Origin of the sequence: Brevibacillus sp. FIR094 (assembly GCF_050477165.1) — a bacterium.
In the GTDB taxonomy this organism is placed as follows: domain Bacteria; phylum Bacillota; class Bacilli; order Brevibacillales; family Brevibacillaceae; genus Brevibacillus.
This window is the reverse complement of sequence record NZ_JBEAES010000007.1, coordinates 1-115,343: the sequence shown is the minus strand read 5'-3', so window position 1 is coordinate 115,343 and position 115,343 is coordinate 1. Positions and strand designations below refer to the sequence as shown.

Genomic DNA, 115,343 nt, shown 5'->3' with positions numbered 1-115,343 from the left:
ACATACAGGAACCAATCCAAATAGCCCGGTCAAATCGGATTTGCGCAATTACGCTGTCAAATCCCATTCATAAAGCGAAAGCATTTGTCTCTACGGGGGCAAATGCTTTTTGGATGATTGAATAATAAACATACTTTACCTTTTTATGCTCGATCGTGATATGATAGAAAATGTTGGGAAAGCGTTTTCAGTCAAACATGATCAGGAGGTGAAGGTGTCCGAAAAAGGCAATAGGACACGCGCGATAATAGGATGCTAGCCGAGATTGTTTGTCTGTAAGGAGAAGAAGAGAACCTGATTGGATGGTGTCATTCTCTGCACCAGGATATCATCATGCCGCTTTACATCTTGTCTCATTTACGTCCATAATAGAGCCTATACATACTTGGAAAAATAGCCTCAATGAAGCACGGAGAAAAGGAGCCAGAGTGTTTTGAAAAATCGAATAAGTAAGTATCTTACTCATTTGGTCCCTGCGGCGGTGGCCAAGACGTTTTCCTTTCTTTCAGATCATCATTACTCTGCTTTGCTTCTAGAAGACCGCGAAAATACAGAGGCTTTGTTTGTTCAGCAAATCACGAAATGGATTGAAGTAGTAAAAGTGATCGACACGTATGCATTCGAACGAGAATTGAGCGAAATTGCGTACAAATTTTCGTTGCTTGGAATGAATCTTACGTATTTACAGCAATTTTTGCGCAAGTGTCGAGACGTTATTATGGAAGAAATGGATAACAACGTATTTTCTCTTGCTACGACGGAAATGGAGCGAGTAGAGCTTTTGCAAGGACAGATTCGTCTCTATCAATCGATGGACTACATTTTGCATCAAATGGACGATGTCTTCAACAAAAATTCGCTTCAATTTCCAGTTGAAAAAACACAAACTTCTCCTGCAAGTTCGGTCAAAGGAGAAGATGTTACAATGCTCGCTGAACAGGAGCTTGTTCAATTGGTTCTGCAGTCCAGTGATATTGCCGTCTTGATGATCGATCGCCAGTTAAGAGTCATTGAAGCGAATTACGCTGTCTGTCATTTATTTGGCGTAGATCGAAATCAACTCATTGGTCAAAATATTGATCATGCCCTTCGCCCGCATATAAGCGAGCGTTTTGTTCAGTGGGTAATTGAAAGAGGGCAGTCCGGCCATTATGTTGCGGAATACAGAGGCAAATGGACGACAGTGAGTACGAGTCCCATTTATTACGGTGGCGAGATGTGGGGAGCGATCGCTGTTCTTCGGAATGTTACGGAAAGCAAAAAGTACGAAGAAGAATTGAGCAAACGAGAAGCGCTGGCAGCCGTTGGGCAGCTGGCTGCTGGGATGGCGCATGAGATTCGGAATCCGCTGACGGCCATCAAGGGCTTCATTCAGTTGTTGCGGGAGCAAGGGGAAGCAAATCGTAGTGAATCTTATTTTTCAGTCATCTTAACAGAAATTGAACGCATTGATGGGCTATTGAACGATGTCCTTGTTTTGGCCCGGTACAGGGATGATAAAATCGTATCGGAACGTTTCTTAGTGATGGACGAGTTACATGGAGTCATTCGTTTACTGGAGCCAGAAGCGAATCGAAGAGGAATCAAGCTAGAGCTAGACATTGCACAAGGCGAGTGGCATGTGTTTGGTCATCGTTCGCGAATCAAGCAAGCCATTTTGAACATCTTGAAAAATGCGCTTGAAGCATTGATGACCCAAGGCAACCTCGTTCATGTGAAAGTGTACTCATCTCTCAATCAAGTCATCATTGTTGTGGAAGACAACGGACCTGGCCTATCAGATTCATGCCTGCAAAATTTATTCGTTCCTTTTTATACGACAAAACAAGAGGGAACGGGGTTAGGTTTGTCTACGACCCAACGTATCATCGCGGATCACGGTGGCGAACTCTATGCGGAAAACTCTCCCAACCTGAAAGGAGCTCGTTTTGAGATTCGTTTACCTCTTTCCATTTCCTAAAAAAACAAAAAAGGATCGTGACTGTAGACGGATCGATTATCCGTCTTTTTTATGTTCGGATGAGCGGATGGTCCTATTCACGAAAAAGTTGCAAGTCTTTCGAATCAATCTCTTTGTAAGTTGTTGTCAAGGCGTGTCGATCAGTGGAATAATTTACAAAACGGTTACAATTTGAACGGAGTTGAACAACGGTGATTCGGATGCTGAAAAAAAACGAAACGAGGTGGAGCTACTGGGAAGTTTGGTATGAGGAAACGGAGCACCTTTACACTGTTCATTACGGAAATGTAGGGGAAATTGGCGAATATTTTGCTGTTGTAGCGGAGCAGATCGAGGGAAGGCCTGACGAGGTTTTGCAGAGCTGGGCAGAAGAGATGAAAGAAAAAGGATATCAGGTCATGAAAGAGAACGATTTCCATCCGATGATCATTCGCTTTCCCCATTTGTGTGAGTCAGAGATTGAGATGCGCTATTTGATCGAACAGCTGTTGGACGAATGCTTGGGAAAGACAGGGAATGGCCACAGCGACGGTGGGGAAGACAGCGAGAGGACGTTGGCAGTGATTTGCCGGGTGATCGATACGAAGAAAGCGGCTGCCGCCGTATTTGAAGCGATGTCTAGCGCACAGCTGGTCAAAGGGTTTTCCATCAGCATAAAGCAGGAGGATGGGAACTTGATTCCACTTAGTCCTCCTGCCTGAAACTGTCTGATTTATTTCACGATTTTGTGTCGCAGAGCTTTTGCAACTGCCTGGGTACGGTCCTCAACGCCCATTTTTTGCAAAATCCGATGCACGTGTGTTTTTACAGTGCCTTCTGATATAAACAAGTTTTGCGCAATCTGATCATTTCGATAGCCATCTGCGATCTGTTGAAGAACATCCAACTCTCGATCCGTTAGTTCATCTAGCAAGACTGATTGGGAAGAAGTAGTCGAATCAGGTGTCTCACGTTGACCTTGCAGAGCTTCGGCAAGGGCTTTTGCAGCTGTCACGGTGTGGAAGAGGGCTTCTCCTTGGTGAGCTCTGCGAATAAGGTCAAGCATTTCCTGAGAGTCGGCATCCTTTAGCATATAGCCGACGGCTCCAGCACGAATCCCTTCCACCACATAATTGTGATTGTCAAAGGTGGTAAGAATCAATACTTTTGTGCGAGGCTGCTGCAGCATGATTTCTCTTGTAGCCTCAATACCAGACTTGTTGGGCATCTGAACATCCATTAAGACAACATCTGGTGCGAGGGTGCCAATCAGTTCGACAGCTTCCACGCCATCGGAAGCTTCTCCAATTACTTCCATATCAGATTGCATTTGAATGACATAACCCAAACCTTGACGAATCATGGTTTGGTCATCTACTAGGACCACGCGAATGGCTCCTTCTTTTTGTTTACTGGTCATGTTCGCATGCTCCTTTCAGGTTCAGTCTGGCGAATCGGAAAGCTGAAATCGAGTTGGAATCCGTGAGGCTCTCGAATGCGATACGAGAGAGTTCCGTTCAATAACTGAATTCGTTCAGATATGCCAGTTAGGCCAAAGCCAGGTTTGATTTTTTGGTCGCTCGTGATGCTTCCATCGTCTCGAATGGACAACAAAAGGATGTCCTTCTTTTGTTCAATGATGACGAGAATTTCTTTTGCGTCAGAATGGCGTAGGGAATTGGTAATCGCTTCTTGCAAAATTCGATAAAACGTTATCGTCATTTCTTGAGAGAGCGGAATGTCAAGGTCGGAGCATATCAGCTCCATTTTTATACCTGTATGCTTTTGAGCCTGTGACAAGAGAGCTCGCAGAGGCGTAAGTCCCAAGGAGGTTTTATCTAGGGCCAATGTATGGACAGACGTGCGAATATCCTCCAGACTTTGCTTGGCAACACCGAGCATGTTGCGCACGGCTTCTTGTGCGTTGTCAGGTCCATCCTGCAACATATACTTCAAGGCATGTAGCTGGACAATGAGTGAGGTCAAACTATGGCCCAATGCATCGTGAATATCACGGGCAATTCTCGTTCGCTCCTCCAGAACCGCTACTTGAAGGGAATGAAGCGCTGCTTCTTGAAGTTGTGAGTGCGCCTCTTGCAATTCAGTATGTGCTTTTTGCAACTGCTCCAGGTGCTGTTGGTTGGTTTCGTATGCTTCTGTTTGAATCCGATAGCCACGTGCGCCGATATAGCAACCCACATACGTCAGAATATAAGAGATGATGTGCGTGAATTTCAGGTTTTCTTCAAAATATAAAAAAAGCGTACTGCACGTACCAAAAAAAGTAGCATAAGCCAACGCACGGCGTCCATGAATGTGAAACCCGATAAAAACAGCGAGTGGGAGCATCAAGCCGAAGCCCTCTCCACCCAAGATGAGAGACTTAAGTAACGAGACAATTCCAAGCACGACTGTCACTAACTCGAATTGGAAAGGCTTCCATTTTTTCTTGGAAGTCCAAAATACCACAAGGTAACAAATAAATAGTACAATGGTAAGAGAAAATTGTAACGGAGTTTCCCGTTTAAACGAATCAGGGAGCAAAGCTAATACAATTAAGATGGAAAACCACATGATCAGTAAACGTTTTTGTATGGCTTTCATCATTATCTTCAACAATGAGAAGTCCTTCTTTCTCTGCCGAATAATCACTTAACTTCATTCTAGCATGCGTTGTCGTCTATCTCCAGATAGATAAATCCCTGTCAGAAATCTACCCCTGGGTAGACTTCACTACATATACATTTCAGTAGAATTGTTTTTGGGAAATAAACGATTAGTTATGGGTGTGAAGTGGTTAAGTAAGGATGGCAAGGGAGGTTCTCATGAAAGAACTGATTCAGTTGGCAAAACTCCTGCAAGAAGCCAGTGTTTTGTTTACCACGATTTCTGAGCAAGAGCTGGATACAAGCGATGTAACCTGGCAACAGGTCTTGATTCTGGAGCAGCTTGGAAATGGACCAAAAACGATGGGGGACATAAGTAAGACTGTCGGTCTTTCATACAGCACAACTTCCGGTCTCATTAACCGGTTGGAGCAGGAAAAACTGGTACGCAGGTTCCGAGACCAATCAGATCGACGAGTTGTGTGGGTGTCACTGACAGAGCGTGTATACCAACAGCGAGATGTGAAATGGGGAAATTCACAAACCGTTTAAAAATGGTTTCATCCCTTGATATTTCGTTAAACGAAATGTTAATCGAGGTTCACCTTATTCATTTCGTCAAGCGAACTATTACTCACAAGAAATTAGCAGATATATAAAGAAGAGGTGAGTGGATTGAATCTTTCTGAACTATCGATTAAACGCCCGGTCACCATGATTATGTTGACTCTGGCCATGCTGATTTTTGGTTTCGTTTCACTGCCTCGCTTGTCGATTGATCTCATGCCGGATCTTAACTTCCCGGTTGCTGTCGTGGTTACATCCGTTGACGGCGGATCTCCGAGTGAGGTAGAAAAACTTGTAACGAAACCGATTGAGGACGCACTTGCAACGGTATCCGATTTAGATAGTATACAATCGGTATCGATGGAAGGCGCTTCGCAGGTTATCCTCATGTTTAACTGGGGGACAGACCTTGATCAGGCGACTCTCGACATGCGGGAGAAGGTAGATCAGGTTCGTGGCTCCTTGCCTGACTCAGCTAGAGCGCCACGCGTTCTGCGTATTGACCCGAACAGTACACCGATCATTGAGTTTGCGGTGACGGGTGAGCAAGATATCAACAAATTGAAAAAAATGGCAGAGGATATGATCCAATCACGCCTGGAGCGTATTGATGGGGTCGCATCTGCTTCCATCAGCGGCGGACAAAGCCGGATCATCGATGTTACAGTAGATCCAGCCAAACTAGCGGCGTATGGACTGTCACTTGACCAAGTTCAGCAAGCTCTACAGAGTAGCAACTTGTCAGGTTCCGGTGGTGCGGTACGCGAGGGTGACGCCAAACTCAACATCCGTGTACAAGGTGAGTTTGCCGATGTCGAACAAATCGCGCTGACACCAATCTCTGTTGGAGGAAACTCCATCAGGCTCAGCGACATTGCCCAAGTAAAAGACACACATCAAGATGTAACGCAAATGAGTTACGTAAATGGAACACCTAGCTTGGGTATTAAAGTAACAAAAGCTTCTGGCGGAAACACCATTGAGGTAGCAGATGATGTAAAAGCTGAGCTGGAGAAAATCAAAAGCGAGCTTCCAGAAGGCGTAGAAATCATTACGACTCTGGATACATCCATCTACATTAAGGATTCCGTTTACACCACCGCTGAACATGCCCTGTTGGGTGGCGGTATCGGTATGATCTTGCTGTTCTTCTTCTTAGGCAGCTTGCGATCCATGGTCATTGCGGTCATCGTTCTTCCAGTATCGATCGTTGCTACGTTCTTGTTGATGTACATGACTGGTCAGACGATCAACCTGATTTCCCTCTCCGGTTTGACATTGGGATTGGGATCATTGATTGACTTTGCAGTTGTTATGCTCGAGAATGTTTTCCGCCATCGAGAACAGGGAAAAGGCATGATGGAAGCCGCCTTGGATGGTTCCAAAGAAGTAGGTACGGCAGTTATGGCTTCGGCTTTGGCGCAAATTTGCGTATTCTTGCCGATTGCCCTCACAGAAGGTATTGCCTCTGAGTTGTTTGGACCACTTGCATTGACGGTTGTTTACTCACATATTGCGGCGCTTGTATTCTCTATCTTGCTCGTGCCTATGCTGAGTTCGAGAATTTTGAACAAAATTCCGTCGCATACACATCATGAGAACTATCGTGGAATCAATCCTGTTACTTGGTTCAACATTGGATTTAGCAAAGTAGAAAAAGGCTACCAAAGATTGTTAAAATGGTCATTGGGCCATCGTAAAACGGTCATGATTTCTTCGGTCGTTATGATGGTGGGCTCTCTCGCATTGACTCCATTGATCGGGGCAGAATTTATCCCGGCGATGGACCAAGGTCAAGTAAATATCTCTATCAAAATGCCAAATGGTACCGTTCTGGCTGAAACAGAAAAAGTAACCAGACAAGTAGAAGAAATTGTTAACACGGTACCGGAGAAGAAAATTGTTGCGACTTCGGTTGGCAGCAATGCATCACCAATAGCGAGCACATTGTCATCCAATCAGGGCACGATCAGCCTGATGCTGGTAGATCTGGACCAGCGCACGCGTTCCTCCAATGAAGTTGTGATGGATCTCCAGGAAAAGCTGAAAGGTATTGCTGGACCTGAAATCAAGGTAAGCGCACCATCTGGTATGACTACGGGTTCCCCAATCCAACTAAAGGTTAGTGGGGATGATCTGGCCGTATTGAAAGACATTAGTGGTATCATTAAAGGTGAAATTGAGAAGGTACCAGGTACAAGTAACGTAACAACCAGCTTGGAAGAATCAAGACAAGAGCTGGAAGTGAAGATCGATGCAGAGAAAGCGAGCCTATACGGATTGACGACAGGACAAATTCTCTCCAGTGTTCGCACTTCCTTCCAAGGTCAAACGGTAACGTATTATCGTACAGGTGATGACGAGATTGACGTCAACCTCAAGCTGCCGAAAGAGTTTCAGGAAGATATCAACTTCTTGAACAATATGCGTATTTCCGCTCCAGGTGGAGCACAGATCGCGCTGACCTCAGTTGCGACTATCAGTAAGGTAGATGTGCCGGTTTCGATTAACCGTGCCAACTCCAGCCGTGAAGTTCAAGTAACGAGTGATTTGGCAGGGCGTGACCTGAGCTCTGTCACACGGGAAGTGCAAGAGAAAATCTCGAAGCTGAATCTCCCGGACGGCTACACAGTCGATTTTGGCGGGCAAAGCGAAGAAATGATGGAATCATTCACTAGCCTTGCTCTCGCGATTGTACTGTCAGTTGTGCTTCTCTATATGGTAATGGCAGCGCAGTTTGAATCGCTCTATACCCCATTTATCATCATGTTCTCTGTGCCACCGACCGTTACAGGCGTTCTGCTTGGACTATTGGCGACAGGCACAACGATCAGCGTTGGGGTTTTGATCGGGTACATTTTGTTGATTGGTCTGGTCGTGAATAACGCGATTGTATTGATCGACTACGTGAACCAATTGCGTGCAAAAGGTATGGAACTGTATGATGCGATCCTGCATGCAGGACCGATTCGTCTACGTCCGATTTTGATGACAACACTCACCACGATTCTGGCGATTGGACCGCTTGCATTCTCTGGCGGTGCCGGATCTGAGACAAATGCACCAATGGCCGTGACAGTTATTTTCGGTCTTGGATTCTCTACACTGATTACGCTGGTTCTGGTTCCTGTCGTTGCTTCTTGGTTTGACGATTTAGGGAAAAAGAGACGCTTGAAGCGCCAGTTAAAGCTAGAAAAGAAACTAGAAAAGAAACAAAAGAAAATTAATCCCGCTTTGGAATCGTAATACGTTTGTGGGAAGAGGAGGGACATACATGAAACTAAATAAAAAACCCGTCATTTTGGCATTGCTGGCTATCACGCTAGTGGCAGGATGCTCCAGCCCGCAAGCGGTAACGCCGCCTACGGAAACGGTGGAAGCGACAACCCCTGTACAGGTGGAAACTGTTGCAACGGGCACAGTTGTATCAGATTCTGGTCTCACGGCAAAGCTGGCACCGAGTGAGGAAGTGCAAGTCTCCCCGAAAATGGGTGGGAAAATTTCTTCCCTGCCAGTGAAACTGGGACAATACGTGACAAAAGGTCAAGTATTGTTTACGCTCGATGAAAAAGATCTGGTGAACAGTGTTAAACAAGCAGAAGCAGCCTACAACGTATCAAAAGCGAGCTTAAACCAGGCAGGCAGCAGCTCGGATCAAGGCTTAGTCCAAGCGAAAAATAGCCTGAAGCAGGCAGAAACTGCACTTCAGGATGCAAAAGTAAACCAACAGCGGATGCAACAGCTCTTTTCACAAGGAGCGATTTCCGCTCAGCAGATGGAACAAGCAAATTCCCAACTGACAACGGCACAGACCTCTTATGATAACGCACAGCAGGGAGTGCAATCTGCTGGACAAAAAACAAGTGTGCAAGTTTCCGAAGCATCTGTACAGCAAGCGCAAGTAAGCCTGCAAAATGCGCGTGAGCAATTAGCGAATGCGACAGTAACGTCTCCGATCAACGGATATATTTCCAGCGTAAATGGCGCAGTTGGTCAAATGGCAGGTCAGCAGCCGGTTGTGGTTGTCGTTAACACGAACCCACTTCTGGTAAAAGCGAATCTGTCAGAAGCAGACATCACAAAAGTAAAAGTAGGAACTACCGTAAAAGTAAACGTACAATCGACAGGAAAAACGATTGATGCCAAAGTAACGGCGATGAGCCCGGTAATGGATACGCAGCTCAAGGCATATCCAGTGGAGATTACGATTCCAAACCCATCCAATGAGCTGAAGTCCGATATGGTAGTGAATGTAACCTTCCCATTGGCTGGGGAAAGTGGAGCAAAATCGATCGTTGTAACGCGCGGTGCAGTCTTTGATCGCGATGGTAAACAGTATGTATTCAAGCTGGAAGGTGACATTGCAAAACTAGTAGAGGTCACTACAGGCAAATCCTCCAGTGATCAGATCGAAATTTTGACAGGCTTGTCTGCCGGCGATAAGATCGTGGTAAAAGGGCAAACACTGCTTCAAGATGGTGGCAAAGTCACTATTCAGTAAAAAAGTATAGCCGGGAAGGGGCGGAGTACATCCGCCTCTTTTTTGTGTACAATGGAAGTATTCGTCTCACTATTCCAAAAGGGAGGTGTCGCACCTGAAGGGAATCTGAATGAGTTGCTTTGCGCTCAGGAGGAAGAAATACTTGCATGCTTTCGATTATGCGCGGAAGAACAGAGCGTGTTCCGTTAAAAAGAAGATAAATGGAGGGTAAAGGAAGTTCTCGGCCATATTATGGATACAGAGCGAATCATGAGCTATCATTTGCTGTGTGCTTCCCGTGGAGACAAGACACCCTTGCCAAGGCATGTCAGTCTTACGAATTTTGACCGCTGATCACTTGTCGATTTACTTGAGGAGTATCGGATTGTGCGCGCATCTACTCGAGCACTGGTAAAAGGGCTTACGGAAGAAGAGTTGAGTCGGTCGGGTGTGATTATTCAGGACAAGACAACTGCAGCTGCATTCGTCTATTTTATCCTTGGGCATGCTGCTCTCTACATGTCTTCCGAGAAAAGTACATGTCACATTTGTCACAAATCTGAACTTTTTTCTAAAGTGGACCAGATTTATCCATCCAATTGTTACGTTTTGTGCCGAGTTTTAAGACATAATGAATATTATGTAAAGTAAAATGTCACGGATTTAAGGCAAAGTGTGATTGCTACTGTTGAAGGGGGAAAAGATTCGATACAATGAGAAGATAGTGGATAAAATACCCACCGGAGGTACATATGACTGGCGATATTACTGTGTTTTTGGCTTTTGCAGCAGGTTTCCTCTCGTTTATTTCTCCTTGCTGCCTGCCGCTTTATCCGTCCTTTTTGTCTTACATAACTGGGGTTACGGTTGATGAAGTGAAGAAAGGGAGAGCTGTTTTTCGCAAGCAAGCCTTCTTGCATACCTTTTTCTTCATAGTCGGGTTTTCGATCATTTTCGTTGCGCTCGGGCTGTCTACATCTTGGATCGGAAGCTTGTTCACCGACCAACAGGACTTGATTCGTCAACTGGGCGGTATTTTACTTGCTGTCATTGGTTTGGTTATGCTTGGCGTGTTTAAAATGGACTGGATGATGCGTTCTTTTAAAATCGATTTAAAATCGAGGCCATTGGGGTATACTGGGTCCATACTGGTGGGAATGACGTATGCAGCTGGATGGACACCTTGTGTGGGACCAATTCTTTCTGGGATTATCGTCATGGGCGTTTCCAATCCTTCAAGTGCTTTGGCTTACACATTGGCGTATACGCTCGGATTCGCCATTCCGTTTTTTGTCATGACGTTCTTCATCAGTAAGGTGAACGCGATTGTGAAGTATTCCGACCTGTTTATGAAAATCGGAGGAGCCATTATGATTTTGTTTGGTATTCTTCTGTATACAGATAAACTGACGGATATTACACGTGTTCTCATTCAAATGTACGGAGGCTTTACGGGATTCTAACTCAGTAGGGCAGAGGTGACAAAATGAAAAAGCTGTTGCTCGCGGTGCTCGTATTATTGGGGGTCGGACTTGCTGTTTGGGAAAAGCCTCAAGAAACGGCCGCAATCGTAGCAGAGGTTCAAAAACCGGAAGTTGGCTTTGCTGCTCCTCATTTTACACTGACAGGATTGGACCAGCAGACGTACAAGGTAGAAGGAAAAAGAACGAAACCACTAGTCTTGAACTTTTGGGCTTCTTGGTGTGGACCATGTAAGCTGGAGGCGCCGGATTTACAAAAAGTCTATGAAAAATACGGCGGACAGGTTGATCTGTATGGCGTGAACGTCACGAGCAATGACAGCCCGGAAGCAGCTATGGCCTTCGTCACCAACTACAAGCTGACATTTCCGATACCGATGGACGTAGCTGGTACTGTGTCGAACCGTTACAAGGTGATGGCATTCCCAACTACTTACTTGATTGACGCGGATGGGATCGTACGAAAGAAGATAATCGGAATGGTTGATGCGCCTACACTGGAGCTAGAACTGCGCCAGTTGTTAAGTCCAAAGCCATAGGGAAGGTTCATAAGTCGCTTGGAGAGAATTCTCCAGCGGCTTTTTCTATTTGTTGACAAGTATGACAAGGCCCATTTTGCAGGTGCATATCTTGATTTTGTATGCTTGCCTAAAGAGCGAGGGTGTTCTCCTTCATAGACTGGAGTGATCCAGGGCAAAGGGAGGAAAACGGATGGCCAAGGGCAAAAAGATCAAGAAGAAGAATTCGCGACAGCACCCCAATCAAGTACAGCTGAAGATCGTAACGTCCCATACATGTCAAGTATGCAAGAAGCAATGTGCACGAGGGTTGGCATATCTGGAACAGATGTCCCAGCCCGGCGCGATCGGCTTTGGTGTACCATGCATCCTTACTAAGCAAAAGCCATAGTTCGTCCTTTTCCATGTGCGGAATATGTGTTTTCGAGAGAGAGTCCCTTCGCGTGCGGATAGAAGGGATCCACAGCCTGCCTCCAATTTGGAGCTGCCTACGGGTGGCTCTTTTTCATTTTTCATGAGGAGATAGGGGTGGATAAATGTGACTAAAGTGGTTCAGTAGAGGGGAAGGATACGTGATACTGGTGATGCTTATTTGGCAAATAGGCAAGAAAACGTTTTTTAAAAGGCTCCCGAGTGCCAAGCTTGTATGCTGGCAGGTTTAACGGCTGTGTATTATACTGAAGGGACTGATGAAAGCAAGGGAAAGGGGCAAAAATGACATGCGTCCATTACAAATATCACCAGAGACGGCAGTCAAGCTGGCGGAAGCGCTTCAGGTACCCTTGGAACGTCTGATGCACATGCCGCAGCACATCTTGTTGCAAAAAATGATGGAGCTGGCTAATCAAGAAAAGGAAGCAAACGAAGCAGCGAATAAAAACCAAGAATAGGCGAGCGATACAAAAGGAGGAGAAAAGATGGGGGCAAACGTAGCACATAAATTCCGTACGGGGCTCAAGCCACAAGCGTTTGTGGAAAGCATGACAAAAAATCAGGATACATACCAAAACTGGTCGGATGCATTTTCATGGGAGGATGAACAAGACCGTGCGTTTTTTGCTTCGCTCCAGCATCGTGATGACCTCAGATGCTTGATTTTGGCTGCGGAATGGTGTGGAGATGTCGTTCGCAACCTGCCAGTCGTCTTGCATGCCTTGAAAGAAACAGACATGCCAGTGGAAATCATGGTGATGGAAGAACACCTCGATCTCATGGATGAGTTTCTCACGATGGGCGGTCGGGCGATCCCTGTTGTTATTTTCGCGGACACGGGTGGACATGTTCTGGCAAAATGGGGACCGAGACCGAAGCATGTCCAAGCTGTCATGACGGCGTTTAAACAGCAAAATCCGGACCGAAACGCACCAGATTATGAAGACAAAATCAAAGTGGCACGTGCCGAAATGCTCGAGCAGTATGGTGAAGGCACTGGCTACCAGCAAGTGATTGTCAAAGAACTGAGAGAGCTGCTTTCCTCGATCTAATCTATCACATCAATAATAGGCGGAGTCACGGCTCCGTCCATTTTCATGCAGAAGGGCTGAATAACATGTATTACTACGGGAATGAAACCATTATGTCTTTGGAGCAGGTGCTTCGTTTAAAGGCATCAGAAGTTCGAATTCTGGAGTGGGTACGTACCTACGAGTTTTTAGAAAACAGCTATGGGATTGATGAAGCCGTTCCCTACTTCTTGGAGATAAAATGTGAACAAGAGCAAGTGAAGATTCGCAAAAACCGTATACTAGACTTCCCGGAATACTCCTGTGAGGGAGAAGCAACATTTCAAGAAGTAGACGAAGCACTGCGCGTCTTTCACGAGTGGGCACAGGAGATCTTAGCGAAAAAAGAGAGTTAATCAAAAAAAATATTGACGTAAAAGAAAGTTCATGGTAGATTAATAAATGTCGCTTCTGGTTGAAGAGAGTAGACTCAGAAGATAGACAGCACATATGTGGGGAGATAGTGAAGTGGCTAAACACGGCAGACTGTAAATCTGCTCCCTCCGGGTTCGGCGGTTCGAATCCGTCTCTCCCCACCATTGATTTTCTATCGATGATGTGCTATTTTATTCATAGTTTCACATGCCGGTGTGGCGGAATGGCAGACGCGCGCGACTCAAAATCGTGAGGGAAACCGTGGGGGTTCAAGTCCCTTCACCGGCACCATATTAAAAACGAATGCACACTAACCATGATGTTTAAAGACACATGGAGGGTGTGCTTTTTTATTATACGAGAAAACAATTCAAACAGCGGCGAGTCTAAGACTTGATTTTTAGGTCTTAGGTCGCCGCTGTTTCATTTTTGGGGAACGAAAATAGCTAGCAAGCTTAAAAGTTCAATTCTGCAATCGTTTCACCAAACAGAACCATGCCATTTTTTTGAAATCCGAGTGAAGCGTAAAGGTTTTCGGCAGCTACGTTTGCTGGGGCATAACCAATGACAATTTTTTGACAATCGTCTTTTGCTTTCAGTATATCAATGACTTGCGAAATTGCAGCACGTCCGTAGCCTTCCCGTTGATACTTGGCATCAACTAAGAGTCTGTAAATCCAGTAGTTTCCATCGTCGGGGTCCAGCCCATACATGACAAAGCCAACCATCGTGTCCTCGTGGTATATGGCCAAAGGGACAAATGTAGTTTGAAACTTTGCTTCGGCGATGGAGTAGAGGTTCGGGGCAACAAAATCACTCTGTTCAGGAGTAGGTTCCAGTTCAATACACTCTTCCCAGTTTTCCAAGGTTACTTCACGAAGTGTCACAGACATCTAATCACATTCATCCTTCCGGTAGTTTTCTACCAATATATTACATTTTATCCTACGTGAAAAGGCAGACAAAATCAATAGTGAGTACAAATTTTTTCCATTTTTTGCGGCGCTAGAATAAGGAAAAAAAGATGGAATTCATTCAATTTTCAGAAATAACATTTTATGGAAAATTCATTTGACACTATAGAAGAGTCATCTATATAGTTGGTATTGGAAGTATTTGTAACTAAAAAGATTTTTTACCATGTTCGAATTGTGATTACATCTGCACAATTTCGAAAGGGGGGATATGCATTGCGCCAGGATAAGAAGCAATCGAAGATGGGATATCCTTTAAGTCATCCACAAAAGCGTATCTGGTATACGGAAAAATTACATCCACAGCTTCCTATCCATACCTTAGGGGGGGTGGTGCGGGTTCAAGGAAAGGTGAAACTGGAAGTACTGGAAGCGGCCATTCACCTGTTCGTTCAAAAGAACGATGCTTTACGACTCAACTATCAGGAAGAAGAAACAGTCCTTCAGTTTGTTGGAGAGTATGAACCGCAGCCATTGCAGGTCTTTGATTTTAGACAGGAACCGAATGCCTCTGATCGGTGCAGACAATTCCTTCAAGCTTTGTTTGCAAAGCCGTTTTCGATCGGACAGGAGCCTCTATTCTACTTTTGTCTGATTCAACTGAGTGACGAAGAAGCGGGATATTTTGTAAAGTTTCACCATTTGATTGCTGATGGTTGGTCCATCTCCATTATGACTGAACAAATTGCTCACTATTATGACACGTTGTTGGCTGGCGGTACCGTTCACGTAGGAGATGAACACGCTTATCAAGCATTTGTCGACAGGGAGCATGCCTATTCTCAGTCTGAGAGATTTGAAAAGGACAAGCGATACTGGCGGGACAAGTTTCAGAGCTTGCCTGTGATCACGACATTACAAAAGGCAACAGATACGAGCGAAGGCAAGCGCAAAGTCTATGCATTCAACCGTGAAGATTCGACAAGAATACGCCAGTTTGCAGACCAGATGAAATGCTCGCTTAATTCCTTGTTTGTAGCTCTCGTCAGTCTTTACCTTCAGCGTTGTACGAGGCAAGAAGAAATCGTGATCGGTACGCCTCTGTTAAACCGTTCAGGTAAAGTGGAGCGCAAAATATTCGGGATGTTCACCAGCACCATGCCATTTCGTCTGGCAGTTCCGATGGAAATGGATGCCTTCGATTATGTTAAACATGTCAACAGGGAATTGACTTCCTGTTTTTTTCATCAGAAATATCCATACGATTTGCTGGCTCAAGAATTGGAATTGAAGAAACATGGCTATGACAGCCTGTTTCAGATTTGTGTAAATTATTACAGCACGCAGCTGCCCTTCACCATTGGCGGGTATTCCGTAACGAATGAGGAGTTTTACAACGGTCACCAGCTGTATTCGCTCCAAGTAATTATCAGGGAATGGGCTACAGATGAACGATTGACGCTGGAAATGGATTATAAGATCGCCGAGTACACGGAAAATGATGTTGATCGAATCGCGGATCATCTTGTAAGGCTGCTCAATCAAATGATCGCGAATCCAGAAGTACCACTGTCCAATCTGAACTTCCTTGCTGACGAAGAGTTGGCACTACAACTTAAAACGTGGAACGATACAGCTGCTTCTTATCCCAGCGAGAAGACAGTTGTCCAGTTGTTTGAAGAGCAAGTAAAACGCTCGCCACAGGGAGTTGCATTGGAGTCAGAGGGACGTATGCTGACATTTCAGGAATTGCATGATCAAGTGAATCGACTCGCTCAGTCGTTGCGAAACCGAGGAATTGGCCCTGGCGTTATTGTTGCGCTGCTGGCAGATCATTCGCCAGAGATGATCATCGGGCTGTTGGCAGTGCTAAAAGCTGGCGGGGCTTACATTCCGATTGATCCTCAACTCCCTTCTCAGCGCATCGAATACCTGCTGTCGGATTCTGGAGCGGACCTGTTGCTTCGTCACACCTCGCGAACAGACGTTATTTCGTGGTCCAAAGAAATCTTGGAGCTTGGTGATTCGTCCCTGTATCTAAATGATGGGGCAATCCTGGAATCGGTTAATCAGCCAGAGGATTTGGCCTATGTCATTTATACATCAGGCTCCACCGGAAATCCGAAGGGCGTCATGGTTACTCATCGAGGGTTAGTCAACTATATTTCGTGGGCGAAAGACAGATATCTCTCCTGTCCTGAAGAAGCGTTTGCTTTTTATTCTTCATTGGCATTTGATTTGACGGTAACGTCCATTTTTTGCCCGCTGGTAAAGGGAAATCGGATGGTTATCTATCCGAACTCCGATTCAGAGTTTGTGCTATCGCGCATCTTTCGTGATGGGCGCTCCCATGTTGTAAAGCTGACACCTGCTCATCTGTTTTTGCTGCAAGAAATCGATCTGCCTTCTACTACGGTAAAAAGAGTGATTGTGGGCGGCGAGGACTTGAAGGTGAGTTTGGCTGAGGCGATACATGCGAAATGGAACGGACAAATCGAAATTCTCAATGAGTATGGCCCTACCGAGACGGTAGTCGGGTGCATGATCTATCAATACGATCCAGAGACCGATGTCGAGGGATCTGTGCCGATTGGACATCCGATCAGTAACGTGCAGCTCTACATCTTGGATTCATATGGGAAGCCAATCCCGATTGGATCAACAGGAGAGCTATTCATTTCGGGAGATAGTATGGCACGGGGGTATCTTAACCGCGAGGAATTGACGCAAGAGCGTTTTCTACCCGATCCGTTTCAGCCAGGTAAAGTGATGTACAAGACGGGCGATCTGGTTCGCTATCTGCCAAATGGAGTCATGGAGTATCTGGGGCGGGCTGACTATCAAGTGAAGATTCATGGTTACCGCATTGAATTGGGGGAAATTGAACAGCAGCTACTTGGTCATTCTTCTGTGCGTGAGGCAGTGGTGATCGATCGCATGGATACGTGGGGGCGTAAGTACCTTTGTGCTTATTTGATCACGGAACCATCTTTCCGGGAAAAAGAGCTCCGCGAAGAACTGGCAAGTCGATTGCCCGCCTACATGATTCCTTCGCAAATCGTGCCGCTTGAACAGTTTCCGCTGACCTCAAATGGCAAGGTAGATCGAAAACAGCTTCCCGAACCTGTCATTGAAGGAAAAGGTGCGGAGGATGAAACCAGTCCTCGTGACGAGTTTGACAAGCTATTGGTTGAAGTGTATGAGGACGTGCTTGGTCGTTCACCATTTGGTCTACATGACCCGTTTTCCCAACTAGGGGGGGATTCGATCAAGGCGATTCAGGTTTCCTATCGATTGCATCAGCGAGGAATCAAGATTCCGGTAAGAGACATCTTGATTTATGACACGATTGCAGAACTAAAAGCGAGAAGTGACTGGAGCTGGGGAGTGGAACAGATCTCACAAGAGCCGTGTACTGGCGAGTTGCCGTCATCTCCAATCGTTTCTTGGTTTCTGTCACAACAGTTCCGCAATGCTGATCATTGGAACCAGTCGTTGCTCCTTGAAAGCAAAGAAAAAGTAACGCTGGAGGAGTTTGAAGCGAGTCTATCTGCTCTGGTTAACCATCACGATTGTTTGCGACTCAATTACTCTGCAAAAGAAGGGAAGCTCTTTTACAATGAGCGCCACCTTACCAACCGAGTGTCAGTGTCTTGTGTTGACCTTTCTTCCTTCCCGCAAGAAGAACAGGAGAGTAGGATGCTTGAGGCGATGGGAGCTTGCGCTGTGAGCTTCAAGCTGGAAGAATCCTTGCTGTTTACCGGTTGTTTATTTGAATTAGGTCCCGATCGACCTCAACGATTGTTTCTGACGGCTCATCATCTTGTTGTGGACGGTGTCTCCTGGAGGATTCTCCTGGAAGATTTGATCAGTGCCTTGGCCAGTCTAAAACGGAATGAGCCGATCGCCTTGCCTGATAAAACACATTCGATGCAAGCGTGGATAAAGGAAGTCTCCGCCTATTACCAGTCGGATCAGGCAATCAAAGAAAGAGCATATTGGGACATGTTTTCCATCCCGGAAGACAAACTTCCTACGGATTACGATTTTGGCGAAGACTTGGTAGAGTACAGCGCTACATCTACACGCACACTTTCAGCCGAGTTAACGTCGCGACTGTTGACAACGGCCAATCGAATGTTCAACACGGGTCCCCAAGACCTTTTGGTTGCCGCGCTTACCCGGACATTATGTGATGTGTTTGAGAGGGAGCGTCTCTTGCTGGTAATGGAGTCGCATGGGCGTGAGTCTGCTATTCATACGAAGAACGTAACCAGAACAGTAGGATGGTTTACCAGCATGTATCCTGTTCTGTTCGAGACGAATCCATCCAATCGGACTGATCACTTAAAAGCAGTAAAGGAGAAATTGCGTCAGATTCCAATGGGTGGGCTTGGGTTTGGTTGGCTAAAGCCTCATCTGCTCGCGGCAGAGGAAAAGTCCCATGTTCGATTCAATTATCTGGGAACCGTTGATAATCAACTGAATGATGATCTGGTTCTCATGGGAGGAAACTTGGCGGTTGATGCCGGAGTGGGTAATCATTTGACAGCACTGCTTGACGTGGCTGCTCTCATTCGTCAAGGAGAACTCCAGGTTTCTGTTACGTACAGCTTGCGAAAGTATCGCGAGGAGACCATGGAGAAGTTACTCGAGTTATTTTTCCGTGAATTGGAGCAGCTCATTGATCATTGCTGCAGTCAGGACGTCCCGGAATTTACTCCATCGGATTTCGAAGATGTGGAATTGACACAAAAAGAACTGGATTTGCTGTTTGGTTAACCGAGTGTTCGAGAAAGCAAAGATAACGAGTGTTTATGAATGAACGGGAGGGATTACATTGAGTGTTAAGGTATTAATGGGAAAAAAAGGATTTGAGGAGTTCGCAACAATTGTCGGCTTTACAGAAGCAGAGAAGGAAGAACGTGGTGCATTACTGGAGCAGTCTTACATGCCATTTAAGGTGACTCGCTATTATGCCGAGTTGATTGCGAGTCAATCAGAGCCTTATCGCACCCAGATGATCAATATCGTGCTTCCGCCACCGGGAGAGAAACCCTATAAAGGGCGCTTTGATCCGTATGGTAACAAGTCGTACCGTCAGGATGAAACAGCATTCCTGCAACATAAGTACAAAAAGACATTGTTGCTTCACATCGACGACTTTTGTATTGCCAACTGCCAGTTCTGCTATAAAGTGAACGAAATCCGCCATGAGGATATTGGATATACCAATATTATGGAAAAAGCAGAAAGAGCAGTGCAGTATTTGGAAGCTCATCCGTACATCGATAATGTCCTCTTTACTGGAGGAGATCCAGCTTCCTTCCGTAAAAGCTCTGACTTAATCAAGCTGATTAGCACTCTATTGAGTGTGAAGAGTATTCGACTCGTACGTTTTGCAACCAAGGCTTTGGCCTATGATCCGGCTCGCTTTCTTGATGGAGAGCTGCTTGCGTTTTTTGACCAAGTTAGACAGACACCCGGTAAGCAGGTAAGTGTGATTTCCCAGTTCAACCATCCCGGGGAAATTAGCGACGTTTCGATCCAAGCAACACAAGCGCTGCTATCTGTTGGTGTACAGATTCGCGGACAGCCTGCCATCATTCGCGGAGTAAACGATTCTGTCGAGACCTTGATCGACTTGCAACGCAAGTTTCTCGATAATCGAATCATTTCGTATTATTTGACAGTGTTTATGCCAGTCAGGGGAGTCGAGCAGTATGCCATTCCACTGGATGAGGCGTTCCGGAATGTGGCCGAGTCCAAACGTAATCTGGGTGGCTTGGAGAAAAAAGGGGTACTTCTTACTTCACACGACTTTGGAAAATTAGAGATTTGTGGTTTTTATCCGACAGCTGAGCGCCCTGAAAAAATTGTTTTGAAATGGCATCAAGCAGTCGGGCCAGACTATCTTCCAGAGCGGTTGAAGGAATTAATTCCAACTCGTTCAGAAGACCTGATGATTTTGGACTACAAGCAGGGAGAGATGTATTGTCTCGACCATGTGTTCAAACACAATGGCTTGCCGTACGTGGATGCAGATGGGGAGATCGTGGAAAACCTGCCGAGTGAAGCTGTTCGGTAAGGGAGTCAGGAGAGAAAAATTGTGATGAACAAGATCGACAAAAACAATATAGCTGACATTTTGCCGTTAAGTCCAACGCAGGAAGGCATGCTGTTTTACTACCGACTCCAAAAGGATTCCAATTTGTATTTCGAACAGCATCGGCTAACCCTTCGTGGCAAGTTTCAGCTGGAGTTGTTTACGCAGGCTGTTACGATGGCGTTTGAGGCTAATGAAATGCTTCGTACGGTTTTTCGCTGGGAGGGGCTTCAAGCCCCTGTCCAGCTGATTCTCAAGCAAAAGACATTGGAGATCCCTTATTTCGATTGGTGCGAGTTACCATCTGGAGCGCGGGAAAGAAAACTGTCTGTCTTGTTATCGCATGACAAGCAAACACCCTTCTCGCTTGAGTTGGGCAATACCATTCGCATTCAAGTAGTAAGGATGGAGTTGTATCGTTATGAAGTCATATGGTCATTTCATCACATTCTCATGGACGGATGGAGTTCCGGCATTCTCCTAAGAGAGATATTTACAGCCTATGGACAATTGTGCTCGGGGCTGTCCCCTGCGATCAAACAGAAGGCGAAATACAAGGAGTATCTGCGTTTTCTCAAAGAAGCATCGAAAGAACAATCGTTATCGTATTGGAAAGATTCCTTACAAGGAATTAGCTCTCCTACACCGCTTCCCTATATGCGGGATCGTAACGAAGAGAGGCGGTATTCTTCTTATCATCTTCGGCTCAGTCAAACGCTTACGGAGACATTGGAGGAAACATCCAAGCGTTACCGTGTGACAATCAGCACAGTGCTGCAAGCTGCATGGGGTATTTTGCTGCAAAATACAGCGATACGCGGGATGCTCTTTTTGAAGTGGCGTACGCCGGACGCCCTGCCCATCTCACCGGAGTAGAGGAAATCGTCGGCCTCTTCATCAAGACGTATCCGCTCCGAGTCAATCGGACAGAAACGACAACAGTCAAAGATCTGCTGGGTGTCATGATGGAAGAACAGCACCAGATGGCCCCGCATTTGTACGTACCAGCAGTTGAGTTGAAAAACTGCTCAGAGATGGACGCACAAACCCCTTTGGCGCACAGTTTGTTCGTTTTCCAAAACTATCCGATCGACAAGACGCTGGCCGGATTGGAACTTGACTTCGAGTTGGAGAACATCACTTCACATGAAACAACCGATTATCCAATGGTGCTGGAAGTAACACCAGGTGATGAATGGACAGTCCATGTTAACTATCAGGCATGGAAGTTTCAAGCGAAGGAAATCGAAAGCCTGGCGCTTCACTATCTGAGCCTTCTTGAGCAGATTGCCGCTGATCCGGATCAAGAGATTCGTGATCTTACCTTGCTCAGTGATCGTGAGCGGCACGAGATGATTGAGGAACAGATGAAAGTCGTGCCAGTTCCGAGTAACTACTGCGTGCACGAGTTGATTGATCAAGTGGCAGAAAAAACACCGGATGCAGTTGCGCTTGTACAAGGAAAGCAGACTGTGACCTACAAGGAGTTACAAGAGCAAGCAAATCGCCTGTCTTGGGCTCTGCAAAAGGAGGTGACAGATGCAGGCCGACCGATAGTTATCATGTGTGATCGTTCCCCTGAAATGATTACTGCACTGCTGGCTATCCTCAAAACTGGGTGTTACTATGTCCCGCTTGATCCAGACTTGCCGAAAGCGCGAATCGAACAGATCGTAAGCCAGATTCAGCCTAGTCTGATTGTGACAGAGGGCAGCTATCTGGAACTCGTCGCTGACTTGCAAACAAGGGTGTTTCTTCTGGATGAACCAGCATGCTGGGCACAGGAGTTAACTCAAACACCACAGCGAAAAGCGGCACCTTCGAGTACTGCGTATGCCATTTTTACTTCTGGTTCGACAGGTACGCCAAAAGGTGTGCGTGTAAAGCATGATCAATTAATCAATGCTCTGTGGTGGCACATTGAATTTGTCGGGTTCGGAGAGCAGACGAGAACGTTGCAGATCGCCACGTTGACTTTTGACGCATCGGTTGTCGAGATTTTCTGCACGCTGATCAGCGGCGGTACCCTTTGCTTGTTGCAGCGACATGAAAACAAGTCCCCGCAAAAGCTCGCGGCTGCCATCGATAGCCAACAGGCAAACTTGATACTCGTCGTCCCTACGATGTATCACGCTTTGCTTGACCACGTGCTGATGGCTCGATGAATTCGATTCAAAAAGTGTTGTGTACAGGAGAGATGTTGTCTTCTTCGTTAGTGGAACGACATGCAGCCATGCTACCTCAAGCGCAGATGTACAACTTGTATGGCCCAACGGAAAATAGTATTTCGGCATCTGGTTATTGTGTACCGAGACAAGGGCCTTTTGAAAACCCGCTTCCGATTGGACATCCGAGTTACAACGTTCGTGTCTTTCTTCTAGACCAAGATTTTCATCTGTTGCCCAAAGGGGTAATAGGGGAAATGTACGTAGGCGGGATGGGAGTAACGGAGGGTTACATCGCTGATGAGGAAAGAACCAGAGCGTCCTATATCCTGACCCCGTATGGCAGGCTTTATCGTACAGGAGACTTGGCTTGCTGGACGGATGAAGGGCATCTGCAATATTTTGGTCGCAAGGATTTTCAGATCAAGATTCGTGGCAACCGCGTTGAGTTGGAGGAAATAGAAGCTGTCCTGCGCCGTCAGCCTGGTGTCCGGGAAGCAGCGGTAGTGGCCATTCAGGAGTCAAAGCGTGATCCTTATTTGGTTGCATGTCTGGTTTCGATGCATCCGATTGAGGAACACGTTCTGCGAGAAGCAGTGCTGACTTATCTGCCTGACTACATGCTACCTGCCTTTTTTGTCCATCTTGATGCGTTGCCTCGGACGCAGAGTGGAAAAGTAGACAAGACTGCCTTGCAACGTCTGGATTACACGCAGTATCGCACGGGAAAGCAAGAGGCCCCGGCAGATGAACTTGAGCAACAATTGGCACAAATATGGCGAGAACTTTTGGCAGTTGAAAAGATAAGCGTGCACGATCATTTTTTCTCGCTAGGAGGCCACTCGCTGAAGGCCGCTCAACTCGTGACCAGATTGCAAAAAGAGAGTAAAACAGACATCACGATCAGGGATGTATTCCAGAACCCGACCATTCGACAATTAGCTGACCGCATCAGGGGTAGACAGCCGATATCCTACGCGCCGATTGATCAGGTAAGTAAAGCCGAGAGATACAGGGCTTCTTCATCACAGAAACGAATTTTCGTGATGCATGGGATAGAAGGGGAAAGCACCAGTTATAACATGTCCGGTGTAATCGCGGTGAACGGTCATCTGGATCTAAGTCGAGTGAAAAGTGTGTTTACGGAAATCATCCAAAGGCATGAAGCATTTCGTACTTCGTTTGCGGTACAGGATGGAGAAGTGTATCAATACATCAGCGACAATGTGCCATTTGAGATCAAAACCATTCATAGCGACGACAAGACATTGGACGAACTGATGGAAGACTTCCGGCAATCTTTTGATTTGACGAAAGCACCTCTCCTACAGGTTTGCCTAGTCGAGGTCACAGCCACTCAGCATTATCTGCTGTTCAACTCTCATCATATTATTTTGGATGGCATTTCCCTGAACGTGTTAATGGAAGACTTTGCTAGATTGTATGTGGGTGAAGAGTTGCCTGCACTGCCAATTCAGTACAAGGACTACGCCGCTTGGCAGTGGCAAAAGCGGGGGAGCGAGCAGTGGAATCAGCAGGAAAAATACTGGGTGGATACTTTCAGCGACCGAGTCCCGCTCATGTCTTTTCCGCAAGATTACCCGCGTCCTTCTGTGAAGACATTCCAGGGGGATCACCATACGTTCTTCCTTACTGATTCTACGTACGGTGATTTGCATGCATTTGCTAAGCAGAACGAAGTGACTGTCCATGCTGTTTTGATGTCAGCTTATTACGTGTTGTTGATGAAATACACGTCTCAGGAAGATTTCGTTGTCGGTTCACTGGTAGCTGGACGAAACCATCCCGATTTGGAGCGAATCGTCGGTGTCTTTATCAACTTCCTTCCGATACGCAATCGTCCTCGTGCCGATCTTGTGTATACCGATTTTGTACAAGAGGTTCAGCGCAGTCTGTTACTGGCCTACGAACATCAGGAGTATCCGTTTGAAGAGATCGTTGCTCGTAGCGCCGCCGGCATCCAGCAAACGCAAAATCCATTGTTTGATACGATGCTGATCTTCCATAACCAGCGGGAGCAAGAAGTGAAGTTTACAGTGGGTGACGTGCAATTTGAAGAGGTTCCGCATGAATCGAAGACGTCGAAGCTTGACTTTAAGCTGGATATTACACCACTCGCTGATCAATTCAGGTGCGTGCTTGAATACGATACCCAGTTGTTTAAAGCGCAGACAATGGAAGGCTTCGCGGACAACTATTTGCTTGTACTCGCAGCGCTTCTGAAGCATCCGAAACAGCGGTTGGATGATGTTGAGATCATACATCACCAAACAGAAAAAGAGGGCGTGATGAACTGCCTTCATCATGTCGGAGTTGCAGTTCCAGAACTAGGTCCGGCTCAAATCATGTATGGTACTCTCGGATTTGATGCAAGCGATTCCCTGCATGATCCAGAACAAAACGTGTATCTTTCGATGTGCATGAAACCGGGATGTGTGCCAATCGAGCTAATCGCGCCTGTCGATGAAACGTCACCTTGCGTTCGTTTGTTGGAAGAGAAGGGGACGGGTCCGTACCATCTATGTTTTTCTGTTTCCAATATTGATCATTTTTTGAAAATGTTAGTTAATTGTGGCTTCAAATACGATTTGGTCAGCGCACCAAAGCCAGCGGTACTTTTCAATCATAGACTCGTTGCCTTTCTCTTTCTGGAATCGGTTGGCTTGATTGAACTTGTAGAGAGCGAGAACATGACGCATGACAAATGGCAAAGCAGCGATCAGCGATCTGTTGTCCGGTTGCTTACATCAGATGCTGAAAAGGCACTGTCGTTCTTTACGTTCATGGGCTACCGTGTTCACGAGAAATATCTGGATCGGCAATCGCAAGCCAGCATCATCACACTTGGTAAAGCGAGAGAGAGTAGCATCCAGTTAGTTGAGCCTCGGATGGAGAACTCGCTAGAACAACGCGAGCTCATGAAAAATGGTTCTGGCGTTTACCAAATCGAGGATTGGGTAGCGAACCTGACCGAACGGATCGACACCTTGATAGCGTGCGGCATACCCGTTTCTTTTGCAGACCGGGCAGGAAGTAATCTGCAACTGACAGATGCCCCGTACCTACTTTTAACAAACGGGAAATCAGCTGTAGAAAGACCTAAGCCGATTTTAGGCGAGTTTCATTCGGAAACAACGCCCAGCTATTCCTTCGTTCAGGAACGTTTGCTCAAGCAGGAACAAGAAGATGGGATTGTGGCTGTCAGATGCTTTGACATCGAGCTTCGGAGCAGAATCGAACTGTCGTATATGCAGCAAGCATGGCAAGCTCTCGTGCGACGATTCCCTCTGCTGTCGCCTCAAGGCTTTTCCGAACCGATTCCGCTTGCGCTATGTGATTTACAGGATAAAAGCGAGGCAGAGGCAACGATATGGTTGCGAGAACGATTGGCTGCCGAGCAGAAGAGGCCGTTTAAGGACAAAGCAGGAAGTTTGGCACGTTTTGAACTGATAAAGCTGGCTCAAGATCGCTATCGGTTGATTGGAAGTCTACACAGCTCCTTTAGTGATTGGCGAGGTCTTGGGCTTCTCCTAGAAGAATGGGAGGCTCTGTATCAGGCGATTGCAGAAGGGTATGAGCCGGCTGTGGAAGAACAGCCTCGCTACGAAGCATTCGCTGTTTGGCAGAAAAAAATGCTTTATTACGGACATCTCGAGGCCCAGCGTCACGAGTGGTTGACAGTAGCAAATCCACATTCTGCTCAACCATTTGGTGCGGGTGGGGTAGCGACGCGACATGTCGAGCAATATATCGACCCGATAGATCACGCTGATTTGCTGCATGTAGCTACTCATTCCAATCAGGAGATGGGAGATATCTTGCTTGCCTCCTATCTGTTGTTACTTCGACAGGTCACCCAATTGCCGAGTTTGACTCTTGGGGTAGTGACGACGAATCGGACGCAAGATGTGCTGGAACGAACGCTAGGCAACTTTGACAACATCGTACCGCTCACCATCGATATGCAGACGATCAGTTCGTTTTCACAATTATTGGATCAAACGAAGCAAGTCCGTGCCCAGATGCAAACGCTCGCGTTGTATCCGTCAGAGCACTGGCAAGCGACGACACACATGGAATGGCCGACACTTTTTGTCAACCAGACGATTCCGTTCAAAGCTCAGTCAGCTGCTTGGAAACGTGAAGTCAAACGTTCGGTTGAGCCAGAAATGGCCGGAAGTCCGTTAGTTCTTCAGGTAGCAGAAACTTCGGAAGGTATCCATGTCGTTTTTACCTATGATCCCTCTATGCTTCAGACGGCATATGTTGAATCGCTTTCGGATCGCTATGTGAAAATCCTAAAAATGTTAGCAGATAAATCCAAAATAAAGTAAAAGGGGTAGGAAAATATGGAAATCAGATCCTCTATTAATTTTCACGATGAACGCTTTTTGATGTTTGTACTGGACCAGATGGCAAATGAGCTTGAGAGAAATGGTGGAGAAGCAATCCGCATGACTCTTGGGAAGTCAGAAATGCCGCTGCATCCCGAAATTATCAATTCCATGCAACAGGCATTGGACAGCTTTGAAAAATATTCGCTCGTATATCCAGGTGGGCTGCCAGAGCTGAAAGATAAGCTCGCGACCCACTATAAAACAAAATACGATGTGTCAATCAAACCGGAGAATTTCGTGATCAGTGTCGGTACCAGCACACTCTTCCGTAACCTGTTCTACCTCCTGCTTAAAGAGGGCGATGAAGTGTTGTTGCCACTTCCGTACTACTCGCTCTACCATTTCTGCGCGCTCTTAGTCGGTGCGAAAGTTCGTTACTACAAAATTGATATGGATACATTGAGACTAGATGTGGAGTCGTTTAAAGAGAATTTTACAGACAAGACGAAAGTGGTCGTGATCAACACGCCAGGAAACCCGTTGGGAAATATTCTTACAAAAGACGAATTGTATACAATCGACAGCATCGTAGACGGTCGTGCGGCTATCATCAATGACGAAATTTATGCGAATACCTATTTCGATGACGAGTGCGAATCCGTGATGCAGCTGAAAAATACCAAGTCTACGTTCATCACAACGGATGCGTTCTCCAAAGCGTATCGGATGTATAGCAGACGTGTCGGATATGCGATCGTACCGGATGAGCTGGTGCAGCCACTGACGGTCATTCAGCACCATACACTGCTCACAGCTGACCCGGTTGTACAGTTCGGAGCAATGGCTGCGCTTGATTACCAGCATGAGGTTGATCATTTGGTCCAACTGTACAAAGGTCGTCGGGACTACACGATCGATGCTTTCCAAAATGTAGAGGATGTCCGTGCTCTGCCAGCGAGAGGCAGCTTCTACTTCACGCTTGATTGCGAAGCATTTATGAAGAGAAAAGGCATCAGTACCTCTCTTGAGTTGGCTACGCAAATTTTCGAAGCTACACATGTGGCAACCGTACCGGGTTCTGACTTTGGCATCCCGAACACACTGCGCCTCTCATACTCTGCCGCCAAGTATAACGAGGGAATTAACCGTTTGCGGGATTTTTTCACCACCACCTAAAAAGGGGAAGAATCGCAATGAATGGACGTATGCATCTCGATCTGGATCTGAACGAGTTTAACCTGCTCACTGATGATGAAGCGAACTTGTTAACCCGAGTCAATCAGACAGACAAACCGTATCGCAACAAAGTAACAATCGCTGAACTGTTCGCCCGGCAAGCGGGAAAAACGCCTGATAGAGTCGCTGTGGTAGAGGTGGATCGAGAAAGAACATACGCAGAACTACACGCGGAAGCAAACCAGCTAGCCCGTATCCTAAAAGATGCGGGTGTAGTTCCTTCGCAACTCGTAGGAATTCTCGCAGACCGGAGCTCCCGTATGGTAGCGGCAGTTCTTGCAATCCTCCAAGCAGGTGGGGGATACGTCCCGGTTGATCCGCATTATCCCCGAGCTAGAATTCGGTATCTTTTGCAGGATAGTCGCTGCAAGGTGCTTGTAACAGAATCCATTTATCTGGATGAAATCATACCGGATCTACCTGACAGCATCGAAACGATCATTTGTTTGGACGAGACTTCCTTCCAGCACGAAGGATACAAGGTCTATACAGCGTCAGACATTCGCGGTCAAAAGGATGAGGCGGTAGCTTCGGCAGGTTCAGAGGATGATGTTGCTTACGTCATCTACACATCTGGTTCGACCGGTGCACCAAAGGGCGTCATGATTACGCACAAACAGGTCCTGAATACGTTGTTTTGGCTAGAGGAGACTTTTCCACTAAGCGAGACAGACGTTGTTGCCCAAAAAACCTCGATTTCTTTTACAGACTCGGTGTGGGAATTGTTTTGGCCGCTGATGGTTGGATCAAAGCTGTCTATTTTGAAAGAGGAAGACGGCAAAGATCCGGGAGCGTTGTATGACTGGCTGCGAGAGCAGCGTATTACAGTCACCCAGTTCGTTCCAGCGATGATGAATGTGTTTCTGGCTCATGTGCATTCTCGTAATGAACCAGACCCGTTGCCCCATTTGAAGTGGGTATTTAATGGAGGAGAAGCACTGACAGCTAACCTGGTTCGCGAATGGAATCGACTGTTCCGTACTGCACGAATCGCCAATATTTACGGGATGACCGAATCAGCGATATACGCTTCTGTCTATCTTTGCACAGAGCAGCCTGCTGAAGAAACACTCAGAATTCCTATTGGTGTTCCCATTGCCAATACTCATATGTTCATCCTTGGACAGACGGGGGAAATTTGTCCCCCAGATGTCAAGGGCGAGATTTGCATCGGAGGAATTGGCATCACCGACGGATATTTGGGCAAGCCTGAGCTGACCGAGAAAGCTTTTACCAATCATCCCATTACCGGCGAGCGCCTTTACCGTACGGGAGATGTCGGATTACTCAGCGAAACGGGCGTATTTGAATATCTAGGGCGGATGGACGATCAGGTTCAAGTGCGCGGCTATCGTGTGGAACTGAAAGAAGTGGAACGCGCCGTCCTTCAGCATCCAGCTGTGAATCAGGTAGCTGTATTGGCTATAACTGATCAAATGGGCATGACCGAACTGGCTTGCTACTATGTAGGGCAAAAGGGTGGCGTTCAGTCAGATGGGCTTCGTGCGCACCTGCTAGAGTGGCTCCCCGGATATATGATCCCGAGTTACTTTATGGAACTGCCCGAGATGCCGCTTACCCCGCATGGAAAGATCGATCGCAAAGCTTTACCTGCTGTAAAGCCCGGCGTCAGTAGTGATTACGTGCCTCCGGCAAATCCTATTGAACAAAAGCTGGCTGAGTTGTGGTCGGATGTTTTACAGATTCCATCCCCTGGTGTACTTGATCACTTTGTCGGACAGGGAGGACATTCGCTGAAAGCCATTCAGCTTTTATCTCGGATTGAAAGTGACTTTCAAGTGAAGCTTTCCATGCGCGACCTGTTTGATGCGCCGACGATTCGAGGTTTGGCGACAAGACTCACAGGCAGTCTCCAAGAGATGGAGCAAAAACCGATCGTTTTGCTCTCAGATCAGGAATATTACCCTGTTACGCGAGCACAAGAGCGGCTTTACCTGCTGTGGCAGTTGGAAGAAGATGCTACCAGCTATCATACACCGGGAGTTATGCAGATCAACGGTTCTCTTGATACAGGGCGTCTTCAAGACGTTGCGGATAAACTCGTCGCACGACATGAGGCGTTGCGCACCTCGTTTCATTTGATTGAAGGTCAGGTGAAACAAAAAGTACACAGTGACCTGTCTGTGCAGATCGAGACATGGAAAGCAGATGAAGAAGCTGTGGAAAAGGCAATCGAAGGCTTTTTCCGGCCATTCGATTTAAAGCAAGCTCCTTTACTTCGTATCGGTTTCATTGAGCTTTCATCAGAGGAGCATCTGTTGATTTTCGACATGCACCATATCATTTCAGATGGCATATCGAAGTCCATCTTGCTTGAGGAGTTTTGTAACCTTTACCAAGGACAGGTGTTGCCAGAATTGTCGGTCCAGGCCAAGGAATTCGTTTGGTGGCAAGCGGAACAATCTTCCGAGATCGGCTGGGCCGAGCATGAAGCCTACTGGCTGGATGCATTTTCCGAGCAGCCGCAACCGTTGACAATCCCGACAGATTTTCCTCGCCCCCAAACCATGACATTTGATGGCGACGAGTTGTTGACAGAGCTGTCTGGAGAGTGGTTGGAAAAACTTGACTCGTTCACCCGTCAGAGTTCTACGACGCTGTACATGCTTCTTTTGGCCGTCTATTCTGCTTTGTTATCCAAATACAGTAATCAGGAAGACATCGTCATCGGCTGCGACATGGATGGTAGACAACGTGCGGAGTTTGCCCCTGTTGTAGGAATGTTTGTTAACACCTTGGCCTTGCGAAATTGGCCGAAGAAAGAATTGACCGTCCAAGAGTATATCGGGCAGGTACGGCAAAACGTGCTAAGCGGTTTTGAGCATGGAGACTATCCATTCGATCAACTCGTAAGCCAGATTCAATTGACTCGCGATCCAGCAAGAAACCCGTTGTTTGACGCCATGCTGACCCTGCATCATGCAGCAGAGCAGCAAAAGGTCCGTCTCGATCAAATCGAGTTTGCTCCGTACGAGTTCAGACGCAAAGCTGCCATGCTCGATTTGGCTTTGGAAGTGGTTAAGGCTGAGGATCACATATGCATGCATTGGCAATATAACACGAACTTGTATCACAGAAGAACAATCGAGAAGATGGCCCAAGACTTTGTCATTCTTCTGGAGCAAATGGTAACCCACCCGAACCGAACCATCGGACAACTTCAGATCGGTCATGGAGTAGTACAAGTAGCGCAGGGACAAGTGGACGACGATGACTTTGCTTTTTAAGAAATACATGACGGACAGAAAAGAGGGATTGGCTTGACAACGATAACTGCACAAAACATCTTGCTGGCCAGTGGGCAGTTTGATCGCGAAAAAGACTATTGGATGGAGAACCTCTCTCGAGAATTTCATTCACTCGACCTTCCAACAGACTCTCGGGCCTCGTTTCAGCGTCAGTCTGAACTTCGTGAGTTGACCATCGTGTTTCCGGACGAGCTGAGCAAGGCACTGATTCATTTGAGCAATGGCTCGGATCAGCGTCTGTTCATGGCTTTGCTGAGTGGATTTGGCATCTTGTTGTCCAAATATACGGGACATCAGGACATATGCGTTGGAACGGCCATCTTTCGTCAAACAGAGCCGGGTGAGTTTTTGAACAACCTATTGCCCTTGCGCCATCAGGTACTCCCGGAATGGAGCATCAAGGAGCTGCTACAAGAAGTTCGGCAGACCTTAAATGCCGCTGTGGAACATCAGAACTACCCAATCTTGCGGGTGATCGAGGAACTGCAAGTACCGCAGCAGGGGAACAGCACACCGTTCTTTGAGGCGACTTGCTTATTGGACGTCCTTCATGATCAGGACAGCCTGGAACAGGTTTCGAGCGAGTTGCAGTTCCTCTTTTTTAAAAAGGGAAACTCGCTCGAATTACTCGTGCGTTACGTGGGGCAAAGATACCAACTACCTATGATGGAACGGATGATGGAGCATTTGGTCCGTATCTATCAGGTTATCGTAACGCAACCGAATCAGAAGATCGCTGAGATAGCGTGCTTATCTGAGGAAGAGGTTCGCGAGTTAGTGCTTTCATTCAACGACAACAGGGTTGATTTTCCGCGCGATCATAGCTTTGATCGCCTCTTTGAGGAGCAAGTAAAAAAGACTCCTCATCGCAAAGCGGTGACAGACGGAAAAACAACCTTAACCTTTCAAGAATTAAACGAACGATCCAATCGACTCGCGCGCCACTTTATCAAGCAAGGATTACGACCTGGCACGAAGATCGGTATCTATATGAAGCGTAACGTGGATACGCTTATTGCGATTCTTGCTGTGTTCAAGGCGGGGGGAGCCTACATACCGATTGATCCAGACTATCCGCAGCATCGGATCTTGTACATCGTGCAGAAGAGTGAGATTGCAGGGATAATAACTCAGCCCGACTTGCTAGATGGACTGGAGTCGATTCAAGCATCCTCACCTGAGCTGAAGTATCTCTATGTCTTTGGTCAATCCGATCAATCAGTTGAGTCACTTTCGGGAGAGGACATCGATCGGGAGAGTGCGGGAACAGACTTGGCTTACATCATCTTCACATCTGGCACGACTGGACAACCGAAAGGCGTTATGGTGCACCATCGTGGAATGATTAACCACATTTTTGCGAAAATCAACGATCTATCCCTCTGCGAGGATGATCTTGTCGCGCAAACAGCTTCTCTTTGCTTTGATATTTCTGTTTGGCAGTATCTGGCTGTATTACTGGTGGGTGGCTCTGTGCAAGTGGTCGATACAGAGACGGTTATGGATACGCAGGCCCTTCATAACGTACTGCGATCCAATCGCGTCACGGTAGCGGAAGTGGTACCATCTCTGCTCTCCGTGCTGCTTGATCTCGTTCAAGAATGGCCCGAATCAGAACGCAGCTTCCCAGATCTGCGGTGGATGGCAGTGACGGGAGAAGAGTTGCCTGCTCCTCTGGTGCGGCGCTGGTTTACCTGCTATTCGGAAATCCCATTGGTGAATATGTACGGGCCAACGGAAGCATCCGATGATATTACTCACCACATTATCCGTGAAATGCCCAGCGATCAGCAGATTGTCGTTCCCATTGGCATCCCGATCCAGAACACTCATATTTACATACTCGATCAAAATCAGTGTATCTGCCCGAGAGGCGTAAAAGGAGAAATAGGTGTGGCCGGTCCGGGAGTTGGGTACGGCTACTACAAAGATGAGGAACGGACGCAAAAGGTTTTCGTAGCAAATCCGTATGCCAGCTGGGTAGAAGACCCTGACTATCAAGTCCTCTACCGAACGGGTGATGTAGGCCGGATCACGGAGGACGGATATATTGAGTACTTCGGAAGAATGGACAATCAAGTCAAGATTCGAGGTTACCGAATCGAATTGAGTGAGATTGAACAGGTTATGCGCAGACATCCTGCCGTCAAGGATGCAGTCGTCTTGGCGCTTTCAGAGGAAACGGGTGCAAAGTACTTATGTGCCTATGTCGTTCCGTTGGAGGAATTTTCTGCCCGAGATGTGCGTGATTATTTGTTTACTGTGCTTCCGGAATACATGGTGCCGATGCACTATGTAAAACAAAACGTATTGCCACTTACCCCTAATGGAAAAGTGGACAGAGGGGCTTTACCGAAGCCTGGCATACAGGATCGGGTAGACACATCTATTTTTGTGTCAGCTACAACCGAGACCCAGAAAGCTCTCACCCACATCTGGGCGCATGTGTTACAGCTCGATCCAAACACAATCAGCGCTCGGGACAATTTCTTCGCTCTAGGGGGACACTCGTTAAAAATCAACGCCGTGGCTACGCAGGTTGCACAGCAGTTTGGCGTACACCTTCCACTGCGAACCATGTTTAATCACCCAACTATTCAGGAGCTTGGCAAGGTGATTGATGGAGCAGATAAGACGATTATGAAAACACGATTCCTAGTCGAAACCAGATCGTACTATCCTGTTACGGCTGCCCAGCGCAAGTTCTTTATTCTTCAGCAGTTGAATCCAGCTGACACAAGTCTTCACATTACGGCTGCCCGTTTCATCGAGGGTGATTTGAGCCGTGAGAAGGTAGAACATGCTTTTCAAGGATTGGTTGACCGCCATGAATCTCTTCGTACCTCGTTTGATTATATAGATGGGCAAGTGGTTCAAATTGTACATGATTCGCTAGTGTTCCGTTTGGAAGTGAGCGAAGCAAGTGCAGAGCAGTTGGATGCCAGCCTAGCAACATTTGTACGGCCATTCGACTTGCGTCAAGCGCCCTTGCTGCGTGCAGGGCTAATCAGGATTGCACCGGAAAAGCATCTCTTGTTGTTCGACATGCACCATATCGTTTCAGACGGTGTATCCATGGATATTCTCGTAGAGGACTTCGTTCGTCTCTATGCAGGCGTGACACTTCCTCCATTGGAAGTTCAGCAAAAAGAGTTTGCTGTTTGGCAGGAAGCTGCACTTGAGTCAGGCGAGCTACAAGCTGACTATTGGGCAGACTTGTTTACCAGCCCGGCTCCACTTCTATCGATTCCGACTGATTACGAAAGGCCAGAATCTCTTACGTTTCCTGGTGAGACGATTGAGTTCGAGATATCGGTAGAGGAGCAGCAACGGTTGCAGGACCTGGCAACAAAGGAACATGCGACACTTTACATGGTGCTGTTGTCGGTTTACAACATGTTGCTTGCCAAATACAGCGGCCAAGAGGATGTCGTTGTCGGAACTCCAGTAGCTGGGCGTAATTTTGCAGAGTTTGATGAAGTAATAGGGATGTTTATCAACACCATTCCCCTACGCACTTATCCAAAAGGCGAGAAAACGTATCGCGAGTTTCTTGCGGAGGTCCGAGAGCATACGCTAGCCTCTTTTGAACAAGCGGATTACCCGATTGATCTATTTGTCCAGACTCTTGGTCTTGAGCCAAATACAGGTCGTCAGCCCCTTTTTGATACGATCTTCGTCCTGCAAAACATGGACAATCCGGAAGGGGAACTGGAGCTTGAGGACATGATCGTCAAAAACTATCCACTGCAAAACAACACGGCTAAGCTTGACCTTCATCTGTCGGCTTACCCTGTTTTCGACAGACTTACATGTAAGCTAGATTACCGCAGCGACCTGTTTAGAAGAGAAACGATGGAACAGTTTGTGAATGACTTCAAGAGCTTGTTGCAGCAGGTGATGGAAGATCCCCAGCGCCTCCTGCATGACTTTGAATTGACCCGTGAGGTAGCCCTTATTCAAGCACAGGGCGTCGATTGGGATTTTGAATTTTAGAGCAAGCGGTGAGTAAGAGGGGGAGGGCATATGGAGACTACTATTTCGCAAAACATTCTGCTAACCAGTCGAAAATTTAGCCGGGAGGAGCACTACTGGCACGAGAAGTTACAGGGGGAGTGGACGCTCTCCCTCCTTCCAACCGAAGGGACGGAGAAAAAAGGCGATGGGGAGGAGACAAAAGAAATATCTTTTGTATTTCCAGATGATTTGAACGCTGCCGTTGCGGCCCATTGCGATCATCATCCGATGAAGCTCTACCTGTTCCTTCTGTCGACGTTTCAAATCATGCTAAATCGGTATAAGCAGACAGACGACATGATCATTCTCACGCCCGTCTTTCAGAATCCGCTTCCCCCTAATGCTTGGAATCGGGTACTGCCGCTGCGTGTACGGATGCATCAAGAAGCTACTTTTGCAGATGTGGCGAAAGAGGGTAAGCAGCTGGTCAAAGAGGCAATTGAGCATCAGAACTATCCGTTTTCGCAAATGATGCAATGGCTTGATCTATCCGACACCGATCTGATGACACTGCTGGATACAGCTTTCGTACTAGAAAACATGCAAGATATTGCTGCTTTAGAAGGCCTGTCCCTGCAAGTGGTATTTGCATTGAAGCAAACAGAAGATGGAATGACAGGTCGCGTACGGTATGCGGGCGAGCAGTTCCAAGAGGCTGTCATCGAACACATGATCAGCCATTATCTACAAATTCTTCGTGAAGTGGTCGCCGATCCCAAGCGGTTGGTTCACACAATCGATATGTTGACAGAAGCAGAGCGGACTGATCTGTTGTATACCCGCAATCAAACGGACGTTTCTCATTTTGCTCCAAAGCCGATTCATCAACTGATCGAGGAACAGGCAGCGCGTACTCCTCATCTAACAGCAGCTGTGTTTGGTAACCAAACCCTTACCTATGCTCAACTAAATGGCAAAGCCAATTGCCTTGCACGCATGTTGAAGGACAGCGGCATTGGAAGAGGAAGTTATGTTCCGGTCTTGATGAATCGTAGCTTGAATTTGGTCATTTCTCTGCTAGCCGTGATGAAAACAGGTGCGGCATTTGTCCCGTTGGACGTGCAAAGTCCGAACGAACGGAAAAAGCAGCTACTGGATGAATTGGATTGTCCAGTGACGCTGATCGGACCAGAAATACGTCAGGAACCATCATTCGTACAATGGACACGTGCTGTAATCGTCGATGCGGATGATATCCGGGAAGAAGGGGACTTACATGTCCAGGTTGATGTGGACGATCCGATTTATGTGATCTATACATCTGGTTCCACCGGCAAACCAAAAGGAGCTGTCATTCCTCATATCGGTATTTTCAATCGGTTTCGCTGGATGGATGAACATTACGGTTGTTCGGAGCAGGATGCCATTTTCCAGACGACTCCCCATCACTACGACAGTTCGGTCTGGCAACTTTTCTGGCCGCTCTTGCATGGGGGCCGTACGGTATTGCCGATTCCTGAATTTGAGATGACACTCGATCAAGTGTTGCACGCCATTTCAACTTATCAGATTACGATCACGGACTTTGTGCCGTCGGTCTTCAACCTGCTGGTGGATCAAATGGAAACACGGCAGGACATACACGATTCACTTTCTTCGATTCGTCACCTGATCTTGGGGGGAGAGGAAATTACGGCTCACACCGTGTATCTGTTTCTTCAGCGGTTTCCCCACGTACGTATCACGAATCTGTACGGTCCGACGGAGACGTCTATTGGTGTCATCTACTTTGAGATCGACCATACCCATCAGGGACCGATACCGATCGGAAAGCCGATAGCCAATACGAAAATTCTGCTGCTGGATTCAAATCGCAAACTAGTTCCGGATGGACAACAAGGGGAGATTTATATAACGGGCTTGTGCTTGGGGCACGGATACTTGCACGATCCTGAGAAAACAGCTGCCAGCTTTGTTGACAATCCTTATCCGGAAATTGGTTATCAAAAGCTTTACCGGACAGGCGACCTTGGGCGTTATCTGCCGAATGGCAATATCAAGTTCTGCGGACGCATCGATCATCAAGTAAAAGTACGCGGGCACCGAATTGAGCTGGGCGAGATTGATGAGGTGCTATTGTCCCATCCGCTAGTAAAAGAGTGTGCCGTGCTATTTCAAGAAGAGAAGGCTCGATTGTGCGCTTACTACGTATCAAATTCTCAGGAATTGACCGCAAGTGACTTGCGTGGTTATCTCAGCGAACGGCTTCCTGATCACATGATCCCTTCCTTTTTTGTCAGCATTGAAAAAATGCCTTTGACAGCAGGGGGCAAGATCAATCGCAAGCAACTGCCTGAAGTGGATGAGCAACAGGCGTCCGATGCTGAATATGTAGCCCCACGAAATGAGAAGGAAGCACAGCTGGTTACCATCTGGAAAGAAATCTTGGGAATCGAAAAAGTGGGGGTACACGACAGCTTTTTCCAGCTGGGAGGGAATTCCCTGCTGTTGCTCAAAATGCATGCGCAAATTGTAAAACAAGTGGATAGCGAGATTAGCGTCGCACATTTGTTTTCCTACTATACGATTGCCATGTTTGTAGATTTTCTCGAACAAAGAAAACAGGATCAGTTTGCATCTATGGAAGAAAGCGATGATGATGAATCCCTTCTGGAATTACTGAGGGAGGTCAAGGAGGGAGTTCTCTCCGTAGACAAGGGTGCCGAACTGATCGACAAAAGGAAGGGGAAATAGGATGAGTTTGCTAAAAAAATACATCTTGGAGCAAGTGGCTGCTCATCGACTGCAAGAAAAGGAAGCACTTCCTTTGCTGAAAGAACTGTCCTCAGCCAACGTAAACACTCGCCAAGATATCGCGATCATCGGTATGGCTTGTCGGTTTCCCGGAGCCAGCAGCCTCGAAGAATACTGGAACAATTTACAACAGGGGCACGATTCAATCAGTGATATCCCTGCTGCAAGGCGTCCAGATGTCGAGAGGGTAGCGAGAGAATTTTTTAACGACACAGATTTTACGTATGAGCGGATGGGTTATCTCGATCACGTGGATTTATTTGATCATGCGTTTTTCGAGATATCACCTGCAGAGGCTCGAACCATGGATCCGTATCAGCGGATGTTTCTCGAGTTGGCATGGGAAACATTTGAACATGCCGGGTATAGCGAGAAGATGATCAGCGGTTCTCCTACAGGCATATTTCTGGGATATTGTGACAATGAATCACAATACCAGCGTGTGCTGAAGAACGTGGATTCGTCCTCGCTGGCTGGCAACGTTGCAGCAATTATCGCTTCACGAATTTCCTATTTGCTGAATCTGTCAGGTCCGAGCCAACTGATTAATACATCTTGCTCTTCCTCCTTGGTCGCTCTGCACCAAGCATGTCAGGCCATTGGAAATAACGATTGTCGAATGGCTCTCGTAGGTGGAGTTAACCTTTCCCTGTTTCCGATTCAACAAGATAATGACTTTGGCATCGTTTCTGTAGAACGAAAAACCAAAGCATTTGATGACTTTGCTGATGGAACAGTATGGGGAGAAGGTCTAGGCGCTGTTCTTTTGAAGTCATACGATCAAGCAGTCAAGGACAACGACTATATCCATGCCGTGATCAAAAGCACAGCGGTCAATTGTGATGGCCGTTCTACCAGTATTACAGCGCCCAATGCGATTTCGCAGTCTGCTTTGTTGCGAACAACGTGGGAACGGGCGCGAATCAATCCGGAGAGCATCTCCTACATTGAGGCACATGGGACCGGGACAAGATTAGGCGACCCTGTCGAGATTGAGGGGATCATGCATGCCTTTCAGAAAGTTTCAAAACGTAAGCAATTTTGCGCAATAGGCTCGGTCAAAACCAATATCGGGCATACGATAGCGGCATCCGGTGTAGCTGGGATCATTAAGACGGCTTTGATGATGAAGCATCGTCAGATTCCGCCGACGCTGCATGTGAAACGGCCGAATACTTTAATTCCTTTTATTGATTCGCCTGTTTATGTAAATGATGTGCTAAAGGCTTGGGATGTTGAGGCTGACCAACCTGTGAGGAGAGCCGGAGTAAGCGCATTCGGCCTGAGCGGGACAAACGCCCACGTCATATTGGAAGAGCCGCTTAAGCGCGAGGCAACAGCAGTTTCAGAATCTGGCAATTACCTATTGACGTTATCTGCGAAGACAAGTGAGTCGCTATGGGATTTGCTCGAGAAATATCAAGCATTTTTAGCAGCGTCTTCTGAGCATTCCCTTCTTGATATGTGCGCTACTGCCAATACTGGGCGCGGACACTATCGGTATCGCCTTGCCTTCATTATCAACAGCAAAGAAGACTTTTTGCAGAAGATCCATCGCCTGTGCGCGGGAGAACGGATGGGGGACGGTGCTCCGCTTGTTGATGGGAATCAGGTGTTCTACGGGGTACTGAATACCCGTGGGGAAAGTTCATTGCCGATCAGCATGCTAATAGACAGCTCTAACCCAGTAGAAATGGCAAAACTGTACGTGACAGGGGTACCTATCAATTGGTTTGAATACTACCGTCCAGTTAAGTGGAAAAAGGTGCCTTTGCCAACCTATTCCTTTGCAAAAACCCGTCACTGGGTGCAATCGGATCAACCCGTAAACGACACAGTTGAGCGGTCCGCTGCTGTAGCATCTGTGGCAGCACATGACAACGAAACTATTGATGTTCATAAAATTGCTTCCACCTTCTTTACTTTTGGAGAAACTTTACTGAATCAGTTGAATGTCCAAAAGCAAACAGGTTTGGAAGAGGATGAAACTTTTTATTCTGGCTTGTCATCGCTTGAATGCTTCAAGCAACTGGGCGTTTTCCACAAGCAGAGTCAAACGTATACGGTGGAAGAATTGCGTGAAGCTGTAATAAAAGATGGAAGTAATGAACATCTCTTCCAACTCATGCTTGGGCTCGTCGTTCAAGCGGCCCTTGTTGAACAAGTTGAAGGAACATATCGACTTGCTGCTCAAGCAGAGGGGCTTGAAGCGGAAACGTTTTATCAGGATTGTCTGGATCGTTATCCGAATGAGCGCGAGACGTTTACCCAATTAAAAGCGTGTTTTGCCCATTACTCAACCATCATGACAGGGCAGACCGTACTTACGTCCGACGCTACTTCTGACTTTTTCAAGTCGTATGCGGATCGTATTACTCTTGGAAACCCTTCTGGACTTATGGCAGTGGAAACAATTGCCCAATACATCCAATCGTTTAGTCGACCTGTTCGAATTCTGGAGCTTGGAGGCGGTTCAAGCAGATTTACACGCCTCTTGCTGCCAAAGATTGAAAATCAAGCAGTTACTTATCTGTTTACGGATTGTGTCCAAGGGACTCTCGATGAGACAGAAAAAGAGTGCAAAGAAGTGTATCCATTTGTGGAGTTCCGCCTGTTCAACATGGAGAAGGCCCCAGCCGAACAAGGATTCGATCTACACGCATACGATGTGATTATCGCTAATAATGCAATACACAGGACGAAGGATGTTCGAGCATCCTTATCGATTTTGCATCAGTTACTTGCAGAGCAGGGCGTGCTGTTTGCGATTGAGCTCGTGAAAAATCGTTCAACGGCAAATGTGATCGGGGGGCTTGCCGCAGACTGGTGGCAGCACGAAGACACTGATCTGCGACAGCAAGCTAGACTGATGGATGCCTCACGTTGGGAAAAGGCGCTGCGGGATACGAACTATCAATCGGTTGCCATTTATCCATCGTCAACAGCGCTGGGTGATCTGTCTGATTCAGCGTTATTGGTCGGACACTCTGCGTATACGCCACAAGAGTATCGAGAGTGGCTCTACCAGATCAATTGGCAAACAAAAGAGCTAAGAACCGCTCATCAGTCTCAGCGTCCAGGGATCTGGATGGTGTTTCAAGATGAAGGCGGTGTGGGAGAAACTCTTGCTGACGCGATGTCATCGGAAGGGCATGAAGTGTTTAAACTTCGCAGTGGTGAGGCTTTTGCCTCCGTCTCTTCCCACGAGTTTATCCTAGATCCCAGTCAGCCGGCAGATCTGCGACGTGTGTTTGAGAGACTCGGGGACAAAAAGGAAAAGCTGACTGGGATTATCCACTTATGGAGCTTGACCTCGGGCGCCCAGCAGCCAATTGGTCTCGGAGAGCTTGAAGCTCTGGAGTCAGCGCAAGATCTGGGCGTTTACAGTCTGTTTCATTTAACACAAGCGTTGCTTGAGCTGGATCTGAAGCAGGTGCTAGATTTACGGATCGTTTCGAACTACGCACAAGCAGTAGATGACACCGGCCCTGTTTTTCCAGAAAAAGCTCCCTTGTTCGGTCTAGCAAAGGTTATCTCGCAGGAAAATCCAAAACTGCAGTGCTTTAGCCTGGATCTCGCAACAGAGGGGCGTTCAACATCGCAGTTGGCTGGTCAGCTTCTAGCGGAAATTCGCTGCAATCGGGATGACACATTGGTGGCCTATAGAGGAAATCGCATCGTACCAGAAATGAATCGCTGCGACATCGATCAAATTCCGAAGCGGCCTGTAGAGATACGTGAAAACGGCGTTTACTTGATAGCCGGAGGTACAGGGAAACTTGGACTGGCATTTAGTAAGCATCTGGCAGCACAAAAAAATGTGACGCTCGTGCTGATTAATCGTTCTCCACTTCCACCTAACCACGAGTGGAAAGAGCGTTTACAGCAACCAGACTGCAGTGCTGCTGAGGCACGAAAGCTAAAAGCGCTGATTGAGCTAGAGGAAATGGGGGCGCAGGTAGTCTGCTACGCGGCTGACGTGTCCGACCGTCAGCAGATGGAGAATATTTCTGAGCAAGTTCGTGCCCGTTACGGACCGATCAACGGCATTATCCAATCAGCGGCGCATATCACCTTCGAGACGATTCAGACGAAGTTGTTTTCCCATTTTCAAAATGGCTTGAAAGCGAAGATGGCGGGCACAGTCATACTCGATCAGATAGCTGAACCGGAGCATTTGGATTTCTTTGTGATCTTCTCATCACTTGCTTCGATTTGGGGTGGAGCGACTGGCAGTGACTACGTCTCGTCCAACTGCTTCTTGGATGCCTATAGTGCAGCACGCAATCGAACGGGAAAACCAACGATCGCTTTGAACTGGTATGCGTTTGAAGGGATAACAGGTCCTGGTTTTATCGGATACATGCCAATGGATGGGGCGATACAGGCCTTTGATGCATCGCTGTCTTGCCAAACTGAGCATCTGATCATTGGACAATTTGATTTGCAAGTGCTGAAGGAATGGGCACCGTCTTTGAAAGTAAAGCTCGGAGACTCGATCTTTGCAAGCGTGAAATCTCATAAAGAACGCGAAGTACCTTCCACAGCGACCTTGCAAAACCGTGTTGTTTTGTCTGGTAGGGAGGAAGGCGATCACTACACTGTGTTGGAGCAAGCCTTGGGTCAGATTTGGTCCGATGTGCTGGGTTACTCCGAATTGAGCATCGACGACGATTTTTTCAGGCTGGGTGGCGATTCGCTTTTGGCAATCGGTATCGTTTCCCGTGTCACCAAGCAGTTACACAAAGAGATGACAATCACCGACCTGTTTCAGACTCCGACAATCCGTCAATTGGCTGTGTTGATGGCTCCGAATGAAGAAACAGCTGTGTCAGCAATTCCTGTAGCAGAGTATCGGGAAGCTTATCCCGCGACCTCGTCTCAGCAGAGAATTTATGTACTGGAACAAATGCAGGAAGGGGCAGTTGCCTACAACATCCCTACAGTTATGATGCTGGAAGGCGAGCTGGACAGAGAGGCATTCGAACGTGCATTTGTCACGCTGGTGCAGCGTCATGAGTCGTTGCGCACCTCATTTTCCATCGTGGATGGAGTTTTGATGCAAGCCATTCAAACGAGCGTAGATTTTACGTTGGCGTATTGTGAAGTCGACGAAAATGAGGCCAAGAGAACAGTCGAACAATTCATTCGACCATTTGACTTGTCAAAAGCTCCGCTTGTTCGCGGTATGCTCATTCGTATTGATGTCAACAAACACTTGTTGCTGTTCGACATGCATCACATTATCTCCGATGGAGTATCCATCAACATTTTGATCCGCGAGTTCTTCCAGTTGTATCAGGGACTCGAGTTGCCTGAGCTGCGGATTCAATATAAAGACTACAGCGTGTGGCAAACAGAGCAGCTGGGCAATGGGGTATTGGCCACTCAGGAGAAGTTCTGGCTAAAAGAGCTGGATGGAGAACTTCCTGTGCTTAATCTGCCTACGGACTACCCTCGACCGTCCGTCCAGAGCTTTGAGGGAGATGTCCTGACCTTTGAGATTCCACAAGAGATGACAGAGAAGATACTGGCACTGGCAAAAAACAATGGTTCAACCTTGTACATGACGCTACTGGGAGCGCTCACCATTATGATGTCGAAATACGCTGGCGAAGAAGACATTATCATTGGATCGCCAGTGGCTGGCCGTCATCATGCAGACCTGGAAAATATCGTTGGTGTCTTTCTGAACACGCTGGCGATGAGAAACTTCCCGCGAAGCGATCGCACCGTGGCAGATTTCCTTCAGGAAGTAAAAAAACGGGCCCTGGCGGCGCTCTCTCATGCCGATTATTCGTTCGAAATGCTGGTGGATCGTCTGACGCTGCCAAAAGATACGGCGCGCAACCCGTTGTTTGATGTGATGTTCATTTTGCAAAATACCGGCGATGCGAAGGGAAGCATGAGTGCAAATGGGCTGACTCTCTCTCCGTATCCATTTGAACAGCGTTCTGCCCAGTTTGATCTGACCTTTGACATCATTGAGCGAGAACAGCGCCTGATTGTCGATATCGAATACAGCAACAAGCTGTTCAGCAAAGAGACGATCACGTCGATGTCCACACACTTCCAGAAGATTCTGGAGCAGATGGTGGAAGATCCTGAACAGTTGATCGGCAAGATGTCCATGCTGGCAGCAGAAGAACGCTTGCTGCTGATAGAGCAATGGAATGACACGAGTTTGGAATACTCTCGTGAAAAAACAGTCGTTCAGCTCTTTGAAGAAGTAGCGGCAACACAGCCGAACGCGTTAGCAGTAACATGCGGAGATGTGAGAGTCACCTATGCGGAATTAAATAAGCGAGCAAACCAAGTAGCTCGTTTGATCAAGCAACATGGCGTCACTGCTGATACTTGCGTGGGCCTTCTGACGAATCGCTCTGTGGAAATGATGGTCGGATTACTGGCGATCTTGAAAGCGGGGGCTGCGTTTGTTCCGATTGATCCGCAATATCCAGAAGAACGTATCTCTTACGTTTTGGAAAATAGTATGACTCGCCTCGTCTTAACCCACGATTCTCTGGTAGAGAAGCAGTGGGGTAGTATTATCCGAGTGGACGTAAATGATTCCCGAATGGAGACGCTAGAAGACGCCAATCTTCCGACACAGGCTGCACCTGGCGATCTCGCCTATGTCATTTACACATCGGGTTCTACAGGCAAGCCTAAAGGCGTTATGGTTGAGCACGGTAATTTAATGAACTTCTGCTCGGGGATCGGGGAACACATCGATTTTGCCAGCGCAGACAAAATGCTGGCTGTGACAACGATTTCGTTTGATATTTTTCTGCTTGAAACGATTGTACCGCTGACGAAAGGGATGACGGTAGTCATCGCAACCGAACAGCAGCAAGCAGACCCGCAGGTGCTCAAGGAGTTGATTTTGCAGGAAGAAATCACTTTCCTTCAACTGACTCCCTCCCGCCTACAGCTCATGCTGGAAGAGAAGAGCAACTTGCACGCACTTGACTGCTTGAAAGCGATCCTACTTGGGGGAGAAGCCCTTTCAGCGTCTTTGTTCCAACGGCTTCGCACACAAACCAAGGCGAGACTTTACAACCTGTACGGTCCAACTGAAACAACGATTTGGTCTACGGTGCAGGACTTGACCGAAGCAGGGGAAGTAACGATTGGCGCACCTTTGCCCAATACTCAAGTCTACATCCTCGATGAGCATCTACAAGTGCAGCCGATGAAGATCACTGGCGATCTTTACATTGCAGGGGATGGGGTAACGAGAGGCTATTTCGGTCAGCCAACACTAACGGCTGAGCGCTATATCCCTAATCCGTTTAAACCCGGTCAACGCATGTACAAAACAGGTGATCTCGCGAGATGGTTACCGGATGGACGTATTGAATACGTGGGACGATCCGACTTTCAGTGCAAAGTACGCGGTTATCGAATCGAATTAGGTGAGATTGAAAGTGCTCTTTGCCAGCATCCGGATATTACGGAAGCGGTAGTCAGCGTGCGAGATACCGCCAGCAATCCTTACCTGGCTGCGTACTATATGGCAACTCGAACATTGGACAGCGATGAATTGCGAGCGATGCTGAGCAAAAGTTTACCGGATTACATGATTCCACATTTCTATACACATATGAGTATGTGGCCGCTGACACCAAACGGAAAACTGGATCGCAAATCATTGCCAGAGCCTGATGCACGCCAAGACAAGCACACCGAATATCAAGCCCCGGCTACCCGACTGGAAGAACAGGTGGCTGACATTTGGAGGGAAGTGCTTAAGCGTGAAACGGTCGGTATGCAGGATAACTTCTTCCACATAGGCGGGACTTCGCTTTTACTGGTGCAAGTTCATGCCAAGCTTGAACAACTTTACCCTGGCCGGGTTCGAATTGCCGATTTATTCGCCCATCCTACACTGTTTGGCCTAACTAACTTTTTAAAGAACGCCGCTTTAGATGTAGCAGATGAACATGAGGAAACAGATACGACCACGTATTGGTTGAAGGAGTTGGATCGTGTCTCGCTGATAGAGTTGCCGTCTCAGTATTGGGCTAGTGGAGAAGCGAATGCGGACACAAACTGGGTCCAATTCTCACTTTCGGATGATCTGTTTGAAAATGTGCAGCAGGTAAGTCAAATGGAGGCTGTTGAGGTTAGAGATATACTGCTTTCGATGTATCTATACCTTATGGCCGAATTGACAGGACAGCAGGATCTTTACATGGAAGTGGCTGTCGCCAAGGATCTGCAGATGAGTGCCTATCCATTCCGAGTGAACATGTCAGAGGTCAACACCTTCTTCGATCTATTCAAGCAGGTACAGCAGAAGAGACAGTTCATCGAGAAAATGACGGGGGAAGCCTCGTTGTGGCTAAAAAAATTGCGGACGAATCGCAACGACGGAACCATTATTCCATTCTTCGGCAGTGTCAATGAATTTACCGATGCATCGTTTATACACCACGAACATGAGCTTACCTTCTGGATCAAGGAAGGAAAAGACGTGATTGATATCGTGTGTGAGTTTGACCCTGATTGCCTCCGGGCAGAAAAAGTCACGGAGATGACTCAGGATTACCAGCAATTGCTCAGGATGCTAGTGAATGAATACATGAGGTAGAGAAGGGTGATCAAAAATGGACAAAATCGCACTCTTATTCCCGGGACAAGGTTCGCAATATGTTGGAATGGGCCAAGCATTATGTGAGGCCCATCCCATTGCCGCTCGTACCTTTGAAGAAGCAAGTGATGCGCTTGGATTTAACCTGCAAACCCTTTGTTTTGCAGGGGATGTTCAAGAACTGACCAAAACAGAGCACGCACAGCCAGCAATTCTGACGGCAAGTGTCGCAGCCTTCCGCGTTTATTCACAGGAAATGAACATCGAACCGAAGTGGGTGGCTGGTCACAGTCTGGGCGAGTTTACAGCCCTGACTTGTGCTGGTGCCATCCAGTTTGCAGATGCCGTCCACCTAGTCTATCGCCGAGGTCAATTCATGCAGGCGGCCACGCCGCAGGGTGTCGGAGCCATGTCAGCAATCTTTGGGTTGAATGCTCAACTTGTCGAGGAGATTTGTCGGGAACATTCTCGTGACGGTGCGATCGTCGTGGTCGCCAACCATAACTCCGCCGATCAGATCGTCATCTCTGGACATGCACATGCGGTGCGGCAAGTAGAAGAAGCGTGCAAGCAGCATGGCTCGACTTCCGTAGTCAGCCTCAAGGTGAGTGCGCCTTTCCATTCGCCACTCATGGTACAAGCAGCTGAACAATTACATGAAGAACTGAAGCGATACACGTACTGCGATCCCAAATGGCCTGTGATTTCCAATGTGACAGCACAGCCTTATGTTCATGCAGATCAACTTGTCGATTTGCTAACAGCCCAAACAACCAGCCCTGTTCGCTGGAAATCCACGATGGATTACTTGGTAAAACAAGGAGCGAATACAGTGATTGAGCTTGGCCCCAAAAATGTACTGACCAATTTGGCCAAAGGATATCCCCTTCGCGCCTTTGCCTTTGACAAGCAGGGGGAGATCAATCGTTATCAGCAAGAGCTTCAGGATGCCAAAGCGCATAAGCAAGCAGTAATTGCCCAACTGGTCGATTCTTGCATTGCGGTTGCTGTTTGCACGAAAAACCGCGGTCTTGATGAAGAAGCGTACCAGCAAGGGGTCATCGCTCCCTATCAAGCACTGCAACAACTGAGGCAGCAGCTGGAGCAAGGAGAAAAAGAGGGGGGCTATGGAGATGTACGCGAAGCTTTTTCTCTGCTTCGATTGATCTTGCAAACAAAAAAAGCTCCTGATGTGGAACAAACCATGCGTTTTGAACAGTTGACTAGCAAACCGGACTTGCAACAGCGATTTCCTGAGATCGGCAACGAATGGCAAGCTAGCTAAGCCGAACCAGGTGAGCAGAGGAACCAAGGAGGAAGAATGCAGTGAGCAAGCCATTAGGACTTAACCGAGTCAAACTGAATAAACAGCAGACGGATGCTCATTCACCAGACAGCAAACCCAATCCACACGATATTGCGGTGATTGGTGCTGCTTGCCGATTCGGAAGCGCAGAAAACCCGGCAGACTTTTGGCGTCTGTTGCAAGCTGGTCAAGATTGTGTGCGAGAGCTTCCCAAAGAGCGCCAGAACGATTTGATTCCTTTGTTACTTGCCAAAGGTTTGACGATGGAACAAATTCAATTTCGAGAAGCTGCCTACCTGAATGAAATTGATAAATTCGATCCGCAATTCTTCGGTCTTTCTCCGAAGGAAGCCAGCCAGATGGACCCGAACCAGCGCTTATTCTTGCTGACATGCTGGGAGGCAATTGAGGACGCTGGGTATGGTGGAACGATGCTCGCGGGCAGCCGAACAGGTGTATATCTGGGGTTTAGCAGTGATTTTGGTGAAGAGTATAGACGAATGATTCGAGAGCTGGAACCAGATGCGCTGTCCACCTCAATCATTGGCAATATGAAATCGGTCATCGCTTCTCGCATCTCCTACCTGTTGGATCTCAAAGGTCCGAGCATGCTTGTGGATACTTCCTGCTCTTCATCGCTGATGGCTGTTCACCTCGCATGCCAAGCGATTCGTCGAGGAGAATGTGAGATGGCGCTGGCTGGCGGTGTCAAGCTTATCTTGCTGTCGTTACAAGATGGAAGCAATGATTTGGGAATATTATCGCAATCTGGACGTACTCGCCCTTTTGACAATGATTCAGACGGTACGGGTGTCGGTGAAGGCGTTGGCGCCGTTTTACTGAAACCGTTGACAAAGGCTCTTGCAGACGGGGATTCGATTTATGCCGTGATCAAGGGAAGCGCCGCCAATCAAGACGGCCATTCTTTCGGGCTTACGGCGCCCAATTCATTGGCACAAGCCGAAGTGATTCAGCAAGCATGGAAAGACGCGCAGATTGACCCCGAAACCCTTTCCTATATCGAGGTGCACAGCATAGGCACCAAGCTGGGTGATCCTATGGAGATGGACGGGTTGGAGAGAGCGTTTCGCCCATACACAAATCGTCGCCAATTTTGCGGGATCGGTTCGGTAAAGACGAACATCGGTCACACCGACCACGTAGCAGGTATGGCTGGTCTTTTTAAGGTGATTCTGTCTCTTAAACAAAAGCAGATACCTCCGCATTTGCACTTTCAGCGTGCGAACCGGATGATTCCTTTCGAACAATCTCCCATTTACATCCACGACACATTGACAGAGTGGGAACCAGAGCAAAGCGTGCGACGGGCTGGAATCAGTTCGTTTGGGATGAGTGGAACAAATGTGCACCTCGTAGTAGAGGAAGCACCCTTCATTCAGCCTCCCAAGCAAGACGAAGGGTTTGAGGCAATCGCTTTATCCGCTAAAAGCAAGGAGAGCTTGCTCAACCTGTTGCTTCGCTTTCAGAAGTGGACCAGCAAGCCTGTGGAGGAACTGCCGACATTGGAAAGTCTCAGCTTTACGGCAAATACGGGACGTAGTCACCACGGCTACCGTTTGCTGCTGATTTGCAGGGACATGGATGATTTCTCCGCAAAAATCTCCAAGTTGTGCGCGAGCGACTGGACAACACTGTCTGAACCAGATATTTACTTTGGCTGGCACAAGGTTATCTCGCAGGAAAAAGCGGATAGAGAGCCAGGGATACTGACTGAGACAGAACAACAAGCGATGAATAAGGCAGCCAATGCACTTTTGCAAAAGCTTTTATTGACGCAAAGCAAAGAGTTATCTGATCTGAAAGAGCTCGGCGAATTGTATGTGAGTGGGGCAGATGTACGCTGGAGTGCCATGTATACGTTTAAAAAGCCGCGACGCGTGCACCTTCCTGTTTATCCGTTTGAGCGTAAGCGTTGTTGGCTGGACATCTCTTCACTTCATTCTCTTGACAAGGATGCCGGGAGAGTAAAAGACAATGTTGCACCACAAAAATATGGAGAAGCAAAGCTACCAAACGTGGTGATACGTGGGAGAAAACAGGATACCTACACCGTTTTAGAGCAAGAGCTGGCTCACATTTGGGGATATGTTCTGGGGCTTGAGGAAGTAGATGTCCATGACAATTTCTACGAGCTGGGCGGGGACTCGATCATCGCGATTAGAATGATTAGCGAAATCTCAAAGCGGATGAACCGAGAAGTAGAAGTACAAGACCTGCTTATCCATTTGACGATTTCCGATTTTGCTGCCTATCTTGATGCGACTGGGCATGAAGAAGAACAGGTTGCGAAAGCAGAGGCAGCTGCTACAGCAGTCCAAACGGTTCAACAACGAAACACAAAATCATGGCACGGTACGCAAATCAAGCGCAGCTCGTATGCCGATGTCAGTCAATTATCCTGGCGTCAATGGAATTGTTATGATCGCGGTCTCGCTTTATTAATGGAGGAGCAGGATGCCCATCTGATTCCGTATTTTAAGCTTTTTCTCGGGTTGAAGCGCGGCTTTCAGCTTGATGCTGAGGGGTACCCCTATTCATATCGGGAGCATGCTGAGGTTATGGGATATTTGTCGGATGAGGAGATGCTTTACAAATTTGGCTATCGGGTCAAACTCCTGCCTGTCGCTCGTCTGGATGAATTGCATGAGTCGATCATTCACCAGTTGGATCAAGGCAAGCCAGTAATGGTTGCGTTTGACGAGTACTACACCTTTTACACACCGCAATACCAGAAGGAACATACCGATCATCTCACCGTCATCACTGGATATGACCCTGACAAGCAGGTTTATACGATCATCAATCACAATCATTTGACTCGAGGGCAAGCTCAACGAATCCAGTACGATAAATTTTCCACAACGTATCAAACGCTTGAGGAGATTTATGCAAATTTAGAGCCGCATTCCCGGCTGATCATGGTGCTCGATCGCGTTACAGATGATGAAGCAATCTTGCGTACCAGCGCGGAACAGGAGTTGCTCCGTTTACTAAAAGCGGTCGAGAGTAAACAGCAAGTTGGTCGTGAGCTTACGCTGTTGCTGTCACTTACGGAGCAGCCAGACACCTATTTTCATGAAGCCAATTTAAACGAGCTCTACGTTCAATTAGGTGGGAAAGAACTGTGGATGGAAACATTATTGGATTGGCACATTCCACAGGCGGATCAGACTGTACGCAAACTGGCGGAAGAGATTTTGCAGACATCCAATCACGTAGTGAATCGCTATGCTCTTAGCTTATACAAAGAAAAAATGTTGAAGCAATCCGATATGGAAGCTGCTGTAGATAAGTTGAGATTTCTCACTAGTCAATTTTTGCAACAAGTATTTGCCTTGCGAGAACGTGATTCGGAAATCTGATAGTCGCATGTGTTTACCATTACGATTGACAGGAAGGAGAGTGCTCATGTCACTCACCGAGATTCAACCGAGCAAGCATCCGAACCTGGACTGCATCGGCGCTTCTATCTACACGGTTCTGAAATACTTGAACTTTTCCGCCTTGGAAACAGCATGGAAGCAGTGCGGCGCCATCTATCTTAAAACGCAGGATTCTCCTTATGGAGATATCAACGGTCAATACATGAGAACCGTCTCCGAGCTCGAGTGGATTCACAATATCCACGTAGAAGGACGGGCTGAACCGGAAGATGACCTGTTTTTGGCAAATATACAAGAACGTTTGGAACGGGAGGTACCGACAATCGTCCTCTGCAATATGGCAGAACTCCCGTACAACCCTTATTATCAGGACCTGCCTGAGATGCATAGCATCATTGTCACAGGAATAGAAGGTAACCAGCTTCTAATCGTCGATGATTACTACCGTTACAAAGGTCTGTTGCCCGTCGAGCAATTCTTACAGGCTAGTAACTCTTCCTATCGGGATGCAGGTACAGGTGAATGGTATCCACTCCACAATCGCTCATTTGAATTGGTACTTTCCGATTCCCTGCATCCGACGCCCGATCAGTTGCTGGAAGCAGTCAGGAGTAATCTCAGCGTACTAGAGGGCCGCTGCGACATAAGTCAAATCAAGCGGGAGTTGGATGTACCAGACGATGTCAACGTCGAGGTAGGGCTGAAATCCCTTGATCCTTTTCTCAAAGACGTAGAGGCTTTTCTCGCTAGCGGAGTGGAGATTACAGACGATCATCTCGATATCCTTAACCACAGCTTGATCAGTATGGCACAAACACGAGCGATGTACGCCAATGTCCTGCAGGTGATCAGTGAGAAGTACCAAGACTTCGAAGAACTTGCCGAGCAGTATCGCAGTATCGGGCATCAATGGAAAATTACGACCAATATGATTCTTAAGGCTTTCGACAGTAATCGCAGTGACATGGTTCATCGCGTTCTGCAAAAAATCAGTAGCATACAAACGCAGGAATTTGAGGCGGTCGCCAAAACAAGAGAAGCACTGGAACGGATTGGCGTTGTTGTGTAAGCATCTACCACTTGGAGGGACTCCTATGGAAAAGGAAAACGAAGTATACGAGACGCTCCTCCGGTTGTTTTCTGAGTATGTGAACGAAAGCGGAGAACTAACGGAGTACATTGAGTCATTGACCTTTATCAAGTCGGTCGTAAAGGTTGAAAAAGAGTTTGGCATTGAATTCGATGATGACATGCTCCATTTGGAAAACTTTCAAGATATGAAAACATTGGCAGGTTACATCCAGCAAAAAATGGATGAAAAATCTGCCTGATCGAAGGGCCAAGATGTATGCGGTAGATTGGACGAAGACGGGAAAAATCGGGAGTGAGGGCTCAACATGCTAACGAAAATGATGGCCATAAGTCACATGATTGGCAATACGCCTTTAAACAAACTTGAGCATGAGCACATCAATTTGTTTTGCAAGCTGGAATACAACAACCTCATGGGAAGTGTAAAAGTGAGGCCAGCCTTTTACATATTACAGGAGGCGATCAAAAGAGGAGAGATCACGCAGGAAACGACTGTAATCGAATCCTCTTCGGGGAATTTTGCTATTGCTTTGGCGACGTTGTGCAAGCGACTCGGAATTAAATTTATTCCAGTCATCGATCCAAACATCAATCCCGTCTATGAGAACTTGCTGAGGGTAATTTCCCATGAGGTCGTAAAAGTAACGGACCGTGACGAGACAGGAGGATTTCTCCTAACGCGCATCCAAACGGTCAATCGCCTGCTGAATGAGACGAGTAACTCGTTTTGGACCAATCAATACGGAAATCCGGATAGCGCTCGAGCCCATTACTTCGGACTGGGAGCTGAGATCGCGGAAAGCTTCGAGTCATTGGACTATGCTTTTATCGGCGTTAGCTCTGGCGGCACCATTACTGGAATCTCGCAGCGATTGAAGGAACGTTTTCCTGACATAAAAATCATTGCTGTGGATACGGTAGGTTCGGTGATTTTTGGACAAGAACCGCAAAAGCGATACATCCCGGGAATTGGATCGAGTATGCGTCCTGACATACTCAAGGGCGCGATTATTGATGAGGTCGTTCATGTTTCGGAGGAGGACACAGTCAAGGCTTGCTATCAGCTGTACGCTGAGCATGGCATTTTTGCTGGAGGATCTTCTGGAACTTCCTACTGGGCGATTGAAAACTATTTCAAAGATCAAAAGCATGTAGTCAAGCCAAATGTGGTCTTTTTATGTCCAGACGGTGGTATGCCCTATGTCAATACCATTTACAACCAGGAATGGGTTCAGTGGTTGCACCAGCAAAAGCATTCTTTCGTTGGCAATTAAGTAGTGTCCAATCAAATCTACTACGATAAGCAGGGTGGGCTGCATGATGTTATATCTAAACACGAGTGATATTGAAAAGATCGGCAAGAATTGGAAGGAAACCATTGATGTAATTGAACATGCTGTGCATGCCTTACAAAAGGAAGATTATGCACAGCCGATTAAACCTTACTTGCGATATCATGACATGTCAAACCGCATTATTGCCATGCCAGCATTTGTAGGCGGAGATACCTACATGGCGGGAATCAAGTGGATTGCCAGTTTCCCGAAAAACCTCCAAGAGGGTATCCAACGCGCGCATTCGATTACCATTCTGAACGAAGCCAGAACGGGTAAGCCTGTGGCAACGATAAATACGGCTCTGGTCAGCGGCATTCGAACTGCTTCTGTTTCCGGTCTTCTCCTCAAGCATTACGAACAAGTACGTCCCCTGCAAAATGTAACGGTCGGAATTATCGGATTTGGTCCGATTGGCAGACTTCATCTGCAAATGGTAACGGCCTTGTTAGGAGAGAAGATCGCCAAAGTGGTTCTGTATGACATTGCGGGTATCCAACAGGAGTATATTCCGGCTGAGATCAAAGAGAAAACGGTTATCGCGCAAACGTGGGAAGAAGCATACTGCGAGGCAGATGTGTTCATTACGTGCACGGTATCACCGAATGGTTTTATTGACAAGCAACCAAAACGTCATTCCTTGTTGTTAAATGTGTCGTTACGCGATTTTACACCAAAAATTCTCGACTATACCCGATCCATTATCGTAGACGACTGGATCGAAGTTTGCCGTGAGAACACGGACATCGAGATTATGCATCTGGAGAGAGGATTGCAAAAAGAGGATACCAAATCCATCACAGACATCGTCTGCCTTGACCAGATGAAAGAATTTCCACAAGATGAGCCCATCATGTTTAATCCGATGGGGATGGCGATTTTTGATATCGCCATTGCTGGCTACTATTACAAACAAGCACTCTCGCAGGGGATCGGAACTCACTTGCAAGACTAACTGGAGGTTACCATTTTGTACGATGTGCTGGCAAATCTAAAACTGGTAGAGTCATCTCGTATTTGTTTGCACGAGTCACATGAAAACAAGCGACTACACAAGACCAGACAGATCATTGAGGAGGAAGGGATTTTGCGCCATCCTCCACTGGCGATTCACATGCAAAACGGCCAGTATTTGATCATTGATGGTGCACATCGGACCTTTGCTCTTCAATCGCTTGGGTGCAAACATATCCCTCTTCAGGTAGTGGAGCATGAGGATTTTCACTTGGATATGTGGGATCATATTGTGCCAGTCGCAGCATGGTTGCAATCAGTGGAGCAAGATTCTGTGTTTCGATGGGAAACAGAGCGCTTACGAGAAACGCCTGTGGCAGAAATAAAGATAGGGAACAAGGAGCGCTTCTATCTGTATCCAAATGAGAATCGGCAGGATGATGAGTGGCGAATGACACTATGGCGTCAATTAGTGGACAGTTATAACTATAGCCACCAGGTGCATCGTCTGCCCACAGGAATGCTTGAATGGCCGGAAACAGGAGCCGCCTTGATACAGTTCCCGCCAATTAGTTTGTTGGAATTGGAGCGTATCGTATCGGAAGGGCATGTTTTGCCTGCGGGTGTTACCCGTTTTGAAATAGATGGGCGTCTATTAAACCTATGCATTCCGATTAGCCTATTGAAACAGGAACAAATCGAGCTAGAACAGTGGGAGCGATTGGTTAAAAAATGGAGAGAAACCTTGCGCCTCTATTCGAAACCCGTGTATATGTGCGATGCGTAATAGGAAACCGTGGCGAGTGTGATTCGCCACGGTTTCTATCCAATCCCAATTACATCACGTACTGGTTGCGGTCTTTCCCACAGACGCAGTGCCTAAAAAGGAGTGGATCATTCTGCAAAAGATCATAGATGAGTCGAGACGAAGACTAGCATTCTTGCTGATATGTCTGGTTCTCGTACTTTCCGGTAGTGTGTCCGTGTACGCCGAAACGAGCGTTCGACAGGATACGGAAATCACAACGGCAATCGAACAGCTGGTCAATAAAACCATGGAGTCGGAAAAAATCCCGGGTGCAGCCGTTGTGGTCGTCAAAGAGGGGAAAACGATTTACAAGCAATCGTTTGGTATCTCTGACACCCAGAAGCAAGAGCCGGTTACTGCTGACACATTGTTTGAAATCGGATCGAACTCCAAAGCCTTTACGGCGTTAGCCGTTCACCAGCTTGTCGAGCAAAAACGACTTTCGCTGGATGATCCTGTTCAGAGCTTTATGCCGTGGTTTACCGTTACATATAAAGGACAACAGCAAACGATCCTGATTAAGCATTTACTGTACCATACCAGCGGGATTCCTTTTGAAAGTATTGGCTCGATCCCTATTTCTTCCAGTGAGAATGCGATCGAAGAAACCGTGCGAGCGATCAATCATGCTGAACTGGTACGCAAGCCGGGGACCGAGTATGAATACGCCACCATTAACTACGATATCCTGGGCTATGTGGTCGAGAAAGTTACCGGACAGTCCTATGAACAGTATGTGCAGCAACAAGTCATTGCCAAATTGGGACTAACCCATACCTTTTTGAAGGCACAGGCACCCGTGGCGGAGATGGCAAGAGGGCACAAAATCGAACTATTTTCCCCACGCGTGTATGATGCACCGGAATATCGTGGAAATACGCCAGCCGGTTATGTCGTTTCTAATTTAAACGATATGGAACGATGGTTGCAGATTCAGTTGGGGTTGGAGGCATCTGCATTTCGACCTGAGCTGGTACGTGCTTCCCATCTTCCTGATCGTTCGGTAGCTCCTGCTGGAGACGGTTTCTCGTATGCATCAGGCTGGATGATTTATCAGGATGGTGGAGGGCAAATTTCGCACGGCGGCAATAACCCTGCATTTTCTTCGTATATGGTATTTCGTCCAGAGGAAAAGCTGGGCGCCGTCGTTTTGACCAATATCAACTCGCTGAACGCATCAGTTATCGCAGAAGGTGCCGTCAATCTCGTACTAGGAAAAGAAGCTCCCGTAGTCGTGTCTGACACTAATCTTCAAGCGGATCGTATGGCAAGCATTTCTCTCGTGATCCTTGGTATCCTTTTGGTGGTACTTGGTGGGGCGATCGTGCAGATTTTCGTGCAAGTCTATCGAGGCGAACGAAAACTCGCCACGAATGCAGGGCGAATCTGTCTGGCATCGCTCGTTGCATTTGTTGTCATGGGAATTGTTTTGACAGCCGCCTTATACTACATGCCAGATGTTTTTTTTATGGGTTTACCATGGGCGTTCATCGAGGTTTGGCTTCCGATCACCATTTTTTACGCCATGTACGCATTGGTAGCAGGACTCGCTCTGTTTAATGTCTACATTACACTCATCCGCTTGTTCCCGAAATCGCAAGAAACATCCATGACGTCTATTGTCATACAGGGGCTAATCAGCGGATTTGGGAATGCGTTGATTATTTTTATGATCAATCTGGCGCTCACTTCTACAAACAAGTTTCATGCATCCATTTTCCTGTATTTTCTCCTGGGTATCTTGTTGTATATCGTCGGGGAGAAAATGATGCGTAGTCGATTGATTGTGATCACAAATGAAATCGTATACGAGAAAAGAATGGAACTGATCCGCAGGATTTTTCGGACCCCTTATCAAAAGTACGAGACACTTGATAACGGTGAAATATATGCGGGGTTAAATAACGATACGGAAACGATCAGTACGTTCGCCAATAGTGTCGTTGTGGCACTGACTAGTGCGGTTACACTCGTGTTTTGCTTCATTTATCTGGGCTCGCTGGATCTGTACGGATTTTTGTTTTGTCTGGCTGTCATTTTTGTGGCTGTAGGCTTGTATACGCTGGCAGGTCGCTTTGCAAACAAAGTATGGGAGGAAACCAGAGACATCCAAAATGTGTTTTTCGCCTATATTACCGATATGATCGGGGGCTTCAAGGAGCTGTATCTGACGCAGGCGCAACGAAAAGAATTTGAAGATGACATGGAAAGAAGCTGCTCTGACTATCGACATAAGAAATCAGCGGGCCAATTTAAATTTGTGAACGTGTATTTGATTGGGGAATTGCTATTCGTCGTGGTAATCGGCACGGTTGCCTTTTTATTCCCGGTTCTTTTCCCTTCGCTTCAAAAAGAGATGCTGATTAGTTATGTGTTTGTCTTTTTGTATATGACAGGGCCCGTTCACGGTATTTTGAATGCGGTACCGGAGCTGATTCGGATCAAGATCAGCTGGCAGCGACTGAATGCGTTGCTTGATTCATTATCAGTGGAAACGAGAAGAGAAGAGGAAAGCGTGGCTCGGCGGAACACGCAAGACTTTGAGACGTTTTCAACTGAACAGGTGCGGTTCCGATACAAAAACAAGGAGGGCGAAGAGTTTTCCGTAGGCCCGCTGGACTTCTCCTGCCGAAAAGGGGAAATCGTCTTCATTGTTGGTGGGAACGGCAGCGGGAAGTCAACATTTGCGAAGCTGATTACTGGCTTGTACGAGCAGGATGAGGGCGAGTTTTTCATGAACGGCCAAAACGTGAATGCTGATCAACGCTGCGAATTCTTCTCCGCGATCTTCAGTGATTTCTACTTGTTTGAGAAGATGTACGGAATCGATTACCAAGCGAATCAAGAAGAAGTGCGCAAATATTTAGAGGTGCTTCGTATCGCTGACAAAGTAGATGTGGATGAGACGGGAACGTTTAGCACGACGAAGCTGTCTACGGGTCAGCGTAAGCGTCTTGCCTTGATGCTCAGTCTAGTCAGAGATCGCCCCATTTTCCTCTTTGATGAGTGGGCAGCTGACCAAGATCCAGAATATCGTCAATTCTTTTACGAATCCTTGTTGCCAGAAATGAAAAGACAGGGCAAATGTGTAATTGCGATCACACACGACGATCGCTACTTCCATCTTGCTGATCAAGTAGTGAAAATGGAGAGTGGGCGAATTATTTCGCAGCAAACACTTGCGCATGCCTGATGGCAAAGAAAGCAGAGAAGACCGAACGGGGATGATGCCCGGCGGTCTTTTCTTGCATGATTGGCAAGGTTCCATTCGATGGGCTGTACTAGACAAATAATTCAGACAGCTATATAATTGGAAGCAGTTGGAATGGATTGCGATAACATCATGCGGGTGTAGTTCAATGGTAGAACTCCGGCTTCCCAAGCCTGCGGCGTGGGTTCGATTCCCATCACCCGCTCCATATGAAATGGTCGAAAGCCTTTGATATCAAAGGTTTTTCTTTTTTGAAGGCGAAAACAAAAAAACAAATCATCAACGATTGGGCGAAATATTACTACCGAAAATAGAAGAATCACGGGGGTACAGGGAAGTTACACCAACCAAAGAGTCCTTCCATGGTAATTGGGGAAGGCTCTTTGCTTTTGCAAAATCAGTATTCGCTCAATGGGGATTGAAACGGTTGTCAAGGAATGACACAATGAAAAAATGGCATCTTTGCTCGATCGCATGACCCACTTTTTAGAATCGGAGGTTTTGACATGAGAACCATACCACTCGGCACGAGCAAGTTAGAAGTACCAGTCATCGCAATTGGGTGCATGAGGATTGGGTCACTAGACGGGCTGCAAGCGGAGCGCTTCGTACAAACGGCGCTTGAAGAAGGGGCGAACTTCTTCGACCATGCAGATATTTATGGAAAAGGCAGATGTGAGGAAGTATTTGCAGAAGCGATTCAGATGAGTCCTAGCGTTCGAGAGCGTATCCTTTTGCAATCGAAATGTGGCATTCGGCCTGGCATGTTCGACTTTTCCAAAGAGTATATTTTGAATGCAGTGGATGGCATTCTAAAACGATTAAAAACGGAATATTTGGATGTATTGTTGCTGCACCGTCCAGACACTCTTGTCGAGCCGGAAGAAGTAGCGGAAGCATTCGATCTTCTGGAAAGCGCGGGTAAAGTCCGTCACTTTGGCGTCTCCAATCAAAATCCGATGCAGATCCAGCTCTTAAACAAATATGTGAAGCAACCAATCGTCGCTAACCAGTTGCAGCTCAGCATTATGAACGCGACGATGATCTCACAAGGCTTCAACGTCAATATGGAGAACAACTTGGCAGTGAACCGCGACGGCAGTGTACTCGACTTCTGCAGGCTGCATGATATTACGATTCAGCCTTGGTCTCCGTTCCAGTATGGATTTTTCGAAGGATCTTTCCTTGGGAACGAGAAATTTCCTGAGTTGAACAAAAAAATCGATGAAATTGCAGCTAGATATGAAGTATCCAACACGACAATCGCCATCGCTTGGCTACTACGCCATCCGGCGAACATGCAACCTGTCATTGGCACGACGAATATCGACCGAATGAAGGAGTGCGTGAAAGCAACCCATATTCGCTTGACGCGAGAAGAGTGGTATGACATCTATCGCTCTGCCGGAAATGTGTTGCCGTAATTAATTCCATTTACAAAAATACCTGATCGATCTTGGCTCTGTCATAGTCTAATATCCAATGATGATAGCTGTCATATATCCCTCTGATTGTTTCAGGAGAAGTGGCTAATAAATCACAGCCTCGATCGTCATAGATGTGAAAGATGGTATGTTTACTCGTATTGATGAAGTAGACCCGATGAAAAATACGTGGTTTTAATCCCATATCCTGACGGCAGATTGCTTTTATCATGGGTACATAGGCAAAGTCCGATGTCTTACACTCCAAGAAGAACCGATGCGTTCGATAGACGTGTTTCTCATCGTCTTCTGGAAAAACATAAGGAATAGTATGCTGCCTAAGCTTATACAAAAGTGATTTGTTTTTCACATACTTGGAAAAGGCGTTCAATTTACGCTTAAAAGCCCCACCGTCTCCAAAATCGTTTACATCCACTACGATATAGATGTCATCGTTAGGTGCATATAAAGATTTAAATAAAGTAATAGCTCGCGTATTAACAGCCTGTAAATAGGGGCAATTTTCATAAACGTTATGGTAATCGTAGTTCACACCCAGCTCAAAACGGATTCCAATATCCCAGCTATAAAACAAAGGTGGCCTAAGCATTAACGTTGGAAATGTTTGATGCAAATACTTGTCTAACGTCATCAAAGTACCTCACTCTACTAGAATTGTTCGGATAAAATAAATAGGAGAGAACAGAGACTCTCCTACTACCCATTGAATGAATTTTTCCTATTCCTGTAAAAAATCTTTTTGTTTCCACTCTTTGTACAGAGTAAGGTCGCTGCTCACTTGTCGAAACACCAATCCAATGATTGTCGCGTCATCTAGTAAACCAACAACAGGAATAAAATCTGTGATGGCGTCTATGGGTGAAACAAAGTACAAAATCCCGCCAATAATCATTAATATGGATTTAACAGGGATTGTTCGATATTTTCCACTCGTCCAATCACCGAAAATATGAAAAAGTAGCTGTAAATTCTCCCAAGCACCTCCGATCGCTTTTTTATCTGCTTTTTTCATTGCTTTTTTTAGGAGATTAGATGCTTTTTCTTTATCGTTCAGATATTTAGAGGCTTTTGATTCATAATTTTTAAGAAACATCTTTTCATGTTTAGCCATAGGACCCCCTATGTTTCGTCGAAGCCAAAAAGGGCGAGAAAACGCTCATTTTTGGCTTCATGTTATGTAAACCACTTGCACATCCCTAAAGAACGAGGAGCATAGCAACCAATTACACCAAGATGATTTTCCCCGTACGCTGACGGTTCTCCGCAAATTGCACTGCTTCTTTAACATCATGCAAAGCAAATTTCTCTCCAGGCGCTGCTAAAAGGAGCTTCCCATTCTGAACGAGATCGATGACTTTCTCAAACGTTTCGTGCCAGGTAGACACGGAAACTCGTTGATTCCAGTGGCGTAATAAAAATAGTTGAGGGAGAACGCCAAGCTCTTTCGAAATGATCGACCAATCCACTTGAACTCCCGATAAAAGACCTAACGACAAGAAAATCCCGCCAGCACGTGTAGACTTCGCCAGCTCTAAACCGTCTGGACCGCCAATGGAATCAATAGACGCATGAGCACCTTGTCCGTTCGTTACGCTCATGATGGCATCATAAATAGATACACGTGAACTGTCGACGACATGCCACGCCCCAAGTTGCATTAACTCCTCGGTATATCTTGCGTTTCGGACGATGGCGATCACCCTAAAACCGAAAAGAGCGGATAGCTGAATAAATAATCGGCCAATGGCTGAATTGGCTGCATTGACTATCAAAACCTGATGAGAAGACAGTTTAAGCGTCTCATTGCAGATGACCCACGTAGTGATGGGGTTGATGTACATCCGACAGGCGATATCATCTGGGATCGAATTGGGAACCGCAATGGCTAGCTCGGCTGGCGTTTTTACGTATTCTTGCCACGTACCCTCACCACGCAAAGGCAGAACACGTTTACCGATAAGAGAGCGGGGAGCAAAAGGACCTGTATCCATAACGGTACCAACCCCCTCATACCCAGGAATGGCGGGAAGGTTGATGCGATGCTTGTAGGCACCACGAATCGGAATGACGTCAGAAGGATTAATAGGACGTGCGCTCATTTTCACCAAAATTTCATCTTGCTTCAGAGGTTCAATCAGCCGCTGTTCAACCTTCAATACTTCATGGGGTTCGCCAAATTGATCGTAACGTACTGTTTGTGCATACATGGTTGCGCACTCCTAACTTTGTCAGCCATAACCGAACGAAGGATGGCTCTTAGTCATTGCCTATGGGATCGGAATGTCATTATTGTAGGTATAAAAAATAAACGACGTCAATCAAAACGAGAACGTGGCTTGCGGAATGTTAGAGATTCTGGACAATCCACCTTTCCAATAATACTCTTCAAAATTATACCAATATTTCAATGAGGAAACAATTTTTCATCATAAGCGCTCGATAAGTGAAAAAAGAGCGCATCTGCGCTCTTTCCAATCATGCTTTTGCCCGTGGTGCACTTTCAAAACCTACATTTTTATGCGTACCATCACAAAACGGTTTCTTCTCGGATTGACCGCATCTACAGAGTGAAAAAGATGAACCGACTTCATACTTGTCACCTGTTCCATCCAGCAATTCAACTGCACCAGTAACACGAATTGATCCATTGTCGTTAATCTTGATGGTTACTTTTTCTTGATCCACATGTCATCCCTCCTTTTTTACTATCTTTACCTACTATGATTTCGAGTAGAAGGGTATGTGGTAAATAATTGCTTATTCGTGTTAAAATCAGGACAAGGTACGGTTATTTTTAGCAGGGAAAGGGTTTTGTCTCATGACGATTTCAATGGATGACTTAGAGCAATCCTGCTGGGAATGCGAAGGTAAGGGAGCGATTCTTACCGCACAAGGTCAGACCCTCTTACACTTTATAAAAAAGCATTTGTAAACGACGAGCTTGAAGAAAAAGCGAGAGGCCGTCAGATCCTCACCTGGCTACGGGTGGGAACTGACGGCCTTTTTTGCTACCACTCTGGCGACCGATAAGCAAGAAAACAAGGAGTAAGACAAATGGAATCGCTACAGTAGTCGTGTCCCCGTGTAAAAGAAGAGTGATTGTAGCACCAAGCATAATCACTGCGAGCGTATAGGCGGCGTAACGCGTATACTTTTTCATCAGTAAGCCCAGTCCGCCGAGCACTTCGCCTAAACCGATCACACCTTGGAACCAATGGGGAAACCCGAATGCTTGGAAAGTGAGTGTTGTCTCTGGATGTCCAATCAGCTTGTAAATACCAGCTGAAAGGAACATCAAGCACAACCCTACGATCATTACCCATTTTGCGAAAATACGAAGACCTATCATACTGAAATCCTCCAATCGTTTCGTTGATGGATTCAGTATAAACCGCCCATTATGACATCTTTTGTCATATAGCAATGACTGAACGTTCTGCAAAGGATCGTATAGTTGCTTCTCTTGCTCACATCACTTGTATTTTTCAGTGTACTCGGCATAGTTTACTACTTCAATGACACTTGACCAACGGAGAACGGTTCCTACAAACTGTTTAATGTCTAATCCTTGCATGCTGTATGATTCGGCGGTATTGGTTGTTCCAGTGGCGTCCTTAATGAACGTCACTTTATATCCGCGATCATAGGCAGCGATCGCGGTAAACATACAACAAAATTCCGTCTCAAAACCAATGATAAAAAGATGATCGACCCCTAACTTTTCTAAAGTCTGTGTGAGTTCAGTTTGGAAGAAGGAACTAGGGGTTTGTTTCACGATAAAGAAATCGGAATAGTCTTTTAATGGAGGGTGTATTTCAGAACCGAAAGAACCTCTTTTCAGGGGACTTTCTTCTGCATCATCCATATGCTGGATAAAAATTACAGGGAGATTGATCTCTTTAAAATCTTTGATCACCTGTTCCATCAAAAAAAGTTCCTCTTTGTAATCCCCACAACTCACAATCCCGTTTTGCACATCAATCACTAAGAGTGCGTTCATTGCTTCACCTTCCTTCTACCATGTAGAGAGATAATTCGGAAGGAAAGAGTGTACTTCCTGCAAGGGAAGTACCATGAGATAATGAGGGGAAGGAAATAATAGGAAAGGTTGAGTGAGATGAGAATTTCATTTTCTTATGCATTCATTTTTGTCGCATTTATTCTCGTTACAGGATGTGGTTCAACGAAATCAAGTACATCATCCGTGTTTTCCAATTTAGCCACGCAAGGCTCTTCTACCAAGAGTGAAGGTACAGAGGTAGCTGCAGAATCAGAAAAAAAGAATGTCGCTACGTACCTTTCGACGGCTGTAATCGCCTTACATGAAGTGAATGGCTTTGAAGCTGGAGAAGAATTTCCACCGGAATCCAAAGCGTTTTTGGCAAAGCATGCGCATCTGTTTCCGGCAACTGGGGATAAAGTGAAGGAAGCTCAGCAATTAGTCGATCAAAATGTGCAACCGAAACATATCAATAAAAACATTTCCAAGTATCGTGCCGCGATGATTCAAGATAGAGGAACGGTATTGAGCATCGAAGAGGAAGAAATACCGGAAGTCGGAACGATTTCCGTCTTGCATGTCGCCAATGACGAGGAGGATAGCTACCAAATTGTTTACCTAGGCGGATTAGATGTCTATGAAGATGATACAGTTGAATTTGTGGGGGTCCCAACCTTGCTCTCGGGTTTCGATAATGTAAGTGGTGGATACACGAATTCGATCATCATTGCAGGGAGCTATGTAGGAAAAAGTGCGAATTAAGCTAGGGAAGTATGGATTCTCGAAGAAAACAAGCTGTTGACCAACAGATTCGCCACGGTGATCCAGATGCCACTCCTCTAAAAAATCTTTCACAGCCTCGAATGATACAGTTCGAGGCTTTTTGTATGCAGGTTGGCCTTCTGTTTTTGATATGATAGAAAGGTGTTAGTTTGTACGAATACTTGATCAGTAAAGATATATGGAGGTCACCATGCGCTATCAACTCATATTATTCGATGTAGATGATACACTTCTCGACTTCAAAACGACAGAAGAAAATGCACTGCAAAAAACGTTTTCCCAGTTTGGAATCACTACGGGATCGTCTGATTATGGAGCGACTTACAAAGAGATCAGTAAAGGATTGTGGGAGGATTTAGAAAAGGGGAGGATCACTCTAGCAGAGCTGGGTGTAGAGAGATTTCAAAGACTTTTTAAAGCTGTTCAGCTAGACGTCGATGCTGAGGCGTTCAGCAGCGCGTATCTCGAATCCTTGGGCAAAGAAGTGCATTTGATACCGGGAGCGGTTGAGTTGTGCAACAGTTTGGAGGATTGCCGCTTGGTAATCATTACGAATGGATTCGCCTCTGTGCAAACGGCAAGAATTGCTGCTTCACCGCTTTGCAACTCTTTTGAGCACCTGATTATCTCCGAAGAGGTCGGCTATAAGAAGCCGGATCGGGAAATTTTTGAATACGCGTTTGCCAAACTGCAATGGACGGAGAAGGCGAACGTATTGATGGTGGGAGATTCGTTGACCTCTGATATACAAGGGGGTGCCCATTACGGGATCGATACGTGCTGGTTCAACCCTCTGGGTAAGGAAAATCATACGGGCATTCAGCCAACCTACGAAATCAGAGAACTGAGCGAGCTTCAAGAAATTGTGCGGAAGGGTAACGTGAATTTGTAGGATCTTTCCTGTATGATGAGAAGGTATTGATCTACAGGTAAATCTAGAATCTAGTGATTGGAGCCCTATAGATATGTATCAGAATTTAGAAGAGTGCATCCTTGACTTGGAAAAGCACGGACATTTGGTCCGTATTCGCGAAGAAGTAGATCCCTATCTAGAAATGGCCGCGATTCACTTGAAGGTGTACGAAGCTGGCGGGCCAGCCTTACTGTTTGAAAATGTAAAAGGCTCAAAATTTCGTGCGGTATCCAATCTTTTTGGCACAATCGAGCGCAGCAAGTTTATTTTCAGAAGCACCTGGCAAGCCGCTGAAAATATAATCGCTATGCGCAATGATCCGATGAAAGCGCTAAAGCAGCCTTTTAAAAATATCGAGAACGGTTTTGCTGCTCTGAAGGCTTTGCCTGCAAAAAAATCGACTAGCATGCCGGTAACTGCACAGGAAATCAGCATAACAGACCTGCCACTTATCCAGAGCTGGCCGATGGATGGCGGAGCTTTTGTCACGTTACCCCAAATCTATTCGGAAGATCCGGACAAACCTGGAATCATGAATTCCAATTTGGGTATGTACCGTGTGCAGTTGACTGGTAATGAGTATGAAGTAAACAAAGAAATTGGCTTGCATTATCAAATCCATCGTGGAATCGGTGTCCACCAAGCCAAAGCGACCAAAATGGGGATGCCGCTGAAAGTAAGTTGTTTCGTTGGCGGGCCGCCTGCCCATACTTTATCAGCTGTAATGCCGTTGCCAGAAGGCTTGAGCGAAATTACTTTTGCCGGTTTGCTTTCTGGGCGTCGTTTTCACTACAGCTATATCGATGGTTACTGTATTAGTAATGATGCGGATTTTGTAATCACGGGAGATATTTATCCGGGAGATACGAAGCCAGAAGGACCATTCGGCGACCATCTGGGCTATTACAGTCTGATTCATCCATTCCCTGTGATGAAGGTAAAGAAAGTGTACGCCAAGCCGAATGCAATCTGGCCATTCACGGTTGTGGGCCGTCCGCCACAAGAAGATACGTCATTCGGTCAATTGATTCACGAGTTAACGGGCGATGCGATCAAGCAAGAAATCCCAGGTGTTAAAGAAGTCCATGCTGTAGATGCTGCCGGTGTGCATCCGCTGTTATTTGCCATCGGAAGTGAGCGATATACACCTTATCAGCAAGTCAAACAGCCGACAGAGATGCTCACCATTGCCAACCGCATTTTAGGGACTGGCCAATTGAGCTTGGCCAAATATTTATTCATTACCGCAGAAGAAAATCGACCATTGACGACGCATGATGAAGTTGATTTTATGACCTATATTTTGGAGAGAATCGATCTTCATCGAGATGTTCATTTTTATACGAACACGACCATTGATACGCTGGATTATTCGGGAACAGGCTTAAACAGCGGCAGCAAGGTTGTCCTCGCTGCTTATGGCGATCAAAAGCGAGAGCTGTGCAAAGAGGTGCCGGATGAGCTGAAGGATTTACGAGAGTTTGAGAATGCCAGCTTGATTATGCCAGGTGTGGTGTCGATCCAAGGTCCTGCATTTACCGATTACGCGAGCGCCCAGCAGCAGTTACAGAATCTGTGTGACGCGATTCAAGCGAGAGGGCCGATCACATCTTGTCCGATGATCATCCTTTGTGATGACAGTACATTCATGAGCGCGTCTCTTCAAAACTTCATGTGGGCAACCTTCACACGCAGTAATCCATCCCACGACATTTACGGCGTGAACAGCTACTACGAGAACAAGCATTGGGGTTGCGATAATCTGATTATTGATGCACGTACCAAGCCCCATCAAGCACCGCCATTGGTACCAGATCCAACTGTCGAGAAAAATATCGAACGACTGTTTGTCAAAGGTGCGAGCTTGGGTGGAATCCTGTAAATGAGCTCTTTTTAAAAGTAGAGGTCCGTAACCTTTCGTTGCGGGCTTTTTTTATGTAATGGTACTATTTGGATGAAGGTATGAAGATTGAAGGTGGCTCCTAGCTTTAATCCGGGGTCATCTTTTTCAATGCTGTCGAATTGAACTGATAATTGCAAAAATTGCACGATTGATGGGGAAAGGAATCGTTCTTTACCACCGAGAAAGCGTTTTCTATAATGAATCTCAAGCAAGGACACAGCTTTTTATGGAAAGGAGAAAGGAATGGTCTTTTTAACCACACGTTCCCATGCATTACTGAAGGTGATACTCGACAGCTACTATCCGCTGAAAATCAAGGATGTCGCGCGAGATTTCCAGGTAAGCGAACGCACCGTCAAGTATGATCTGGATAACGTCAGGCAATGGCTAAAGGAACGAAATGTCATCCTCCATTCTCAACCGAATAAAGGGCTGTGGATCACGGAAGAACAAGAGCATCGAAATGCTTTGAAGGAAAATTTGCAAAGTGATGACAGCAAGACACTCATTCTGCCGCAAAAGGATCGGGTCAAGCATTTTTTGTTCATTCTTCTGCTGTCAGATGGGTATCAGCGGATGAACGATTTGGCCGACCATATGGGAGTCAGTCGCAATACCGTCGTGGCCGATGTCAAGGACGCGGAAAAGCTGCTCGATGGCTGGCGTCTCGAGCTCGTCACGAAGCAAAGGTACGGTGTACGTGTGGATGGGAGTGAGCGTCACAAGCGGTATGCTCTCGAAAACTTGATTCACGATCTGTTGGATGGAATCGACATGTATCGGATGGTACAAGGGATGTTTTTAGAGTATGGACAAGAAGCGAGAACAGGTCCGTTATTGGAGAAATGGCTAATCAGCCGGACTGAGTTAGGGGAGATCATTCACAGCATCAAAGCATGGATGAATGCTGCTGCGGAGACGCTGACAGACCGCGTGCTGATTAGTTTACTGATTCGCTTATGCATTGTCGTCCATCGTGTACAACGGGGGCAAGTGGTCACTGCGGATGATGCCGAGATGGGAGAAGCAAGGCATTGGAGCGGGTATGACCTGTTTTCACACGAGGTTCGAGCATTCTGTCAGCGATTGAACGTCGATATTCCCGAACACGAGATTGCGTATGCGTGCCTCCCACTGCTAGGGACCGAACAGGTGCCAAGAGAGGCGCGTGCAGGTAGGATTGTTTTGGATGTTTTCCAGGCAACCAAGGAGCTGACGGAAGTGGTTAGCAGCCGGATGCTGGCACCGTTGTACGAGGATCAGGAGCTGGTCAGACTGCTTTTTGCTCACTTGGATGATAGTTTGAACCGTTATCGTCAGGGAGTTCTTTTTGCGAATCCACTGACGGAGGAGATTCGCCGTTCATACGCACGCATGTTTGATGCAGTTAAACGTTCTTGCGAAGAAGTGTTTTGGCATCGTGGGGTCTATTGGCTCGATGCAGACATTGCTTACTTTGTATTACATTTCCAAGCAGGTTATGATCGCTGGCTGGAGCAGAAAAAGGCAGATGCTCTCGTCGTTTGCGGAACAGGCAGAGGAACTTCGCGGTTTTTGAAAACGTACCTGGAAAGCGAATTGCGTTCACTTCGGGTCGTAGGTCTGTGTTCCAGTACAGAGGTAGAGAAGTATTTGGCGAGTCGTCGCGTGGATGTCATCATCAGTGTCCTGCCGATCAAAGCCGAGGTGCCTGTTGTGATTGTCAGTCCTCTTCCCACACGCCAAGATATCAACCAGATTCAAAACTGTCTGGAAGCCTTGCAAGTGGCGGAAGGAAATCGACAGCAGGCTGTGAATGCTCGCAAGGAAGCTTGGTTCCCAACACTGACTGCTGATCTCAATCCGTCAGATTTGCCAGTGGTGGAGAGACTGTCTCAGGATGTCATCTGCAAGGGGTATGAGATCAGTCAAAAAATCGTGACTGCTTTTCGGGAGTACGTAACGGAACAAACGGCAAGCGGACTGACGCTGCACCTGCTGCTGATGGTGAATCGACTGGCTTTTGGCTCACCCTATCAGGAGGAGTGGGAATCGTCGGTTGAAGCAGAATCGAAAGAATGGAAGGCATGGCGTGAAAAGCTGAACCAATTGATGGCTGAGGCAAACCTTCAAGTTCCGCCAAGTGAAGTGTCGGCCATTATGCGCTATTTCTCAGGAAAGGGGACGGTAGAAAGTGAAAGTGGATCTACTCATACGCAACGGAAGAGTCATTGATCCTTCCCAGAATCTGAACGGGCACTATGATCTTGCTATTCGGGAAGGGCGGATCGTTGGGTTGTATGAGAAAGGGAAGACAACCGATGATCAAGAGATGAATATGGAAAGCAAGGAGACGATCGATGCAGAGGGATATGTGGTGACACCCGGTCTGATCGATCTGCACGCTCACGTTTTTCCGACAAAGACGAGTTTGGGTGTAGCCGCGGATCGGGTCGGCGTCGAACAAGGGGTGACAACCGTAGTAGATGCTGGCAGTGTCGGGCTATGGTCGTTTGATGCTTTTCTTGAAGAAGCTGTGCATCCTTCTATCACTCGTGTTCTGGCATTTCTGAATATTTCAGGGGATGGCTTGTGCACAGGCGGCGGGGAGCTCGCAGACATGTCGCGGTTAACCCCGAGAGAAGCGGCAGCCCTCATAAGGAAACAACCGATATTACGAGGGATAAAAGCCCGCATGAGCGGTTCTGTCGTCAAGCAAAACGGAATCCATCCCTTGCTCGTAGCCAAGGAAGCGGCGAGGGAAGCGGGTGTACCCTTGATGGTGCACATCGGAAACGCTCCGCCAAAACTCACGGAATTATTACCTCTGCTAGAACGAGGAGACGTGGTGACACATGCGTTTCACGGAAAAAAAGGAGGGATGTTCGACGAACGAGGCGAGTTGATTCCAGAGGCGCAAGACGCATTGGAGCGGGGAGTCTTACTCGACATTGGGCACGGAGAAGCGAGCTTCAGCTTCCAAACACTGCGTCATGCACAGGCCCAAGGTATTATGCCACATGTTATTAGCACGGATGTTCACCAGCGCAACATCGATGGTCCTGTGCACAGCTTGACGCACACACTTACGAAGTTTCTCGCTATGGGCTACTCGCTCGACGATGTGATTGCGGCGAGTACGCTTGGTCCAGCACGAATTCTCGGGCTGGAAAACGAGATCGGAACATTGAAAGTAGGGGCATGCGCGGACGTATCCCTTTTGCAGATCAAAAAAGAGCCGACAATTTTGACGGACAGTGAACAAGAAACGTTGGAGACAAAGGAAAGAGTAGTGGCTTATCAAGCGATTACTTCGGGAAAGGTACTGACATGCAAATGATTGATGACATTCTCAAGGAACTGGCAGAGACAAAATCAGATTATTTATCTGAAATTTCTGAATCAAAACAGATTCTCCAAAAAATAGAGGAAGAGTTTCGCCTCATGGAGATTCATATACCGCGTGATCGCTGGTTAGCTATCGGAGCTCATGTACTGGCATTTGTACGACGGATGATAAACGGTGAAAAGCTGCCCGTGATTGAAGCGGAGTTATTCGCGGAAATTCATCCCGATATGGTTACACTCTCGCACAAAGTCCTATCGGAAGAAAAGAGTGCGTGGCAGGCAGATGATACAGAAGCGTTTCTGTTGGCTGTCCATTTTGAAGCCATCCGTGCCATGCAGATGGGGCCTTCGTAAAACTCGCTGTGAATAAAAGGAGGGTATGTATATGTCTAAGGTAAAAATCGTGATTGGTGATCGTCTCGGAAAAGGACACAACATCGCAAAAGGAATCGAAGCTGCTGGCGGGACTGCGATCGTCATTCCAGGTGTTGGCGCGGATATGAAGGTAGGAGATGTCATGGTCAGTGAGAGTGCAGATCTCGGGCTGTCCTTTTGTGGAAGTGGTGGGGCTGGGGCACTGACTGCCAAGACCAAGTATGGTTTTCCGGTCGAGTATGGCTTGCGCTCAGTAGATGCTGGGATTACTGCCTTGCGTAGCGGCAAAAAAGTGATTGGCTTTGGCTTCATGGATACAGAAGAGCTGGGCAGACGCATGGCGGAAGAATACATCAAGCTGGGAGGGAAGTAATCCATGTACACGGAGACGACGCAGACCTTGCGATTATCCGGCAGTGGCGATACGAAAGAAGCAGCCTTCAACAAGATTTTTTCCCAAATCAAGCATGTAGTGGCGAGACAGACGAGTGATTTGGTTGTGCGAATCGAACCTGTGGGCGTTTCCATTGTGTCTGCGACAGAAACAGTGAAGCATGAGCGATTTTTTGGATTGTTCTTCCCGCGCAAACGAACGCGGTATGACATCACCGTAGATATTCAAGTGAGGCTGGGACTGGTCCAGGTAGAAAGCATAACGTTTCAGCAGCAGACGGAGCAGACTGCGGGTATGGGGCAGTTGGTTCGTCAGCGATAGAAGTAGACAGGGGGTAGGTTCATGGTTACTTTGATGATTGTGTTGAAGTCGATCGTTATCGGGGCATTGGTCGGCTTCGGTGTTGGTGCGGGGGCGGCGAGAATGTTCCATGCACCCAATGTCCAAGGGATGGGAGCATTCCGGACTTTTGGAGAGCTGAACGCATGTGCGGGCGATCCCATTTCCCACTTTTCATTTGGTCTTGGCTTTTTGTTCAACTCATGGGCGTCTGTTGTCGGTGCCGGTGCGTTGACGCAGGATGTGGATCATCGCGTCATCCCGAACTGGGCGGCAGCCGTGTTGCTCTGGCGCAACAAGAATGTGGCAGAGACGTTGCACAATCCAAAGCAAATGGCGATTGCCGGAGCAACAGTCGGTGTCGTTGTGGTCACACTGTTGAATTCTACAGCAACAGCGATTCCCGAATCGATGCAGCTCGTCGCGACGAAGGTACTGGTTCCTGCTGCGAACTGGTTGATCAACCCGATCATGCCGATTGTGTTCTGGATGGCGGCGATGGATGCAGGTAAACGGACAGGGATTTGGGGAACGGTCTTGGGCGGTTTGTCGCACTTGGTCATGGGTAATGCGGTGCCTGGAATCGTCTTGGGTATTTTGATCGGGAAAGGCCTGGATGACAGTGGTTGGAACAAAATTACGAAATCCATGTTTATTGCAGTCATTCTCTTGTTTGTATTCAGTGGCTTCTTCCGTGGTTTTGATGTCGCGCTCTTGAAGAGTATGTACGTGGAAATTCCACAGTGGTTGATAGAGCTTCACGAAACATTTGGATCGGTGGTGAAAAAGTAATGGGTGAATTGCAGGCAAAAGGATTTTGGTATTCAGAATGGGCATTTCCCCTCTTTGTGGCGTGCTTGTCTTCAGGAATCTTTGCGGGTACTCATCTTTACTATGTGTATCATGTCGGTGCCTTTAACGATATCGCCATTGTTGCGATGCTGGAGGCAGGGATCAAGGGTGGCGGATACGGTGCGGCTGCTGCGTTTGGTGCGAGCTTTTTGTTCGCCCGCGTTTTGGAGGGACCGCTGGTTGGGATTCTCGATATTGGCGGCTCATTGCAAACAGGTATCGGGATTGGCGTTCCAGCGTTGATGTTGGGAGCAGGCTTTACAGCACCGTTGACTTCTTTTCCTTTGGCGCTGGCGACAGGTGCACTCTTGGGCTTCATCATTGGTACCGTGATTATTTTGATTCGGAAGTATACGATCAACGCATCGAACTCCACCTTTGGTGCGGATGTCATGATGGGAGCCGGAAACGCAGCAGGTCGTTACTTAGGTCCATTGATTGTCATTTCTGCGATTATGGCTTCGATTCCAGTTGGACTCGGCGCAACAGCAGGTGCAGCGATTTTCTACTATTACAACAAACCGATTGCGGGTGGAGCGATTATCGGAGCCATGATCCTCGGAGCCATTTTCCCGATCCCGACACAATGATGACGGAAGAGCGAAGGCTTTTCACAGGAAGGATGGGCAAACCATGGGAATCTATCAGCAGCTAGGGTTGAAGCAAGTCATTAACGCAAGCGGTAAGATGACGGCACTGGGTGCAAGTGCCGTCCATCCTTCTATCGCACAGGCCATGGGAGAAGCCGCCATGGATTATGTAGAAATCAGCGAGCTGATGATTGTGGCAGGTCGTCATATCGCAGAGGCGACCGGAGCAGAAGACGGTTGTCCTACCTCGGGAGCAGCCGCAGGCCTTGCCATTAGTGTAGCGGCAGTTATAGCTGGTTGCCATCTTAGTTTGATCGAGCGGCTTCCTCTTTCCGATGGGTTGAATAACAAGATCATCATCCAAAAAGGACACGCGGTGCACTTCGGCGCTTCCGTTCAACAGATGATTGCACTCGGCGGTGGGAAAGTCGTAGAGGTCGGGCATGCCAATCACGTAGAAGAAAACCATTTGCGAGAAGCCATTGATGATCAGACCGCTGCGCTACTCTATGTCAAATCTCACCATGCGATTCAAAAAGGGATGCAGTCCCTAGACGTGATGCTTCAACTCGGTAGGGAGTTTGGAATTCCTGTAATTGTGGACGCAGCGGCGGAGGAGGATCTGTGGGGCTATGTAACAATGGGTGCCGATCTGGTCATCTACAGTGGCGGAAAAGCAATCGGCGGACCTACGTCTGGGTTTATCACAGGTCGTGCAGATCTGGTTGCTGCATGTCGAGCGCAATATAAAGGCGTCGGTCGTGCCATGAAGGTAGGAAAGGAAGCCATTGCGGGTTTACTTGCAGCGCTTGGACAGTACGATCCCGAAAAGCAAAATGTTCCCGAGCAGCGTAGGCGAGTGGAGTGGCTGGCAGGAGAACTGAACAGCTTGCCTGGTGTGAAAGCGGTGATCGCACAGGATGAGGCAGGCCGGGCGATCTATCGTGTGCAAGTTCAGCTTGACGAACGAGTGACGGGCATGACGGCTCGGGAGCTTACACGCCAACTGGAGCAAGGAAATCCAGCTATTTTTACCCGCAACCATTATGTGAATACGGGGATGATTGCCTTTGATCCACGACCGTTTCACGAGGGGCAAGAGCATATCATTGCAGCGCGAATGAAGGAACTGCTGCAAAAACAGGGAGAAGGAGAATAACAAAAGTGGGCACACCGAAAATTCGTTTAAACGTTTTGGCAAGGGATGTAGAAAACGCAAAACAAATATGTTCAGTGGCTGATGGCCGCGCTCTTATCGGAATTTTAGTCAAAGGATTTGCGTCCGTAGAAGCAGCAATAACCGCCGTTGAACAATATCAACAAGCAGGTGTACCAGTGTCTGTAGGGCTGGGCGCAGGTGATCCAACTCAATGGAAAAAGGTCGCTGAAGTCGCGGTGCAGACACAACCAGATCACGTTAATCAGGTATTTCCGGCAGCAGGCTATACACTCGGGGGGCTACAGGCAGTCGGCAACTCGCATACCATCGTGAATGCATTGATTGCCCCCAGCGGACAACCAGGAAAGGTTCAAGTCACCACGGGACCAATAAGCAACAAAGTGTCTGAATTGCTCTCTTGCGATGCAGCCGCCGCGATGCTGGCGGAGATTGGCGTACACTCGGTCAAATTTTATCCAGTAGACGGACTGGAAAGACTGAATGAAATCAAGGCGATGGCAGAAGCAGCCGTACGTTACGGGATTCCCGTTTTTGAGCCGACTGGCGGGATCGATGCAGCTTCGATTCGTCCGATTGTGGAGGTATGCCTTGCCGCAGGTGCAAAGCAGGTCATTCCGCACATTTATACATCAATCGTTGACAAGGAAACGGGATTGACTCGTTTGGACCAGGTAGAAGAACTGCTGACTGCCATAGAAGGTCTATAGCTATTTTACGAGAAAGGGATAGGAGTGAATCAGATGAGTGAGAGACAGGTCATCGTCGGGTTGGCACAGGGATTACATGCGCGTCCGGCTACTTTGTTTGTGAAAGTGGCAGCTTCCTTTTCCAGTGAAATCGGATTGAACAAGGATGAGAAGAAGGTGAATGCCAAGAGTATTATCGGCGTCATGTCCCTTGCTGTTTCGAAAGGTCAGTCGGTCGTCTTGATTGCGGATGGTGCAGACGCGGAACAGGCGTTGGATGCGTTGGAGCGCGTTTTGGTAAGTGTGGAGTAAAAGGATGCGTGAATGCGTGTAAAAGAAAAAGGGATGTCTCCAGCGAAAAGTCAGGAGACATCCCTTTCTCAATCCTGTTCCGTTGGGTTGAATCCTTTCATGAGTAACCATATAGCCAAAACCAATTGTTGAAAGGCTATCGGAATGTTCAATGTCATGTAGGTTGTATCCAGACCGATGAAGCGAATCATAAAGAATAAGCTTGCCAAAATGGACAATGTTGAACCAATAAGACCCCAAACTGACAACCAAAGTGGAACTAATCTTGTTTGGTAAAATATGCAGGTAAACAAGAACATAGCCAAAACAAATGCCAGTGTTGTTGCTACATGGTTTACCAAATCACGTCCTTCCCGTAACAAGCCACCTAGGGTCTGAAAATACGATACATGTAAAGTTCCAGCTTTTGCGAATTCGTGGCTTACTGTCAATAGCAACAGAAGAATGATTACACCAATAATGATGAACACACCCGCAATGATCCCAAAAGCAACAGAGCCAAGAGCTAAACTTTTATGATGCTTACTTAAAATCGGATACAACAAAATAGGTATACCAACATAGGCAACAATCATTAACAACTGAAAAAACGCACCTATTCGTACCTGGTTTTCATTTGTAGAAGCCTCGACAAGGTAGTTTGCTCCATCTATAACCGGAACAACACTAAATATGCCTGTAACCAACCCGACTATTAATAATACCCCAGTCAATACGGCAGACCTTCTACCTGCATTTGTACTCTTCCTCAGCATAATTAGCCTCCTTCTAATACACTACCTTATTCAGTTGAGATCCATAATTTGCTTCATTTCTCCGAGCCCCGTCTCTTTAAAAATGCTGCCAAGTAAAATCAATACTCAAATACCCAATCTGTTTCTCCTTGAAGGTCAGGGCTTCTTTTGTTGCCAATTCCGGTTTGCGAAAACAGACAAGCTCTTTGTAATACCCAAAAGCGCGACACACTTCCGGTCGAGCGCTATGGATGCCACACTGATCTTTTTGCATGTCGTAGAAGATACAAGTTCCAAACATTCTCGGTTGATTTTTCAGATCGTCATGGAGCTTTTTTGGAAGCGCTTTCAATTTCTTGTTTATCATTTTATATTCCTTCTCTGTTATGGGAACAGGACCACAGCACAATCCTTTACAGCCTTGGCAAGGCAATGCTTTCATATCATCTACAACCTTTCGTCATGTGATGTTTGCTAGAAAGAACAAAAAAGATGATCCTCGTTGATTCAGGAGATCATCTTAAGAACTACGCATTCAATTGTGTTGGTTATTCAAAAATTCGGTAAGAAGAGAATACTGTACTCTTATTATAACACATGTAGGAAGATTTTGACGAATGCTTTCGAGAGAAGGGCGTGTTGATCGTTGGAAAACTGCTTATGGCATAATCTACCTGCCAATTAGGTCCACAAGTAGACTGGAAAGAGAGGGAGTAACTCCGCAGTCGAGCGGACGCGACAATGTAGCTACTATGTCGCTCTGTGACCGAATCTTACATGTTCAAAATGGGGAGTGAAGGGGCTGTCATACTGCAGTCCTCATCGTCCCCATTCAGACCATCTAAGACGCGTTCAAACGAGAAGCCGAGTTTCTCAATGATGCGCAACGATGCTTTATTGTCTGGGTGTGCTTTTGCATACAATCGATCCAATCCTATTACATCAAATGCGTACGTAGTAAGAGCGGAGGCAGCTTCAAAAGCGTAGCCGTTCCCCCAATAATCCCGTCCGATTAAATAATAGAGCTCTTTTTCCGGAGCCAGAAAATCGAGAACGCCAACACCACACCAGCCAATGAACCTGCCAGTAGTCTTTTCGCGTATGGCCACAGAATATTTAAAAGGCTTATCAAAAGGGGTTTCATAACTGCTTCGTAGCCAGCGAAATAAGCGCTTGTAGTTTTCCAGAGGCATTACGTCCATGAGCAAGTAGGTAAAAAATTCTGGGTTTTGCATGAGTTCGAAAGATTCCATCAAATCATCCTCTGCGTAAGGACGGATGATGAGGCGTTCTGTTTCTAAGTGCATGGAAGATACCGTTACTTGCATGTAGAATGTCCCTTTCGATTTAGAAATGATTGCTGCATAAAAAAGGAGAAGCGCTCATGGTAAGCGCTTCTGACCTTACGTGTGTTTGATCAAAATGAGTTCTTCCACTTCTTCGCCTCGTGCTTCCGAAAATGCCCGATCGACACCGAAAGGCTGAAAACCGTTTTTTTCTAACACGCGAATGGATGCGATGTTGTCATGGGCGACACGCGCATATACAGGACGTGTTCGGAGTTCCTCTAAAAAGAGAGTGAGTGCATTTGTCGCAATTCCTTTGCCCCAACAGCTTTTGTCAATCCAGTATCCAATCGTAGGCAAGCCAAACAGTTCAAAGCACAAAACATTACCGACAATCTGCCCATTCAAGACAATCGCTTTTTTCACAATCGAATCATTGTTCAAAATCCTTGTCCAATGAGCGGTGAATCCGTCTCTATCTTCAGGGTCCTTGACAGTAAAGGCCGCCATCTCATTAGCAGATTTGTCCAATTGCTGAGCGAAAAATATCGGGAGATCTGCCTCTGTTACTTCACGTAAATCAAGGGACCGATCACGCAATGGCTCCAAGGAAAAGCACCTCCAAAAAACATCAGCTATTCTCTCTTCACCAACACTTTGATAATCAACGATAGTACCGCGAGAACCAAAATGAGATTAGCGATGAGCATAAAGCTAGGTAAACCAAGCCTAAACAAGATGTACACACTCCTACTCGTTACAACCTTTGAAAGTGAAAAAGACTAGTTCTCCCCGGTGACAAGCATGATCGCAAAGCCATCATAGCCCTTGCTACCAACTGTCTGTACAACAGTTCCACTGACACCTTGTTCTTGCGCTACCATATCGGTGAATTGACGTACACCGACAATATTGGGGTCCGTGCTTGTTTCATCCACGACTTGACCACTTCGTACAACATTATCCGTGATAATCACAGTACCTTTGCGAGAGAGCTTCAATGCCCATTGGAAATAGTCGGGGTTACCTTTTTTATCTGCATCGATAAAAATCAAATCAAAAGGACCCTGATTTTCTTTGTGAAGTTGGATGAGAGAATCAAGGGCAAGTCCGACCTTCACTTCTACGATCTGGTCCAGTCCTGCGCGGGTAATGTTCGATTGTGCAACTTCTGCATGCTTCGGATCATATTCGAGAGTAATGAGACGACCGTCAGCAGGGAGTGCGCGGGCTAGCCAGATGGTACTGTATCCACCAAGAGTGCCAATTTCCAAGATCGAACGAGCGCCTTGAATCCGTGCTAATAGATGAAGAAACTTACCTTGATTGGGTGCTACATCAATAGCTGGAAGGCCTGCAGCGGCGTTCTCTTGAAGAACTGTGTCTAGAACGGAATCGGCTTCCAGTAGTTTATCCGTAAAATAGTGATCGACCGCGGTCCATTGCTCTCTATTCATGCTCTCATCTCCTCAAGAATTTACAGGGATATCATAACACGATTAGTAACTTCTGGCTGGTCTTTTTTGCACTTTGCGCAAACGAGAAGGTAAGATTTTCACCTATTACCATTATTTTCGCATAGCGAGGATGAACAATTTTCACGATAATAGAAAAGTAATCCAAGCTAGCTAGTATAATCCAACCTTGGGGATTCTATTCAACGCGTCCGACTAAATGATGCAGTCAAAGTCGGCGCAATTTTTTTATTCCACCTATAGGTAAATGTACCTATTGTTGTTTGTTGTCAACAGAAACGAAGTCCTATATGCTTATATCATTCACGTATGACATACGCGTACTACCCCGTACGCCCCCAACCACTTTTGCTGGTTGGGATTTTTTTTGTTCCATGCTATACCCAGTTATCTCCTATCGCGTTTCGATGCGATTTTTTATATCCTTGTACATAGGACTTGCAATGTTCTTGGGGTCCGCGGTGACTCAAATTATGCAGAGGAGTCACCGCTTTTTTTTTTACATACTTCCTCCGTTCCAGGTCAAGCTAGTAACAGGTGATTTTGGTCAGGAGGTGTTTTGTGTGCGGGCAACTTTCGTGGTGCTGACGCTGGCTTTTGCTTTGACCGTAACGGGGTGTACGAAGCAATCTGGTACAGAAACAAAGCAAAAAACACAAGCGGAGCCGTTGTGCATGCCTGTTCCCGTCAGACATTATCAATGGGAAGAGCGAGCGAGATCGATTACAGCTAACGTAAAGGGCATAGACAAGATGGTGGTTGTGCAAATCGATAAAGAGCTCGATGTGGCTATTCAAGTAACGAATTTTAATCGGTTCAAGCTGGAATCGATTCAAAAAGAAGTCGGAAAGAAACTAAAAGAGTCCTTTCCAGATGCCAATATTCATGTGACAGCTGATAAGCGATTGATAAAAGATTTGCAAAGACTAAGTGACGAACCGTGGCCAACCGATGTAAAAGCGGCATGCCAGAAGAAGAAATCCTTAAGAGAATTGGAAAAGAAAATGAAAGGCTAGCCTATTTTCAAAAACCTCACATACTACATGGGTAGAGTGAGGTTCTTGCTGTCTGTTTTGACAGAATGATCTAGGTGAAATGAATATTCTGTGATTACCTAACGAAGAAGAACTCCCTGGCTGGGAGTCTATATAGGCTAGTGGTGATCATGATCGTAATAATGCGGGCGCTCTCGCTCTCTATCTCTATCTCTATCTCGGTGGAGGTCGATGCCGCGTAATTCACCCTTGGCTTTTTCCACAAGTACTTGATAATCTCTTACCACTTCCGTCAAGGTCGTAACGGATTCCTTATAGTCGGGATCATTACAGATTCCATCTATCGCTCGATGGAGGTGATACATCTTATCTTCGGTTTTTCGGATAAATTCTACCCAATCCATTCCGTTCATAAAATACCTCCTTTCCGTCATAGGCTTTACTCCCATACACGAAAGTATGCAAGGTGAAATTGCGAATAAATGATTTGCATGTAATCTACTAATGAACTTTGGTCTTGTAACAATAATCTGTTCATGATAACATACCTCACATCAATAGCATCAAAGGACGAGACTTGAGGTGTATCAGATGAACGGGTTAGCCAGACTGAATCGATTGCTTGAGAAAATCATGCCCATACTAACGCCGAGCAGTGTTGCCATTGGTGTAATAGCCGGGACACATTTACAACCATTTGCTTTTTTGTCTCCCTGGGTGTTTGCCTTCATGACATTTGCCGGCAGTCTGGGTTCAGGATTTAAAGAATTTGCAAAGGTACTGACCAGACCGCTCCCTTTAATCGTCAATTTGTTCATTCTTCATGCACTTATGCCTCTTATTGCTTGGTCAATGGCAAGGTTGTTTTATCCAGATGATATCCATGTCATCACGGGCTTTTTGTTGGCTGCTTTAATTCCTACAGGGATCACGAGCTTTTTGTGGTCATCAATTTATTTCGGGAACATCGCACTGACGCTCTCTATTATTTTGTTGGATACGATGCTCTCCCCATTGATTGTTCCGTTGGGGATGTCCTTGTTTTTAGGGACAACAGTTGAGATGGAATTGGCTGATCTGATGAAGGGTTTATTTTATATGATCGTGTTGCCATCTCTTGTCGGTATGCTGCTCAATCATTTATCAAAAGGAAACGTCAAAAAAACGCTGGCACCAAAATTAGCGCCATTTTCTAAGATGGGAATGGGTGTTGTCGTCGCGATCAACAGCTCGATGGTCTCGTCTTACTTTCATATGATGGATGCCAAACTGGTGGGGATGGCAGTCCTCGTGCTGGTAGTAGCTATTTTGGGTTATTTGATGGGTTGGGGGATCGCAAGGCTGTTCGGATGGGAGCGTGATGTGATCGTCACGTTAACTTTCAACAGTGGAATGCGAAACATTAGTGCAGGGGCAGTTATGGCGATCACGTACTTTCCTGCACCTGTTGCTCTTCCCGTTGTTCTCGGTATGCTGTTTCAGCAAATACTCGCTTCTACTTTCGGAAAGTTTTTGGAGCTGGTCGAGAAAAGACCGCAGCATCAACAGCAGGAACTATCAAGATAAAAGCAAGAGCCGTTGTCCAATTGATTTTTTGGAAAACGGCTTTTTTCATACAGATTTTCACCAAAGAGCGCTGTTCATTTGGGGACACCTTGCAAGTACCTACCGTTTTCTCTCACTGTTCATGAGGAATTGAAAAAAGGGTTGCGAACTTATGTTCGTAATTACTATAATGGAAATACAATTTCTCACACATGATGAGGCGGGTGGAAAGCGTGGCTAACAGCGATCTTGAAGTAACAGACAAAGAAAGAAAGGCATTTATGTACATGCTGCGAGATTCAGGAAGAGAAAATTATTCATTGAATGTGAGCTGGTGTGTGTCCTTTGAGGGGGAGAGGGGGAGAGGGGGAATACGTGCAGCATGTGGGGTGTGGTCAAATGGGTAGACCCGAAGGCAAGGCGTGTTCAATTAGCAAACCAAACGAGTACTCAATGGATCGAGATGGAGAAAATTATCAATGTACATGTATAGCTGTGCATGTAGAAACCTTACATGAAATTCAATTCATGCAGGGTTTCTTTTTATCTACACAAAAACGTAAACCTATATGTAATGAAACCTAACATAAAAACTCAGAAAATTCAAAAGTTAAGTTGACATTCGTTCTATTCATGTTAGAATATGTTACATAGCATGCATTCTCTCCACTTCCTATTTTGACCCGATCATGGGGTCCTTTTTTTTGCCTATGTTTCATTCTTCGGATAGGGCTTCCCATCGGATTGAAATAACTTACTCACCATTCCATAAAGACGACCTGACATGTTAGGAAAAACGAAGGAGTATTCATTCGCTCCTTGATTCAGCAAAACGATCGGTGCTTCCACGATGTAGGGGATTTTCATTAGATCGAGCATCTTCTTATATTCCTCTACCTTGGAATGGTCGACCGTATAATAAAATGATTTGGAAAAATTCATGCGAGCACGCTCCTTTCCCTTATTGTAGCATATCCACAGTCAGGCGCATAAATGAACATAATAAATATTATGTAAACAATTTGGTTTCCTCTTTTTCTAGTATGAAGAGAGAAGATTCACAAAGACTTCTACCTATGATAGAATAAAAGACCAAAATTTTACCAATAGGAGAAAAATGATGATTATCAGCCAACAACTACTTTCTGTGAACGGGTTATCCTACACGATTCGCTCTGCAATGAATTCAGATGCACAACAGTTGTCGGAACTGCGATTGCAAATCGATGGGGAGACTGAAAATTTGGACAGAGAAAGAGGAGAGGCTTTCATCGATGTGCAAGGATTCGAACACATCATCAATACGGATGCAGAAAGTCCAAGAAACTTGTTTTTAGTTGCTGTTGTAGAGGATCGGATTGTCGGGTTTTCCAGATGTGCAGGTGTTTACTTAAATAGATTTAGCCACAAAGTAGAGTTTGGTGTATGCGTCTTACAAGAGTTCTGGGGTTATGGCATGGGGAAGAATCTCTTGCAAGAATCAGTTGCCTGGGCAGACGCCAACCTCATTACCAAAATGACGTTGAATGTGATGGAAACGAATGCGAAAGCCATTGAGCTGTACAAACGGTTTGGTTTTGAAATCGAAGGGGTACTCAGAGGCGACAAAGTTCTTTCCGATGGCAATTACTACAACACCATTATTATGGGAAGATTCAAAAATGACAGGAGAGTAACATGACGAGAAAACGAGCCAGAGAATGTGGGCGGAGGTACCGGGATGATCTGCTTCGAATTCAAGGGCGGAATCGGAACCTCCTCACGCATCGTCGAGACTGAATGTGGCACTTTTACTGTCGGGGCATTGGTGCAGACGAATTTTGGCAGAAGACAGGATTTGAAAGTGAATGGCATTCCTGTGGTCCAGATGATCTCCGAAAATGAAGTTCCTTTGCCGTGGGTAACACCTGAAAATGATGTTTCTTTCTTAGTCACGATTGCGACAGACGCGCCTCTCTTGCCGACACAATGCAAACGCATTTCCAAGCGAGCGTCACTCGCGATGGCACAGCTCGGCGCGATTGGCGAGGAGGACACTGTTTGAAGCAGCGATCGAAGCAGTCAAGGAAGCGATCCTGAACTCCATGTTGATGGCGGAAACGATGCAAGGCCAGAAAAACAGAACCGTACATGCATTACCACTAGCTCGTTTCGTAGAAATCATGTCTCGTTAAATGAAAAAACTCCGCTAGCATTTAGCGGAGTTTTGTTGTCTGATCATTTGTTAAACGGTTGTTTAACTGCTGAAGAAGCTACGGCTGGAGCGCTTTCTTTTATAATGAGAGCTGCCGTGATGGGAATGTCCGTACCGATTGCTCGAGCTGTATTTTCTGCGATGCTTGTAATCGCTGCTGCTGTATTTCCGGTACTTTTGCGAAGATGAGTGATTACCGAGTAAATTTTTCAAAAGCTTCTTGAGCATATCAATCACTCCTAGTTAGGTTGGAAGTCTATTCCGTATAAGTATATACGAATATGTTGGGGAATCGTTTCATTATTTTTCAACGTTTTCATGAAAGGCTGGACCGATCAGATCTATCCGGTTCGTCCATATGCCCCCTGTAAAGCTCACAGGCACTCGTTTTAAATCAGTCGGAACATCAAAGCCTTGCGACACATCTCCACTACCTGCGACTAGAATCACCCGGGTGTCTTTTGCTTCCATTCTTGCCATGAAACGATTCGGCCAACCCCAGAGCCATGGGGCAATCTGATCAGGAATATGTAGTTGAGTCTGTGAACAGGCATCGGGCACATACCCGGACCAACCTGTTGCTATGTATGGGATTAGGCAGCTTTTCATTGTCGCCATAGACATCACACGCAATTCTGGCAGTTGTTGTTTCAATATCTCGATTGGCTTGTCACCGCCATAAACAGAGAGCTGTCTCAATCGTTCAGTAGGTAATGCTGCCAATACATCCGCCAACGCTTTCCCCTCGAGTGGGTCATTGCTTTTGATATGGATAAGCAGGGAGCGATCAGGGAATGTTTGTAGCACATCATCTAGAGAGGGCATCATGCCAATCCCTTTTCCGCGGAAGGGAAAGGTTTTCCCTTCATCCGCTGTGTAATTGTAGCCAATGTCGAGCTGTTGTAATTCGGTTAAGGTATAATCCCTCGTGACACCGGTACCATTTGTCCGACAGTCGAGCGTCCAGTCATGAAACACGGCGAAGCGATTGTCTTTGGTCCATTGCACATCGAGCTCGACGACGTCTGCGCCTGCATCAAAAGCCGCTTTCATAGAAGGAATTGTATTTTCCAGGTACGGGTGCTCCGGTGGATAAATCCGTTCTGCCGTACAAGTTTCATTGGTGATGTTCTCCATATGAAAGGTTTGTGCCATCCCGCGGTGAGCAAGTAAAAAAGGCTCGCCTTCTGGCTCTTTTGCAAGATAAGAGTTGTTACCCAGAAACAGGAATGCGATGAAAAGAAGGGGAATCCAGATGCGTTTTCGCTGGAACCATCTCTTTTGTGGTTGATCTCGTTGTTTTAACATGTTGGGATACCGCCCCTTCCTTGTAATGCTCTGTTCATTGTAACAAAACGCAAGGGAGGAAGGTACATCCTTTGGGAGTAGTGTTAGGGGCTTGGCATCATTCGAAAAGACTGGCACAATAGACGGAAGATAAGATGTATCCATGCGAAAGCAAGGGGAGGTTCCATGAAAATCGCTTTACACCAAATCGCTTATCAGATCGGCATGCACCCAACCGAGATGGCGAAGCTTGTCTACGAGGGTGAAATAACAGGAGACGTACCTGACCGCAATCCGCAAGCGAAGGATGCTTGGGTGGATTTGCACTCTCTGCGTAACTTCATTCAATGGCGATATGATCAAGGACAGATGGACCAGATGTTCTATGATAAAGCTATGCGTCACATGAACAAAGCAATGCCAAAAAAATAATCAACTTTGGAGGAGAAACATGCAAGACTCTATCATTTATTGCATGGTACCAAAAGCATATTGGGAAAAGTGGATGGATAAGGATCACTACTTACCGCGCGATTACGAGCAGGAGGGCTTTATTCACGCGACAAAAGGGGACGAGCTACTTGAAAAGGTAGCAAACCGCGTCTACGCACAGTTTGACGAGGAGTTGTATGTACTCGTTGTCGATGAAACCAAAACGACTTCGGAAGTCAAATACGAGGCAGCGAAGGATGGATTGCTGTATCCGCACATATACGGACCGCTGAATCAAGATGCGATTGTGGATAGGAAGCAATTGAATCGGATAGACGGCCAGTGGCGTCTGGGAACGTCCATCCGCTAATCTTCTACCAGTTAAACCATTTGAGTAGCGCAAGTACTTCTTGACGCTTGGCCTCAGGTAGCTTGTCAAGTCTGCGCAAGAGAAGATCGATTCGCATGCGCTGTTCCACCTCGGATACAGGTACCTTTTGCCCCTTCACCCATTGTCGTTTCAGGCGGACGGGATCTGTATCAGAGATGATCCGAAGCAGCTTTCTTTCCAACAAATCTAAGGAAGCCATAGGTGAAACCCTCTTTTTCGTTTAATCCGTTTCTTCTATTATAGCACGGGTACATAAAGAAACCATGATTGGCGCACAATGGTAAAGGTGTTGAACATAACCCTTTGTAGGAGGCGTATCGATTATGGCGAAGCCGGATGACCGTTCTGACAACGCAGAAAAGCTGCAAAACATGATTTCTAATACGGAAGAGAACATTCGTGAGTCCGAAGCTTACCTGGCGTCTAATGCTGGCGAGATTTCCGAGGAGGAAAGAACAAGCCTCGAAGCGAAAAATCAGCGTCGTGAAGAAAGCATCGACGGATATCGCGCGGAAATCAAGGATGAATCTTCGCAGGCATAACCTTGCTACCAAACGTCTGGCGCCAACTAAGCGTCAGGCGTTTTTTTATTCTATCGGGCAAAAGTGCAACAAAACATGATTTGTTTAGCGAAACATGGTAATCTGTAATGGTACAAATTGAATAAGAGGAGAAAGACTTATGAAGCGACCAGAAGATACACGCGTCGTTGTCGGTATGTCCGGCGGAGTCGACTCCTCCGTGACGGCTTACCTGCTTAAGCAACAGGGATATGACGTCATCGGCATCTTCATGAAAAACTGGGATGATACCGATGAATTCGGCCACTGCACGGCGGAAGAAGACTTCCAGGATGTCCGGCGCGTCTGTGAACAGATCGGCATTCCATATTACACGGTAAACTTTGAAAAAGAATACATGGACAAGGTATTCCAGTATTTTTTGGATGAATATAAACGAGGCCGTACACCGAATCCGGATGTCATGTGCAACCGTGAAATCAAGTTCGGCGAGCTTCTTGCCAAGGTCATGGATCTGGGGGCGGATTATATTGCCACCGGTCATTACGCGCAGGTCAAGCACGTCGACGGCGAGTACAAGCTGATTCGTGGCGTTGACAACAACAAGGATCAGACTTACTTCTTGAATGTATTGGGCCAAGAACAGCTTTCCAAAACAATGTTCCCGATTGGTCATCTCCCGAAACCTCAGGTAAGGGAGATCGCAGAGAAAGCAGGACTCTATACAGCGAAAAAGAAGGACAGTACAGGGATCTGCTTTATTGGAGAGCGCAACTTCCGCGAGTTCCTGCAAAATTATTTGCCTGCCAAACCAGGAAACATCGAGACTGTAGATGGAGCAATCATCGGCACGCACGAAGGACTGATGTACTATACATTGGGTCAACGACAAGGCCTAGGAATAGGCGGAGGTCATGGCACTAGCGGACAGCCTTGGTTTGTTGTAGACAAAGATCTGGAGCGGAATGCCCTGATCGTAGGTGAAGGCTCTGATCATATTCGTCTGTACTCGAAGAGTCTCTTGGCAACCAACGTTAGCTGGGTGAGTGATAAGAAGCCTTCCGAAACGTTTACTTGTACAGCGAAATTCCGTTATCGCCAGCCGGATCAGGGAGTAACTGTTCACCTGCTGGAGGATGGGACAGTAGAAGTTGTATTTGATCAGCCGCAAAAAGCAGTGACACCTGGTCAGGCTGTCGTCTTCTACGATGGGGAAGTGTGCTTGGGTGGCGGTACGATTGACAAGGTACGCTTAGTCGATAAAGAGAACTAAGATAGACGGGGGAAGCACTCGGTGGATGCTACGAAAAAATCAAAAGTGATTATCGTTTCGTTTTTGGCGGGAGCGGTTCTCTTGGCGATCATCTCTTATTTCGGGATGGCCTCCATGGGTAAAGAGCATATGGCGACGATTCAAAACGTCATCAAGGAGAACGGCGGGGTTGTAGTCGCGGGTGGAGTGACAGCGGTTCCGAAGGAGGAAAGTCCTTTTACCAATAGCGGAAAAGGCAATACCATCTACCGAATCTACTATACGAAAGAGGGACAAACGTTGACGGCTTGGTATCGTGCTGATAACGAATCCTCCATCAAGAAAGAGCCGGAAGCTTGGATTCTGCCGTAAAAACAAGGATAAACCTGACTGGGAGAGTGAAGGCAACACATGACCCAATATGCTGGACTGCGTGAACTAGCTGAACTGATTCAAAGACTCGAGCCAGAGTTAGCGGGTGCTCAATTAAGTATTCTTGCTCATGAAAATAAAGCGGAAATCGCAACGCATTTAGTGGAAGGACTCGGGACGAAGGTTCCTGTCCAACACAGCTCCGGCGAATATGCGAATCATTTGGCGGTGTTGCGGGTAGGAGCGAACAAGTACACCATCGCGCAAGATTGGAGAGAAGTGTACATCAGTGAAATCAATTACTGCGCGTGTCGTATACCTCCAGGGGCTCATGGATTGTTGGTTCGCCATATCGATTATCCAGGCGTGATTTATGATGTCTCACGAAAACTGGCCGAACATCAAATCAATGTTTCCAAGTTGAATGTATCGCGCGAGCAAAAAGGGAAGAATGCCCTGCTTATCTCTGTGACGGATGAAGAGATTACACCGACGATTGTATCTGCCATCGAAGAGCTGCCCCAAATCACCAAAGTGTTATCTCTACAGTAAGCGAATCATGATAAACAAAAACTGCCCGTTTTTAGCGGGCAGTTTTTTTCGTAGCGAATTTGAGTCCTTGGCTAATTAAGACCGGCAAGACGGACGAATGATTTTCGTTAGCAAATTCTTTAAAGGAAGCCTTGATCTGACCTTTGCCTATGGAGGATAATCGTTCGATCATCGCCAGAGATCTTTCTTTGACCAAGAATCGCCCATCTTTTTCTAACTCCCCGATGGTGAGGAGCGCATGGACGTCGAGGTCATCTGTCAGCAGGCTGGGTAATCGACTCTCCTTCGCAAGCAGTACGCTCTCATTCCAGTGGATCGAAGGACTGCCAGCGATATAACGCTGAAAAGCGTGTGGCCTCGACAAAAGTACATGCAAGACAAACAAGCCGCCTAACGAATGTCCAAAAATCGCTTGTTGCGTCCGATCGATGGGGAAGTCGTTTTCGATACTCGGCTTGAGCTCCTCCTCCAAAAAGGTGAGGAACTGTTCCGCTCCCCCCATCTGAGGCCAGTCTGCTCCTTCTGGGTTCCTAGGAAGCTCTGAGGCGGGAATTTCATACGTGTAATCAAAGAAACGGGCAGGATGGAACGGACCGTCCGTTGGATACCCAATCCCGACGACGATAGCCGGATACACGCCAGTTCGTTCAGGGCCACGTGATTGTATCCGTATCGCTTCGGTCATGGTTGCAAAAACAGAGTTGCCATCTAGCATATATATGACGGGAAAGCCTGATTCCGGAGGGGGATCGGCAGGTATACTTACGAAAATGTGATAGTCACGCTCTTGATAAGTCATGATTTTACTGTAAGAACGAGGAATGACAACAGGTTGATAGTCGGTGCTTTTCATGAGGGCTACTCTCCAATCTATCCAAGGCTAACCAACGCACACAAAATCTATTATATGAACGAGAACCAGAGATTGGCAATAGCCGAAAAAGGAGAATAGTTAGTTTTCGAAAAGAGCGCATACTGAGCTTGACTCCTACGATATATTGAGGTAAAGTAAGTTTTACCAACTACATATTGATGCGGTAAGGTGTTTACCAGCCAGATTTGGTAGACTTAATAGGGAAGTCGGTGAGAATCCGACGCGGTCCCGCCACTGTAATGAGAGAGTTCCATTTGCGCAAGAATGCCACTGATCATGAAGGATCGGGAAGGTGAAAATGGAGCGATGATCCAGAGCCAGGAGACCTGCCTAACCGCTTGCACTGTTTAACCTACGGGAGATAGGGAAGTGTTCGAGCGCGCAATTCGTATTAGCGAATTGCTAGATGGAAGTCATCACGCGCATTCGGCATGTAAACGTCGGATGCGCTTTTACTTTGGCTAAATAACATACATACAGAGTAAAAATAGCAGGGGATAGGATGAGGGACATGCTAATCGCTTATGATTCAAAAACAGGAAACGTCCGACGATTCGTCAACAAAATTAATTTGCCACATGTGGAAATTAATCAAGATATGGTGTTGGACGAGCCATTCATTTTGATAACATACACGACGGGCTTCGGACAAGTGCCAGAGAAGGTGGCGACGTTCCTGAAGCGAAATCATGTCCATCTGCGCGGAGTATCCGCCAGCGGTAACCGCAACTGGGGAACCAGCTTTGCCAAAAGCGCGGATACGATCGCGAGCCAATATGGCGTTCCGGTGATATCTAAATTTGAACTGTCCGGTACCGGCCGTGACGTGGAACAATTTACGAGTGGGGTGGCAGCAATTGCGGCATATTGAATTGAACAACGAACTGATGCAGCGTGGCAACGACGGATTTTATCAACTGGAAAAGGATCGGGAAGCGGTTGCGGTCTTCATGGAAGAAGTGCAGTCCAATACGATGACTTTTGGCAGTGTCAAAGAACGCATGGACTATTTGATCGAGAATGACTTTTATGAAAACGTCTATGAAACATACACTGTGGAGCAAGTCGATGAAGTTTACCGTTTGGCCTATGACGCTGATTTTCAATTTGCTTCGTATATGGCTATCTCCAAATTTTATAAAGATTACGCCTTGAAAACGAACGATAAATCGATGTACCTAGAGCAGTATCCAGACCGGGTGGCCGTTGTGGCACTGTCCCTTGGACAAGGTGACTTTGAGCTCGCCAAGCGTTTAACAGTATCCATGATGGATCAACGCCTGCAACCAGCGACACCAACCTTCCTGAACGCAGGCAAAAGCCGCCGTGGAGAAATGGTCTCCTGCTTCTTGCTCGAAATGGATGATTCACTGAACTCCATCAACTTTATTTTGGGAACTTGTATGCAGCTATCTAAAATTGGCGGCGGTGTAGCTGTGAACCTGTCCAAGCTCCGCGGACGAGGAGAGCCGATCAAAGGTGTCGAGGGCGCAGCAAAAGGTGTCATGCCAGTTCTCAAGCTGTTGGAAGATGCGTTTTCCTACGCGGATCAAATGGGGCAACGCAAAGGATCAGGTGCAGCGTACTACAACATCTTCGGCTGGGATATCAACGAGTTTCTCGATTGCAAAAAGATCAATGCGGATGAAAAAGCACGCATCAAAACGTTGTCCATCGGCCTGATCGTACCAAACGTGTTCTACAAGCTGGCTGAAGAAAACAAGCCATTGAATGTGTTTGCTCCTTACTCCGTGTACAAAGAATACGGCGTGCATCTGGATGACATGGACCTCGATGACATGTACGAGGAGCTCTTGGCAAACGATCGCATCAAGAAAAAGACCGTGATGAGCGCACGCGAGATGTTGACCAAAATCGCAATGATTCAAATGGAATCGGGCTATCCTTACATCATGAACAAAACGAATGCGAACAACAATCATGCACTGAAAGATCTCGGTTCGGTGAAAATGTCCAACCTGTGCACGGAAATCTTCCAGCTGCAGGAGACTTCGACGATCACCAATTACGGCGAGATGGATATCATCCGGCGCGATATTAGCTGCAATCTGGCATCGCTCAATATCGTCAACGTGATGGAACGCAAAATGATCCGTGAATCCGTCCACGAAGGAATCGAAGCCATTACAGCTGTGAGTGACATGACGCGTGTAGAAAACGCTCCAGGCGTTCAAAAGGCAAACAGTGAGCTGCACTCAGTAGGGCTCGGTGCGATGAACCTGAACGGTTATCTGGCAAAGAACAGAATCGCTTACGAAAGTGAAGAAGCCAAGGATTTCGCTCGTACATTTTTCATGATGATGAACTTCTACTCCTTGGAAAAAAGCATGGAAATTGCCAAGGAAACAGGCTTGACCTTCTTGGGCTTTGAACAATCGGAATATGCAAAAGGCACTTATTTTAACAAGTACTTGACGAACGATTACAGCCCGCGGACGGAAAAAGCAAAGCTTCTCTTCGAAGGGATGCACATTCCGGCGCCAGAGGATTGGGCGGAACTACAGCAAAAGGTGCAAAAGCATGGCGTTTACCATGCGTACCGTTTGGCGATTGCACCGACACAGAGCATTTCCTACATTCAGAATGCGACTTCTAGCGTGATGCCAATCGTTGAGCATATCGAAACGAGAACGTATGCCAACTCTACGACGTATTACCCGATGCCGTACTTGTCGCAGGAAAACTATTTTTACTACAAATCGGCGTATGTGATCGATCAATTCAAAGTGATTGATTTGATTGCCGAAATTCAAGAGCACATCGACCAAGGAATTTCGACTGTGCTGCATGTGAACAGCAATATTTCAACCAGAGAACTGGCTCGCTATTACATTTACGCAGCGAAAAAAGGTCTGAAGTCACTCTACTATACGCGTACGAAGCATTTGACTGTAGAAGAGTGCATTAGCTGTGCGATTTAGTGAACTCGATTTATAAAGAAAAAGCATCAAGCAAAAAGAGAAGAGGAACGCCATATGAAAGCAGTCAATTGGAACAGGCCGGACGACGATTTTACGATGACGTTTTGGAATCAAAACATCATGCAGTTCTGGACAGATGATGAGATTCCGCTGTCAGATGACAAGATGTCCTGGATGGAGCTCAGTGCGACTGAACGGGACACGTATAAAAAAGTATTGGGCGGTCTCACCTTGCTGGATACGGTTCAGGGTGGGGTAGGGATGCCGAAGATCATGGAGCATGTCGATGGACTGCAAAGAAAAGCGGTTCTCGCCTTCATGGGCATGATGGAGCAAATCCATGCCAAATCGTACAGCAGTATTTTTACTACGCTGGCATCGACAGAAGAGATTGATGGTATTTTTTCGTGGGTAGAAAACAATCCACATCTGCAAAAGAAAGCGGCCCTCATCTCGAAACGCTATCAAGAAATTGAGAAACCAAAAGACTTGTATATGGCGATGGTAGCGTCCGTCTTCCTGGAAAGCTATCTGTTTTACAGCGGCTTCTTCTATCCGCTCTATTTGGCGGGGCAAGGAAAGATGACAAGCAGCGGGGAAATTATCGACCTGATTGTTCGCGACGAGAGCATCCACGGACTCTATGTTGGCGTTCTCGCACAAGAAGTATATCAAGGTCTGAGTGTAGTCGAGCAGACCGCAGCAAAAGAGGAGCTGTATGCCCTTTTGCATGAGCTGCAAGCAAATGAAGAGGCCTATACGACTTCGTTGTATACGGAAATCGGATTGGCTGACGAGGTTCATGCGTACGTGCGCTACAACGCGAACAAAGCATTGATGAATCTGGGCTTGGAACCGTTATTCCCGGAGGAAGAAGTGAACCCAATCGTGCTGAACGGCATTCGCACGCAGACGAAGCAGCATGACTTCTTCTCAAAAAAAGGAAATGGTTATGTCCGTACGCTAAACGTAGAGCCGTTGACCGATGATGATTTTACATTTTAGTATGACAAAAAATGGATTCTGTGTTACTGTATGAACAGTATGTTGCCCTGCTAGTTTACTGGGGCACTTCACAGAACCATGACAATTGCATATGAGTGGGAATAGGTTCCTTGGTCATCAAGATCGACCAAGGATGAAAAGGGAAGTCGGTGAGAATCCGACACGGTCCCGCCACTGTATGAGGGGAGTCGGCACATTTTTCAGCCACTGATCCAAACGGATTGGGAAGGCATGTGCAGATGATGAACCCAAAGTCAGGAGACCTGCCTGTTTCGACGACACTGCTTAACCTACGGGAGATAGGGAGGTGTTAGGATGCTGTGATCTCAGTGCTTATTTGGCATTTCTAACGTTCTTTTTGATCGTTGGAGATGCTTTTTTTATTGGGCGGATTCAAATCAAGATCGAATAAAGAATGGAGAGGAAGCTCATGAAAAGCAGCAATTTGGGATATCCACGGATCGGGAAGAACCGCGAGTGGAAAAAGGCATTGGAAGCATTTTGGGCAGGCACCATTGATGAGGTGAGCCTAGAGCAGCAAATGGAGCAAATCCGTCATCAACATCTACGGAGTCAGCAGGAAAAAGGGGTCGTGCTAATCCCTGTGGGTGACTTTACGTATTACGATCACATGTTGGACATGGCTGTGATGTTTGGAATGGTCCCCAAGCGTTATGAATACGAGGGAGGCCCGGTTTCATTAGCCACATACTTCGCCATGGCTCGCGGTTCGAAGGAAGCTGTCGCCAGCGAAATGACGAAATGGTTTAACACGAACTACCATTATATCGTCCCAGAGTTCGGTGAACGCCAACCATCCATTACGGAGAACAAGCCTCTCCAGGCATATTTGGAGGCCAAAGAAAAGTTTGGTATTATCGGAAAGCCTGTCATTGTAGGCCCGTATACGTTTGTCAAATTGTCCAAAGGATATGAGAAAAACGAATTTGAGAACATCGTGGATCAACTCGTTCCGCTCTACATAGACGTTCTCCGGGAGTTAGAGCTACACGGCGTGGAATGGGTGCAAATCGATGAACCTGCATTTGTACTGGATGTCTCTGTGCATGATCGCGCCATCATCAAACGTATCTATGCGCAAATCGGTCAAGCACTACCACATCTACAGTGCATGCTGCAAACCTATTTTGAAGCGGTGGATTGGTACGAGGAGCTGGTTACCTTACCGGTAAAAGGAATCGGTCTTGATTTTGTACATGGAGCGAAGCGCAATCTGACCAATCTGAAAACACACGGGTTTCCAGCAGAAAAGATTCTTGCAGCTGGAATTATCGACGGTCGAAACATATGGCGTGCTTCGATTGAGGAGAAGTGGGATCTTGTCAAAGAAATTTCCGATATTGTTCCACTCGAAAAGCTGTGGTTGCAGCCGTCCAGTAGCTTATTGCATGTACCAGTATCCGTTGAAGCAGAGACGGACTTGCCTGAGGAAGTAGTGCCTGTATTGGCGTTTGCAGATGAAAAGTTGGGGGAAGTTCATCTCTTAGTCCAAGGATTCCTATATGGAAAGTATGTCATTTCGAAAGAGATTGCTCAAAATGAAGCGGACTTGCTCAAGCTGGCACTATCCCCAGCGAGGAATCGTCAAGAAGTGAAGAATGAGCTACGCCAAATGGCAACGGGAAAACCTGAAAGAAGCGTTCCATACCAAGAACGTCGTGAGATTCAACAAAATACGTGGAAGCTGCCACTGCTGCCAACGACTACAATTGGTAGCTTCCCGCAGACGTCAGAGGTTCGCCAAGCGCGACAACAGTTTAAAAAAGGGAATTGGGCAGCGGAGCAATATGATGCTTTCATTCAAGCGCAAATCAAGGAATGGATCGATATACAAGAAGAGATCGGTCTGGATGTCCTCGTCCATGGGGAGTTCGAACGAACAGATATGGTCGAATATTTTGGAGAAAAGCTCGATGGCTTTTTGTTCACGAAAAATGGCTGGGTGCAGTCGTATGGCTCCCGTTGCGTGAAGCCACCTGTTATTTACGGAGATGTGGAGTTTGTTGCACCAATGACAGTCAAAGAAAGTGTATATGCAAAATCATTGACGGACAAACCAATGAAGGGTATGTTAACTGGTCCTGCAACTATTTTGAATTGGTCGTTCGCGCGGGTCGATGTCTCCAGACAAGAAGTGTGCGAGCAAATCGCCTTGGCATTACGAAAAGAAGTAGAAGCCTTGGAAGAAGCGGGTATTCTCATGATCCAAGTCGATGAGCCAGCACTACGCGAAGGATTGCCGCTCAAAAACGAAGAACAGGCAGCTTATCTCGAATGGGCCGTCAGAGCGTTTCGTCTAGCAACCTCCACCGTTGCACCGAGCACGCAAATTCATACACACATGTGCTACTGCGAATTCCATGATTTTATGGATGTCATCAGCGAACTCGATGCCGATGTCATTTCGATTGAAACTTCCCGCAGCCACGGAGAGCTCGTGTCTGTGTTCGAAACAGGTACGTATGACAAAGGCATCGGGCTCGGCGTATACGATATCCATAGCCCCGAATTCCAGCTGTCTCAGAAATGGAAGATATGGTAGCGCGAGGTGTACAAGTACTTCCACCCGATCAATTTTGGATTAACCCAGATTGCGGGCTGAAGACAAGAGGGAGAGAAGAAACCGTTCAGTCATTACGAAACATGGTTGCGGCAACGAAGGCGATTCGGAGTCGTTTGACAGTCCAATAGGGAAGGGGCACACGGTGAGAGGAGCCACACAAACGATGACAGAAGCACGACCAATCCAACAATCGAGAACCTTTTTGACTGATCTTGTCTTGCCACCGGATACCAATCACCACCATACCATTTTTGGCGGGAAAGTCATGGCATATGTAGACAAAATCGCCTGCATCGCAGCCATGCGACATTGCCGTAAACCTGTTGTCACGGCGTCCAGCGATTCCTTCGATTTTCTCGCGCCAATTAAGACAGGGGAAGCGATTAACCTAGAGGCATATGTCACCTGGACCCATAAGACATCGATGGAAGTATTCGTGAGAGTGGAAGCGGAGAACTTGTTGACGGGGGAAAAGCGCATGACAGCACGCGCGTATCTGACGATGATTGCCCTCGACGATCAAGGAAAGCCGACGATCGTACCTGGTGTCATTCCTGATACTGAAGAAGAGCACATACAGTATGAAAAAGCGAAGGAACGCCATGTATTAAGAAGGAAGCGGAAGGTAGAGATGTAAGAACAACCTGCTACAGAGAAGCCTCCGGTAAACTTGTTTGTGACAGGTTACCGGAGGCTTCTTTATTTTATTCGCATTCATACACCATTTTCATAAAATTGTTCTGGGTGGTATGTAGATAGAGCAAAGGCTAACCCTGCTTGCTCTTGAGTCAAGGTGGTCATGATACGCAAGTCTCTCCTTAGAGCATCCCTTGCCGTAGTTCTTCTGTAAACTGCTGGACTAGCACGGGTCTACCGTGGAACTGAGCAGGGGTATTTTGAAACAATGTGACTTCCCATTTGTCTCCTTGCTTTAACGCTACGAGCGTCTGATGCGTATTCAATGCGGGGTCCAGCTCGTGTTTTCCTGGTGGAATCATGCCTGCTATTGCTCGTAAGATACCAACTTCTTCGCTCAACAACCGCACCGACCGGATTTTATAGACAAAGGGAGGTGTTTGGTGATGGGAGAAAATTTCGTCGAGATGACTGAAAATCTCGTCACGCCCCATGATCTGACTGCCATCAAAGCCAATCAATTCACCTTTTGTCGAAAAAGGAGTGGACATACCGGTAGCGCTGCGATCATTCCAGCCTGTGATCAGTTGTTCATATAGGGTGCGGATCGCATTTTCGCTTGTTATTGCCGTCATGTTCTTGCCTCCTCGTACCTATTTGGAAGAAAGAGTATCATAAATGAAGTTCTCACGCAAAAATAAATGTCCCTAAGAAATGGGATCAGATATAATCGGAATATACGTTCTTATTCTTGTGAGGTGTTCGATGATGACGAGGAAAAACGAGGTCGTAATCAAAAATCATCGCTCCCATTATCCCAATCCAATCACACTCGAATATTTGCTGAAAAACTTTACGGAACAGTTTCTTGCCAAATCATAAATACTTGGGGATCCAAGCATTTTCAGGCTGTCGATAAAGTCGGCAGCTTTTCTTTTCTGGGCGCCCCGAGGGAGGGCGCTGTTTATATTTTTAAGGTTTAGATAAGGTTGCTATAAAAATGATCTAAGGTTCAATCGCTATGATAAATGCAGGACGAAAAAGGCATTTGAAAGGATAGCGATATGAAAACGATTCTGGAAGCAAACCACGTGCATAAAACATTTGGCACAAAGGGGAACGTGTATACCGCCCTGCAAGATATTAACCTAAAAATACAAGAGGGTGAATTTGTCGGGATCATGGGCCCGTCCGGAGCTGGTAAATCAACCTTGCTCAATATTTTTTCGACCATCGATGTGCCATCCTCAGGTGAAGTCGTGATTGCTGATCAAAATATCGTTTCCATGAACGAGGAACAGTTATCGGACTTTCGCCGGAATAAGCTGGGCTTTATTTTTCAAGACTATAATCTTCTCGATACGTTGACTGTAAATGAAAATATTTTGCTTCCGCTTGCCTTGTCGAAGGTACCTGCCGTTGAGATCGAAAAGCGGGTCAATGAGATAGCAGACACGTTTGGTATTCGGGAGATTTTAGACAAATACCCGTACCAAATTTCTGGCGGTCAAAAACAACGGACTGCGGCTTCTCGGGCTATCGTGGCTAATCCGAGCCTGATTTTGGCAGATGAGCCTACAGGTGCACTTGATTCCAAATCGGCAACGAGCTTGCTGGAGAGCTTGAGCAGACTCAATGAAACCAATCAATCTACCATTCTGATGGTCACACATGATACGTATGCGGCGAGCTACTGCAAGCGAGTTATTTTCATGAAGGATGGTCAACTCTTTACCGAGCTCCACAAAGAAAAGCAGTCCCGCAAGGAGTTTTTCCAAAAGATACTGGAGATTCTTGCTTCGCTTGGGGGTGGGCATCATGACGCTCTTTAGCATTGCCAGAAAAAATATCCGTAAAAATTTCACCAACTACTTTATTTATTTTGCTTCGATGATTTTTAGTATTGTGATTTACTTCACGTTTGTTTCTTTGAAGTATGACGACACCATTGAGCTCGCGGCCGAAGGGTCGAATAAAATCAGTTCTGCCTTTAGTGCAGCTTCGGTCGTGTTGATGATCTTTGTGGCGATTTTTATCTGGTATTCCAACGCATTTTTCACGCGCAAACGCAAGAAGGAGGTCGGGCTTTACTCTTTGCTCGGCGTACGCAAGAAGCAGATCGGCCGCATGCTTTTTTATGAAAATTTCATCATGGGAATCATTGCGCTCCTGATCGGGATAGCCCTTGGCTCCGTGTTGTCCAAGTTTTTTGTCGCGTTCTTAATGAAGGTGATGGGGTATGATGCCCTCGCGCAATTCTCTGTTTCATCTGAGGCCATCCTAAACACGATCATTGTCTTCTCTATCATCACGTTTCTTACATCGCTCCAAGGCTATCGGTTAATTTACCGCTTCCGATTAATCGAGCTATTTCGCGCGGATCAAGAAAGCGAAAAGGAACCAAGAACGTCATGGATCACCGCTCTCTTATCTGTTGCCTTGATCGGCTTCGGTTATTGGCTTGCGCTGCAAACCATGTTTGAGTCAACGATTTGGAGAGAGTTAGGAGTTATGGCAACGCCGCTCCTCATCTTGCTCACCGTTATTCTCGGGACGTATCTCTTATTCGGTGTTTTCAGTGTCACCTTATTGAAAGGGTTAAGAAACCATAAAAAGAGCTATTGGAACGGGATGAACGTAATCGGCATCTCCCAGCTTTTATACCGAATGAAAGGAAATGCGCGCACGTTAACCATGATCGCTGTACTCAGCGCCACGACGATCACATCTGTGGGAACGGCATACAGCTTGTATTACAACAACCGAAGCAACGTTGAAAAGGTGAATCCGAACAGTATGATGTTTATTGCTACGGACAGCCGTTCAACTAAACAGGTAAAGGAACTGATTTTGCAGTATCCCGACCATGACATTCTTTATCATCGGACCATTCCGGTTGTTCAAATGGATGTAAACAGTCATGAACGGACATACACCGTGATGGCAAATCGCGATTTTAACCAATTGGCCCAATTACAAGGAAAAGACGATGTGCTTGCCTTACGAGCCAAGGAAGCCGTTTTATTAGACCCCTCTTACATCGAAGGCATTTCCCCGCAATATGTCGGCACAAGTATTCTTTTAGAAGCAAAGGACAGGGGAGAGAGCGTGACGATCCAGGAGCGAAAGGATTACAACGTCTTGAATCTGCAAACGGTCTATTCGACGATCGTCGTCAGCGATGAGCTGTTCGTCCGCTTGCAACAAGAGACGAATCAGGTGAGCTTGGAGACGTATGCCATTGCACAGCAAGATAAGGCCAAGCCATTAACCGAGGAAATTCAAGCGATCTTACCCGAACAAGCGAGATTTTCGAGCTTCTATCAAGACTATGCACAAGGAGTGGAAGCATTCGGCTTGCTCATTTTTATGGGCGGATTTCTCGGACTCGTTTTCCTGGCTGCAACCGGGAGCATCATTTACTTTAAACAGCTCACGGAGGCCCATGCAGACAAAGGGCGATATGAGATTTTATACAAAATCGGCGTAAGAAAAAAAGACATCAGAAAAACCATTGCAAAGCAAGTGTTGTTCATCTTCGCCCTCCCCTTGCTGGCTGGAATCGCGCATAGTGCTGTGGCCTTAACTTCTTTATCGCGGATGCTGCAAATGAACCTGGTCATTCCAGTCGTCATTTGTATGGCGGTCTATACATGTATTTACATCGCGTATTATTTCTTGACCGTACATGCTTACTACCAAATCGTAACGAAAACAAAATCATAAGCTGCACGATATAAGGAGACTACCTATGAAAAAGACAACCATCATCGTATTATCCGTCATACTTGCGCTCATAATCGGGGCTGTATTCCTCCTGCAAAACGTGAATTTTAACAGATTGGGTGCAGAAGAGTATTATGTCCAGATCAATAAAGAGGGACAAAAAAATGGAGTGACGCTGGATAGCGGGGAGAAGTTTACCACGTACGATTATACACTGCTGGGCTATAACGAGAATGGCGAAGAAAAAACACTCACCTTCATGGCGATGAAAGAGCTGCGAAAAGATGCCTATCTCCGCGTTTTCGTGAAAGAAGAGAAAGGGGTTACGTCCTATCAGGAAGTAAAGTTGGACGAGCTGCCTGACAAAGCCAAAGAAAAACTGGCAAATCAACCGTAAATAATGAGGTAAGTAAGTTTTGCCGAAGTCATTCCCGGATGGCTTCGGTGTATCCTTGTTTGTTCAAGGAAAGGCTAAGCAATAATTCCAGCGATGGCAGGAGGGCTTCGTAATGAGTAAGGTACTGATCGTGGACGATGAAGAGGATATCGTTAGATTGTTGAAAACGGTACTGGTCAAGGAAGGTATCGAGAATGTATACACGGCTTCAACGGGAGCCGAAGGATTCTCCCAGTTTCAAAACAAGCAGCCCGATGTTGTGATTTTGGATATCATGCTTCCAGACGGGGAAGGCTATGACGTATGCAAAAAGATCAGAAGCATCTCACATGTACCGATCTTGTTTCTATCCGCAAAAACGGAAGAAATTGATAAACTATTAGGCTTGGCCATCGGCGGCGACGACTATATCGGCAAACCGTTCAGCCCGAAAGAAGTGGCCTATCGAGTGAAAGCACAATTACGAAGAGCAGAATATCAGCAAGTGGAAGTGAAGGCGGATCCTGTAATTAAGGTCGGCCCATTTGTTTTGGATGAAGAAAAGGTCGAGTTGCGAAAGCATGGGAACATCATCGAATTAAAACCGAAGGAACTCGGGCTGTTTACCCATTTGCTCAAGCATCCTAACCAAATTATTAGCAAAGAAAAGCTGTACTACCAAGTATGGGGCGAAGATTTCTTTGGCTTTGACAATACCGTGATGGTACACATCAGAAAATTACGAGAGAAAATAGAGGCTGATCCTTCCAATCCAACGTACCTGTTAACGGTGAAGGGCCTGGGATACAAGCTAGCGGTAAAGGATGAATAGCGGATGAATTGGAGGTTGACGGGGAGGTTTCTGGCTTCTGTAGTGTTGATTGTCATCCTGGTTGTGCTCAGTAATATCGTTCTTCTTGTCTTGTCACTCGTGGTCACCACCCAAACGGAGTGGGACGAATCTGCGATAAACGAGAAGACAAGCTCTGCGGAAGCAATCACCAGTCGTTTCCATGAGCAAATCATTATCGCGAATGATCAGATGACGATTACCGACAAAGGCAAGGCAGAGCTGGACCAGCAGAACGCATGGATACAAATTCTGGACGAAGATGGCAAACAGCGCTATGGGTATCGCTTGCCGGCGGGGATAAAAGAAAAGTATGCGCCCATCGACATCATCCAGATGTACAAATACAAAGAAATAGATGGGGACACGACGGTATTTATTGGCGGGAAGCAGGCAGGTGAACGCCATTACAGCTACTTTATCGGGTTTAAAAATCGAAATCTGCAACGACACGTATTGTTCTATGATGTCCGCGAACTCGTACAAGTATTTAATATCGGAAGCATTGTCGTACTGATTGTGGATGGGTTGATCGCGCTGATCGTTGGATACTTTTTTAGCAAAAGACTGACGAAACCACTGTTGTCACTCATAGAGGGAATAAGAAAGCTCGCCAACAAGGAATACCATATCAACTATGAACCGGTTGGCGTCTATAAAGATGTTTTCTACAACGTCAATTATTTATCGCATGAACTACGAGCAGCGGAAAAAGAACGAAAAAAGCTAGACGCCATGAAAGAGGAATGGATCGGCAATGTCTCTCACGATTTGAAAACGCCTTTAGCGTCGATTCAAGGCTACGCGGAAATGATGAAAGACACCGAGTATGACTTTTCGCGTGAGGAAATGAGAGAGTTTGCGGAGATTATTGAACGAAAGTCATTGTACTTGAAAGACGTCATTGAAGATCTGAATTTATCTGCGCGTTTAAAAAATAAAGGGCTACGTTTACGCAAAATGAATACGAACATCGTGAGCCTGGTAAGAAATGTCGTCATTGATACGTTGAACGATGCCAGATATGCCGACAGGAACATGGAGTTCCGGTTTAGCGATGAAGTCATCAATGTGGAGATGGATGAAATCCTGATACGCAGAGCGATCACCAATTTGATCTACAATGCTATCGTCCATAATGGTCCTGCTGTCCACATTAAAGTGAGCGTAGAGAAAGGTCAGCGCACACAAATCAGGATCGAGGATAACGGCAAAGGAATGAAAGTGGAGGAGCTCGATCGAATCTTTGACCGTTACTACCGCGGGACGAATACGGGAGAGCTGCACAAAGGCTCCGGTCTGGGCATGGCCATTGCGCGTGACATCATTGTGGCACACGGTGGAGAGATCAAGGTGAATAGTTTGCTGGGGCATGGAACCAAGATTGAAATCCAACTATGAAAAAGGCTGCTGCTACTCAGCTGCCCAACTGGTAAAAGGAGTTCTCGCATGTCATCGTACGTATTTCCTATTCAATATGCTTTTCTTGTTTTTGGGTTAGGTTGTTATGTGTTGTTTATTCCCTGGCTTATTTATACGTATAGAAAAGATGGGTTTTTTAGCTGGTGGAGGCTCATTTTAAGCTCCTCTTTTCTGTTTTATTTGCTATGCGCGTTGTTTCTGGTACTGCTTCCTTTGCCAGATACAAGGGACACTTGCTCCATGCAAACAGAGAATACCGTTTATTATTCGCTGGTTCCGTTTACCTTCGTCGGTGACATTCTCAAGGAAACTTCGATTGTATGGTCACAGCCATCCAGTTATTTTCAGCTCGTGAAAGAACGAGCTTTCTTGCAGGCTACTTTTAATTTTCTGCTGTTGCTCCCCTTTGGCGTTTATCTCCGCTACTTTTTCCAGAAGCGGGAATATTGGAAACGGGCTTTGGGGCTAGGATTTGCGCTGTCCCTGTTCTTTGAAATCACACAATTATCAGGTATCTATGGCATTTACAATTGTCCGTATCGGCTATTCGATGTCGATGATCTTATTCTCAACAGCAGCGGTGCATTATTTGGTTTTCTTGTTGCACCGATCGTACTAGCTTTGTTCCCGTCTACCAAGAGCATCGAAGCGAAAAGAGCCAGTGTGATGGAGAGTGATATCGTCCTCCCGGTACCGCAGTTGCTGGCGTTGATGATCGACGGTATCGTAGTCCAGTTCATATCCGGTCTGTTTGGTTTTCTTTTGCCGTTTGGCTGGCTGACAGAGGTGATCAGTACCTCGCTCGGCATGGTGCTTGCCTTCTATTTCATTCCGCTCTTCTGGAACGGTAAAACGATTGGAACGGCGATTATGCGGTTCAGGCTGGTGAACGAAGTCTCCGGGAGGCCATCCGCAACGTCTTTGTTCAAGCGATTTCTTGCACTGTATTTCACTTGGTTTGTCATGTACACCTCGAATGTAATTGGCCAAACAGAGAGATGGATGGAGTCGGCTTTTTATCCCTTGCTTATCTTTTTCACCTTTGGCGTCATCGTAGTGATTTCGCTCGTATTCCTCATTCATGGTCTGATCGTTGTGTTTTCCCGCGGCAGACGCCGGTTTTATTTTGATCATGCGTCCGGTATCAGACCAAGCCGAAAAAACCTCCACTCTTGATATGCTCCCCTTCAGGTAGACCGTTGAAATAATAAAACTGCTACCTGTAAGGAGGAGCATTTTTTTATGTCCCATAAAGCAAAAATATCTTCGTGGGGAAGACTCGTTGAATCATATCGCATTTACGCTAGACATTGCCCATCAGACATTTCCTGATGCTAAACCCATCTTTCATAGTGACCGAGGATTTCAATATACAAACAAAAAGTTTAAAGAAAAATTAGACGATGCAGGGATGACTCAGAGCATATCGAGGGTAGCTAGGTGGATAGACAATGGCCCGATGGAATCCTTTTGGGGAATGATAAAAACGGACCTTCCAACTGTGGAGGTCCCTATTCATTATCCACCAAAATGAAGCAGAAACTACATTTTCTAAGAAGTATTGAAGTGATTTCTTTCAAAGGATATACTATTCTCAAAATTAAAACAAATCAGAATGATAAAGGAGCTTCAGGTATGGCACAACTCGTAAAAGAACGGATTCGGAAGCAGTATGGAAAGCTGACAGCAAGCCAAAAAATCATCTGTAAGATCGCAATTGAAAAGCCAAGCTTACTTGCGATCCATACCGCCAAAAAAATCGCGGAGTTTACGAATACCAGTGAAGCAACCGTCATTCGCTTTTGTTACGCATTGGGTTACTCCGGATACACAGAGCTTCAAGAAGAAATCAAAAAGTCTCTTTTAATAGGAGACCAAAGGAAGGGGCCGATCCAGAAATATCGAGACACCGAGGTTACACTCGATCAGAGCAACTACGCGCACCAAGTGATGGAAAGTGATATTGCGTATCTCCAACAAGGCTTGCAGCAAATTGACTACACGTTGCTCCAAGAGGTGGTCAAAAGCATCGTGCAGGCAAACCGAATTGTAGTGGTAGGATTTCGCTGGTGCCATATTCCTGCAAAATGGTTGTTCTCAGCGTTGAATGCCATCAAAGGAAACACACATCTGTATACGGGAGCAGTTGATAACGCAGATTATTTTCTCACCGAACGAGATCAAGAATGGTTGGTTATTGCGATTTCATTTCCTCGTCATCCTAGCGAGACGGTTGCCATGGTCCATTCAGCAAAAGAGCTGGGAGCGAAGATTTTGGCGATTACGGAAGGGGAGTTCTCCCCCATCAGCCAAGTCGCAGATCATCTTCTGAAAATCACCACCCCCCAACCCGTTGCGACTAGCGGTATGCCCACATTATTCTCCATGCTAAATGTCTTGATTAAAGGCGTCATGCTCCACGACGCGCAAAATGTCCAGAAACGATTGCAGCACTATGATGAAATCAGCTCAAAGCTATACTCGTTTGTGGGAGAGGATGAGGAAGACTTCTCGATCTTTTGAAAGCAGAAAAAATGAGAAAAGGGAAAGGGGAAACCTGCCAATGACCAAGCCGATTTGGTTTACTGCGACTGGTGACAGCTTCATTACGCGCAATCTGCCATACAGGGACCAAGCTTTTCAAGAGGTTACCAGCCTGCTGCACCGTGCGGACGTACGAATTGCGAATCTGGAGACGACCGTACACGATAATGAGGGCTATCCCAGCGCGCAAAGCGGAGGCACATGGGCGATGTCACCACCTTCCGTTTTACAAGTCATGAAAGATTACGGCTTTAACATGATTGGCTGGGCGAATAACCATACGCTCGATTATTTGTATGGGGGACTAGAAGCAACCGAACGATATCTCAATGAGTATGGCTTCGTCCACGCTGGCGCAGGCAAAAATCTCGCTGAAGCGGGGTCCCCGCGTTATCTCGAATGCGAAGGGGCCAGGGTAGCCTTGATTGCTGCGACGTCGACTTTTCATCCATGGTGGGCGGCCGGAGATCAGCGTTCGGATAGTATCGGCAGACCTGGGATCAATCCGATGCGTTATGTCATGACACACCATATTACGGAAGAAAAGCTCGCTGATTTGAGGGCCATTGCGGAATCGACGGACATTAATGCCTTCAACAAACTTCTCATCGAGGAAGGCTTCATGAACGATCCGGGCAAGGAGATTTTTCTCTTCGGAAATGCACGTTTCATGGTAAGCGACGAAGAGGGGACGACTACCCAACCGCATCCGCGCGATCTGAGAAGAATCGTCAAAACCATTGAGGAGGCGAAAAGGCGGGCTGATTACGTCATCGTGAGTATTCACGCACATGAAATGAAGGGGGAAGAGAAAGAGGTTGCAGCTGATTTCTTGCCTGTTTTTGCAAAAGCTTGCATCGATGCAGGTGCACATGCTGTTGTGGGACACGGCCCCCATTTACTGCGTGGCATTGAAATCTACAACAATCGGCCGATCTTTTACAGCTTGGGAGATTTTATTTTTCAGACAGAAGCCGTTACGAGTCAACCCGCTGATTTCTACGAGCACTATGGTCTGGACCACAACCATAATGTGGCAGATGCGTTGGAAGCGATGAGTGCCAACTACACACGTGGACTTTGTATGCACAAAGAGGTGTGGGAGTCGGTTATTCCCTTGTGGAAAATGAAAGATGGTGAGCTACTCGAACTGGAGCTGCATCCGATTGAACTAGGCTTTGATCAGCCAGTACATCGTATGGGGTGGCCGAAATTAAGCGGGGATACCTCGATACTGGAGGGGCTCAAGACGTTGAGTGAACCATATGGCACAGTGATTGAGATCATGGATGGAATTGGAAGAGTGAGGCTTTCAAAATAGCGGGGGATAGTGGCAGTCTATTTCCTAGACAAATGGAGTGATTCACATGATGGCCAGAATCACGATGGTTATGTTGTTTGTGCTATACATGATCAATTATGCGGATAAAACGATTGCGGGATATTCTGCCGTGCCGATTATGGCTGAATTTTCGTTGAACGAGAAAGAATGGGGCCTTGTCGGAAGTAGTTTTTTCTGGTTTTTCTCTATTGCCGGGATTGTAGGCGCGGCACTGTCGGACCGTATCGGGACGAAAAAAATGCTGGCGATCATGGCACTGTCCTGGACAGTTATCCAATTCGGCGCTTATGCGATCGCGGGTTTGCCGATGCTTGTCGTTGCGCGAGTATTGCTTGGAATAGGAGAAGGACCATTTTGGGCAACAGTCGTTAGTCATTTGAACAAGTGGTTTCCCGAAGAAAAGCGTGGACTGGTTTATTCAACGGTGAACTTCGGTGCTTTCGTCGGTGCGGTTGCTTCCGCACCGATGATTGTCGCGCTAATTGATAGCTATGGATGGCGATTTTCCTGGGTCTTTATGGGCGCACTCAGTCTGATATGGCTCTTGGTCTGGCTGTGGATTGGAAAAGAAAAACCACTTGTCAGCGTCGCTCCTGCAAAAGTCGAAGCTCCCACCTTATCAAAAGCGAAATGGTCGGATATATCCGGTGTCTTGCTCTCATCCACGTTTTTATTCTGTTTTTTAATCTATTTCGCACAAATATGGGGGACCACCTTCGCATCCGTATGGGAGCCGGTCTATCTCGTCAAGGTTTTCCAGTTTACGAATCAGGAAATGGCTTATGCGATTGCTGGTACAGGACTTTTGGCTGGACTGATGACCATACTGATTTCATCGATTGGCGATCGTTTCTTTAAAAAGCATCGCAGCTATCGCAAATCATACGTTCTAGTGGGCGGTGTTTCGATTATTTTAGGGGGACTGTGCTTTTACGGTGTTACGCTTGTTCAATCTACGGTACTTGTCTTGATCCTCTTGTGCCTAGGAAAAGGATTTGCTTTTTCTGTGGGGACCGCTGCCTCTGTAATTGTCAGTAGCTTGTTGCCGGAACGCACGGGACTTTTGGTAGGTGTGTTGTCCAGCCTGGTTACATTGGCAGGGATTATTTCGCCGCTGGTAACGGGCTCTATCGTTCAGTCAGCCGGAGATATTGGCACTGGTTTTGGCAACGCCATGATCGTCAACGGGTTGCTCTTCATCATTTGCGGCGTTCTTTTCCTGCTCTTTGTGAAGCGCAATGAACAAGTCAGTCAATCAGCACCGCCAATCTCTCATGTTTCCTAAAAGTAATACTTTATAGGCTTGGTTCTAAATGTTAAAATTTTCTGAAAAGGGGGTAGATGTGTGGTGTATCATTTGAATGAAAGCCTCATGCAGAGCGCGAAACAGTTTGCGGATCGTCCAGCCTTTATCTTTATGGGAGAAACGACGACGTATGCCCAATTCAATCAGCAGGTCGAACATCTCGCAGCTGGACTTGCCCAGCACGGGATTGGAAAAGGGGATGCTGTCGCCCTGCTCATGGATAATCGGCCGCATTTTGTTAGCGCTTACTATGCGATACTCCGCGTAGGAGCAGTCGTTGTTCCCATGAACCCCGTCTATACGGCGCGCGAAATTAGCTTCATTCTATCGAACAGTAAAGCAAAGGCAGCCATTGCCTTATCTGCGTTGCAGCCGGTACTAACCCCGATGAAGGACCAAATAGAAGATTTGCAACTTCTCATCTACACGGAATCCATTGAAAATGAAATCACGATCGATCAGCTTATAAAGGATGGGCAAGAGTCAGAGGCAGGGTACACGGAGCCGGAACGAAACGAAGATGACCTCGCTGTAATCTTGTACACATCAGGTACGACTGGTCAGCCAAAAGGAGCGATGCTCTCCCACCGCAATATGGATTCGAATGCGGAAGCGATGGGGATATTGTTCGAGCTGGTGGCCGAAGATCGCATGGTCGCGGTACTTCCGATGTTTCACGTCTTCTGCATGACGGTGTGCATGAATGGACCGATTCGCACGGGAGCAGCCATTATTATCGTACCAAAATTTCATCCGGTAGATGTCCTCCAAACGATTCGGGAGCAAAAAGCCACATGTTTCGCAGGTGTTCCGACCATGTACAACTATCTGCTCCAGCTGCCGACTGCGACAAAAGAAGAATTCTCCTCCATCCGGATATACTGCTCGGGAGGTGCATCCATGCCCGTCGAGCTCCTGCACAAGTTCGAAGCGAAATACGATGCCAAGGTACTGGAGGGCTACGGTTTGTCCGAGGCAGCTCCAGCTACAACCTTTAATCCACTGCACGGGACCCGTAAGCCAGGATCGGTTGGAGTCGATATCCCGCTTGTGAAGAACAAGGTCGTCGATCCCGAAGGTAACGAAGTCGCACGTGGAGAAGTGGGCGAGCTGGTAGTAAAAGGGCCAAATGTTATGATAGGGTACCTCGGTTTGCCAGATGATACAGCCGCGGCGCTCCGAGATGGTTGGCTGTATACGGGAGACATGGCTCGTATGGATGAAGAAGGATATGTGTACATCGTTGATCGCAAAAAAGACATGATTCTCGTTGACGGCTTTAACGTGTATCCGCGTGAGGTAGAAGAAGTGCTTTACCAGCATCCCGCGATTATCGAGGCGGCTGTGATCGGGATTCCCGATGAGGTGCATGGCGAAGCAGTCAAGGCATTTGTGGCATTGAAGGAAGTAGCGGTTTCTCAAGAGGACATCATGGCATTTTGTCGTGACAAGCTGGCGAAATACAAAGTTCCTCGTCAGGTCGAATTCGTAGCTGAGCTCCCCAAAAACAGTACGGGGAAAATCTTGCGTCGCTCGTTGCGCACCTCTTAAACGATCGCACGACGAAATGAAAAATGCCAGCTCACACAATGATCTCTTTGTTGTAGCTGGTTTTTTCATGTCACGGAGTTGCACGAGTTTCATTTTGTAGCATGTAGAACGGGATGTGGAGGTGTTTTGGATTGCTGCGTTTGATTCATGCAATGAAGGAATATGAATACGATCAAGCACGTGAACTTTTCTTGGAGTATGTAGATTCATTAGGAGTGGATTTGAGCTTTCAAAACATTGCAACCGAATTGCAAAATATACCGGGCGAGTACGCACCTCCTGCGGGCAGTATTTTGCTGGCGTTAGATAACGAGCAACCAGCAGGCTGTGTTGCCTTACGAAAAATAGATGAACAAGTTTGCGAAATGAAGAGATTGTACGTGAAGCCTGAATGGAAGGGAAGAGGGGTAGGGAAAAAATTAGCCTTGGCGATCATGGACGAAGCAAAATTACGAGGCTATTCATTCATCCGATTAGATACGCTTCCTACGATGGAACAAGCGATTCAGCTGTACCGCTCCTTGGAATTTTATCCAATTAACCCCTATCGTTTTAATCCGATTGAAGGCACGCTGTATATGGAGAAAAAACTCAAATAAAACATTTCCAAAGAGGCCTCCCAACGTACAAACCTAGAATCATTAGGTTGAGGGGAGGTCTTTTTCTGTTCTTTACACTCACCTTTATGTAAGTAACTGAACAAAATGTGCATACTTACAAATTTGCAGCAAGCATTTTATACTCATAAAACATCAAACCTTCAAGGAGGAACCTACTTTGAAAACTCTTGTCATTGTCACTCATCCAAGCATCGAAACATCCGTTATCAATAAGCGATGGGTAGAAGAACTCAAAAAATATCCAGAAAAGTATACCGTACATGAATTGCATAAGGCATACCCAGATGGAAACATTGATGTGGAAAAAGAACAGCAATTGATTGAATCGCACGGGAATCTTGTTTTACAGTTCCCTGTTTACTGGTTTAATTGTCCGCCTCTCCTGAAAAAATGGCTTGACGATGTTTTTGCATATGGGTGGGCGTACGGTTCAAAGGGAGGCGATAAATTAAAGAATCGCAAAGCTGCATTAGCCGTATCTGCTGGAATTAGGAAAGAGGATTATCAGGAAGAGGGAAGATATCGGTATACACTTGAGCAAATATTGACCCCTTTTGAAACAACCTTTCGCTACTGCCACGCGGATTATCGTTCATTCTTTGCGTATTATGGTTCGGAGACAGAGTCCGGGGAAAATGTACCTGGTCAAGAACTTGAGCCGACCGGCAGCGTATTGGATAAGAGCGCGCAAGATTATTTGAAATTCGTTGATAATCTATAAGAAGCCCGAAAGAAAAAAGAAGTATTTCCATGTTTGGGAGATACTTCTTTTCCTGTTAGAAACAATCGTTATGCTTGCTGCTTTACATCCTCCCGAGGCGGCAAGCTGTTTTTCTCGCCCCAGTCGCACATCATATTTAACAAGGGGATGAGAGAAAGGCCACGCTCTGATAAGGAATATTCCACTTTGGGAGGGACCTGGGGAAATTCCTTGCGGATGATCAAGTCATCTGCCTCCAGCTCTTTTAACATCATGCTCAGCGTTTTAAAGGAAATGGTACCGATACTTCGCTTCAGCTCATTATGCCGCATCACTTTATTTTCAGCGAGCCAATACAAAATGATCATTTTATATTTCCCGCCTATTAAAGACAGCGTATATCCAAAGCCAGTGTCTTTCAGCTCCACGCCAGTCGGAACACAGGTTTCACGCATGAAATACACTCTCCTTTGGGAAGTATGGGTTATAAATGCATATACTTCACCATACATCATACTGCCATTTTTGGAAAGTGGTGCCGACACTCTGTTTATGGCGCTCAAGCTTGTGAGGATCAATCGCTTATTAATCAAGCATGAGATACCAATAAATTGCTATCTCATCACTATCCTTATCTAGACCTCTGTAGACGTAGGAATCGAAACCTCCGATGACAAAACCACAACTTTCGTAGAATTTACATGCGCGGACATTATTACTTTGTGTCTCCAGCATGATTCCCGGCATACCGCCATCCTTCGTCCAGCGTATAGCCTGTTCGATTAGTTTTTTACCGAGACCGTATCCTCTATATTGCTTATCAACTTTGATATCTTCCACATAGGCAAATTTGTTCCAGTTTCTTTTCAAAACAATTTGCCCCACAACTTGATTATTTACGAGCGCTACATAAATGATTTGATGGGGATTGCCGATATAGTTCGAATAATCTTCAATAGTATCTTCTTCAAGCTGTTCATCATCGTAGCTTTTATTCCTAAGAGGTTTCTCCTTCACCGTATATCCGATTCGCTGTCCTATTAGTTGCAAGACAAGGGTAGAGTCTACGATAAAGCTTCCATCAATGTTTGAACCACACTCATCGTCCCCAGCCTTCAGTTCTCTAATAAAAATATCCATATTCGTCCTCCTATATTTTCATAAGGTGAGAATAGAGATAGAAAGGGGGGACCACGGACTTAACGGAATACATATTGCTCCGTCATTTTCAGAACCTCCTAGTATTATTTAGCATGTAAGATTCTCTAGATAATTGTACAATCTTTGCTTAGCAGGTGCTACAGCTTTTGATCGATAGGCCCGGTAGCTTACTAGCAAATGAATGACAACTCGTTATTTCTCCCAAAGCTCGACCAGTCGACCTTCAGGATTTTCAATCCAAATAAACTTTCCAAAGTCACTAATTAGCTATCCGATTACATGAGATATTCGAGTATTAAATGTAAGTTCCTTTTTCAACTATTTTCATCTCGCATGATGCCCGATTACTGGAAAACGGCTCTTGCAGTTGACTTTGCCCTTAGGGGAAGGGGTATAAGTAGAATATCGATACGGAATGAACAAGGGAGGTGAGCCTGTGCTAGCAATCGGAGAATTCTCAAAGATATGCGGAGTGTCTACCAAAACGCTTCGTTATTATGCCGAAATAGGACTAATGAACCCAGACGAGATTAATCCTGAAAATGGCTATCGGTATTATTCCATCAAGCAACTGAAAAAGATGATCTTCATCAACCGTTTGAAATCGTATCATTTTTCGCTGGACGAAATAAAAGCCATTTTGGAATGGGAAGAGGATCAGTCGGAAGAGAAACTGGTTTCCGCGCTTCTTCACAAGCAAAGGGAGATGTATGAAAAACGAGACGCTTTGGACTATACCATAAAACAACTGAACCATGATCTTTCCAAAATCGAAAAGGGTATCTCCATGATGTCTTACCTTGACAACATAGAAGTACAGCTAGTGGAGACCCAGCCAATCCCTATTCTTTCTATACGTCAGATGATGACGAGTGATGATTATGCAACAGGGTATGGTAAGTATTTTAGTAAGCTGTATGAAAGGATTGCAACTGAAAAGCTCACCTTGCTCGGTACGCCGATGACAATTTATCACAGCCCAGAATTCAATCCTGCCGGAAACGATACCGAGTTTGCACTCCCAGTCGCGGAGGCTGTAAAGGGAACAAGAGATCTACCTGGGGGACTATGTGCAAAATCTGTATGTAAGGGCACTTATACAGAATTGACTGCGGTATATGCCAGATTGCGTGAATGGGTAGAAAACGAAGGCTATGAATTGGTGAGATCACCCTATGAAGTCTATGTAACCGCACCCGATCAAGCAAGTGTTCCTGAGGAGATTGTTACGGAGGTGTATTTTCCCGTCAGAAAAAAATAACATTCACTAGTAGAGGAGGGAAGTATCATGCAAAGAAGCGATTGGCCCACTACAGAATGGCAAGCGGTAGACCCGGCCCTCTTGAACATAGACGCTAAAAAACTAGCAGAGGTAGACCCTAACATAAAATCCGCGTACAGCAACATAAACGGGATCATTATTGTGAGAAATGGTTATATCGCCCATGAAAGCTACTATCATGGCTATGGACCGAAAGATAGGTACCACGTAGCGTCTGTAACGAAAAGTATTCTATCCGCTCTCATTGGTATTGCGATAGAGGAACGGTTTATCAAAAATGTCGACCAAAAGGTACTAGAATTTTTCCCAGACTATACACCTGATCAAACGGACACGCAAAAACAAGAAATCACCCTACGCCATCTCCTCACGATGACAGCCCCCTATCCTTTTGAGGACTGGCACGAACCACTGGACAAGATGTGTATGCAGTCCGATTGGGTAACATATACGCTGGATATGCTCGGACAAAACGGAGAGATTGGGGCATTTAAGTATTCAACCGCTGGGGCGCATCTGCTTTCAGCCATCCTCACACGCAGTACAGGAAAAAGTGCACGAGAATTTGCCAACGAACGCTTGTTTACACCCATCGGCATGGAAGAAATCCCTGATTATGAAATGAAGGCGTTTGCGTTTGACGATTTATTCGGGAAAGCTGTGAGAGGATGGGTGAAGGATCCAAACAACAACTCCACAGGAGGGTGGGGTCTCACGTTAACTCCACGTGACATGGCACGTTTTGGTTGGCTCTATCTGAATCGTGGTTGTTGGGACAATCATCAGATCATTCCAGAGGATTGGATAGATGAATCAACTGCGTTGAATCCCAATTCATACGGGTATCTATGGTGGTTGCGTGAAGAGGACGATCTTTTTGCATACGCAGCGATGGGCGATGGCGGGAATGTTATCTGTTGCATCCCAGAAAAAAACCTCGTTGTAGCCATTGCATCAAAATTCATGCCGAATCCTCGGGATCGATGGACGCTAATTAAGGAGCATATTATCGGGGCGATAATCTAAGGCAATAGATAGGAATGAAACAAAAAACCGGGGAGTTGCAGCTCACCCGGTTTAACCATTAAACGGTCGTTTAACTATACTTTACTTGGAAGCGTAATTTTCGGCAGCAATGCAAATGTAGTAGCTTAATCCCGTTTGCTGTTCTTCCAACATAGTGCGGTGGAACTCATCTAATAGGAAAAACCTTGACTGCTCGGAAAAAGCCCTCGCATCAATAAACTGTCCCCTATAGAGTAGACACTTAAAAAAGTCTGCCTATAGGGGACTTT

At 46.5% G+C, this 115,343-nt stretch carries 94 protein-coding genes, 3 tRNA genes, 3 pseudogenes and 2 riboswitches (1 of these 102 running past the window's edge); of the genes and pseudogenes, 77 read left to right on the top strand and 23 right to left on the bottom strand.

The window, feature by feature from the left end; genetic code table 11:
* The 3 genes from ACQ5DJ_RS07730 to ACQ5DJ_RS07720 all read left to right on the top strand — a co-directional run.
* Positions 1-73, top strand: the 3' portion of a protein-coding gene (locus ACQ5DJ_RS07730) for an antibiotic biosynthesis monooxygenase family protein (RefSeq protein WP_429841927.1). The gene continues 251 nt to the left of window position 1, outside the view; 73 of the gene's 324 nt are visible here — the last part of the coding sequence; its start codon lies off the left edge, out of view; it ends in the stop codon at positions 71-73.
* Between the two features lie 360 nt (positions 74-433).
* Positions 434-1,960, top strand: coding sequence for a two-component system sensor histidine kinase NtrB (locus ACQ5DJ_RS07725; protein ID WP_429841926.1), 1,527 nt, complete (start codon positions 434-436; stop codon positions 1,958-1,960).
* Positions 1,961-2,151: 191 nt separating this feature from the next.
* Positions 2,152-2,661: a hypothetical protein gene (locus ACQ5DJ_RS07720; protein ID WP_429841925.1), complete on the top strand. Its 510-nt coding sequence runs from the start codon at positions 2,152-2,154 to the stop codon at positions 2,659-2,661.
* 11 nt (positions 2,662-2,672) lie between these two features.
* Here ACQ5DJ_RS07720 and ACQ5DJ_RS07715 read toward each other — a convergent pair whose 3' ends face one another.
* Both ACQ5DJ_RS07715 and ACQ5DJ_RS07710 read right to left on the bottom strand, forming a co-directional pair.
* On the bottom strand, positions 2,673-3,359 hold the full coding sequence (locus ACQ5DJ_RS07715) for a response regulator (RefSeq protein WP_429841924.1): 687 nt from the start codon (positions 3,357-3,359) through the stop codon (positions 2,673-2,675).
* Complete coding sequence (locus ACQ5DJ_RS07710; protein WP_429841923.1) at positions 3,356-4,591, bottom strand: sensor histidine kinase; 1,236 nt, start codon at positions 4,589-4,591, stop codon at positions 3,356-3,358. Before ACQ5DJ_RS07710 ends, ACQ5DJ_RS07715 begins: the two co-directional genes overlap by 4 nt.
* A 155-nt stretch (positions 4,592-4,746) precedes the next feature.
* Between ACQ5DJ_RS07710 and ACQ5DJ_RS07705 the strand changes: the two genes are divergently transcribed.
* The 11 genes from ACQ5DJ_RS07705 (at position 4,747) to ACQ5DJ_RS07655 (ending at position 13,759) form a co-directional block, all read left to right on the top strand.
* Complete coding sequence (locus ACQ5DJ_RS07705; RefSeq protein WP_017249086.1) at positions 4,747-5,097, top strand: MarR family winged helix-turn-helix transcriptional regulator; 351 nt, start codon at positions 4,747-4,749, stop codon at positions 5,095-5,097.
* A gap of 123 nt (positions 5,098-5,220) precedes the next feature.
* Positions 5,221-8,358: an efflux RND transporter permease subunit gene (locus tag ACQ5DJ_RS07700; RefSeq protein ID WP_429841922.1), complete on the top strand. Its 3,138-nt coding sequence runs from the start codon at positions 5,221-5,223 to the stop codon at positions 8,356-8,358.
* A gap of 28 nt (positions 8,359-8,386) precedes the next feature.
* Positions 8,387-9,613: an efflux RND transporter periplasmic adaptor subunit gene (locus ACQ5DJ_RS07695; RefSeq protein ID WP_429841921.1), complete on the top strand. Its 1,227-nt coding sequence runs from the start codon at positions 8,387-8,389 to the stop codon at positions 9,611-9,613.
* Positions 9,614-10,344: 731 nt separating this feature from the next.
* The gene (locus tag ACQ5DJ_RS07690; protein WP_007727213.1) at positions 10,345-11,055 is read left to right on the top strand and encodes a cytochrome c biogenesis CcdA family protein; all 711 of its coding nucleotides are present in this window, start codon (positions 10,345-10,347) and stop codon (positions 11,053-11,055) included.
* 23 nt (positions 11,056-11,078) lie between these two features.
* A complete protein-coding gene (locus ACQ5DJ_RS07685; protein ID WP_429841920.1) occupies positions 11,079-11,612 on the top strand; it encodes a TlpA family protein disulfide reductase in 534 nt (177 codons plus the stop codon).
* A gap of 172 nt (positions 11,613-11,784) precedes the next feature.
* Entirely contained in the window at positions 11,785-11,982 is a 198-nt protein-coding gene (locus ACQ5DJ_RS07680) for a hypothetical protein (protein ID WP_376896918.1), read from the top strand.
* 328 nt (positions 11,983-12,310) lie between these two features.
* A complete protein-coding gene (locus tag ACQ5DJ_RS07675) occupies positions 12,311-12,481 on the top strand; it encodes a YycC family protein (protein WP_015891498.1) in 171 nt (56 codons plus the stop codon).
* 27 nt (positions 12,482-12,508) lie between these two features.
* Complete coding sequence (locus ACQ5DJ_RS07670) at positions 12,509-13,075, top strand: thioredoxin family protein (protein WP_429841919.1); 567 nt, start codon at positions 12,509-12,511, stop codon at positions 13,073-13,075.
* Between the two features lie 65 nt (positions 13,076-13,140).
* Positions 13,141-13,449 carry a hypothetical protein gene (locus ACQ5DJ_RS07665; protein ID WP_429841918.1) on the top strand — a complete coding sequence of 103 codons (309 nt, stop codon included), beginning with the start codon at positions 13,141-13,143 and terminating at the stop codon, positions 13,447-13,449.
* Positions 13,450-13,547: 98 nt separating this feature from the next.
* A tRNA-Tyr gene (locus ACQ5DJ_RS07660) sits at positions 13,548-13,632 on the top strand.
* Positions 13,633-13,677: 45 nt separating this feature from the next.
* A tRNA-Leu gene (locus tag ACQ5DJ_RS07655) sits at positions 13,678-13,759 on the top strand.
* A gap of 164 nt (positions 13,760-13,923) precedes the next feature.
* Here the strand turns inward: ACQ5DJ_RS07655 and edeQ are convergent.
* Positions 13,924-14,361: an edeine self-resistance N-acetyltransferase EdeQ gene (edeQ, locus tag ACQ5DJ_RS07650; protein ID WP_144614969.1), complete on the bottom strand. Its 438-nt coding sequence runs from the start codon at positions 14,359-14,361 to the stop codon at positions 13,924-13,926.
* 297 nt (positions 14,362-14,658) lie between these two features.
* Here edeQ and edeP point away from each other — a divergent pair, with 297 nt between their 5' ends.
* The 18 genes and pseudogenes from edeP (at position 14,659) to ACQ5DJ_RS07560 (ending at position 60,416) form a co-directional block, all read left to right on the top strand.
* Positions 14,659-19,164 carry an edeine non-ribosomal peptide synthetase EdeP gene (gene edeP, locus ACQ5DJ_RS07645; protein ID WP_429841917.1) on the top strand — a complete coding sequence of 1,502 codons (4,506 nt, stop codon included), beginning with the start codon at positions 14,659-14,661 and terminating at the stop codon, positions 19,162-19,164.
* Between the two features lie 58 nt (positions 19,165-19,222).
* Positions 19,223-20,470: a lysine 2,3-aminomutase gene (locus ACQ5DJ_RS07640; protein ID WP_017249074.1), complete on the top strand. Its 1,248-nt coding sequence runs from the start codon at positions 19,223-19,225 to the stop codon at positions 20,468-20,470.
* A 24-nt stretch (positions 20,471-20,494) separates the two neighbouring features.
* Positions 20,495-27,008 (top strand): annotated as a pseudogene (edeN, locus tag ACQ5DJ_RS07635) (edeine non-ribosomal peptide synthetase EdeN).
* Positions 27,009-27,023: 15 nt separating this feature from the next.
* On the top strand, positions 27,024-28,187 hold the full coding sequence (locus ACQ5DJ_RS07630; protein ID WP_429841916.1) for a pyridoxal phosphate-dependent aminotransferase: 1,164 nt from the start codon (positions 27,024-27,026) through the stop codon (positions 28,185-28,187).
* 17 nt (positions 28,188-28,204) lie between these two features.
* Positions 28,205-31,495, top strand: a complete 3,291-nt coding sequence (edeL, locus tag ACQ5DJ_RS07625) for an edeine non-ribosomal peptide synthetase EdeL (RefSeq protein ID WP_429841915.1) — start codon at positions 28,205-28,207, stop codon at positions 31,493-31,495.
* Positions 31,496-31,528: 33 nt separating this feature from the next.
* On the top strand, positions 31,529-35,512 hold the full coding sequence (gene edeK, locus ACQ5DJ_RS07620) for an edeine non-ribosomal peptide synthetase EdeK (protein ID WP_429841914.1): 3,984 nt from the start codon (positions 31,529-31,531) through the stop codon (positions 35,510-35,512).
* A gap of 30 nt (positions 35,513-35,542) precedes the next feature.
* Positions 35,543-38,227 carry an edeine non-ribosomal peptide synthetase EdeJ gene (gene edeJ / locus ACQ5DJ_RS07615; protein WP_429841913.1) on the top strand — a complete coding sequence of 895 codons (2,685 nt, stop codon included), beginning with the start codon at positions 35,543-35,545 and terminating at the stop codon, positions 38,225-38,227.
* 1 nt (position 38,228) lies between these two features.
* Complete coding sequence (edeI, locus tag ACQ5DJ_RS07610; protein WP_429841912.1) at positions 38,229-46,883, top strand: edeine biosynthesis hybrid PKS-NRPS EdeI; 8,655 nt, start codon at positions 38,229-38,231, stop codon at positions 46,881-46,883.
* 16 nt (positions 46,884-46,899) lie between these two features.
* A complete protein-coding gene (gene fabD, locus ACQ5DJ_RS07605; RefSeq protein WP_429841911.1) occupies positions 46,900-48,168 on the top strand; it encodes an ACP S-malonyltransferase in 1,269 nt (422 codons plus the stop codon).
* A 41-nt stretch (positions 48,169-48,209) separates the two neighbouring features.
* Positions 48,210-51,572: a beta-ketoacyl synthase N-terminal-like domain-containing protein gene (locus tag ACQ5DJ_RS07600; RefSeq protein WP_429841910.1), complete on the top strand. Its 3,363-nt coding sequence runs from the start codon at positions 48,210-48,212 to the stop codon at positions 51,570-51,572.
* Between the two features lie 46 nt (positions 51,573-51,618).
* The gene (locus tag ACQ5DJ_RS07595) at positions 51,619-52,662 is read left to right on the top strand and encodes a BtrH N-terminal domain-containing protein (RefSeq protein ID WP_429841909.1); all 1,044 of its coding nucleotides are present in this window, start codon (positions 51,619-51,621) and stop codon (positions 52,660-52,662) included.
* Positions 52,663-52,687: 25 nt separating this feature from the next.
* The gene (locus tag ACQ5DJ_RS07590; protein WP_429841908.1) at positions 52,688-52,924 is read left to right on the top strand and encodes a phosphopantetheine-containing protein; all 237 of its coding nucleotides are present in this window, start codon (positions 52,688-52,690) and stop codon (positions 52,922-52,924) included.
* 66 nt (positions 52,925-52,990) lie between these two features.
* Positions 52,991-53,959: a 2,3-diaminopropionate biosynthesis protein SbnA gene (gene sbnA / locus ACQ5DJ_RS07585; protein WP_429841907.1), complete on the top strand. Its 969-nt coding sequence runs from the start codon at positions 52,991-52,993 to the stop codon at positions 53,957-53,959.
* 46 nt (positions 53,960-54,005) lie between these two features.
* On the top strand, positions 54,006-54,974 hold the full coding sequence (gene sbnB, locus ACQ5DJ_RS07580) for a 2,3-diaminopropionate biosynthesis protein SbnB (protein ID WP_429842014.1): 969 nt from the start codon (positions 54,006-54,008) through the stop codon (positions 54,972-54,974).
* Positions 54,975-54,998: 24 nt separating this feature from the next.
* Positions 54,999-55,760: a ParB N-terminal domain-containing protein gene (locus ACQ5DJ_RS07575; protein WP_429842013.1), complete on the top strand. Its 762-nt coding sequence runs from the start codon at positions 54,999-55,001 to the stop codon at positions 55,758-55,760.
* Positions 55,761-55,914: 154 nt separating this feature from the next.
* Positions 55,915-58,974: a cyclic peptide edeine export ABC transporter EdeA gene (edeA, locus tag ACQ5DJ_RS07570; protein ID WP_429841906.1), complete on the top strand. Its 3,060-nt coding sequence runs from the start codon at positions 55,915-55,917 to the stop codon at positions 58,972-58,974.
* Between the two features lie 152 nt (positions 58,975-59,126).
* Positions 59,127-59,200 (top strand) — tRNA-Gly (locus ACQ5DJ_RS07565).
* Between the two features lie 298 nt (positions 59,201-59,498).
* Positions 59,499-60,416: an aldo/keto reductase gene (locus tag ACQ5DJ_RS07560; RefSeq protein WP_429841905.1), complete on the top strand. Its 918-nt coding sequence runs from the start codon at positions 59,499-59,501 to the stop codon at positions 60,414-60,416.
* 10 nt (positions 60,417-60,426) lie between these two features.
* On the opposite strand, the gene ACQ5DJ_RS07555 is transcribed toward ACQ5DJ_RS07560, so the two are convergent.
* The 4 genes from ACQ5DJ_RS07555 to ACQ5DJ_RS07540 form a co-directional block, all read right to left on the bottom strand.
* Entirely contained in the window at positions 60,427-61,068 is a 642-nt protein-coding gene (locus ACQ5DJ_RS07555) for a DUF3885 domain-containing protein (protein WP_429841904.1), read from the bottom strand.
* A gap of 87 nt (positions 61,069-61,155) precedes the next feature.
* Positions 61,156-61,548, bottom strand: a complete 393-nt coding sequence (locus tag ACQ5DJ_RS07550) for a YkvA family protein (protein ID WP_429841903.1) — start codon at positions 61,546-61,548, stop codon at positions 61,156-61,158.
* A gap of 112 nt (positions 61,549-61,660) precedes the next feature.
* Complete coding sequence (locus ACQ5DJ_RS07545) at positions 61,661-62,644, bottom strand: zinc-dependent alcohol dehydrogenase family protein (protein ID WP_429841902.1); 984 nt, start codon at positions 62,642-62,644, stop codon at positions 61,661-61,663.
* 268 nt (positions 62,645-62,912) lie between these two features.
* The gene (locus ACQ5DJ_RS07540) at positions 62,913-63,122 is read right to left on the bottom strand and encodes a CDGSH iron-sulfur domain-containing protein (RefSeq protein WP_429841901.1); all 210 of its coding nucleotides are present in this window, start codon (positions 63,120-63,122) and stop codon (positions 62,913-62,915) included.
* A gap of 133 nt (positions 63,123-63,255) precedes the next feature.
* Between ACQ5DJ_RS07540 and ACQ5DJ_RS07535 the strand changes: the two genes are divergently transcribed.
* Positions 63,256-63,369 carry a hypothetical protein gene (locus ACQ5DJ_RS07535; protein ID WP_221868562.1) on the top strand — a complete coding sequence of 38 codons (114 nt, stop codon included), beginning with the start codon at positions 63,256-63,258 and terminating at the stop codon, positions 63,367-63,369.
* A gap of 39 nt (positions 63,370-63,408) precedes the next feature.
* Here the strand turns inward: ACQ5DJ_RS07535 and ACQ5DJ_RS07530 are convergent, their stop codons facing one another.
* Both ACQ5DJ_RS07530 and ACQ5DJ_RS07525 read right to left on the bottom strand, forming a co-directional pair.
* Positions 63,409-63,786, bottom strand: coding sequence for a DoxX family protein (locus ACQ5DJ_RS07530; protein WP_429841900.1), 378 nt, complete (start codon positions 63,784-63,786; stop codon positions 63,409-63,411).
* A gap of 123 nt (positions 63,787-63,909) precedes the next feature.
* On the bottom strand, positions 63,910-64,437 hold the full coding sequence (locus tag ACQ5DJ_RS07525; protein ID WP_429841899.1) for an isochorismatase family protein: 528 nt from the start codon (positions 64,435-64,437) through the stop codon (positions 63,910-63,912).
* 117 nt (positions 64,438-64,554) lie between these two features.
* Here ACQ5DJ_RS07525 and ACQ5DJ_RS07520 point away from each other — a divergent pair, with 117 nt between their 5' ends.
* The 13 genes from ACQ5DJ_RS07520 to ACQ5DJ_RS07460 all read left to right on the top strand — a co-directional run bounded on the left by ACQ5DJ_RS07520 (position 64,555) and on the right by ACQ5DJ_RS07460 (position 76,091).
* On the top strand, positions 64,555-65,199 hold the full coding sequence (locus ACQ5DJ_RS07520) for a hypothetical protein (RefSeq protein ID WP_429841898.1): 645 nt from the start codon (positions 64,555-64,557) through the stop codon (positions 65,197-65,199).
* 211 nt (positions 65,200-65,410) lie between these two features.
* Positions 65,411-66,112 (top strand): YjjG family noncanonical pyrimidine nucleotidase, encoded by a 702-nt coding sequence (locus tag ACQ5DJ_RS07515; protein ID WP_429841897.1) that lies wholly within the window; start codon positions 65,411-65,413, stop codon positions 66,110-66,112.
* Positions 66,113-66,185: 73 nt separating this feature from the next.
* Positions 66,186-68,015, top strand: a complete 1,830-nt coding sequence (locus ACQ5DJ_RS07510) for a UbiD family decarboxylase (RefSeq protein WP_429841896.1) — start codon at positions 66,186-66,188, stop codon at positions 68,013-68,015.
* Between the two features lie 264 nt (positions 68,016-68,279).
* Positions 68,280-70,250, top strand: coding sequence for a BglG family transcription antiterminator (locus ACQ5DJ_RS07505; RefSeq protein WP_429841895.1), 1,971 nt, complete (start codon positions 68,280-68,282; stop codon positions 70,248-70,250).
* A complete protein-coding gene (locus ACQ5DJ_RS07500; RefSeq protein WP_429841894.1) occupies positions 70,210-71,355 on the top strand; it encodes an amidohydrolase/deacetylase family metallohydrolase in 1,146 nt (381 codons plus the stop codon). The genes ACQ5DJ_RS07505 and ACQ5DJ_RS07500 overlap by 41 nt, the downstream gene beginning before the upstream one ends.
* Complete coding sequence (locus ACQ5DJ_RS07495; protein WP_429841893.1) at positions 71,346-71,717, top strand: hypothetical protein; 372 nt, start codon at positions 71,346-71,348, stop codon at positions 71,715-71,717. The genes ACQ5DJ_RS07500 and ACQ5DJ_RS07495 overlap by 10 nt, the downstream gene beginning before the upstream one ends.
* 31 nt (positions 71,718-71,748) lie before the next feature.
* Complete coding sequence (locus ACQ5DJ_RS07490) at positions 71,749-72,111, top strand: SFCGS family glycine-rich protein (protein WP_429841892.1); 363 nt, start codon at positions 71,749-71,751, stop codon at positions 72,109-72,111.
* A 3-nt stretch (positions 72,112-72,114) separates the two neighbouring features.
* Positions 72,115-72,453, top strand: coding sequence for a DUF4312 family protein (locus ACQ5DJ_RS07485; protein ID WP_429841891.1), 339 nt, complete (start codon positions 72,115-72,117; stop codon positions 72,451-72,453).
* Positions 72,454-72,474: 21 nt separating this feature from the next.
* Complete coding sequence (locus ACQ5DJ_RS07480) at positions 72,475-73,263, top strand: DUF4311 domain-containing protein (RefSeq protein WP_429841890.1); 789 nt, start codon at positions 72,475-72,477, stop codon at positions 73,261-73,263.
* Positions 73,263-73,913: a DUF4310 family protein gene (locus ACQ5DJ_RS07475; RefSeq protein ID WP_017249034.1), complete on the top strand. Its 651-nt coding sequence runs from the start codon at positions 73,263-73,265 to the stop codon at positions 73,911-73,913. The genes ACQ5DJ_RS07480 and ACQ5DJ_RS07475 overlap by 1 nt, the downstream gene beginning before the upstream one ends.
* 43 nt (positions 73,914-73,956) lie before the next feature.
* Entirely contained in the window at positions 73,957-75,072 is a 1,116-nt protein-coding gene (locus ACQ5DJ_RS07470) for a DgaE family pyridoxal phosphate-dependent ammonia lyase (protein ID WP_429841889.1), read from the top strand.
* Positions 75,073-75,077: 5 nt separating this feature from the next.
* Positions 75,078-75,800, top strand: coding sequence for a KDGP aldolase (locus tag ACQ5DJ_RS07465; RefSeq protein ID WP_429841888.1), 723 nt, complete (start codon positions 75,078-75,080; stop codon positions 75,798-75,800).
* Positions 75,801-75,833: 33 nt separating this feature from the next.
* The gene (locus tag ACQ5DJ_RS07460; protein ID WP_429841887.1) at positions 75,834-76,091 is read left to right on the top strand and encodes an HPr family phosphocarrier protein; all 258 of its coding nucleotides are present in this window, start codon (positions 75,834-75,836) and stop codon (positions 76,089-76,091) included.
* A 68-nt stretch (positions 76,092-76,159) separates the two neighbouring features.
* Here the strand turns inward: ACQ5DJ_RS07460 and ACQ5DJ_RS07455 are convergent, their stop codons facing one another.
* From ACQ5DJ_RS07455 to ACQ5DJ_RS07435, 5 genes are all read right to left on the bottom strand, one after another.
* A complete protein-coding gene (locus ACQ5DJ_RS07455) occupies positions 76,160-76,846 on the bottom strand; it encodes a DUF4386 domain-containing protein (protein WP_429841886.1) in 687 nt (228 codons plus the stop codon).
* A gap of 76 nt (positions 76,847-76,922) precedes the next feature.
* On the bottom strand, positions 76,923-77,267 hold the full coding sequence (locus ACQ5DJ_RS07450; RefSeq protein ID WP_429841885.1) for a YkgJ family cysteine cluster protein: 345 nt from the start codon (positions 77,265-77,267) through the stop codon (positions 76,923-76,925).
* Positions 77,268-77,598: 331 nt separating this feature from the next.
* On the bottom strand, positions 77,599-78,153 hold the full coding sequence (locus tag ACQ5DJ_RS07445; RefSeq protein WP_429841884.1) for a GNAT family N-acetyltransferase: 555 nt from the start codon (positions 78,151-78,153) through the stop codon (positions 77,599-77,601).
* Positions 78,154-78,228: 75 nt separating this feature from the next.
* The gene (locus tag ACQ5DJ_RS07440; protein ID WP_429841883.1) at positions 78,229-78,720 is read right to left on the bottom strand and encodes a GNAT family N-acetyltransferase; all 492 of its coding nucleotides are present in this window, start codon (positions 78,718-78,720) and stop codon (positions 78,229-78,231) included.
* Positions 78,721-78,893: 173 nt separating this feature from the next.
* Positions 78,894-79,568: an O-methyltransferase gene (locus ACQ5DJ_RS07435; RefSeq protein WP_429841882.1), complete on the bottom strand. Its 675-nt coding sequence runs from the start codon at positions 79,566-79,568 to the stop codon at positions 78,894-78,896.
* Positions 79,569-80,149: 581 nt separating this feature from the next.
* Here ACQ5DJ_RS07435 and ACQ5DJ_RS07430 point away from each other — a divergent pair.
* Complete coding sequence (locus tag ACQ5DJ_RS07430) at positions 80,150-80,602, top strand: YhcN/YlaJ family sporulation lipoprotein (RefSeq protein WP_429841881.1); 453 nt, start codon at positions 80,150-80,152, stop codon at positions 80,600-80,602.
* Positions 80,603-80,739: 137 nt separating this feature from the next.
* On the opposite strand, the gene ACQ5DJ_RS07425 is transcribed toward ACQ5DJ_RS07430, so the two are convergent.
* Positions 80,740-80,994, bottom strand: a complete 255-nt coding sequence (locus ACQ5DJ_RS07425; protein WP_429841880.1) for a hypothetical protein — start codon at positions 80,992-80,994, stop codon at positions 80,740-80,742.
* Positions 80,995-81,172: 178 nt separating this feature from the next.
* Here ACQ5DJ_RS07425 and ACQ5DJ_RS07420 point away from each other — a divergent pair, with 178 nt between their 5' ends.
* Positions 81,173-82,147, top strand: a complete 975-nt coding sequence (locus tag ACQ5DJ_RS07420) for a bile acid:sodium symporter family protein (RefSeq protein ID WP_429841879.1) — start codon at positions 81,173-81,175, stop codon at positions 82,145-82,147.
* Between the two features lie 687 nt (positions 82,148-82,834).
* Here ACQ5DJ_RS07420 and ACQ5DJ_RS07415 read toward each other — a convergent pair.
* A complete protein-coding gene (locus ACQ5DJ_RS07415; RefSeq protein ID WP_429841878.1) occupies positions 82,835-83,068 on the bottom strand; it encodes a hypothetical protein in 234 nt (77 codons plus the stop codon).
* Positions 83,069-83,246: 178 nt separating this feature from the next.
* Between ACQ5DJ_RS07415 and ACQ5DJ_RS07410 the strand changes: the two genes are divergently transcribed.
* From ACQ5DJ_RS07410 to ACQ5DJ_RS07400, 3 genes are read left to right on the top strand one after another with little or no spacing between them, the layout of a single operon-like run.
* On the top strand, positions 83,247-83,807 hold the full coding sequence (locus tag ACQ5DJ_RS07410; protein ID WP_429842012.1) for an N-acetyltransferase family protein: 561 nt from the start codon (positions 83,247-83,249) through the stop codon (positions 83,805-83,807).
* 39 nt (positions 83,808-83,846) lie between these two features.
* Complete coding sequence (locus tag ACQ5DJ_RS07405; protein WP_429841877.1) at positions 83,847-84,170, top strand: P1 family peptidase; 324 nt, start codon at positions 83,847-83,849, stop codon at positions 84,168-84,170.
* Positions 84,064-84,300, top strand: coding sequence for a P1 family peptidase (locus ACQ5DJ_RS07400; protein ID WP_429841876.1), 237 nt, complete (start codon positions 84,064-84,066; stop codon positions 84,298-84,300). Before ACQ5DJ_RS07405 ends, ACQ5DJ_RS07400 begins: the two co-directional genes overlap by 107 nt.
* Positions 84,301-84,362: 62 nt before the next feature.
* Here ACQ5DJ_RS07400 and ACQ5DJ_RS07395 read toward each other — a convergent pair whose 3' ends face one another.
* Both ACQ5DJ_RS07395 and ACQ5DJ_RS07390 read right to left on the bottom strand, forming a co-directional pair.
* Positions 84,363-84,548, bottom strand: coding sequence for a hypothetical protein (locus tag ACQ5DJ_RS07395; RefSeq protein ID WP_429841875.1), 186 nt, complete (start codon positions 84,546-84,548; stop codon positions 84,363-84,365).
* A gap of 72 nt (positions 84,549-84,620) precedes the next feature.
* Positions 84,621-85,628, bottom strand: a complete 1,008-nt coding sequence (locus ACQ5DJ_RS07390; protein WP_429841874.1) for a glycerophosphodiester phosphodiesterase family protein — start codon at positions 85,626-85,628, stop codon at positions 84,621-84,623.
* A 165-nt stretch (positions 85,629-85,793) separates the two neighbouring features.
* On the opposite strand from ACQ5DJ_RS07390, the gene ACQ5DJ_RS07385 reads away from it, so the two are divergent.
* Entirely contained in the window at positions 85,794-86,039 is a 246-nt protein-coding gene (locus ACQ5DJ_RS07385) for a hypothetical protein (RefSeq protein WP_429841873.1), read from the top strand.
* Between the two features lie 19 nt (positions 86,040-86,058).
* Entirely contained in the window at positions 86,059-86,409 is a 351-nt protein-coding gene (locus ACQ5DJ_RS07380) for a DUF952 domain-containing protein (RefSeq protein ID WP_429841872.1), read from the top strand.
* Between the two features lie 4 nt (positions 86,410-86,413).
* Here the strand turns inward: ACQ5DJ_RS07380 and ACQ5DJ_RS07375 are convergent, their stop codons facing one another.
* A complete protein-coding gene (locus ACQ5DJ_RS07375; RefSeq protein ID WP_069844841.1) occupies positions 86,414-86,629 on the bottom strand; it encodes a hypothetical protein in 216 nt (71 codons plus the stop codon).
* Positions 86,630-86,753: 124 nt separating this feature from the next.
* On the opposite strand from ACQ5DJ_RS07375, the gene tlp reads away from it, so the two are divergent.
* From tlp to ACQ5DJ_RS07355, 4 genes are all read left to right on the top strand, one after another.
* A complete protein-coding gene (tlp, locus tag ACQ5DJ_RS07370) occupies positions 86,754-86,972 on the top strand; it encodes a small acid-soluble spore protein Tlp (protein WP_429841871.1) in 219 nt (72 codons plus the stop codon).
* 139 nt (positions 86,973-87,111) lie between these two features.
* Positions 87,112-88,224: a tRNA 2-thiouridine(34) synthase MnmA gene (mnmA, locus tag ACQ5DJ_RS07365; protein WP_429841870.1), complete on the top strand. Its 1,113-nt coding sequence runs from the start codon at positions 87,112-87,114 to the stop codon at positions 88,222-88,224.
* A gap of 21 nt (positions 88,225-88,245) precedes the next feature.
* Entirely contained in the window at positions 88,246-88,575 is a 330-nt protein-coding gene (locus ACQ5DJ_RS07360) for a hypothetical protein (protein ID WP_429841869.1), read from the top strand.
* A gap of 39 nt (positions 88,576-88,614) precedes the next feature.
* Positions 88,615-89,127, top strand: coding sequence for an ACT domain-containing protein (locus tag ACQ5DJ_RS07355; protein ID WP_429841868.1), 513 nt, complete (start codon positions 88,615-88,617; stop codon positions 89,125-89,127).
* Positions 89,128-89,158: 31 nt separating this feature from the next.
* Here ACQ5DJ_RS07355 and ACQ5DJ_RS07350 read toward each other — a convergent pair whose 3' ends face one another.
* On the bottom strand, positions 89,159-89,980 hold the full coding sequence (locus ACQ5DJ_RS07350; RefSeq protein ID WP_429841867.1) for an alpha/beta hydrolase: 822 nt from the start codon (positions 89,978-89,980) through the stop codon (positions 89,159-89,161).
* A gap of 170 nt (positions 89,981-90,150) precedes the next feature.
* Positions 90,151-90,349: riboswitch (cobalamin riboswitch) on the top strand.
* Positions 90,350-90,512: 163 nt separating this feature from the next.
* On the opposite strand from ACQ5DJ_RS07350, the gene nrdI reads away from it, so the two are divergent.
* The 5 genes and pseudogenes from nrdI (at position 90,513) to ACQ5DJ_RS07325 (ending at position 97,169) form a co-directional block, all read left to right on the top strand.
* On the top strand, positions 90,513-90,872 hold the full coding sequence (nrdI, locus tag ACQ5DJ_RS07345) for a class Ib ribonucleoside-diphosphate reductase assembly flavoprotein NrdI (protein ID WP_064199255.1): 360 nt from the start codon (positions 90,513-90,515) through the stop codon (positions 90,870-90,872).
* Complete coding sequence (gene nrdE, locus ACQ5DJ_RS07340) at positions 90,859-92,943, top strand: class 1b ribonucleoside-diphosphate reductase subunit alpha (protein ID WP_429841866.1); 2,085 nt, start codon at positions 90,859-90,861, stop codon at positions 92,941-92,943. Before nrdI ends, nrdE begins: the two co-directional genes overlap by 14 nt.
* A gap of 54 nt (positions 92,944-92,997) precedes the next feature.
* On the top strand, positions 92,998-93,948 hold the full coding sequence (gene nrdF, locus ACQ5DJ_RS07335; protein WP_429841865.1) for a class 1b ribonucleoside-diphosphate reductase subunit beta: 951 nt from the start codon (positions 92,998-93,000) through the stop codon (positions 93,946-93,948).
* 86 nt (positions 93,949-94,034) lie between these two features.
* Positions 94,035-94,233: riboswitch (cobalamin riboswitch) on the top strand.
* 145 nt (positions 94,234-94,378) lie between these two features.
* Positions 94,379-96,660, top strand: a pseudogene (metE, locus tag ACQ5DJ_RS07330) (5-methyltetrahydropteroyltriglutamate--homocysteine S-methyltransferase).
* A gap of 35 nt (positions 96,661-96,695) precedes the next feature.
* On the top strand, positions 96,696-97,169 hold the full coding sequence (locus ACQ5DJ_RS07325) for an acyl-CoA thioesterase (RefSeq protein WP_429841864.1): 474 nt from the start codon (positions 96,696-96,698) through the stop codon (positions 97,167-97,169).
* Between the two features lie 181 nt (positions 97,170-97,350).
* Here the strand turns inward: ACQ5DJ_RS07325 and ACQ5DJ_RS07320 are convergent, their stop codons facing one another.
* The gene (locus ACQ5DJ_RS07320; protein ID WP_429841863.1) at positions 97,351-97,803 is read right to left on the bottom strand and encodes an SgcJ/EcaC family oxidoreductase; all 453 of its coding nucleotides are present in this window, start codon (positions 97,801-97,803) and stop codon (positions 97,351-97,353) included.
* 429 nt (positions 97,804-98,232) lie between these two features.
* Here ACQ5DJ_RS07320 and ACQ5DJ_RS07315 point away from each other — a divergent pair, with 429 nt between their 5' ends.
* The 13 genes and pseudogenes from ACQ5DJ_RS07315 to ACQ5DJ_RS07255 all read left to right on the top strand — a co-directional run bounded on the left by ACQ5DJ_RS07315 (position 98,233) and on the right by ACQ5DJ_RS07255 (position 111,626).
* Positions 98,233-99,000 (top strand): ABC transporter ATP-binding protein, encoded by a 768-nt coding sequence (locus tag ACQ5DJ_RS07315; RefSeq protein WP_429841862.1) that lies wholly within the window; start codon positions 98,233-98,235, stop codon positions 98,998-99,000.
* Positions 98,987-100,894: an FtsX-like permease family protein gene (locus tag ACQ5DJ_RS07310; protein ID WP_429841861.1), complete on the top strand. Its 1,908-nt coding sequence runs from the start codon at positions 98,987-98,989 to the stop codon at positions 100,892-100,894. The genes ACQ5DJ_RS07315 and ACQ5DJ_RS07310 overlap by 14 nt, the downstream gene beginning before the upstream one ends.
* A gap of 25 nt (positions 100,895-100,919) precedes the next feature.
* Positions 100,920-101,291 (top strand): YxeA family protein, encoded by a 372-nt coding sequence (locus ACQ5DJ_RS07305; RefSeq protein WP_429841860.1) that lies wholly within the window; start codon positions 100,920-100,922, stop codon positions 101,289-101,291.
* Between the two features lie 112 nt (positions 101,292-101,403).
* A complete protein-coding gene (locus ACQ5DJ_RS07300; RefSeq protein WP_429841859.1) occupies positions 101,404-102,102 on the top strand; it encodes a response regulator transcription factor in 699 nt (232 codons plus the stop codon).
* A gap of 3 nt (positions 102,103-102,105) precedes the next feature.
* A complete protein-coding gene (locus ACQ5DJ_RS07295; protein ID WP_429841858.1) occupies positions 102,106-103,521 on the top strand; it encodes a sensor histidine kinase in 1,416 nt (471 codons plus the stop codon).
* A gap of 48 nt (positions 103,522-103,569) precedes the next feature.
* Entirely contained in the window at positions 103,570-104,718 is a 1,149-nt protein-coding gene (locus ACQ5DJ_RS07290) for a VanZ family protein (protein ID WP_429841857.1), read from the top strand.
* Positions 104,719-104,878: 160 nt separating this feature from the next.
* Positions 104,879-105,037: pseudogene (locus ACQ5DJ_RS07285) on the top strand (IS3-like element ISEnfa5 family transposase); the annotation flags it as partial.
* A 140-nt stretch (positions 105,038-105,177) separates the two neighbouring features.
* Complete coding sequence (locus tag ACQ5DJ_RS07280) at positions 105,178-106,065, top strand: MurR/RpiR family transcriptional regulator (protein WP_429841856.1); 888 nt, start codon at positions 105,178-105,180, stop codon at positions 106,063-106,065.
* Between the two features lie 40 nt (positions 106,066-106,105).
* Complete coding sequence (locus tag ACQ5DJ_RS07275) at positions 106,106-107,407, top strand: CapA family protein (RefSeq protein ID WP_429841855.1); 1,302 nt, start codon at positions 106,106-106,108, stop codon at positions 107,405-107,407.
* Positions 107,408-107,453: 46 nt separating this feature from the next.
* Positions 107,454-108,713, top strand: coding sequence for an MFS transporter (locus ACQ5DJ_RS07270; RefSeq protein ID WP_429841854.1), 1,260 nt, complete (start codon positions 107,454-107,456; stop codon positions 108,711-108,713).
* 63 nt (positions 108,714-108,776) lie between these two features.
* Positions 108,777-110,285: a fatty acid--CoA ligase family protein gene (locus tag ACQ5DJ_RS07265; RefSeq protein WP_429842011.1), complete on the top strand. Its 1,509-nt coding sequence runs from the start codon at positions 108,777-108,779 to the stop codon at positions 110,283-110,285.
* Between the two features lie 131 nt (positions 110,286-110,416).
* Positions 110,417-110,884 (top strand): GNAT family N-acetyltransferase, encoded by a 468-nt coding sequence (locus ACQ5DJ_RS07260; protein ID WP_429841853.1) that lies wholly within the window; start codon positions 110,417-110,419, stop codon positions 110,882-110,884.
* 178 nt (positions 110,885-111,062) lie between these two features.
* The gene (locus ACQ5DJ_RS07255; RefSeq protein WP_429841852.1) at positions 111,063-111,626 is read left to right on the top strand and encodes an NAD(P)H-dependent oxidoreductase; all 564 of its coding nucleotides are present in this window, start codon (positions 111,063-111,065) and stop codon (positions 111,624-111,626) included.
* Between the two features lie 68 nt (positions 111,627-111,694).
* Here the strand turns inward: ACQ5DJ_RS07255 and ACQ5DJ_RS07250 are convergent, their stop codons facing one another.
* Together ACQ5DJ_RS07250 and ACQ5DJ_RS07245 are read right to left on the bottom strand one after the other, a co-directional pair.
* A complete protein-coding gene (locus ACQ5DJ_RS07250) occupies positions 111,695-112,060 on the bottom strand; it encodes a winged helix-turn-helix transcriptional regulator (RefSeq protein ID WP_429841851.1) in 366 nt (121 codons plus the stop codon).
* Positions 112,061-112,190: 130 nt separating this feature from the next.
* Positions 112,191-112,745, bottom strand: a complete 555-nt coding sequence (locus ACQ5DJ_RS07245) for a GNAT family N-acetyltransferase (RefSeq protein WP_429841850.1) — start codon at positions 112,743-112,745, stop codon at positions 112,191-112,193.
* A gap of 457 nt (positions 112,746-113,202) precedes the next feature.
* Between ACQ5DJ_RS07245 and ACQ5DJ_RS07240 the strand changes: the two genes are divergently transcribed.
* Both ACQ5DJ_RS07240 and ACQ5DJ_RS07235 read left to right on the top strand, forming a co-directional pair.
* Positions 113,203-114,027: a MerR family transcriptional regulator gene (locus ACQ5DJ_RS07240; RefSeq protein WP_429841849.1), complete on the top strand. Its 825-nt coding sequence runs from the start codon at positions 113,203-113,205 to the stop codon at positions 114,025-114,027.
* Between the two features lie 27 nt (positions 114,028-114,054).
* Positions 114,055-115,074 carry a serine hydrolase domain-containing protein gene (locus tag ACQ5DJ_RS07235; protein ID WP_429841848.1) on the top strand — a complete coding sequence of 340 codons (1,020 nt, stop codon included), beginning with the start codon at positions 114,055-114,057 and terminating at the stop codon, positions 115,072-115,074.
* Positions 115,075-115,343 lie beyond the last annotated feature (269 nt).

Coding starts and splice junctions, on each gene's coding strand:
- ACQ5DJ_RS07495 (WP_429841893.1), top strand. CDS start 71,346: ATGCAAATGATTGATGACATTCTCAAGGAACTGGCAGAGACAAAATCA.
- ACQ5DJ_RS07250 (WP_429841851.1), bottom strand. CDS start 112,060: ATGCGTGAAACCTGTGTTCCGACTGGCGTGGAGCTGAAAGACACTGGC.
- ACQ5DJ_RS07535 (WP_221868562.1), top strand. CDS start 63,256: ATGACGATTTCAATGGATGACTTAGAGCAATCCTGCTGGGAATGCGAA.
- ACQ5DJ_RS07505 (WP_429841895.1), top strand. CDS start 68,280: ATGGTCTTTTTAACCACACGTTCCCATGCATTACTGAAGGTGATACTC.
- ACQ5DJ_RS07315 (WP_429841862.1), top strand. CDS start 98,233: ATGAAAACGATTCTGGAAGCAAACCACGTGCATAAAACATTTGGCACA.
- ACQ5DJ_RS07390 (WP_429841874.1), bottom strand. CDS start 85,628: ATGTTAAAACAACGAGATCAACCACAAAAGAGATGGTTCCAGCGAAAA.
- edeQ (WP_144614969.1), bottom strand. CDS start 14,361: ATGTCTGTGACACTTCGTGAAGTAACCTTGGAAAACTGGGAAGAGTGT.
- edeL (WP_429841915.1), top strand. CDS start 28,205: ATGAATGGACGTATGCATCTCGATCTGGATCTGAACGAGTTTAACCTG.
- ACQ5DJ_RS07455 (WP_429841886.1), bottom strand. CDS start 76,846: ATGCTGAGGAAGAGTACAAATGCAGGTAGAAGGTCTGCCGTATTGACT.
- nrdI (WP_064199255.1), top strand. CDS start 90,513: ATGCTAATCGCTTATGATTCAAAAACAGGAAACGTCCGACGATTCGTC.
- ACQ5DJ_RS07515 (WP_429841897.1), top strand. CDS start 65,411: ATGCGCTATCAACTCATATTATTCGATGTAGATGATACACTTCTCGAC.
- ACQ5DJ_RS07560 (WP_429841905.1), top strand. CDS start 59,499: ATGAGAACCATACCACTCGGCACGAGCAAGTTAGAAGTACCAGTCATC.
- ACQ5DJ_RS07555 (WP_429841904.1), bottom strand. CDS start 61,068: ATGACGTTAGACAAGTATTTGCATCAAACATTTCCAACGTTAATGCTT.
- ACQ5DJ_RS07630 (WP_429841916.1), top strand. CDS start 27,024: ATGGAAATCAGATCCTCTATTAATTTTCACGATGAACGCTTTTTGATG.
- ACQ5DJ_RS07380 (WP_429841872.1), top strand. CDS start 86,059: ATGCAAGACTCTATCATTTATTGCATGGTACCAAAAGCATATTGGGAA.
- ACQ5DJ_RS07280 (WP_429841856.1), top strand. CDS start 105,178: ATGGCACAACTCGTAAAAGAACGGATTCGGAAGCAGTATGGAAAGCTG.
- ACQ5DJ_RS07715 (WP_429841924.1), bottom strand. CDS start 3,359: ATGACCAGTAAACAAAAAGAAGGAGCCATTCGCGTGGTCCTAGTAGAT.
- ACQ5DJ_RS07450 (WP_429841885.1), bottom strand. CDS start 77,267: ATGAAAGCATTGCCTTGCCAAGGCTGTAAAGGATTGTGCTGTGGTCCT.
- sbnA (WP_429841907.1), top strand. CDS start 52,991: ATGCTAACGAAAATGATGGCCATAAGTCACATGATTGGCAATACGCCT.
- ACQ5DJ_RS07410 (WP_429842012.1), top strand. CDS start 83,247: ATGATTATCAGCCAACAACTACTTTCTGTGAACGGGTTATCCTACACG.
- ACQ5DJ_RS07665 (WP_429841918.1), top strand. CDS start 13,141: ATGTATTACTACGGGAATGAAACCATTATGTCTTTGGAGCAGGTGCTT.
- ACQ5DJ_RS07470 (WP_429841889.1), top strand. CDS start 73,957: ATGGGAATCTATCAGCAGCTAGGGTTGAAGCAAGTCATTAACGCAAGC.
- ACQ5DJ_RS07275 (WP_429841855.1), top strand. CDS start 106,106: ATGACCAAGCCGATTTGGTTTACTGCGACTGGTGACAGCTTCATTACG.
- ACQ5DJ_RS07415 (WP_429841878.1), bottom strand. CDS start 83,068: ATGAATTTTTCCAAATCATTTTATTATACGGTCGACCATTCCAAGGTA.
- ACQ5DJ_RS07320 (WP_429841863.1), bottom strand. CDS start 97,803: ATGACGGCAATAACAAGCGAAAATGCGATCCGCACCCTATATGAACAA.
- ACQ5DJ_RS07690 (WP_007727213.1), top strand. CDS start 10,345: ATGACTGGCGATATTACTGTGTTTTTGGCTTTTGCAGCAGGTTTCCTC.
- ACQ5DJ_RS07550 (WP_429841903.1), bottom strand. CDS start 61,548: ATGGCTAAACATGAAAAGATGTTTCTTAAAAATTATGAATCAAAAGCC.
- ACQ5DJ_RS07675 (WP_015891498.1), top strand. CDS start 12,311: ATGCGTCCATTACAAATATCACCAGAGACGGCAGTCAAGCTGGCGGAA.
- ACQ5DJ_RS07475 (WP_017249034.1), top strand. CDS start 73,263: ATGGGTGAATTGCAGGCAAAAGGATTTTGGTATTCAGAATGGGCATTT.
- ACQ5DJ_RS07235 (WP_429841848.1), top strand. CDS start 114,055: ATGCAAAGAAGCGATTGGCCCACTACAGAATGGCAAGCGGTAGACCCG.
- ACQ5DJ_RS07485 (WP_429841891.1), top strand. CDS start 72,115: ATGTACACGGAGACGACGCAGACCTTGCGATTATCCGGCAGTGGCGAT.
- ACQ5DJ_RS07695 (WP_429841921.1), top strand. CDS start 8,387: ATGAAACTAAATAAAAAACCCGTCATTTTGGCATTGCTGGCTATCACG.
- ACQ5DJ_RS07680 (WP_376896918.1), top strand. CDS start 11,785: ATGGCCAAGGGCAAAAAGATCAAGAAGAAGAATTCGCGACAGCACCCC.
- ACQ5DJ_RS07245 (WP_429841850.1), bottom strand. CDS start 112,745: ATGGATATTTTTATTAGAGAACTGAAGGCTGGGGACGATGAGTGTGGT.
- tlp (WP_429841871.1), top strand. CDS start 86,754: ATGGCGAAGCCGGATGACCGTTCTGACAACGCAGAAAAGCTGCAAAAC.
- ACQ5DJ_RS07405 (WP_429841877.1), top strand. CDS start 83,847: ATGATCTGCTTCGAATTCAAGGGCGGAATCGGAACCTCCTCACGCATC.
- ACQ5DJ_RS07375 (WP_069844841.1), bottom strand. CDS start 86,629: ATGGCTTCCTTAGATTTGTTGGAAAGAAAGCTGCTTCGGATCATCTCT.
- edeI (WP_429841912.1), top strand. CDS start 38,229: ATGAGTTTGCTAAAAAAATACATCTTGGAGCAAGTGGCTGCTCATCGA.
- ACQ5DJ_RS07300 (WP_429841859.1), top strand. CDS start 101,404: ATGAGTAAGGTACTGATCGTGGACGATGAAGAGGATATCGTTAGATTG.
- ACQ5DJ_RS07305 (WP_429841860.1), top strand. CDS start 100,920: ATGAAAAAGACAACCATCATCGTATTATCCGTCATACTTGCGCTCATA.
- ACQ5DJ_RS07480 (WP_429841890.1), top strand. CDS start 72,475: ATGGTTACTTTGATGATTGTGTTGAAGTCGATCGTTATCGGGGCATTG.
- ACQ5DJ_RS07685 (WP_429841920.1), top strand. CDS start 11,079: ATGAAAAAGCTGTTGCTCGCGGTGCTCGTATTATTGGGGGTCGGACTT.
- ACQ5DJ_RS07525 (WP_429841899.1), bottom strand. CDS start 64,437: ATGAACGCACTCTTAGTGATTGATGTGCAAAACGGGATTGTGAGTTGT.
- ACQ5DJ_RS07295 (WP_429841858.1), top strand. CDS start 102,106: ATGAATTGGAGGTTGACGGGGAGGTTTCTGGCTTCTGTAGTGTTGATT.
- ACQ5DJ_RS07595 (WP_429841909.1), top strand. CDS start 51,619: ATGTCACTCACCGAGATTCAACCGAGCAAGCATCCGAACCTGGACTGC.
- ACQ5DJ_RS07590 (WP_429841908.1), top strand. CDS start 52,688: ATGGAAAAGGAAAACGAAGTATACGAGACGCTCCTCCGGTTGTTTTCT.
- ACQ5DJ_RS07510 (WP_429841896.1), top strand. CDS start 66,186: ATGTATCAGAATTTAGAAGAGTGCATCCTTGACTTGGAAAAGCACGGA.
- nrdF (WP_429841865.1), top strand. CDS start 92,998: ATGAAAGCAGTCAATTGGAACAGGCCGGACGACGATTTTACGATGACG.
- mnmA (WP_429841870.1), top strand. CDS start 87,112: ATGAAGCGACCAGAAGATACACGCGTCGTTGTCGGTATGTCCGGCGGA.
- sbnB (WP_429842014.1), top strand. CDS start 54,006: ATGTTATATCTAAACACGAGTGATATTGAAAAGATCGGCAAGAATTGG.
- ACQ5DJ_RS07670 (WP_429841919.1), top strand. CDS start 12,509: ATGGGGGCAAACGTAGCACATAAATTCCGTACGGGGCTCAAGCCACAA.
- ACQ5DJ_RS07290 (WP_429841857.1), top strand. CDS start 103,570: ATGTCATCGTACGTATTTCCTATTCAATATGCTTTTCTTGTTTTTGGG.
- ACQ5DJ_RS07520 (WP_429841898.1), top strand. CDS start 64,555: ATGAGAATTTCATTTTCTTATGCATTCATTTTTGTCGCATTTATTCTC.
- ACQ5DJ_RS07460 (WP_429841887.1), top strand. CDS start 75,834: ATGAGTGAGAGACAGGTCATCGTCGGGTTGGCACAGGGATTACATGCG.
- fabD (WP_429841911.1), top strand. CDS start 46,900: ATGGACAAAATCGCACTCTTATTCCCGGGACAAGGTTCGCAATATGTT.
- ACQ5DJ_RS07490 (WP_429841892.1), top strand. CDS start 71,749: ATGTCTAAGGTAAAAATCGTGATTGGTGATCGTCTCGGAAAAGGACAC.
- ACQ5DJ_RS07435 (WP_429841882.1), bottom strand. CDS start 79,568: ATGAATAGAGAGCAATGGACCGCGGTCGATCACTATTTTACGGATAAA.
- ACQ5DJ_RS07310 (WP_429841861.1), top strand. CDS start 98,987: ATGACGCTCTTTAGCATTGCCAGAAAAAATATCCGTAAAAATTTCACC.
- ACQ5DJ_RS07425 (WP_429841880.1), bottom strand. CDS start 80,994: ATGAACGGAATGGATTGGGTAGAATTTATCCGAAAAACCGAAGATAAG.
- ACQ5DJ_RS07385 (WP_429841873.1), top strand. CDS start 85,794: ATGAAAATCGCTTTACACCAAATCGCTTATCAGATCGGCATGCACCCA.
- ACQ5DJ_RS07445 (WP_429841884.1), bottom strand. CDS start 78,153: ATGCAAGTAACGGTATCTTCCATGCACTTAGAAACAGAACGCCTCATC.
- ACQ5DJ_RS07705 (WP_017249086.1), top strand. CDS start 4,747: ATGGCAAGGGAGGTTCTCATGAAAGAACTGATTCAGTTGGCAAAACTC.
- edeJ (WP_429841913.1), top strand. CDS start 35,543: ATGGAGACTACTATTTCGCAAAACATTCTGCTAACCAGTCGAAAATTT.
- ACQ5DJ_RS07350 (WP_429841867.1), bottom strand. CDS start 89,980: ATGAAAAGCACCGACTATCAACCTGTTGTCATTCCTCGTTCTTACAGT.
- ACQ5DJ_RS07355 (WP_429841868.1), top strand. CDS start 88,615: ATGACCCAATATGCTGGACTGCGTGAACTAGCTGAACTGATTCAAAGA.
- ACQ5DJ_RS07530 (WP_429841900.1), bottom strand. CDS start 63,786: ATGATAGGTCTTCGTATTTTCGCAAAATGGGTAATGATCGTAGGGTTG.
- ACQ5DJ_RS07395 (WP_429841875.1), bottom strand. CDS start 84,548: ATGCTCAAGAAGCTTTTGAAAAATTTACTCGGTAATCACTCATCTTCG.
- ACQ5DJ_RS07270 (WP_429841854.1), top strand. CDS start 107,454: ATGATGGCCAGAATCACGATGGTTATGTTGTTTGTGCTATACATGATC.
- ACQ5DJ_RS07420 (WP_429841879.1), top strand. CDS start 81,173: ATGAACGGGTTAGCCAGACTGAATCGATTGCTTGAGAAAATCATGCCC.
- ACQ5DJ_RS07325 (WP_429841864.1), top strand. CDS start 96,696: ATGACAGAAGCACGACCAATCCAACAATCGAGAACCTTTTTGACTGAT.
- ACQ5DJ_RS07545 (WP_429841902.1), bottom strand. CDS start 62,644: ATGTATGCACAAACAGTACGTTACGATCAATTTGGCGAACCCCATGAA.